Source organism: Lysinibacillus sp. KU-BSD001, assembly GCF_042920265.1.
In the GTDB taxonomy this organism is placed as follows: Bacteria; Bacillota; Bacilli; order Bacillales_A; family Planococcaceae; genus Lysinibacillus_B.
This window is the reverse complement of sequence record NZ_JBDQZI010000003.1, coordinates 115,344-230,686: the sequence shown is the minus strand read 5'-3', so window position 1 is coordinate 230,686 and position 115,343 is coordinate 115,344. Positions and strand designations below refer to the sequence as shown.

115 protein-coding genes, 2 pseudogenes, 1 riboswitch and 1 other annotated feature (2 of these 119 cut by a window edge) are annotated in these 115,343 nt (G+C 38.5%); of the genes and pseudogenes, 22 read left to right on the top strand and 95 right to left on the bottom strand.

Translation table 11 applies throughout. From position 1 onward, the window contains the following. Window positions 1-778, bottom strand: the 5' portion of a protein-coding gene (locus AAGS61_RS06460) for a DEAD/DEAH box helicase (protein ID WP_391368976.1). The gene continues 659 nt to the left of window position 1, outside the view; only the first 778 of its 1,437 coding nucleotides appear in the window; the start codon lies at window positions 776-778; the stop codon falls past the left edge of the window. Window positions 779-952: 174 nt separating this feature from the next. Here AAGS61_RS06460 and psiE point away from each other — a divergent pair, with 174 nt between their 5' ends. Together psiE and AAGS61_RS06450 are read left to right on the top strand one after the other, a co-directional pair. Then, window positions 953-1,369 carry a phosphate-starvation-inducible protein PsiE gene (gene psiE, locus AAGS61_RS06455; protein ID WP_391369345.1) on the top strand — a complete coding sequence of 139 codons (417 nt, stop codon included), beginning with the start codon at window positions 953-955 and terminating at the stop codon, window positions 1,367-1,369. Between the two features lie 108 nt (window positions 1,370-1,477). After that, window positions 1,478-3,076, top strand: a complete 1,599-nt coding sequence (locus AAGS61_RS06450; RefSeq protein WP_391368973.1) for a multicopper oxidase family protein — start codon at window positions 1,478-1,480, stop codon at window positions 3,074-3,076. A 156-nt stretch (window positions 3,077-3,232) separates the two neighbouring features. On the opposite strand, the gene AAGS61_RS06445 is transcribed toward AAGS61_RS06450, so the two are convergent. The 3 genes from AAGS61_RS06445 to AAGS61_RS06435 form a co-directional block, all read right to left on the bottom strand. Further along, on the bottom strand, window positions 3,233-3,769 hold the full coding sequence (locus tag AAGS61_RS06445) for a hydrolase (RefSeq protein ID WP_391368970.1): 537 nt from the start codon (window positions 3,767-3,769) through the stop codon (window positions 3,233-3,235). A gap of 104 nt (window positions 3,770-3,873) precedes the next feature. Continuing rightward, window positions 3,874-4,878, bottom strand: a complete 1,005-nt coding sequence (locus AAGS61_RS06440) for a VanW family protein (protein WP_391368967.1) — start codon at window positions 4,876-4,878, stop codon at window positions 3,874-3,876. A 609-nt stretch (window positions 4,879-5,487) separates the two neighbouring features. Continuing rightward, on the bottom strand, window positions 5,488-7,482 hold the full coding sequence (locus tag AAGS61_RS06435; protein WP_391368964.1) for a methyl-accepting chemotaxis protein: 1,995 nt from the start codon (window positions 7,480-7,482) through the stop codon (window positions 5,488-5,490). Between the two features lie 336 nt (window positions 7,483-7,818). On the opposite strand from AAGS61_RS06435, the gene AAGS61_RS06430 reads away from it, so the two are divergent. Further along, window positions 7,819-8,307: a nucleoside-diphosphate sugar epimerase gene (locus AAGS61_RS06430; RefSeq protein WP_391368962.1), complete on the top strand. Its 489-nt coding sequence runs from the start codon at window positions 7,819-7,821 to the stop codon at window positions 8,305-8,307. A gap of 43 nt (window positions 8,308-8,350) precedes the next feature. On the opposite strand, the gene AAGS61_RS06425 is transcribed toward AAGS61_RS06430, so the two are convergent. The 7 genes from AAGS61_RS06425 to AAGS61_RS06395 form a co-directional block, all read right to left on the bottom strand. Continuing rightward, on the bottom strand, window positions 8,351-9,811 hold the full coding sequence (locus AAGS61_RS06425; protein WP_391368959.1) for an MFS transporter: 1,461 nt from the start codon (window positions 9,809-9,811) through the stop codon (window positions 8,351-8,353). 114 nt (window positions 9,812-9,925) lie between these two features. Next, a complete protein-coding gene (thiE, locus tag AAGS61_RS06420; protein ID WP_391368957.1) occupies window positions 9,926-10,555 on the bottom strand; it encodes a thiamine phosphate synthase in 630 nt (209 codons plus the stop codon). After that, the gene (gene thiD, locus AAGS61_RS06415) at window positions 10,545-11,366 is read right to left on the bottom strand and encodes a bifunctional hydroxymethylpyrimidine kinase/phosphomethylpyrimidine kinase (protein WP_391368954.1); all 822 of its coding nucleotides are present in this window, start codon (window positions 11,364-11,366) and stop codon (window positions 10,545-10,547) included. The genes thiE and thiD overlap by 11 nt, the downstream gene beginning before the upstream one ends. Beyond that, on the bottom strand, window positions 11,363-12,112 hold the full coding sequence (gene thiM, locus AAGS61_RS06410; protein ID WP_391368951.1) for a hydroxyethylthiazole kinase: 750 nt from the start codon (window positions 12,110-12,112) through the stop codon (window positions 11,363-11,365). The genes thiD and thiM overlap by 4 nt, the downstream gene beginning before the upstream one ends. A gap of 124 nt (window positions 12,113-12,236) precedes the next feature. Then, window positions 12,237-12,345, bottom strand: a riboswitch (TPP riboswitch). 136 nt (window positions 12,346-12,481) lie between these two features. Then, window positions 12,482-14,887 carry a phenylalanine--tRNA ligase subunit beta gene (pheT, locus tag AAGS61_RS06405; RefSeq protein WP_391368949.1) on the bottom strand — a complete coding sequence of 802 codons (2,406 nt, stop codon included), beginning with the start codon at window positions 14,885-14,887 and terminating at the stop codon, window positions 12,482-12,484. A gap of 12 nt (window positions 14,888-14,899) precedes the next feature. After that, window positions 14,900-15,937: a phenylalanine--tRNA ligase subunit alpha gene (gene pheS, locus AAGS61_RS06400; RefSeq protein WP_391368946.1), complete on the bottom strand. Its 1,038-nt coding sequence runs from the start codon at window positions 15,935-15,937 to the stop codon at window positions 14,900-14,902. A gap of 95 nt (window positions 15,938-16,032) precedes the next feature. Further along, window positions 16,033-16,246, bottom strand: a binding site (T-box leader). A gap of 45 nt (window positions 16,247-16,291) precedes the next feature. Continuing rightward, on the bottom strand, window positions 16,292-17,053 hold the full coding sequence (locus AAGS61_RS06395; protein ID WP_391368943.1) for a TrmH family RNA methyltransferase: 762 nt from the start codon (window positions 17,051-17,053) through the stop codon (window positions 16,292-16,294). Window positions 17,054-17,206: 153 nt separating this feature from the next. Between AAGS61_RS06395 and sspI the strand changes: the two genes are divergently transcribed. Further along, window positions 17,207-17,416, top strand: coding sequence for a small acid-soluble spore protein SspI (gene sspI, locus AAGS61_RS06390; protein ID WP_391368940.1), 210 nt, complete (start codon window positions 17,207-17,209; stop codon window positions 17,414-17,416). Between the two features lie 2 nt (window positions 17,417-17,418). Here the strand turns inward: sspI and AAGS61_RS06385 are convergent, their stop codons facing one another. Next, on the bottom strand, window positions 17,419-18,516 hold the full coding sequence (locus AAGS61_RS06385) for a cysteine desulfurase family protein (RefSeq protein WP_391368937.1): 1,098 nt from the start codon (window positions 18,514-18,516) through the stop codon (window positions 17,419-17,421). A 97-nt stretch (window positions 18,517-18,613) separates the two neighbouring features. On the opposite strand from AAGS61_RS06385, the gene nadB reads away from it, so the two are divergent. From nadB to AAGS61_RS06365, 4 genes are all read left to right on the top strand, one after another. Continuing rightward, window positions 18,614-20,191 carry an L-aspartate oxidase gene (nadB, locus tag AAGS61_RS06380; protein WP_391368934.1) on the top strand — a complete coding sequence of 526 codons (1,578 nt, stop codon included), beginning with the start codon at window positions 18,614-18,616 and terminating at the stop codon, window positions 20,189-20,191. Then, complete coding sequence (gene nadC / locus AAGS61_RS06375) at window positions 20,148-21,008, top strand: carboxylating nicotinate-nucleotide diphosphorylase (protein WP_391368931.1); 861 nt, start codon at window positions 20,148-20,150, stop codon at window positions 21,006-21,008. The genes nadB and nadC overlap by 44 nt, the downstream gene beginning before the upstream one ends. After that, a complete protein-coding gene (nadA, locus tag AAGS61_RS06370) occupies window positions 20,995-22,095 on the top strand; it encodes a quinolinate synthase NadA (RefSeq protein WP_391368928.1) in 1,101 nt (366 codons plus the stop codon). Before nadC ends, nadA begins: the two co-directional genes overlap by 14 nt. Before the next feature lie 192 nt (window positions 22,096-22,287). Next, window positions 22,288-24,042 carry a protoglobin domain-containing protein gene (locus AAGS61_RS06365; protein WP_391368926.1) on the top strand — a complete coding sequence of 585 codons (1,755 nt, stop codon included), beginning with the start codon at window positions 22,288-22,290 and terminating at the stop codon, window positions 24,040-24,042. A gap of 405 nt (window positions 24,043-24,447) precedes the next feature. Here AAGS61_RS06365 and argF read toward each other — a convergent pair whose 3' ends face one another. The 3 genes from argF to AAGS61_RS06350 form a co-directional block, all read right to left on the bottom strand. Continuing rightward, window positions 24,448-25,413 carry an ornithine carbamoyltransferase gene (gene argF, locus AAGS61_RS06360; RefSeq protein WP_391368923.1) on the bottom strand — a complete coding sequence of 322 codons (966 nt, stop codon included), beginning with the start codon at window positions 25,411-25,413 and terminating at the stop codon, window positions 24,448-24,450. A 704-nt stretch (window positions 25,414-26,117) separates the two neighbouring features. Further along, window positions 26,118-27,206: a M42 family metallopeptidase gene (locus AAGS61_RS06355; protein WP_391368920.1), complete on the bottom strand. Its 1,089-nt coding sequence runs from the start codon at window positions 27,204-27,206 to the stop codon at window positions 26,118-26,120. 64 nt (window positions 27,207-27,270) lie between these two features. Then, window positions 27,271-27,753 carry a dUTP diphosphatase gene (locus AAGS61_RS06350; RefSeq protein WP_391368917.1) on the bottom strand — a complete coding sequence of 161 codons (483 nt, stop codon included), beginning with the start codon at window positions 27,751-27,753 and terminating at the stop codon, window positions 27,271-27,273. Between the two features lie 88 nt (window positions 27,754-27,841). On the opposite strand from AAGS61_RS06350, the gene AAGS61_RS06345 reads away from it, so the two are divergent. Then, complete coding sequence (locus tag AAGS61_RS06345) at window positions 27,842-28,222, top strand: sigma-w pathway protein ysdB (RefSeq protein WP_391368914.1); 381 nt, start codon at window positions 27,842-27,844, stop codon at window positions 28,220-28,222. Window positions 28,223-28,254: 32 nt separating this feature from the next. On the opposite strand, the gene AAGS61_RS06340 is transcribed toward AAGS61_RS06345, so the two are convergent. The 25 genes from AAGS61_RS06340 to citZ form a co-directional block, all read right to left on the bottom strand. Continuing rightward, a complete protein-coding gene (locus AAGS61_RS06340; protein ID WP_391368911.1) occupies window positions 28,255-29,145 on the bottom strand; it encodes a TIGR03943 family putative permease subunit in 891 nt (296 codons plus the stop codon). Between the two features lie 15 nt (window positions 29,146-29,160). Then, window positions 29,161-30,156: a permease gene (locus AAGS61_RS06335; RefSeq protein WP_391368908.1), complete on the bottom strand. Its 996-nt coding sequence runs from the start codon at window positions 30,154-30,156 to the stop codon at window positions 29,161-29,163. A 362-nt stretch (window positions 30,157-30,518) separates the two neighbouring features. Continuing rightward, complete coding sequence (locus AAGS61_RS06330; protein WP_391368905.1) at window positions 30,519-30,779, bottom strand: DUF1294 domain-containing protein; 261 nt, start codon at window positions 30,777-30,779, stop codon at window positions 30,519-30,521. A gap of 176 nt (window positions 30,780-30,955) precedes the next feature. Next, window positions 30,956-31,315, bottom strand: a complete 360-nt coding sequence (gene rplT, locus AAGS61_RS06325; RefSeq protein WP_391368902.1) for a 50S ribosomal protein L20 — start codon at window positions 31,313-31,315, stop codon at window positions 30,956-30,958. A 69-nt stretch (window positions 31,316-31,384) separates the two neighbouring features. Continuing rightward, window positions 31,385-31,585 carry a 50S ribosomal protein L35 gene (gene rpmI, locus AAGS61_RS06320; protein ID WP_332649953.1) on the bottom strand — a complete coding sequence of 67 codons (201 nt, stop codon included), beginning with the start codon at window positions 31,583-31,585 and terminating at the stop codon, window positions 31,385-31,387. A gap of 32 nt (window positions 31,586-31,617) precedes the next feature. Next, complete coding sequence (gene infC, locus AAGS61_RS06315) at window positions 31,618-32,121, bottom strand: translation initiation factor IF-3 (protein WP_391369342.1); 504 nt, start codon at window positions 32,119-32,121, stop codon at window positions 31,618-31,620. A 415-nt stretch (window positions 32,122-32,536) separates the two neighbouring features. Next, a complete protein-coding gene (gene thrS / locus AAGS61_RS06310; RefSeq protein WP_391368898.1) occupies window positions 32,537-34,468 on the bottom strand; it encodes a threonine--tRNA ligase in 1,932 nt (643 codons plus the stop codon). Window positions 34,469-34,904: 436 nt separating this feature from the next. Next, window positions 34,905-35,837, bottom strand: a complete 933-nt coding sequence (gene dnaI, locus AAGS61_RS06305) for a primosomal protein DnaI (protein ID WP_391369339.1) — start codon at window positions 35,835-35,837, stop codon at window positions 34,905-34,907. Between the two features lies 1 nt (window position 35,838). Then, window positions 35,839-37,194, bottom strand: a complete 1,356-nt coding sequence (locus tag AAGS61_RS06300; protein ID WP_391369336.1) for a replication initiation and membrane attachment family protein — start codon at window positions 37,192-37,194, stop codon at window positions 35,839-35,841. Between the two features lie 29 nt (window positions 37,195-37,223). Continuing rightward, window positions 37,224-37,691 carry a transcriptional regulator NrdR gene (gene nrdR / locus AAGS61_RS06295; RefSeq protein ID WP_391368895.1) on the bottom strand — a complete coding sequence of 156 codons (468 nt, stop codon included), beginning with the start codon at window positions 37,689-37,691 and terminating at the stop codon, window positions 37,224-37,226. Window positions 37,692-37,946: 255 nt separating this feature from the next. Beyond that, window positions 37,947-38,966 carry a glyceraldehyde-3-phosphate dehydrogenase gene (locus tag AAGS61_RS06290; RefSeq protein ID WP_391368892.1) on the bottom strand — a complete coding sequence of 340 codons (1,020 nt, stop codon included), beginning with the start codon at window positions 38,964-38,966 and terminating at the stop codon, window positions 37,947-37,949. 236 nt (window positions 38,967-39,202) lie between these two features. Next, on the bottom strand, window positions 39,203-39,796 hold the full coding sequence (coaE, locus tag AAGS61_RS06285; RefSeq protein ID WP_391368889.1) for a dephospho-CoA kinase: 594 nt from the start codon (window positions 39,794-39,796) through the stop codon (window positions 39,203-39,205). A 12-nt stretch (window positions 39,797-39,808) separates the two neighbouring features. Continuing rightward, entirely contained in the window at window positions 39,809-40,681 is an 873-nt protein-coding gene (mutM, locus tag AAGS61_RS06280; protein ID WP_391368886.1) for a bifunctional DNA-formamidopyrimidine glycosylase/DNA-(apurinic or apyrimidinic site) lyase, read from the bottom strand. Window positions 40,682-40,690: 9 nt separating this feature from the next. Next, window positions 40,691-43,318, bottom strand: a complete 2,628-nt coding sequence (gene polA, locus AAGS61_RS06275; RefSeq protein ID WP_391368883.1) for a DNA polymerase I — start codon at window positions 43,316-43,318, stop codon at window positions 40,691-40,693. A 94-nt stretch (window positions 43,319-43,412) separates the two neighbouring features. Continuing rightward, window positions 43,413-43,847: a DNA polymerase I gene (locus AAGS61_RS06270; protein WP_391368881.1), complete on the bottom strand. Its 435-nt coding sequence runs from the start codon at window positions 43,845-43,847 to the stop codon at window positions 43,413-43,415. 672 nt (window positions 43,848-44,519) lie between these two features. Next, window positions 44,520-46,199 (bottom strand): methyl-accepting chemotaxis protein, encoded by a 1,680-nt coding sequence (locus AAGS61_RS06265; protein WP_391368878.1) that lies wholly within the window; start codon window positions 46,197-46,199, stop codon window positions 44,520-44,522. 19 nt (window positions 46,200-46,218) lie between these two features. Continuing rightward, the gene (locus AAGS61_RS06260; protein ID WP_391368875.1) at window positions 46,219-47,334 is read right to left on the bottom strand and encodes an ATP-grasp domain-containing protein; all 1,116 of its coding nucleotides are present in this window, start codon (window positions 47,332-47,334) and stop codon (window positions 46,219-46,221) included. 170 nt (window positions 47,335-47,504) lie between these two features. Further along, on the bottom strand, window positions 47,505-48,560 hold the full coding sequence (gene hflC, locus AAGS61_RS06255) for a protease modulator HflC (RefSeq protein WP_391368873.1): 1,056 nt from the start codon (window positions 48,558-48,560) through the stop codon (window positions 47,505-47,507). Then, a complete protein-coding gene (hflK, locus tag AAGS61_RS06250; RefSeq protein ID WP_391368870.1) occupies window positions 48,560-49,516 on the bottom strand; it encodes an FtsH protease activity modulator HflK in 957 nt (318 codons plus the stop codon). The genes hflC and hflK overlap by 1 nt, the downstream gene beginning before the upstream one ends. A gap of 377 nt (window positions 49,517-49,893) precedes the next feature. Next, complete coding sequence (pnpS, locus tag AAGS61_RS06245; RefSeq protein ID WP_391368867.1) at window positions 49,894-51,438, bottom strand: two-component system histidine kinase PnpS; 1,545 nt, start codon at window positions 51,436-51,438, stop codon at window positions 49,894-49,896. Beyond that, window positions 51,435-52,145, bottom strand: coding sequence for a response regulator transcription factor (locus AAGS61_RS06240; protein WP_391368864.1), 711 nt, complete (start codon window positions 52,143-52,145; stop codon window positions 51,435-51,437). The genes pnpS and AAGS61_RS06240 overlap by 4 nt, the downstream gene beginning before the upstream one ends. A 45-nt stretch (window positions 52,146-52,190) precedes the next feature. Then, complete coding sequence (locus AAGS61_RS06235) at window positions 52,191-52,625, bottom strand: MaoC/PaaZ C-terminal domain-containing protein (protein ID WP_391368861.1); 435 nt, start codon at window positions 52,623-52,625, stop codon at window positions 52,191-52,193. Window positions 52,626-53,172: 547 nt separating this feature from the next. Then, window positions 53,173-54,111, bottom strand: coding sequence for a malate dehydrogenase (mdh, locus tag AAGS61_RS06230; protein ID WP_391368858.1), 939 nt, complete (start codon window positions 54,109-54,111; stop codon window positions 53,173-53,175). Between the two features lie 209 nt (window positions 54,112-54,320). After that, on the bottom strand, window positions 54,321-55,583 hold the full coding sequence (gene icd, locus AAGS61_RS06225; RefSeq protein WP_391368855.1) for an NADP-dependent isocitrate dehydrogenase: 1,263 nt from the start codon (window positions 55,581-55,583) through the stop codon (window positions 54,321-54,323). A gap of 80 nt (window positions 55,584-55,663) precedes the next feature. Next, window positions 55,664-56,779, bottom strand: a complete 1,116-nt coding sequence (gene citZ / locus AAGS61_RS06220; RefSeq protein WP_391368853.1) for a citrate synthase — start codon at window positions 56,777-56,779, stop codon at window positions 55,664-55,666. 255 nt (window positions 56,780-57,034) lie between these two features. Here citZ and AAGS61_RS06215 point away from each other — a divergent pair, with 255 nt between their 5' ends. Continuing rightward, window positions 57,035-57,988: an AI-2E family transporter gene (locus AAGS61_RS06215; protein ID WP_391369333.1), complete on the top strand. Its 954-nt coding sequence runs from the start codon at window positions 57,035-57,037 to the stop codon at window positions 57,986-57,988. Here the strand turns inward: AAGS61_RS06215 and AAGS61_RS06210 are convergent. The 6 genes from AAGS61_RS06210 to AAGS61_RS06185 all read right to left on the bottom strand — a co-directional run bounded on the left by AAGS61_RS06210 (window position 57,972) and on the right by AAGS61_RS06185 (window position 63,936). Further along, window positions 57,972-58,361 carry an FxsA family protein gene (locus AAGS61_RS06210; protein WP_391368850.1) on the bottom strand — a complete coding sequence of 130 codons (390 nt, stop codon included), beginning with the start codon at window positions 58,359-58,361 and terminating at the stop codon, window positions 57,972-57,974. The genes AAGS61_RS06215 and AAGS61_RS06210 overlap by 17 nt on opposite strands. A 169-nt stretch (window positions 58,362-58,530) precedes the next feature. Beyond that, complete coding sequence (gene pyk / locus AAGS61_RS06205) at window positions 58,531-60,291, bottom strand: pyruvate kinase (RefSeq protein ID WP_391368847.1); 1,761 nt, start codon at window positions 60,289-60,291, stop codon at window positions 58,531-58,533. A gap of 21 nt (window positions 60,292-60,312) precedes the next feature. Then, complete coding sequence (pfkA, locus tag AAGS61_RS06200; RefSeq protein ID WP_391368844.1) at window positions 60,313-61,272, bottom strand: 6-phosphofructokinase; 960 nt, start codon at window positions 61,270-61,272, stop codon at window positions 60,313-60,315. A gap of 208 nt (window positions 61,273-61,480) precedes the next feature. Beyond that, a complete protein-coding gene (locus AAGS61_RS06195) occupies window positions 61,481-62,434 on the bottom strand; it encodes an acetyl-CoA carboxylase carboxyltransferase subunit alpha (RefSeq protein WP_391368841.1) in 954 nt (317 codons plus the stop codon). After that, complete coding sequence (gene accD / locus AAGS61_RS06190) at window positions 62,427-63,293, bottom strand: acetyl-CoA carboxylase, carboxyltransferase subunit beta (protein ID WP_391368838.1); 867 nt, start codon at window positions 63,291-63,293, stop codon at window positions 62,427-62,429. Before accD ends, AAGS61_RS06195 begins: the two co-directional genes overlap by 8 nt. A 13-nt stretch (window positions 63,294-63,306) precedes the next feature. Next, window positions 63,307-63,936 (bottom strand): FadR/GntR family transcriptional regulator, encoded by a 630-nt coding sequence (locus AAGS61_RS06185; RefSeq protein ID WP_391368835.1) that lies wholly within the window; start codon window positions 63,934-63,936, stop codon window positions 63,307-63,309. A gap of 342 nt (window positions 63,937-64,278) precedes the next feature. On the opposite strand from AAGS61_RS06185, the gene AAGS61_RS06180 reads away from it, so the two are divergent. After that, window positions 64,279-65,262: a hypothetical protein gene (locus AAGS61_RS06180; protein ID WP_391368832.1), complete on the top strand. Its 984-nt coding sequence runs from the start codon at window positions 64,279-64,281 to the stop codon at window positions 65,260-65,262. A 56-nt stretch (window positions 65,263-65,318) separates the two neighbouring features. Here AAGS61_RS06180 and dnaE read toward each other — a convergent pair whose 3' ends face one another. Both dnaE and AAGS61_RS06170 read right to left on the bottom strand, forming a co-directional pair. After that, window positions 65,319-68,405, bottom strand: a complete 3,087-nt coding sequence (gene dnaE / locus AAGS61_RS06175) for a DNA polymerase III subunit alpha (RefSeq protein WP_391368829.1) — start codon at window positions 68,403-68,405, stop codon at window positions 65,319-65,321. 21 nt (window positions 68,406-68,426) lie between these two features. Continuing rightward, on the bottom strand, window positions 68,427-69,371 hold the full coding sequence (locus AAGS61_RS06170) for a DHH family phosphoesterase (protein WP_391368826.1): 945 nt from the start codon (window positions 69,369-69,371) through the stop codon (window positions 68,427-68,429). A 96-nt stretch (window positions 69,372-69,467) separates the two neighbouring features. On the opposite strand from AAGS61_RS06170, the gene AAGS61_RS06165 reads away from it, so the two are divergent. Beyond that, window positions 69,468-69,779, top strand: coding sequence for a YtpI family protein (locus AAGS61_RS06165; protein ID WP_391368823.1), 312 nt, complete (start codon window positions 69,468-69,470; stop codon window positions 69,777-69,779). 38 nt (window positions 69,780-69,817) lie between these two features. Here the strand turns inward: AAGS61_RS06165 and AAGS61_RS06160 are convergent, their stop codons facing one another. Together AAGS61_RS06160 and AAGS61_RS06155 are read right to left on the bottom strand one after the other, a co-directional pair. Further along, complete coding sequence (locus tag AAGS61_RS06160; protein WP_391368820.1) at window positions 69,818-71,125, bottom strand: DRTGG domain-containing protein; 1,308 nt, start codon at window positions 71,123-71,125, stop codon at window positions 69,818-69,820. 199 nt (window positions 71,126-71,324) lie between these two features. Beyond that, on the bottom strand, window positions 71,325-72,008 hold the full coding sequence (locus AAGS61_RS06155; RefSeq protein ID WP_391368817.1) for a metal-dependent hydrolase: 684 nt from the start codon (window positions 72,006-72,008) through the stop codon (window positions 71,325-71,327). Between the two features lie 117 nt (window positions 72,009-72,125). Between AAGS61_RS06155 and AAGS61_RS06150 the strand changes: the two genes are divergently transcribed. The 4 genes and pseudogenes from AAGS61_RS06150 to AAGS61_RS20910 all read left to right on the top strand — a co-directional run bounded on the left by AAGS61_RS06150 (window position 72,126) and on the right by AAGS61_RS20910 (window position 75,281). After that, complete coding sequence (locus AAGS61_RS06150; RefSeq protein ID WP_391368814.1) at window positions 72,126-73,220, top strand: M24 family metallopeptidase; 1,095 nt, start codon at window positions 72,126-72,128, stop codon at window positions 73,218-73,220. A gap of 73 nt (window positions 73,221-73,293) precedes the next feature. After that, a protein-coding gene (locus AAGS61_RS06145; RefSeq protein ID WP_391368811.1) for an IS3 family transposase occupies window positions 73,294-74,648 on the top strand; the annotation gives its coding sequence in 2 pieces (ribosomal slippage) (window positions 73,294-73,747 and window positions 73,747-74,648; 1,356 coding nt in all). A gap of 127 nt (window positions 74,649-74,775) precedes the next feature. After that, window positions 74,776-74,991 (top strand): annotated as a pseudogene (locus tag AAGS61_RS06140) (IS1595 family transposase); the annotation flags it as partial. A gap of 35 nt (window positions 74,992-75,026) precedes the next feature. After that, window positions 75,027-75,281 (top strand): annotated as a pseudogene (locus AAGS61_RS20910) (DUF7660 family protein). A gap of 207 nt (window positions 75,282-75,488) precedes the next feature. Here AAGS61_RS20910 and ald read toward each other — a convergent pair. Beyond that, window positions 75,489-76,616, bottom strand: a complete 1,128-nt coding sequence (gene ald / locus AAGS61_RS06130) for an alanine dehydrogenase (RefSeq protein WP_391368805.1) — start codon at window positions 76,614-76,616, stop codon at window positions 75,489-75,491. Between the two features lie 262 nt (window positions 76,617-76,878). On the opposite strand from ald, the gene AAGS61_RS06125 reads away from it, so the two are divergent. Further along, on the top strand, window positions 76,879-77,325 hold the full coding sequence (locus AAGS61_RS06125) for a universal stress protein (RefSeq protein ID WP_391368802.1): 447 nt from the start codon (window positions 76,879-76,881) through the stop codon (window positions 77,323-77,325). A gap of 301 nt (window positions 77,326-77,626) precedes the next feature. Here the strand turns inward: AAGS61_RS06125 and AAGS61_RS06120 are convergent, their stop codons facing one another. The 10 genes from AAGS61_RS06120 to ezrA form a co-directional block, all read right to left on the bottom strand. Continuing rightward, window positions 77,627-78,553 (bottom strand): class I SAM-dependent methyltransferase, encoded by a 927-nt coding sequence (locus AAGS61_RS06120; protein WP_391368799.1) that lies wholly within the window; start codon window positions 78,551-78,553, stop codon window positions 77,627-77,629. A gap of 95 nt (window positions 78,554-78,648) precedes the next feature. Next, entirely contained in the window at window positions 78,649-79,155 is a 507-nt protein-coding gene (tpx, locus tag AAGS61_RS06115) for a thiol peroxidase (protein WP_391368796.1), read from the bottom strand. Window positions 79,156-79,270: 115 nt separating this feature from the next. Then, window positions 79,271-79,822, bottom strand: coding sequence for an RDD family protein (locus AAGS61_RS06110; protein WP_391368793.1), 552 nt, complete (start codon window positions 79,820-79,822; stop codon window positions 79,271-79,273). A gap of 17 nt (window positions 79,823-79,839) precedes the next feature. Next, window positions 79,840-80,853 (bottom strand): signal peptide peptidase SppA, encoded by a 1,014-nt coding sequence (gene sppA / locus AAGS61_RS06105; protein WP_391368790.1) that lies wholly within the window; start codon window positions 80,851-80,853, stop codon window positions 79,840-79,842. Between the two features lie 191 nt (window positions 80,854-81,044). Then, window positions 81,045-82,625 carry an acyl-CoA synthetase MbcS gene (mbcS, locus tag AAGS61_RS06100; RefSeq protein ID WP_391368787.1) on the bottom strand — a complete coding sequence of 527 codons (1,581 nt, stop codon included), beginning with the start codon at window positions 82,623-82,625 and terminating at the stop codon, window positions 81,045-81,047. Between the two features lie 176 nt (window positions 82,626-82,801). Continuing rightward, entirely contained in the window at window positions 82,802-83,002 is a 201-nt protein-coding gene (locus tag AAGS61_RS06095) for a small, acid-soluble spore protein, alpha/beta type (RefSeq protein WP_391368783.1), read from the bottom strand. An 89-nt stretch (window positions 83,003-83,091) separates the two neighbouring features. Continuing rightward, the gene (thiI, locus tag AAGS61_RS06090; protein ID WP_391368781.1) at window positions 83,092-84,300 is read right to left on the bottom strand and encodes a tRNA uracil 4-sulfurtransferase ThiI; all 1,209 of its coding nucleotides are present in this window, start codon (window positions 84,298-84,300) and stop codon (window positions 83,092-83,094) included. Further along, complete coding sequence (locus AAGS61_RS06085) at window positions 84,297-85,457, bottom strand: cysteine desulfurase family protein (RefSeq protein WP_391368778.1); 1,161 nt, start codon at window positions 85,455-85,457, stop codon at window positions 84,297-84,299. The genes thiI and AAGS61_RS06085 overlap by 4 nt, the downstream gene beginning before the upstream one ends. Before the next feature lie 197 nt (window positions 85,458-85,654). Beyond that, entirely contained in the window at window positions 85,655-86,044 is a 390-nt protein-coding gene (locus AAGS61_RS06080) for a YidH family protein (protein ID WP_391368775.1), read from the bottom strand. Window positions 86,045-86,353: 309 nt separating this feature from the next. Continuing rightward, a complete protein-coding gene (ezrA, locus tag AAGS61_RS06075) occupies window positions 86,354-88,060 on the bottom strand; it encodes a septation ring formation regulator EzrA (RefSeq protein WP_391368772.1) in 1,707 nt (568 codons plus the stop codon). A gap of 125 nt (window positions 88,061-88,185) precedes the next feature. Between ezrA and hisJ the strand changes: the two genes are divergently transcribed. Beyond that, entirely contained in the window at window positions 88,186-88,980 is a 795-nt protein-coding gene (gene hisJ, locus AAGS61_RS06070; RefSeq protein ID WP_391368769.1) for a histidinol-phosphatase HisJ, read from the top strand. Between the two features lie 16 nt (window positions 88,981-88,996). Then, the gene (locus tag AAGS61_RS06065; RefSeq protein WP_391368768.1) at window positions 88,997-89,476 is read left to right on the top strand and encodes a GAF domain-containing protein; all 480 of its coding nucleotides are present in this window, start codon (window positions 88,997-88,999) and stop codon (window positions 89,474-89,476) included. A gap of 99 nt (window positions 89,477-89,575) precedes the next feature. On the opposite strand, the gene AAGS61_RS06060 is transcribed toward AAGS61_RS06065, so the two are convergent. Next, a complete protein-coding gene (locus AAGS61_RS06060; protein WP_391368765.1) occupies window positions 89,576-91,261 on the bottom strand; it encodes a sensor domain-containing diguanylate cyclase in 1,686 nt (561 codons plus the stop codon). Between the two features lie 602 nt (window positions 91,262-91,863). Between AAGS61_RS06060 and rpsD the strand changes: the two genes are divergently transcribed. Together rpsD and AAGS61_RS06050 are read left to right on the top strand one after the other, a co-directional pair. After that, window positions 91,864-92,466: a 30S ribosomal protein S4 gene (rpsD, locus tag AAGS61_RS06055; protein WP_391368763.1), complete on the top strand. Its 603-nt coding sequence runs from the start codon at window positions 91,864-91,866 to the stop codon at window positions 92,464-92,466. A gap of 345 nt (window positions 92,467-92,811) precedes the next feature. Continuing rightward, window positions 92,812-93,384: a hypothetical protein gene (locus AAGS61_RS06050; RefSeq protein WP_391368760.1), complete on the top strand. Its 573-nt coding sequence runs from the start codon at window positions 92,812-92,814 to the stop codon at window positions 93,382-93,384. 63 nt (window positions 93,385-93,447) lie between these two features. On the opposite strand, the gene AAGS61_RS06045 is transcribed toward AAGS61_RS06050, so the two are convergent. Further along, the gene (locus AAGS61_RS06045) at window positions 93,448-93,714 is read right to left on the bottom strand and encodes a YolD-like family protein (protein WP_391368757.1); all 267 of its coding nucleotides are present in this window, start codon (window positions 93,712-93,714) and stop codon (window positions 93,448-93,450) included. A gap of 112 nt (window positions 93,715-93,826) precedes the next feature. Next, a complete protein-coding gene (locus AAGS61_RS06040; RefSeq protein ID WP_391368754.1) occupies window positions 93,827-94,021 on the bottom strand; it encodes a hypothetical protein in 195 nt (64 codons plus the stop codon). A gap of 290 nt (window positions 94,022-94,311) precedes the next feature. Between AAGS61_RS06040 and AAGS61_RS06035 the strand changes: the two genes are divergently transcribed. Next, complete coding sequence (locus tag AAGS61_RS06035) at window positions 94,312-95,331, top strand: Ig-like domain-containing protein (protein WP_391368751.1); 1,020 nt, start codon at window positions 94,312-94,314, stop codon at window positions 95,329-95,331. A gap of 60 nt (window positions 95,332-95,391) precedes the next feature. Here AAGS61_RS06035 and AAGS61_RS06030 read toward each other — a convergent pair whose 3' ends face one another. The 31 genes from AAGS61_RS06030 to AAGS61_RS05880 all read right to left on the bottom strand — a co-directional run. After that, window positions 95,392-96,099, bottom strand: coding sequence for a peptidoglycan recognition protein family protein (locus tag AAGS61_RS06030; RefSeq protein ID WP_391368748.1), 708 nt, complete (start codon window positions 96,097-96,099; stop codon window positions 95,392-95,394). Continuing rightward, window positions 96,096-96,530 carry a phage holin family protein gene (locus AAGS61_RS06025; protein WP_391368746.1) on the bottom strand — a complete coding sequence of 145 codons (435 nt, stop codon included), beginning with the start codon at window positions 96,528-96,530 and terminating at the stop codon, window positions 96,096-96,098. The genes AAGS61_RS06030 and AAGS61_RS06025 overlap by 4 nt, the downstream gene beginning before the upstream one ends. A gap of 79 nt (window positions 96,531-96,609) precedes the next feature. Further along, window positions 96,610-97,125 carry a hypothetical protein gene (locus tag AAGS61_RS06020; RefSeq protein ID WP_391368743.1) on the bottom strand — a complete coding sequence of 172 codons (516 nt, stop codon included), beginning with the start codon at window positions 97,123-97,125 and terminating at the stop codon, window positions 96,610-96,612. 459 nt (window positions 97,126-97,584) lie between these two features. Further along, complete coding sequence (locus tag AAGS61_RS06015) at window positions 97,585-97,734, bottom strand: XkdX family protein (RefSeq protein WP_391368741.1); 150 nt, start codon at window positions 97,732-97,734, stop codon at window positions 97,585-97,587. Beyond that, window positions 97,734-97,949 carry a hypothetical protein gene (locus tag AAGS61_RS06010; RefSeq protein WP_391368739.1) on the bottom strand — a complete coding sequence of 72 codons (216 nt, stop codon included), beginning with the start codon at window positions 97,947-97,949 and terminating at the stop codon, window positions 97,734-97,736. The genes AAGS61_RS06015 and AAGS61_RS06010 overlap by 1 nt, the downstream gene beginning before the upstream one ends. After that, a complete protein-coding gene (locus tag AAGS61_RS06005) occupies window positions 97,949-99,808 on the bottom strand; it encodes a hypothetical protein (protein ID WP_391368736.1) in 1,860 nt (619 codons plus the stop codon). The genes AAGS61_RS06010 and AAGS61_RS06005 overlap by 1 nt, the downstream gene beginning before the upstream one ends. Window position 99,809: 1 nt before the next feature. After that, on the bottom strand, window positions 99,810-100,409 hold the full coding sequence (locus AAGS61_RS06000; RefSeq protein ID WP_391368734.1) for a hypothetical protein: 600 nt from the start codon (window positions 100,407-100,409) through the stop codon (window positions 99,810-99,812). Then, window positions 100,402-100,710, bottom strand: coding sequence for a hypothetical protein (locus AAGS61_RS05995; RefSeq protein ID WP_391368731.1), 309 nt, complete (start codon window positions 100,708-100,710; stop codon window positions 100,402-100,404). The genes AAGS61_RS06000 and AAGS61_RS05995 overlap by 8 nt, the downstream gene beginning before the upstream one ends. Next, window positions 100,707-101,375 (bottom strand): hypothetical protein, encoded by a 669-nt coding sequence (locus tag AAGS61_RS05990; protein ID WP_391368729.1) that lies wholly within the window; start codon window positions 101,373-101,375, stop codon window positions 100,707-100,709. The genes AAGS61_RS05995 and AAGS61_RS05990 overlap by 4 nt, the downstream gene beginning before the upstream one ends. Continuing rightward, on the bottom strand, window positions 101,368-102,546 hold the full coding sequence (locus AAGS61_RS05985; RefSeq protein ID WP_391368727.1) for a baseplate J/gp47 family protein: 1,179 nt from the start codon (window positions 102,544-102,546) through the stop codon (window positions 101,368-101,370). Before AAGS61_RS05985 ends, AAGS61_RS05990 begins: the two co-directional genes overlap by 8 nt. Then, a complete protein-coding gene (locus AAGS61_RS05980) occupies window positions 102,524-102,880 on the bottom strand; it encodes a hypothetical protein (RefSeq protein WP_391368724.1) in 357 nt (118 codons plus the stop codon). Before AAGS61_RS05980 ends, AAGS61_RS05985 begins: the two co-directional genes overlap by 23 nt. 17 nt (window positions 102,881-102,897) lie before the next feature. After that, window positions 102,898-103,212 (bottom strand): PAAR domain-containing protein, encoded by a 315-nt coding sequence (locus AAGS61_RS05975; protein ID WP_391368721.1) that lies wholly within the window; start codon window positions 103,210-103,212, stop codon window positions 102,898-102,900. A 12-nt stretch (window positions 103,213-103,224) separates the two neighbouring features. Next, window positions 103,225-103,722 (bottom strand): Gp138 family membrane-puncturing spike protein, encoded by a 498-nt coding sequence (locus tag AAGS61_RS05970; RefSeq protein ID WP_391368718.1) that lies wholly within the window; start codon window positions 103,720-103,722, stop codon window positions 103,225-103,227. Next, window positions 103,719-104,540, bottom strand: coding sequence for a phage protein (locus AAGS61_RS05965; RefSeq protein WP_391368715.1), 822 nt, complete (start codon window positions 104,538-104,540; stop codon window positions 103,719-103,721). The genes AAGS61_RS05970 and AAGS61_RS05965 overlap by 4 nt, the downstream gene beginning before the upstream one ends. 7 nt (window positions 104,541-104,547) lie before the next feature. Continuing rightward, window positions 104,548-104,865, bottom strand: a complete 318-nt coding sequence (locus tag AAGS61_RS05960; RefSeq protein ID WP_391368712.1) for a phage baseplate plug family protein — start codon at window positions 104,863-104,865, stop codon at window positions 104,548-104,550. After that, entirely contained in the window at window positions 104,862-105,386 is a 525-nt protein-coding gene (locus AAGS61_RS05955; RefSeq protein WP_391368709.1) for a phage baseplate protein, read from the bottom strand. The genes AAGS61_RS05960 and AAGS61_RS05955 overlap by 4 nt, the downstream gene beginning before the upstream one ends. Before the next feature lie 11 nt (window positions 105,387-105,397). Further along, window positions 105,398-107,521, bottom strand: coding sequence for a phage tail tape measure protein (locus AAGS61_RS05950; RefSeq protein WP_391368706.1), 2,124 nt, complete (start codon window positions 107,519-107,521; stop codon window positions 105,398-105,400). Window positions 107,522-107,701: 180 nt separating this feature from the next. Further along, window positions 107,702-107,968: a hypothetical protein gene (locus tag AAGS61_RS05945; protein WP_391368704.1), complete on the bottom strand. Its 267-nt coding sequence runs from the start codon at window positions 107,966-107,968 to the stop codon at window positions 107,702-107,704. Between the two features lie 5 nt (window positions 107,969-107,973). Continuing rightward, complete coding sequence (locus tag AAGS61_RS05940) at window positions 107,974-108,363, bottom strand: phage structural protein (protein ID WP_391368701.1); 390 nt, start codon at window positions 108,361-108,363, stop codon at window positions 107,974-107,976. A gap of 12 nt (window positions 108,364-108,375) precedes the next feature. Next, a complete protein-coding gene (locus AAGS61_RS05935; protein ID WP_391368698.1) occupies window positions 108,376-109,401 on the bottom strand; it encodes a DUF3383 family protein in 1,026 nt (341 codons plus the stop codon). Between the two features lie 4 nt (window positions 109,402-109,405). Continuing rightward, complete coding sequence (locus AAGS61_RS05930) at window positions 109,406-109,891, bottom strand: phage neck terminator protein (RefSeq protein WP_391368695.1); 486 nt, start codon at window positions 109,889-109,891, stop codon at window positions 109,406-109,408. After that, window positions 109,888-110,229: a hypothetical protein gene (locus AAGS61_RS05925; protein WP_391368692.1), complete on the bottom strand. Its 342-nt coding sequence runs from the start codon at window positions 110,227-110,229 to the stop codon at window positions 109,888-109,890. The genes AAGS61_RS05930 and AAGS61_RS05925 overlap by 4 nt, the downstream gene beginning before the upstream one ends. Then, window positions 110,229-110,690, bottom strand: a complete 462-nt coding sequence (locus AAGS61_RS05920) for a hypothetical protein (RefSeq protein WP_391368689.1) — start codon at window positions 110,688-110,690, stop codon at window positions 110,229-110,231. Before AAGS61_RS05920 ends, AAGS61_RS05925 begins: the two co-directional genes overlap by 1 nt. Continuing rightward, a complete protein-coding gene (locus tag AAGS61_RS05915) occupies window positions 110,691-111,062 on the bottom strand; it encodes a DUF4054 domain-containing protein (protein ID WP_391368686.1) in 372 nt (123 codons plus the stop codon). 21 nt (window positions 111,063-111,083) lie between these two features. Beyond that, window positions 111,084-111,422 (bottom strand): hypothetical protein, encoded by a 339-nt coding sequence (locus AAGS61_RS05910; RefSeq protein ID WP_391368683.1) that lies wholly within the window; start codon window positions 111,420-111,422, stop codon window positions 111,084-111,086. Then, the gene (locus AAGS61_RS05905; protein WP_391368680.1) at window positions 111,422-112,321 is read right to left on the bottom strand and encodes a DUF2184 domain-containing protein; all 900 of its coding nucleotides are present in this window, start codon (window positions 112,319-112,321) and stop codon (window positions 111,422-111,424) included. Before AAGS61_RS05905 ends, AAGS61_RS05910 begins: the two co-directional genes overlap by 1 nt. A gap of 14 nt (window positions 112,322-112,335) precedes the next feature. After that, window positions 112,336-112,788 carry a structural cement protein Gp24 gene (locus tag AAGS61_RS05900; protein ID WP_391368677.1) on the bottom strand — a complete coding sequence of 151 codons (453 nt, stop codon included), beginning with the start codon at window positions 112,786-112,788 and terminating at the stop codon, window positions 112,336-112,338. A 23-nt stretch (window positions 112,789-112,811) separates the two neighbouring features. Beyond that, a complete protein-coding gene (locus tag AAGS61_RS05895; RefSeq protein ID WP_391368674.1) occupies window positions 112,812-113,891 on the bottom strand; it encodes a DUF2213 domain-containing protein in 1,080 nt (359 codons plus the stop codon). Window positions 113,892-113,923: 32 nt separating this feature from the next. Then, window positions 113,924-114,298, bottom strand: a complete 375-nt coding sequence (locus AAGS61_RS05890; protein ID WP_391368672.1) for a hypothetical protein — start codon at window positions 114,296-114,298, stop codon at window positions 113,924-113,926. Between the two features lie 88 nt (window positions 114,299-114,386). After that, the gene (locus tag AAGS61_RS05885) at window positions 114,387-114,662 is read right to left on the bottom strand and encodes a hypothetical protein (RefSeq protein ID WP_391368670.1); all 276 of its coding nucleotides are present in this window, start codon (window positions 114,660-114,662) and stop codon (window positions 114,387-114,389) included. A 53-nt stretch (window positions 114,663-114,715) separates the two neighbouring features. Beyond that, window positions 114,716-115,343, bottom strand: the 3' portion of a protein-coding gene (locus AAGS61_RS05880) for a minor capsid protein (RefSeq protein ID WP_391368667.1). 158 nt of this gene lie beyond the right edge of the window; only the last 628 of its 786 coding nucleotides appear in the window; its start codon lies beyond the right edge, outside the window; the stop codon is at window positions 114,716-114,718.

Below are 115,343 nucleotides of genomic sequence, written 5' to 3'. Positions count from 1 at the left end.
ATAGCTCATCATGTACTTCGTCGACTCGATCCTTTGTACGACAAAAAATGATACAACTATCCGGATTTTCTACAATCGTGACATCTTGTAGTAGCTGCCATTTCTCTTCCTCTGCTACTTCTATGACACAATGCTCAATCGTCTGCGTCACAATTTCTTTTTGTACCTCAATATCAACAGGGGCAATTAAATGTCTAGCTGCTAACGCTTTAACCGCTTCTGGTAACGTAGCTGAAAATAACATTGTCACACGATTGGTCGGGAGATGCGCTAAAATGGCCTCCACTTGTTCGATAAAGCCCATATTAAGCATCTCATCTGCTTCATCAATAACGACGTAGCGAATTTTTTCTAACTTGAGCGTTCCTTTTTCAATATGATCTAACACACGGCCCGGTGTCCCAACTGCTACATGTGTTTTTTGTTGCAATTCTGTTTTTTGAAAATGAAACGGTTGCTTGCCGTAAAGTGGTACCGCTTTAATACGTTTAAAGCGGCCAATGCTTGTGAACTCCTCGGCTACCTGTACCGCAAGCTCGCGTGTCGGTGTTAAGACGAGTGCTTGTGGTTTATTTTCAAGCCAATCGATTTGTTCACAAATCGGAATGGCAAAGGCAGCTGTTTTCCCACTACCTGTTTGTGATTTTACGAGTAAATCAAGATTCGCCAATGCTACGGGTAATACTTTTTGCTGTACTTCTGTTGGCATTGTGTAATGAAGTTTATCTAGTGCACGCTCAATCGGCTCACTTAAATGAAACTGTTTAAAGTTTTGCATACTGTTCCTCCTACCGCTAGCTAGAACTCATTATACATGAAACATAAGAGGCAAGCGGTTTCATTATGACGTTTTTGTTAAATATTTAAATTTCTATATTTCGAAAACGATAAACAACATATCTAAAAGAAAGGGGGTTATGATTTGGAACAAAAGTTGAGAAAAGTAAATAGTATGAAAAACGTGATTCCACACATGTTGCAAATCATTTTAAATGTAAGTTTAACAGTATTAGCCATTATTTTGAGTATTATGCTAATCATGGAGCTTATAGATTTTTTACAAATGGTTTTTTCTTCTGATAAACGCGACTATAAATATTTCCTGGCAAATATCCTCGTATTTTTCTTATACTTCGAGTTCATCACAATGATTGTGAAATATTTCAAAGAAGATTACCATTTCCCATTAAGGTATTTCATGTACATCGGCATTACAGCGATGGTTCGATTAATTATCGTTGAGCACGAGCATCCAATTGATACACTCATTTTCTCGCTCGTTATTTTAGTGTTAATTATCGGTTATTACATTATTAATATCACACCAAGAGAACGACCTGGGGTACGAAAGACAAAAGACGCAACTTAATAGTAGGCAAACCTCCGTTATCTAGGAAGATTAGAATGGAATTACACCCTTTTAGCATAAGTTGAATAGGATAGATAACGTAAAATAAAAATTAAGGATGTATGTTAAATGAGTAAACATATTGACTTCGTTAATCCTGCAGACCCCAGCACTATCCCTAAATTTGTTGATTCGGTTCCCATTCTTCCAGTAGCAATAGCCAAAGCGCATAAAGATTATCCACGAAAATCTTATTACGAAATGACTATGCTTAAAGCCCGCCATCGATTCCATAAAGAATTTCCGTTCTCTACTGTTTGGGGCTATAATGGGCTCGTTCCTGGTCCAACTATCGAAGCGAAAAAAGACCAATCTACATTTGTAAAATATATGAATAAACTACCTACAAAACATTTCTTACCTGTGGATACTACACTTCATAGCGTCTCAGATTCACCAGAAGTAAGGTCCGTTGTCCACCTTCATGGAGCACATGTTGATTGGGAAAGTGATGGTCATCCTGAAGCGTGGTATACACAAAATTATGAAGTGACTGGACCGAAATTTAACAGAGAAGTTCATGAATATACGAATCACCAACCTGCTACTACTTTATGGTATCACGATCACACAATGGGTATGACTAGACTGAATGTTTATGCAGGACTCGCTGGCTTTTACCTCCTTCGAGACTCACTTGAGGAAAGATTAAATCTACCAAGCGGCCAATATGAAATCCCGTTAATGATTCAAGATAAATCCTTTAATGAAGATGGCTCCTTATTCTATCCCGATGCGCCGCCATTCCCTGTTACTGTCCACCCTTCTGTTACACCTGGATTTGACGGAAATACAATTATTGTGAACGGAAAAGTATGGCCGTATTTGCGCGTCGAGCCTAGAAAATATCGATTCCGCCTACTCAATAGCTCTAATGGGAGAGCGTATATTATAAGACTGGCTAATAATCAACCAATGATTCAAATTGGGACAGATGGTGGTTTTTTAACAGCTCCAAACGAAATTATTTCCGCTGAACTACACCCTTCCGAAAGAATTGATATTATTATTGATTTCTCCAATCTTGCAGGAGAACACATTACACTTATGAACGATGACCTGGATACAGATGAACATACAAGCATGATCATGCAATTCCGTGTGGATCTTCCTTTAAAAAAGGAAGATCCGAGTGAAGTTCCTGTAAAGTTAGCGGAAGATATGGGCATGCATGAATCTCACGCACATACCGTTAGAAATTTACCGCTCTCTGCTTCAACCGACCAATACGGCAGACCTATGCTACTTTTAAATAATCGAATGTATCATGATCCGGCTACCGAAAAGCCATCGTTAGATAGTATCGAAATTTGGAATATTATTAATACAACACCATTTCCACATCCAATCCATGTACACTTAGTGCAATTTAAAATTCTTGAACGAAGACCTTTTGATGTAGAACTGTACCGAAATGAAGGGATACTAAAATTTACTGGTGAGCCTGAGGAGCCAAGAAACTATGAACGAGGCTGGAAAGATACAGTGAAAGTAGATGCAGGTACTGTAACAAAAATTATTATGCATTGGAAAGAATATACGGGGAACTATATTTGGCATTGCCATATACTTGAACATGAGGATCACGATATGATGCGGCCGATTCGAGTCATTCCCGATACCCACCCAGTTCAACCACCACATGTAGATGAGCATGAACAGCATTAAAGTAGCGCCCTAAATATTCAGGACGCTTAGAGTGTAGACAAAGTCGAACTTTGACTTTGTCTACATTTATTTTTAGGGTCAACTTAAAAACAGCAAAATGTGCAGACTGTCTTGAAAACGCTTGATAGGCAAGGCTGCCAGGATGAAAGCGTTTGTTTACTTTACAATCGCACTAATCGCTTTAAATGCATCGCCCTTTGCTACGACTTGCATCTCAAATAAAGCCATTTCAACACTCGTAATATTGGCACCAAGCTGTATCATTTTTTGGATACCGACTTCACGATTGCCAGCTGTTCGTGATGATACACAATCAGCTAATACTTCGACTTCATAACCATTTGCTAATAAACGGGCAGCTGTTTGATAAACACAAATATGTGTCTCAATTCCTGCTAACAGCACTTTCTTACGCCCTGTTGCTTCAAGCTTTTGTACAAACTCTTCATTGTCATAAGCACTAAATGTGATTTTTTCAATCGGTGTGCCATCTATTTCATTCGCAATTGCTTCCACGGTTGGACCAAGCCCTTTCGGATATTGTTCAAGCCATAAAATTGGCAAGTCAAGTACCTTTGCGCCTTTTACAACGCGCACAATATTATCAATAACGGCATCACTTTCATCTACAATTTGCGCAAGCTTCCCCTGAATATCAATCAGTACAAGTACCGTTTCATCTTTCGTTAACATCCCTACTCCCCCTTTACACGATTACTTTTCATTATAATGGGAGAGCATTGTATTTCCAACTTTTTCTTTCTCTAAATGAAGTCATGGCTTATTAGAGATTTTCATTAAACTGCCTTTAAAATGACTTCATATTCTTCTGCAGTTCTGACCTCTACTCTCAGAAATCCATTGCCGTACATGGTTTTTATTAAAAAAGGGACACCACTTGTATTTTGAAACGTAAAATCTAATACACCGTATGCAACTGTCGCATCTCTGCCTTTAGGTACATAGCCAATATCTAATGAATGGTGATGCCTTTCTACAATCGTCACTGGTATTTGGTCTACTGCATTAAATAATGTGGAAGATGTTTGACAAATACCACCACCAATCCCCATCACAATTTCCCCTTTAATTATTTCAGGGGCAGGTTGATAGCCTCTTTCCTTTGTTCTTGGTCCAACCATCGTATTAAAGGAAAAATAGTCCCCACCGCCAACAATGACATTGTGAATCGCTTCAGCTGATAGTTCAATATTTTTATTTCTTCCACTTTGACCTGGTTTAAAGTAGGTTGTATAGGAAGCAACGAGTGTATCATTTAATTGATACGCATCTTCAACCAAGTAACTACTCTCCGTCACTAAAAGGGGCAAATAAATATCTCCACCAATTGACGAGACTTCCATTATTCTCTCGATTAACTCACTTTCCTTTAACACAATCTTTGGCTGTCCTTTAATAATTTGCCCATTGTCATCAAATTTATCTAACACCATTTTTTGATCATACCCCACGGTCGTCTCTGTTCCCCTTGCCAACTCCATCACAAGCTGTTCCACTTTTTTTATATATTGTGCGATGTCCATTTCATAACCTAATTTAAGTGGTGTTAATGTTTGTATCACTTTTGATGTGTTAGGATCAATAAGATTAATCGTCGGCAGCTCTAGCGGCTTTGTTTCTTCTTCTTGCTCATTCGTATAGGTCACTTGTTGTTGTAAGTCTTCCACCTGATTTTCAAGTGCCATCACTTGCTGTTCAAAATTATCTTCTTCCGTTGAATTTTCATGGCACCCCATTAGCCCCATCACCAAAACAAACAAAAAAATAACCCTTTTTTTCATATCATTTACCTCTAGCCTTATAAATTTTCTATGATGAACAATTAATACATCGTATTCGATAGTTGATAGTTGTGTGTGTTAACTATTATTTTGTGAATCCAAAAAATTATCATGCGAAAATGAATAAAAAAACATCAGCTTGCTTCAAAATAAAGCAAGCTGATGTCCCATATTTACAAATATCCATGCTTTTTATGCAGCCTGTATAGTGCATTGACTACTAATACACACAAAATAACAACACGCGTGTTGATTTACCTCTTATTGCTAAAGAGAACATTAGAATATGTTGATTTCCGCTACGGCTGACTCGCTTTCCGCAGGCACGGCTTCAACTAATTTATTTCGGCTAATGCCGAAATAAATGGATTTTCAGCTCGGGGCAACATGATGTTGCTCACAAAGGCGTTGCCACAGGACGTGGTGACTTTAGCCTTTGATCTTTCTCCTGCAGGAGTCGAGTCGCCTCCGCTACAATCAACGAGCAAGCGCATTTTTATTAATCATTTCACTAAAAAACACGCTCATAATACACCATTATTTGTATAATCAACACACCTGAAATAACAAGACTCCCTCCAAGAGCACATTCACACTTTGAACAAAAGATTAATTTACTTTAAATAAACGTACTTCTTCTAGTAAATCTTCAACGATGGATTCAAGTGCTTCTGCTGTTGCTGAAATTTCCTCCATCGAGCATAATTGTTCCTCTGCTGCTACCGATACGGTTTCAAGCTGTGATTTCGATTCAGTTGAAATACGTTCAACTACTTGCATATCTGAAACAACTTGCTCACTATTGGCAGCAATTTTTTGTGCACGTATTTGGACTGCTTCAAGCTGATCGGTAATTTCCTCGATAAATGATTTCACTTCTAAAAAGTTTGTCTCTGTTTGTGCAAACATTTCTAAACCTTTTTTAACCTCATTTAAGCTTGTATTCATCGATTCAACCGATTTGGAAGATTCACGTTGAATGGATGTAATAATTTCTTTTACTTGAATGGAGGAATTGTTTGTTTGCTCAGCTAATTTACGCACTTCATCCGCTACAACTGCAAAGCCTTTCCCTGCTTCACCAGCACGAGCAGCTTCAATCGCCGCATTTAATGCTAATAAATTTGTTTGATCTGAAATCGATGTAATTACATTGACAATCTCGTTAATTTCATTTGCATAGTTATTAACTGTCTCAATATCACTAGATAACGCATTAAACGTTCCTTCAATAGTAGCCATTTGATTTTGAGTGGAAATGACAATATCATGACCAATATCCGCTGTTTTTTCAGCTTGCTGTGCCTTTAATGTCACCTGTGTTGTATTTTCAGAAATCTCATGAATATCATCCGATACATTTTTTAGCGACTCAAAGCTTTGGCTTAGTTTCATTGTTTGATTTGCTAAACCTTCCTGTACATCGTTCATCGCTGCTGAAATTTGTTCTGTTGCACGACTACTTTCCATTAAAGTTGCTGTTAACTCTTCAGAAGATGATGAAATAACAGCTGATTTATTATGAATATGTGAAATAATCGAAGATAGCATGTCCCCCATTTTTTGGAATGATTTACTCAGTACACCGATTTCATCACGCTTATTGATCGATAACTTTGTTCGCAAATCACCCGAGCTCATTACAGCTGCTGCATCTGTAATTTCTTTTAATGGCTTTGTAATGGAACGAATAATGACTATGATGAAAACACCTAAAATCGCAAGCGCTACTATAACAACAAATGCTGTTGTTTTTAAAATTGGACTTGTCGCTTCTGTAATTTCGCTCTTAAACATCGTTCCGCCAATTTTCCAACCTGTTAATGCATTCGTATGTACAAACATTTGTTTATCCGTGCCTTCAAACTCATAATCAAATGTATCGTCATTCGTTGTCACCGTTTTTTCCGCCCAAGGTTCTTCAGCAACATCTGTACCGCCCTCAATCGTTGGGTGGGCAATCATGACCTTCCCCTCTGTCATTAAAAACGGATAACCAGTCTCACCAACTTTAATCGTACTAATAAGTGTATATAATTCATCCATTCCTAGATTCGCTGCAAATACACCACTTCCATCTGCTAACTGCTTGGAAATCGTTACAACCCAATCTCCTGTAGAAGCAGATTGGTGTGGGTCTGACACAATCACTTGACCAGGATTCGCTTCTGCATTTTGATACCAGGGACGTGTACGCGGATCAAAATCTGGATTATTCATTAAGCCTAAGTCTGGATGTTGAATCATATCCCCATCCACTGTTCCAATAAAAGATGAAACAATCCCTTCACTTGTTTCAAAATATTGTGCTAAATCGGTTAAAATCGGGGTCCAATCCTCTGCTTGCCAAGCCGCCTGATTCATGCGTCCAGCAAAATAATCGACATCATTAACAATCGGTTCCACATGCTTATAAATGAAAGCATCTACTGTGGATACACTTTGAAATGCACTCGCTTGAATTTGGCTTTCAATTTCTGATTTCGCTGAATTATACGATGTCAATGCAATTAACAAAGTAGGAATTAATAAAGCAATTAACAATGCAAAACCGAGCTTCATATTAATTGATGTTTTTCTACGCTTTTTCTTCGATTGATCCATTAGCTACGTTTAACCAGGTGTTTAGTATCCTAATTAAACATTTCACCTCGCTCTACTTTGAAATGAATAAATTACTAGTATCCCTCTCTATTTCTTTAACCATAATTGCTTATAGCGAGAACACGAGACTTCTACAGGAAAAGCGAGTGCCAAAGCGAAAAGCAACGATTATTGAAATAGTAATATCCGTTTGTGAATCCACTCACTATAAGTGAAATATTTCAATATTATTATAATTCTTTTTCCTTATATTTACAATGAGTATTCCATATTAAACTAGTACATTGTGCATTCATTCGGAGCCATGTATAGTGGTACAAGTAAGGAGGAGTTTGTATGTTGCGTTTAAGCTGGCTGATTAGTATAGGCATTTCATTGCTCGGTGTAATGGTTATTGAGCATTTTTTCACGTTAAAGGCAGATGATATTAGTACAACTAGTGGTAATTTAGGAGCTGTCGGTATTACACTCGTTATCCCATTTATTGTACTTAGTTTATTGACAACATTTCGATATTTCACAGAACTTTCCCGTCACGCACATGATCGGATTTTACGAAACTGCTTTATTATTGGCGGGATTGCACTGTTGATTGCGTTTACTTATTTCGCTATCGATTATAAAAATGATATTTATACCTCACTTGGGGGGACAGAAAAAGAAAGTCATTCTTCCATTTACGGCTTCCCAAAGCTGAATGAATATACGAATAAAATCTATCTTAATTTTTATACATTTGCTGCGATTCATACATTAACAGCTATCATAGGTGGGCTATATGGCATATTCAAACGAGTAAAACAAGTTGAAGATAGCGAGCATTAATATTCGTTTTACATACTAAAAAGGCGAGCATATAGCCCGCCTTTTACACATGTACTGTTTTTGAACTGTTTCTCGCGAAAATCATCGTCATCAACACAATTGCTGAAAATGAAATAAGCAATACACCTGTGACGATAAAATTCCCCGTAATTGTAAATGGTAATACACCTAAACCCGATGAGCCTACTACGACTCCGAGTGAAAAGAAGGCATAGAAATAACCGTATGCTTTCCCGCGCATCTCAGGTGCTGTTGCATGTACGAGTAATGTATTAATCGCTGGGAATAAAAATGCAAAGCCACAGCCGTATAAAGCAAGTCCACCGTAAAGTGTGCCTTGCGTTGATAATTGACCAATTAAAATTTGGCTTCCGCCCATACATAAAAGCCCAAATACTAAACTATACACAGGGGAGATTTTATCAAATAAACGATTCGTTGGTAACACAAAAATAAGTACCGCCACGATCCCAAACATGCTCATCAGTGTCCCACTTAAGCGAGAACTATAGCCTAAACTCTCCACATGTAATGGCAATAAATACGCAAGTGCCCCTTGTGAGAACATCAGGAGAAATGCACCTGCATATGCCTGTACAACGCCTTTATTAAAATGGAAGGACTCTTTTGTTTTTTGCACCTTCTTTGTAGAGGTGGACATTTTTAAGAACATAAACGTCAACACCGCTAAAACAACACCGGCAATCGCTACTGTTGTAAACACAAATGGTACCGAAGTTCGGCTTGCCATAATCCCGCTATATGCCGGTCCGATAATGGCTGCAATGCCGACAAACGAACCTGTAATGGCGCTTTGACTGCCTTGCTTTTCTTCCTTCGTCATATTCGCTAGTAATGTAAAAGCTGCTGGTACAATTAATCCCCCTAAAAATCCATGAATTACACGTACTAAAATAAGTGTTGTCGAATTATCGACTAGATTATATAAGGCTAATGAAAAACTTGTTGTCAGTAAACCAACCACTAGCAGACGAAACGCACCGTACCGATCCGTAAATATCCCCGATAAAATATTCCCAAATGTATTTGTAAGTGAATACATACCGACGACAAAGCCCGCTACCATCGCACTTGCGCCAACTGATGTCGCAAAGGTACTCATGACTGGTAGCTGTGTGAATAAATCAATAAACGTAAAGAACACAATGAGATACACAAGCCATGACTTACGAAACGGCTTGAGTGTATATAGGTTTTGTCTTTTTTTTACATAAAAATCAAATAGAAAATTTCCTGTTGGAATAAATGCTACAACGAGCGCTAGGAGCGACCATCCTATATTCCATTGAACGCGTAATTGCGCATAAGCAATTGCTATAACATATGCTATAAAAATGCCACCATGTAATGCGCCTGTAATCGTCACAGCGAGCGGAAAATCCGCGAAATATTTTAATGGCATCGCAATACATAATAGAACTAAAAGCGAAATTCCATCTAAAATGCCTGTTATACGTAATAGTTTAATTGGATGAAATGTCAAAACGATGCCTCCCTTCATATAAATAAGACTCACAGTTTAATTGTATAGGAGGGAAAACGCCCTCGTCTATAAATAGAACAAGAAAAAGCGACAATTGTGTCGCTTTTTCGTCATTTATTTCATATTTTTTAGATGTTGCACTGTTTGATCAATCGATTCACTTTCACAAATGGTAGAAATAACGGCTACACCATCTGCGCCTGCCTGAAGGGGCTCCCAAGCATTTTGTTCCGTAATACCACCAATCGCAACTGTCCATAAATGTGGATACGTTTCTGTCACTTGTCGTAAAAAATGGGTTCCTGCAGGTGTTTTGGCATCATCTTTTGATTTTGTTGCAAAGATCGGCCCAATACCGACATATGTTGCACCATTTGCTAGTGCTACTTCTAGCTCTTCCATCGTATGCACCGATACACCAAAAATCATATCGCCTATCCGTTCTTTCACTGTCATTACTGCTTCATCTTCCTGACCTACGTGTACACCATCTGCTTGTAGTTTCAATGCTAGTTCCACGTCGTCATTCACGATAAATGGGACATTGTATTGTTGACACAGCGCTTGACAATCCTTCGCAAATTGTTCGTATGCCTCACCTGTCAATGCCCCGTCACCCTTTTCACGAAACTGAAACATCGTCACACCTGCTTGTAATGCTTCTTCTAATACACGTAAAGGTTGTTTATGCTTTGCATTTTGTGTCCCCATAATAAAGTACACACTTAGTTGTTCACGCTTCAATGACTCTCACCTCGACTTGCCCCTGTTGCTGTTTATACGCAAAATGATTCGTCGGTCCATGTCCGTGACCAATATTCAGTGGATTTTGAATTGCTAGTTGGACAAATTTCTTTGCTTCGATAATGGCTGTTTTCATGTCATATCCCTGCCCTAAAAAGGCGGTTAGTGCCGCTGAAAATGTACAACCTGTTCCATGTGTCTGATTCGTTTGAATACGTTCACTTTGTATAGCAAATGATGACCCATCTGCAAAATAAATCGTATCAACCGCAGTGTCACCCGCTAAATGGCCACCTTTCATGACAACACATTGCACACCGTAGCCAAATATGACTTGTGCCGCTTTTTCGATATCCTCCGACGTTGTAATCGTCACACCACTTAACACTTCGGCTTCTGGAATATTCGGTGTCACGACAGTTGCGAGTGGCAATAACGTTGTTTTCATCGCTTCAATGGCCGCTTGTTGTAAAAGTGTTGCACCACCTTTAGCAATCATGACTGGATCAATGACAAGTTGTACATCCTTTTCACGTAATACTTCGGCAACGGACGTTATAATTTCAGCTGAAAATAACATACCCGTTTTAATCGCTTTCACTGGCATATCACGAAAAACCGCCAGTATTTGTTGTACTACAAAATCTGAATCTACAGGTGAAATGCCTTCTACACCTAGCGTATTTTGCGCGGTAAGTGCGGTAATAGCCGTCGTACCAAAAACGCCTAATTCCTGAAACGTTTTTAAATCTGCCTGAATGCCTGCCCCGCCACCTGAATCTGAGCCGGCAATGGTCATAACAATATTCATGATTTAGCCTCCATTGATAATTGTTCGAGTGCGTTCAATATTTCAACTTGCACTGTACCAATCCCGTATTGGCAAGCTTGTGCAGCTACTTGTTGGTAATCAGCTGCTAACGCTTGTAACTGCTGTAGACGATTCCCTTCCAATGAACAAGCTGCTGCTGTTAATGCACTGAGTAAACATCCTGTTGCTGTAACGTTTGTAATTTTTTCGTGTCCACCTGTCACTTCGACTACATGCACCCCATCTGTTAAAACGTCTGTATAGCCTGTCACAAAAATAATCGTATTGTACGCTTTGGCCATTAAACGAGCAACTTCGATAACATCCATTTCTCCTTCGCCGCTATCAACACCTCTTGTTTCCCAGTGCACGCCAGCAAGTGCCGCTAGTTCACCTACATTACAACGAATACAAGCCACTTTTACATCTTCTAAAATCTTTTCTACAACACGGCGGCGGTAATCTGATGCGCCCACACCAACTGGATCTAATACAACAGGAATTCCCTTGTCGTTTGCTGCCTTCCCCGCTGCTAACATCGCTTGAAACGAAGCATCATGTACTGTCCCAATATTAAGGAGTACCGCATTAGCGATGCCAACTAATTGCTCTGCATCTTGCAACGCCTCAGACATAAGCGGCGAAGCTCCTACTGCTAATAAACCATTCGCTGTAAAATTAGCTGCTACTGTATTTGTCATACATAATACAAGTGGCTGTTTAACACGAATCTGTTGTAAACTCATATTGTTTAATCTCACTTTCATATTAGGTTTTTTATCACATTAACATTCACCGATACTTTCCACTAAATTAACGCGAGTGAAAAAGAAAAAACGATATCAGGACAGAGCCTGACATCGCTTGAAAGTCGGTTTCTATCCACATTCCTACGCAAGTACTAACTTACAGGTTCAAAGAGTCAGTGCAGTTGTGTGCACAATCTCAGCCGACTACCTCGGCCCCTCCTGTGGGTACTATTCATCTGTCTTCATGATAATATATTCATTTAAGAATAACAACCTCATTTGAGTGATGTTTCCCCATCTACACGAAACAGTCAATTGAAAAGGCATGCCCTGTAAAAGAGCATGCCTGAAATACACGTACTGGTCTTAGCGTACTTCTGCACCTGCTGTAGCTAATGCTTTTAGTACTTTGTTATGTGCTGCTACTACTTCTTCATCTGTTAACGTACGTTCTGGGTCGAAATAAGTTAAAGAGAAAGCAACTGATTTTTTGCCTGCTGCCATTTTCTCCCCTTCGTAAACGTCGAACACTTTCACATCTTTTAACAGTTTTGTGCCCGCACCTTTAATAATAGCTACGATTTCACCAGCTGGCATTGTACGGTCAAGCTCTAATGCAATATCACGTGTCATCGCTGGGAAACGTGGAACAGGTGTGTACACTAATTCTTCTGTTGCGGCACTTAAAATAGCGAGTAAGTTTAGTTCCGCTACATATGTTTCTTTGACACCTGCTTTTTTCTGTTCTGCTGGGTGTAACTGACCGATTAAACCGATTACTTCTCCATCAAGTAGCACATGTGCTGTACGTCCTGGATGTAAGCCATCAATAGTAGTTTTTACGTAAGAAATGCGATCTGTTAAGCCAAGCTTTGTCACTACTGCTTCAACGATTCCTTTCGCCACAAAGAAATCAACATTTTTCTTTTCACCTTGCCATGCATGATCCGTCCATTTACCTGTTAAAACAAGCGCTAAATGTTCTTCTTCAAGTGGTAATTCATCCGCTGTTTGACCAAGGAATACAGAACCGATTTCATATAATGCAACCGAATCAATTTGACGTGCCACATTGTATGCAGCTGCTTCCACTAAGTGTGGGATTAAGCTTTGGCGTAATGTAGAACGCTCTTCTGAAATTGGCATTAATAACTTTGTTGTTTCTTCTGCTTTTAACGCAAATTTTTGTGACGCTTCCGCAGAAGTAAGGGAATATGTCACCGCTTGGTATAAACCAGCACCTTCCATTACACTACGCACAATACGACGTTTTCCTTGATATGCTGTTAAACCGCCTACCACATCAGATGCTGGTAATGTAATTGGAATTTCATCGTACCCATACATACGTGCGATTTCTTCTACGATATCTTCTTCAATTTTAATATCTCCGCGACGTGTTGGTACGTCAATAATAAGCATGCCATTTGCCGCTTCTACATCGAATTTTAGACGATGTAAAATCGATAGCATATCTTCCAGCGAAATCTTCATCCCAAGACGCGCATTCACGAAGTCAGGTGATACAACAACGCGAGCTGGTGTTTTATCTAATTCATCTACAAGTACTGTTCCTTCTAACACTTCACCGCCTGCAAGTTCTGCAAGTAACTGTGCTGCGCGTTCAGCAGCAGGAAGTACACGGTTTGTATCTACGCCTTTTTCAAAACGAGCAGATGAATCAGAACGTAAACCTAGATCTTTTGATGTACGACGAACAGAAGAACCTGCGAAGTAAGCTGACTCAATGACAACCGTTGTTGTTGATTCTGATACTTCTGAGTTTGCTCCACCCATTACACCAGCTACCGCAACTGGCTCTTTGCCATTTGTAATGACATAGTTATGTGCTGCTAATGTGCGCTCTTGGTCATCTAACGTTGTCACTTTTTCGCCTTCTGTTGCATGACGTGTCACGATTTCTCCTGTTGCTAGCTTGTCGTAATCGAATGCATGCAGTGGTTGACCATACTCCATTAAAATATAGTTCGTAATGTCTACTACGTTATTGTGTGGACGCACGCCAGATGCCATTAAATAATGTTGTAACCAAAGTGGTGACTCTGCTACTTTTACATTGTTCACTACTTTTGCTGCGTATAGTGGGTTCACTGCTGTGTCTTCTACACGTAGTTTTAATTTATCTGTCGCTTTTTCAGTTGATGTTGTGTAGCTAATTTCAGGAAGCTTTACCTCTTGTGAAAGAATGGCTGCTACTTCATACGCCACACCAAGCATCGATAACGCATCTGAACGGTTTGGTGTTAAACCAAGCTCTAAAACTGTATCGCGTAACCCTAAAAGTTCTAACGCATCTGATCCTGGCACTGCATCTGCTGGTAACACATAAATTCCTTCCGCATACGCTTTTGGGACAAGGCGACCTTCAACACCTAGCTCTTGTAATGAACAAATCATCCCGTTCGATTCTTGACCGCGAAGTTTTGCTTTTTTAATTTTGATGCCACCTGGTAAATGCGCACCTGGGCGCGCAACAATTACTTTTTGACCTGCCTCTACATTTGGTGCACCACATACGATTTGTTGATATTCTGCTTCCCCAACATCGACTTGACACACATTTAATTTATCTGCCTCAGGATGCTTTTCTTTTGATACGACATGACCTACTACGACATTTGTCATGCCAGCAGAGCAATCGATGACAGCATCTACCTCAATACCTGAACGCGTAATTTTTTCTGCTAATTCTTGTGGCGCAATGCCTGCTATATCTACATATTGTGCTAACCATTTTAATGATACTAACATAAATAATCCTCCTTACCCTTCACTGCGGTGGAATTGTGATAAGAAGCGTACGTCATTCGTATAGAAGTGACGGATATCATCCACCCCGTATTTTAACATCGCGATACGTTCAGCACCGATACCGAACGCAAAGCCTGATACTTTTTTCGAGTCATAACCAGCCATTTCAAGCACGTTAGGATGTACCATACCCGCACCTAAAATTTCAATCCAGCCTGTTTGCTTACATACGTTACAGCCTGCACCGCCGCACTTATGACAAGATACATCTACTTCCACTGATGGCTCAGTGAACGGGAAGAATGATGGACGTAGGCGAATTTCACGCTCCGCACCGAACATTTTCTTTGCTAGTGCATCAAGCGTTCCTTTTAGATCACTCATGCGAATGTTTTCGCCAATAACAAGCCCTTCGATTTGCATGAATTGATGAGAGTGTGTTGCGTCATCTGTATCACGACGGAATACTTTACCTGGACAAATAACGCGAATTGGCTCCCCTTTTTTCGCTTCCATCGTACGTGCCTGTACTGGTGATGTATGTGTACGTAGTAAGATTTCTTCTGAAATGTAGAATGAATCCTGCATATCACGCGCTGGGTGACCTTTAGGTAAATTCATCGCTTCAAAGTTGTAATAGTCCTTTTCTACTTCTGGACCTTCTACGATTTCATAGCCCATTCCAACGAATAAGTCTTCAATTTCTTCAATTACACGTGTTAATGGGTGACGATTTCCAGATTTAATCGTAGCACCTGGTAATGTGACATCGATTGATTCCTTTTCCAATTGCTCTTGAATCGCTTGCTCTTCTAGTAAGGTTGCCTTCGCCTCTAATTGGGCTGTTACATGTTCACGTACTGTATTCACAAGTGCACCCATTTTTGGGCGCTCTTCCGCAGATAATTTCCCCATCCCTTTTAGTAGGTCTGTGATTGGTCCTTTTTTCCCTAAATATGCAACACGAACATCATTTAATTCTTTTACATTCGATGACGCTTCAATTTTCGCCAGAGCTTCTTGCTCAAGCTGTTTTAATTGTTGTTCCATGTATAAAAACCTCCTTGTAGTTTGTTTCATTTTGGTGGTGTTATTTGATCAGCCAAACGCGATTTTATAGCAAAATAAAAAATCCCCGCCCCTAAAAAAGGGACGAGGAATCAGTCGCGGTACCACCCTAGTTATTGCATTAAAAGCAATCACTCAATTCAAATAACGGCTTGTCACCGGCACAGCTTTTCTGCTGTGCTGCTCGCGAGGTGAACTTCATCGTGTCATCATGCTGGTAGCTTCCAGTCTACGGCTACCATTCCCTAGTCCATGTGTTTCACAACTACTCTTCTCGGTCGTTGCATTTCCATTTATACGTATACAATAGTACAAGATTATGCAAGTTACTTCAAGTTATTTCACAAAAGCGTACAATAAAATCCCCGTTGCCACCGCAACATTCAGTGATTCTGCCCCACCTAAAATGGGGATAATAACATTTTGATCTGTTTTCGCCAGTAATTGAGGGCTAATGCCACTCCCTTCATTACCAACGATTAATGCAAAGCTATTTGTTACTTCAATATCACGATAGGAAATTGCTTCTTCTAAAGACGTGCCGAATACGTTCACACCATCATCTTGTAGTCGGTCCACCCATTCATCTAAATCCCCGCGTACAACAGGAATATGGAAGTGCGACCCTTGTGCTGAGCGCATCACTTTTGGATTGTATGCATCCGCACAGCCCTTCCCTAAGATGACCGCATCAATTCCAGCGGCATCCGCCGTACGAATCATTGTCCCGATATTTCCTGGATCTTGCACTGCATCGACAAGTAGCACTTTACGCCAAGCCGCCATTTCGATTTCACTTGGTTCCTTTACTTTACAATGCGCAAATACACCTTGTGATTTTTCCGTTTCCGCAATTTCCTTTGCAACAGCTTCATTTACGTGTACGATTTGTACATCGTCAGTTGCCCAAAGTAATGGTAAATCTACTCCATCTCGCACAATCAATTGCATAATTTGTTCTTTATTTTTCAATGCTTCCTCTACTAAATGGAAGCCTTCAATGAGAAATTCCCCTGATTTTTCACGTTCCTTACGTAATGTAACAAGCTTTTTCCAGTGCTTCACAAGTGCATTTTGTGTCGATTCAATTCGTTTCATCGTATCCGTCCTTTAATCTAGTTTCAACCACGCATTATAACATAAAAAGCAGAAATTCCCTACCATAAGAACACTCACTATTTTCCATCCAGTTTTGTCCACGTATATTTTATTTTGTCTGTGAAATACTAGCAGGGAGAAAGGAGTGTTAATATGAGTTTTCAAATTCGAGAAGCTATCACAACCAATGTGACAGGAGATTCAGCTGCGGTGTTTAATGACACGATTAATGATGCAATTGCCCGCGGTGAAGAGCACTTACTACCTGGATTAGGTGTATTTTTAGAAGCTTGGTGGAAAGATGCATCTGAAAACGAACGAAATGCTTTCACATCCAAACTCGAAAAGCATTTCGTCTCGTAAAACTATAACTTTGATAACACGCGCGCACATGTAGCAATATCATTTATCGTTGTCTGTGCACCAAATGAAATACGGAAAAATTGGCGCGCTTCTTGGTATGATTTGCCCATTGCTAAAATGGCTTTCGTTCCAGAGGCGCTATTTATATCACAAGCACTGCCTGTTGAAATATATATATGTTGTTCATTCAATTTCAACATAACGAACTGCCCTTCTACCCCTTTCATACAAATACCACAAATATTCGGTAATTGTTGTGTCCAAATCCCTTCTATCACTTGAAATCTTTCATGATGTATTGATTTTAACAGCTTTTCGCGAAGTTGCCATTGATACTGTAAATCATATTGATAATCTTCTATAGCAACGGCCATTGCGACAATACTCGGTGTATCGAGTGTTCCGCCCCGAAGGCCACGTTCATGTGTTACCCCTGGAAAAACAGGCACTACCCGTACAAAAGGATTTACATAAATAGCGCCGCAACCTTTAGGTCCACCAATTTTATGTGCTGAAATCGTGATCGCATCTACTTCCTTTGCAAAGCTAGCCACATCTAGCTTACAAAATGACTGTACACAATCAACGTGATATGAAATACCAAATGATTTTGCGAGTTTAGCAATCTCTTCTACAGGTTGAATCGTCCCAATCTCCGAATTAACATGTTGAATGGAAATGAGCGTTGTATCGGGACGAATCGCCGCTTCAAGGAATGCCAAATCTACTACACCATGTTCAGTAAACGGTACGCGTGTAATTTCAAATCCTTCACGTTCTAATGTGTTCATCGCTGCATGGACAGATGTATGCTCAGCCATTGACGTAATAATATGACGTCCCCGCTTTTCCGAGCGAGCAAGTGACAAGATCGCTAAAATATTCCCTTCCGTACCACTTCCTGTAAAAATAATCCCATCAGAATGAACACCTAATTTTTGCGCAATGACCTTTCTTGCCCATGCTACCGCACTTGCTGCTTGTCCACCTGCATCGTGTAAACTAGATGGATTTCCGTACATATGACTAGCCACTTCACTATAGGCAACAGCGGCTCGTTTATTCATCGGTGAAGATGCTGCATAATCCAAATATGTCATAGGTTTCCCCTCACTTTAATCATAATAATAAATACTTGTTTATTTCATTATTTTATGTAAAGATATGTGTCAAGACAACTGTAAAGAAGGTATGAATATGAATATTCAAACGGACATCATTATACTTGGTGGTGGCATTGCAGCATTACAAGCTGCTCGCAAATTAAGCACTCGTTTTGAAGTCCATATTATTACGAAATCGGATATAACGATGAGTAGTTCATATAAAGCACAAGGCGGCATTGCAGCCGTCGTTGCTGACCATGATAGCACGATGCTACATGTGCAAGACACGCTTGTAGCTGGCGAATTTCATCACCATGAAGACAATGTGAAAGTGCTTGTTGAAAAAGGAGCCACAGTTGTTAAAACACTTCTGCAAAGTGAATTTCCTGCTGACCGTACGTCAGATGGCAACATTTCACTCGGTCTCGAAGGTGCACATAGTAGATCTCGTATTATTCATGCTGGCGGTGATGCTACTGGAAAAAATATGATATACTACTATTTAAATAGTTTACCTAAAAAAATACATTTACACACTCATGAATTCGCCTATGAACTCATTTTAAATAGCGCACAGGAATGTTGCGGTGTCCGTGTGAAAACAGCTCAGGGTGAAAAAACATATTTCGCCTCTTATATTATTTTGGCAACAGGCGGCGCTGGTGCACTATACGAATGTACATCCAATTGTGCTAATAGCTACGGTGACGGCATCGCACTAGCCTATTTAGCTGGCGCAGCTATCACCGACATGGAATTTGTCCAGTTCCATCCGAGTTTACTTTATGTAAACGGTGCACGGGGTCTCGTCTCAGAAGCGGTCAGAGGAGCTGGTGGACGATTTGTAGATGAACACGGACAGGCCATCATGGACGGGAAACACCCACTTGGTGATTTAGCTCCTCGTCATATCACAGCATACGAAATGTACAAAATGCGCGCTCAAGAAAAGCCTGTCTATATTGACATCACAAATATCGAGCATTTTGAACAAAACTTCCCTACCATTACAAAGCTTTGTCATGATAATGGCGTCAATTTAGCACACGGGAAAATCCCAGTTGCTCCAGGTAGTCACTTTTTAATGGGCGGTGTGATTGCCAATACCGTTGGTGAAACAACCATTCCGCGCTTACTTGCAGTTGGTGAAGTAGCTTGTACAGGGGTGCATGGTGCAAACCGACTGGCAAGCAACTCCTTACTAGAAGGAATGGCCTTTGGGGAACTAATGGCAGAAAATCTATTAAAATATGGCACGGCACAGTCAAACTTCGTGCTAGCACAACCCCAGCCAAAAAATTCTCTTCCATCGCTTATGAGAAAGGAAGATTTACAGCGGGAGATGCTTGCTAATGTAGGGATTGTCCGTTCACAAAAAGGGCTAGAAACATTACTAAAGAAACTGCCAGCCCTGCACGTACAACCTAATGTAATGAATAAGTCACGTGAAGAAATAGAGTTACTCTTTATGCATATAACGGCAGCCTTGATTACAAACGCAGCCTTAACGCGAACAGAATCAAGAGGTGCACATATTCGCGTGGAAATGGAACGTAAAGATCAACGCTGGGAAAAACAGTGGATTGTTTTCCAGCAAGGAACAATGAATGTGAGGAATCGTTTATATGAACACAATCAAGCTAAAACATATGCTCCAGCAATTTTTTAATGAAGATATCGGAGACGGTGACTTATCCAGTGAAACGATTTTCACCCCTTCCGAACAAGGTTCATTTACCTTTTACGCAAAACAATCAGGGATTTTTTGCGGCAAACAGGTGATTAAAATCGGGTTTCCATTACTAGATAATAGCTTACAAGTTCACGTATTCAAAGAAGACGGGGAATGGATTGAAGAAGGAGAACAAATTGCTGTTATTGAAGGTTCACTTCGTAGCTTGCTGACAGGTGAACGTGTCATCTTAAATTTAATTCAACGTATGAGTGGCATTGCGACACAGGCATATGAGGCAGTCCAACTAACGAAAGATACAAATGCACACGTCTGTGATACACGTAAAACAATTCCAGGACTTCGCATGTTAGATAAATATGCTGTGCGGGCAGGCGGGGCCTTTAATCACCGTAGCGGGCTGTATGATGCCATCATGTTAAAAGATAATCATATTGCATTTGCTGGTAGCATTACACAAGCGGTTGCATCTGCACGCTCAAAAATCGGGCATACCGTAAAAATTGAAGTCGAAATCGAAACAAAAGAGCAATTAATCGAAGCAGTAAATGCGGGTGCGGACATTATTATGTTCGACAATCGTACACCAGAGGAAATTCGCGAATGGTTAGCACTTGTCCCGGCTCATATCGCAACAGAAGCTTCAGGGGGAATTACACTTGAAAACCTACGTAGCTATGCCGAATCTGGCATTCAATGGATTTCACTCGGTGCATTAACTCATTCTGTCCAAGCGTTTGACATCAGTGCATTAGTTCAACCGAAAGGAGTCGTAACAAATGGTACTCACTAAATTTATGGATCGCTCGATGCTACCAGAAAAATACAAATCAATGACCCATGAAGAAATGGAAGCACGCATTCGGGAAATTAAGCAGAAGCTGGGAGACGAATTATTTATTCCAGGGCACCACTATCAACGTGATGAAGTGATTCAATTCGCCGATACAACAGGTGACTCGTTACAACTTGCACAAGTTGCAGCAGCGAATAAAAAAGCAAAGCATATCGTCTTCTGTGGTGTACACTTTATGGCAGAAACAGCGGATATGTTAACAGACGAACATCAGGTTGTCTATTTGCCAGATATGCGCGCAGGTTGCTCAATGGCCGATATGGCGAACATTTATCAAACCGAAGAGGCTTGGGTCGAACTACAAAAACTATTTGGCGATACAATCATCCCGTTAACATATGTCAACTCAACAGCAGCGATTAAAGCTTTTACAGGGCGTAATGGTGGCGCTTGCGTAACAAGCTCCAACGCAAAGTCAATGGTGAAGTGGGCCTTTACACAAAAACAACGCCTATTATTCTTACCTGACCAACATCTAGGTCGTAATACAGCATTCGACTTAGGCGTACCGCTTGAACAGATGGCTGTTTGGGATCCGATTAAAGGACAGCTTGAATACGACGGGCATTTAGAGGATGTAAAGGTTATTTTATGGAAAGGTCATTGCTCAGTACATGAAGGCTTTACTATCTACAATATCCGTGAAGTACGAAAAAAATATCCGAATATGACAATCATCGTGCATCCAGAATGCTCACGTGAAGTCGTGGCCCTATCTGATGATAATGGCTCTACAAAATATATTTGTGATGTAATCGACAATGCACCTGCTCATTCAAGCTGGGCAATTGGCACAGAAATGAACTTAGTAAAACGTCTCATTGCAAAATACCCAGACAAACATATTATTTCGCTCAATGAAAATATGTGTCCATGTTTGACGATGAATCGTATCGATTTACCACACCTTTTATGGGCGCTTGAAACGATCGAAAATGGTGAACAAGGTAACATCATTCAAGTCGATTCTGAAACGACAAAAGAAGCACTCCTATCGCTAGAACGTATGCTAGCACGTGCATAAAACCGTACTAACATTAGTAGGGGGCTGTCCTAAAAGTAACAGCCCCCTACTATTTTTATACTTGATTATTTCTAGTAAATAACATATCTTCATATAAAGTTCATATTTCCTGCTAGTATTTTTATCAAGCTATGTTATATTATAGGGGAATAAGCTAAATTAGTCCTTTGAGACTACAATAGGAGGATACATATGGGTATAATTAGGTATGATTTAGGGAATTATGAGTATTTTTCAAAAACTTCCACATCAGACATCGTGACAAACGAGCGATTCAAAGAAAAACTTGATTTTTTATCGCTTTCTAAAATTCGTCGTGAGTCTGTTAGTAGCCTCTTAGATATTTATCAACAAAATCGCGATTACATCTTAAATAGTTTTTATGACCGACTATTGCAGATTGAAACATTTAAAGAAATTATCGAAAAACACTCCGCAGTTGAGCGTCTAAAAAAAACATTTGACCGCCATTTTATTAGCTTATTTACAGATGACCTTGACCTTAATTATGTATTTAAACGCCGAAAAATCGCCTATACACACGCACAAATTGGCGTTTTACCGAACTGGATGATTTCAGCCTATACGTTAATTAACCAACTAATTATCCCACTAATTGTAAAGAAGTATAATCGTAAACCACAACAATTGCTCGATTTGCTCCTAGCATACGATAGTCTCGTAACGATCGACCAACAAATCATTGTCGAAACATATATTGAAATCCAGGCAGGCTCAATCGTCAATGGCCTTGGTGAAATTATTAAATATAACGCCGAGCTTGATCAACTTAAAGGATTAATTGACTTCCAGGACATACAACAACAAGATATTATTACAACAAATAATGCAATGCACAATTTAGAAGCAAGTATCGAAGAAGTGGCTTCATCCGTTAAATCCATTTCTAATAATACACAAGCTTCTTTAAAAGATTTAAACGAAGATTTAAATGTATTGCAACAAGTAACGAGCATATTAGAGTCTATCGATTTCAGTCAATCTTCTGTAGAAGAAGATGTATTACAATTAGTAGAGCGTGTAAATAGTGTAGCAAATGTTATGACACTCATTAAAGGCATTGCAGATCAAACGAATTTACTTGCCCTCAATGCGTCCATCGAAGCAGCACGTGCTGGTGAAGCAGGAAAAGGCTTTTCAGTCGTAGCCGAAGAAGTCCGTAAGCTAGCAGACAGTACAAAAGAATCGGTTCAAAACGTGCACGAAGATGTGAAAGAGCTACTCACGATTACGAAGCGCATCCATTCGCGCACAGCCGAAACAACGCAGCAATTACATGACGGTGTCCATAGTGCCCAACAAATTAACAGTTCACTGAAAGAGTTAAATCAACAGCTCCAAATGCAAGGCAATCAATTTAACGATATTGCGGATACAACAATTTCTCAGGCAGAAGTTGCTTCAGAGGTTGCCCGTTTAAATACAGCGCTCGCTGAAAGCACGAAATTCAGTAAAGACATTACATTCAATACGGGTGCTGCGATTTATGAATTAAGTAATCGAATCGACCAATACCGTGTAAATACCATCTCCAAAAACTTTATTATCGCACAAGAAGACATAATTGAATTAACGATTACCGATCATCTATTATGGCGTTGGAAAATCTACAATATGCTACTTGGCTTTGAGCAAATGACAGAGCAAGATATCGGTTCACCGAAAGATTCTCGCCTTAGTGAGTGGTATAATGGAATGGGACGAGAATTACTTGGAGACCAACAAGCATTTACTGAAATTGAACCATTGCACAATCAAATTTATACACTAGCAAAAGAAGCGGTTCGAGCTTTTAATACAGGGAATAAAAAACATGCAGAACTCCTTTTAGAAGATATTACACATACTTCACAACAAGTGATTCAACGACTACAGCAGTTAAAACAAGAATTCATTGCTAAAAAATCTAAATATGTAAAAGCATAAATAAACAGCGATTTCGTTCACTTCTGTATGACGGAATCGCTGCTTTATTTTCCAAACAAAAAAAACAACCTAGCGTCTCCCAAGTTGTTTTATGTAGTGATGCGGCCTTCCTTCTAGAAAACGAGCATCACATCGAATGTAGCGTATTAAACGGGTAGCAGCGTCCCCCGCTAATCCATTTAATGTACTACCCTTTTACGCGGCCCTTCCTGCTTTGTAAAAGGTTTCGATTGTATTCAATTTATAGACTTAAGCCTGTTACCTACAAGCATTAAATCTTCATTCATTCAATTAAGCCATTAACGATACTAATACCGCTTTTTGTGCGTGTAATCGATTTTCGGCTTGACTCCTGCGCCGCTGCGCTTGCTCGTCGCAGAGCTAAAAGTGTTGCATCCTTTATTTTTAAGCCATTAACGAAACCAATACAGCTTTTTGTGCGTGTAATCGATTTTCGGCTTGCTCATAAATATAGGAATTTGGTCCGTCAATAACAGAAGAAGTCACTTCTTCTTCACGGTGGGCTGGTAAACAGTGTAAGAACATATAATCTGGTTTAGCATGTGCTACTAGCTCATCATTTATTTGATAACCTTTAAAATCGATTAAACGTTGTTGTGTCTCTTCTTCTTGCCCCATAGATGTCCACACATCTGCATAGACAGCATCTGCATCTTTTACTGCGGCAACAGGATCAGTAGTCACAAACACTTCACTACCGTTGACTAAAGCAATTTCACGTGCCTTAGCAATGATATCTAAATCACATTCATAACCAACAGGCGTTGCAACCGCTACATCCATTCCTACATGTGCACAAGCAATTACTAATGAATGCGCTACATTGTTGCCATCACCAACATATGCAACTTTTAAGCCTTTTAATTCCCCTTTGTTTTCAGCGATTGTTTCTAAGTCCGCTAATGCTTGGCATGGGTGGAAAATATCTGTTAATCCATTGATTACCGGAATAGATGCATATTCTGCCAGCTCTTTCACCATCTCATGTGAGTTCGCACGAATCATAATACCATCTAAATAACCAGATAACACTTTCCCTGTATCCGAAATCGGCTCACCACGACCAATTTGCATATCGCGTGCATTCATATACATGCCGTAACCACCTAGTTGCTGCATGCCTACCTCAAACGATACACGTGTACGCGTTGAGCTTTTTTCAAAAATCATCCCTAATGTTTTGCCTTCTAGCAATTTTGGACATTTACCTTCTTTTGTTACTTTTTTTAGCTGTGTAGCCAGTGTAATTAAATCTTGCACTTCTTGTGAAGTATAGTCAAGCAGTGTCAGTAGGTCCTTCCCCTGAAGGCTTGCTACTGGTTTTAACTGCACCTCTTCTAACAATTTCATCTTAAACGCCCCTCGCATACCTTTATGTTACTTTCATTATACATTTGCATAAATATAAAATCAAGTGAATTATTATAATTTTTCTTTCTTTTTTAAATAAACTTAATTATCCAATAAATAATTATACAAGCACCTTAAAAATTATACAGATTAAAAAATAGGCACGCGAGATGATTTATATTTTTACATTAGTTTCCATTTTAGAATCCCCCATCATTTAAGTAATGACCGTAATATCTATCAGGTGTGTTGATTATCAAAATATTTCCTGTATAGAAGCCTGTTTCTTTAGCAAAAACGTAATCAAAAATGACTTGCCAGTTGATTGTAGCGAAATCGGCGAGACTCCTACGGGAATAGCAATAAAGGAACGAAGGCTAAAATCGTCACGTCCTGTGACAACGCCTTCGTGACCAACGTCGTGTTGGCCTGAAGACCCCGCAGGAAATTTATTTGCGACGAAAGCGCAGCGACAGGAGCACCGAGGTACGAGCGACGAGGAGGCTGAGGCCATGCCCGTGGAAAGCGAGCCGAATGGAGCGGAAATCAACATTTCACACGATTCAATTAACAATAAAAGGTAAATCAACACATTTGCCGTAATATCAGTTTAAAAATTGTTCCTTTGAATATCAGTCTAACTACGGTAAAGGCCCCCTAACATATTTGTTAGAAGGCCCGTCTACCGATATTTTTCTACAGTATTAATCAAAAATGATTTTATTTACCATTTTTTGATCTAACTTTTTAATAATTTCTACAAGCAATTTCACTGTATTTTCGTAGTCATCACGGTGAAGAATTCCTGCATGAGAGTGAATATAGCGGGTTGCTATACCAATCGCTAGTGAAGGGACACCGTTTGCTGTTAGGTGGATTGAGCCGGCATCTGTTCCGCCGCCTGCAAGCGATTCGAATTGATACGGAATGTTATGTTCCTCTGCAATGTCTACAACGAAATCACGTAACCCTCTATGTGCTACCATGGATGCATCGTAAATCACGATTTGTGGACCCGCACCTATTTTAGACGTAGACTCTTTTGTTGTAATACCTGGTGTATCGCCTGCCACACCGACATCCACTGCAAAACCAATATCCGGTCTTATTTTAAATGTTGTTGTTTTTGCACCACGCAAGCCGACTTCTTCTTGTACATTGCCTACACCATAGACGATGTTTGGATGATTTTCATCTTTTAATGCACGCATAACATCAATCGCAATGGCACAGCCGATACGATTATCCCACGCTTTAGCAAGTAAGTGCTTTTCGTTTTTCATGACGTTAAATTCAAAGTAAGGTGTTACCATATCGCCTGGTGAAATACCCCATTTAACAGCTTCTTCTTTTGATGCTGCCCCAATGTCAATAAACATTTCTTTTACATCTACTGGCTTTTTACGTGCTTCTGGTGAAAGAATATGCGGTGGCTTAGAACCGATTACACCGATGATTTCTTCTCCTTTACGCGTTGTAATAGTGACGCGCTGAGCAAGCATTACTTGCCCCCACCAACCACCAACCGTTTGGAATTTCAAGAATCCTTTGTCATCAATTTGTGTCACCATAAAACCGATTTCATCTAAATGCCCCGCAATCATAATTTTAGGACCCTTTTCGTCCCCTACTTTTTTGGCAATTAAACTACCGAGGTTATCTGTTTCGATTTCATCTACAAATGGTGCGATATACCTTTTCATTACTTCACGTGGTGCTCGTTCGTTCCCTGGAATCCCGTTTGCATCCGTTAACTCTTTTAACATTTGTAATGTTGGATCTAATTGCGCCATTCTTTCGCCCTCCTAAATATATGTCATTCCCATTATACCGAGAACATTTTGGATTTCAAAATAATTAATAGCCAGAACGTTGGCGCTCATAGTTTTTCTCATTTTTCGCAACATATGCATTTAAAATATCAGTAACTGTAAACCCTAAATTATATGCCAGCTTCCCGTATTTCTTCCATACATCATCATATGTTTCCTCCGTTGGCGAGCTAATAAATGCGGTCACCGCTACAGTTGTCTCAATAAATAATGGTGTTAAATCGGCTTGCTCCTGTACTTCCGGCCATGTCTCCAATGCAAAACCGCGCATATTCCCTAATGAAAGCATAAAGTGAATAGAATCCACAAATTCCTCTAAAATCACTTCGCGTTCAGACGGACCTTTTGTACTCCAAAATTTAAAGCATCTCGTTTCATTCGCAAGTTCTGCTAATTCCACTAAAAGGGCAAGTCCTTTTTCTTCAAACACATCATGTGTAACATGTTGTGTTTCTTCAATAAATGTATCAAGTGCTTTTTGCATCTCGAATAATTGTTTAAAATTCATCTTTTCTCCTCTTTTTCTAAAAAAATTGAAACCTTTTCCCTATACAATCGTATAGAAGGGAAACGTATGTGGCAAGGGGGAATTTTTTATGGCTTTACTTCTTCGAATTTTAATTATCACGCTTATTATATACATATTGTACAAAGGTGTTCGCTATTTGACAGATCCAAAGCGGAAACTAGATGAGGCCTACGAAAAAGGGGATTATTATTTTTATGATGATGTGAAAAATGTACGCAAAAACTTTTTTATTTCTTATAAAGGCGCACTTTTTGAAGGCGAAAAATATTTAGGTACAACAGAAAATGCATTTGAAGTTGTCTCGATTTTTATATTTGTTCATGACCCGATGAAGTTGCAAGGCTTTACAAAAGAAGATTTCTTATTTTTAGAGAAGGAAATTTTAATGAACTACCCTAACGCTAAAATCAACTGGAAAAATCCAATTGAGCAGTTGATGAAAGAATAAAGGAAGGCGGCTTTTTTATAAAGGCCGCCCCCTTATTGAATGAATGTTAATACAGGATACACATATGGTTCTACTGGTTCATCTATCACTTGCCAATTGGTTGCTTTGATGACAGGGAAATTGTAGCCTTTGTAATTGGTTACATCTAGCACGCCCTCGATTGCAAGCCAAGTATCTTCTTCGTAAAGGTTAGCTTCTTCAGATTCGACTAAAAACCCAAGTATACTTGCATCCGCAATGCAATGTACAATCATAAATCGAGATAAAACAAACTGATTTGTATGAAACCCTTCCTCTTTATAAACAAATCCTGTGACTTTTATTTTTCTCCCTATATATTTTTGAGGGTTGTCATTCAATTGTTCATTGTAAGGGCCATACATACTATCCGTTACTTCAATGATATCAGCACCTTGTAATAATTGTAGTTGCTTTCCATATTCATCTTCCGTTAAATAATTATTGTTTGGTAAAGCAATATCCTCTGCCGTATAAATATCAATGTCCTCTTTTTCCGTCAAGGAGTCCGCATGTTCAAACAAAGAGAATTCTTCACTATGATGTTGTGGTAAAAAAGAACCTTTATTTGCGGCAATGGTCGCGTTTAATGTCGCTGGGTTTAGTGTAAATCCTGTAATAATCGGAAAAATGATAATACTATAGCCCATCACCCTTTTCAAAGTGAATTGATTATTCCCATGGTCATGATTACAGTTTGAGGAACAAACATGATGCCGCTGTTTTATCCGAAACAGTTGAATCAAAAACAACATAATGAAAATACACGCTGTGATTTTGCTCATCACATCATATTTCGGGTTAATATACTTCGTAATTTCCCCTGTATAATGTAGCTTCATAAAAAACAACGCAAAAAAACCGAGTAATATCGCTTTAATAACATGTTGTAAATGAAATGACACGACTCTCGCCCTCTCCTAAATAAAACTCGTAAGACTGACAAAGAGAAAAACAATAGAAGTAATAAGAAGAAATAACATGAAGACAAACCTTGCTTTAAATATACTTAATAACATAATCGTGTTTTTTAAATCGATCATCGGACCATATACTAAAAACGCTAAAATAGACGTGGTCGGAAATATATTTTTAAACGAAGCACCTATAAAAGCATCTGCCTCTGAACATAAAGATAAAAAGTACGCTAAAGCCATCATAACAATCGTCGAATGATAAATACTATCTCCAAAAAACAACAGAGACTGGGCAGATACATATGTTTGTAAAGTAGCTGCCGCAAATGCACCAATAATTAAATATTTACTCATATCGAAAAACTCATCGATTGAATGCTTTAACATACTGTTCATGCTAACGAATAATGGCTGTCGTTTTTCTTTCGATGCAGGAAGATGCGTTTCTGATTTTAGCTGATTCGATGTAAATAAATAACTAATAATAAAGGCAATAACCAAGGCTGCTATAAAACCGACGCCCATTCGTAATAAAGCCATTTTCAGATCGTTTCCAAATGCCATATAAGTAGATACAATCACAATCGGGTTAATAAGCGGTCCTGTTAACAAAAAGCCAACCCCTGCATATAGAGGGACACCCTTCTCGACTAATCTCCGCACAATCGGTACAATACCACATTCACAAGCTGGAAATAATGCTCCTACTACACAACTCATAAAAACGGCGAATAATTTATTTTTCGGAATCCAAGCGCGAATCTGCTCTTCTGTAATAAAGATTTGAATAAATCCAGCTATCAGTACACCAATTAGTACAAACGGTATCGCTTCGATTAATATGCTAAGAAAAATAGTATTCAACTGCTGAAAAGAATTGGGAATCGAAATGAATTCTTTTGTTGATAAAATGGGGAGGATAAAAGTGATACCAATAAACAAACCTATTATCGTAACCGTTGACATATGACTAGATTTAGCTTGCTGTCTATACTGCATTGAAACTCTCCCTCTTTCCTAAAACAATACGCGTTTAGTAATTTTCATTAGCAATTTAATTACGATAGGCGAGCTAGATATCATATTTCTAATAAGATAAATACATTATTTCATAATATACTATTATAAAATGCTAGTATTTATTCTCACATTTATATCAGTTGAATTTATCAGTTATAGCAGTTAATAATGATTGCATCTGCAATACCGCATGAGCGTGCAGAATGAGAACAAGTAAGAAGTGTAAAGCGGAGGAACGAGCCTTGCTAAGGAGGCTCGTGCGGAACATACGTGCAACTACTTTTGTGAAAATTTAATTTACTTTCATAAAACAAACATATTCTATTTGTCCATTTATTTCTCTATACTACATTCACAATAATAAAAATCTGAATCGCCGCGAGTAAAGGAAATCCAAAAGCAAAAGTGTTATGTTTTGTTTTATGTCGGAATAAGTACATCCCGAGCACACCTCCTATTGCTCCGCCCAATATAGCAATAGTCAATAATGTTTTTTCCGCAATGCGCCATTCCTTTTTAATCGCTTTTTGTTTGTCGTTATACATTAAAACAAATAAGATGAGTGATAAAACACCAACATATGCATAGACTGCTAATTCCATAGAGTATCCCCTTTCTTATGTATATCTATTAAAAAAGACTGATAGGAGCCCCTATCAGTCTTTACTTATTAAAATTATTTAGCTTGTGCAGTTTTTGTACCTGTCGCTTCGCTTTCGGTACAGAAAGTGCAAAGCTTCATCTGAAAGCTTTTAAGTACTAGAAAAGTATCTACTTCTTATTTAGCTTGTGCAGTTTTTGCAGCTTCTGCTAATTGTGTGAATGCTGCAGCATCAGTTACAGCTAAGTCAGCTAACATTTTACGGTTAACTTCGATACCAGCTAATTTTAAACCGTGCATTAAACGGCTGTAAGAAAGACCATTCATGCGAGCAGCTGCATTGATACGAGTGATCCATAATTTACGGAAATCACGTTTCTTTTGACGACGGTCACGGTATGCATATACACCTGACTTCATTACTGCTTGGTTAGCTACTTTGTATAACGTGTGTTTTGAACCAAAGTAACCTTTAGCTAATTTTAATACTTTTTTGCGACGAGCGCGTGTTACTGTTCCGCCTTTTACGCGTGGCATAGTAATTACCTCCTGCTAATTCTCTCGAATGTGTATTTTATATGTCGAACCTGAATGTTCAATGTTAGATTACTTCATGTAAGTTAATAATGTACGAATGCGTTTGAAATCGCCAGAAGTAGCGATTTTTGCTTTACGCAGTTGACGCTTTTGCTTTGTTGATTTGTTAGCAAATAAGTGGCTACCATAAGCACGGTCAAATTTTAATTTACCAGTACCTGTTTTTTTGAAACGCTTAGCAGCGCCACGGTGAGTTTTCATTTTTGGCATGTCGATTTCCTCCTAAACTGATCAATTCATTATTACTTCTCGTTCTTTGGGTTAAGAACTAAGAACATGCTTCGGCCATCCATCTTCGGCTTTTGTTCAACCGTTGATACTTCAGCACAAGCTTCAGCAAAGCGATCTAACACACGTTGACCAATTTCTTTGTGTGTGATTGCACGACCTTTAAAACGAATAGACGCTTTCACTTTGTCTCCCTTTTCAAGGAACTTCTGTGCAGCACGTAATTTCGTTTGGAAATCATGTTCATCAATTGTTGGGCTCAGACGAACCTCTTTTATATTGATGATCTTTTGATTTTTACGAACTTCACGGTCTTTCTTTTGCTGTTCAAACTTAAATTTACCATAGTCCATGATACGTGCGACCGGGGGCTTGGCTTGAGGGGCCACAAGGACAAGATCCAAGTTAACACGAGCGGCAATTTCAAGCGCTTCGTTTCGTGATTTAACACCTAGTTGTTCACCGTTATGGTCAATTAGACGAAGTTCACGTGCGCGGATGCCTTCGTTTACATACATGTCTTTGCTAATAATAATCCACCTCCATAATGTGCGCGAATACATGGTTTGGGCTTGAGAATGACCCGAGTTGAACGGTACACTTTCGATATGTCCATAAAAAAAGAGCGGACTTTTAGAAAGGTGTCCGCCCACTGTATGTGCATACGTACTAATAACGTAAAACAATTCAACGTATTCAACCTGTAAACAGCAAGATGCGTTCATTCAGGTGAGAAGCGGGCAGCCTCTTCTTCAAACTTGTATTCATAACCTAAACAATCATACCATGGACGTAATATAGTGTCAATAATTTATTTCCAAAAAAATATATCATTGCATGAGCTAGTAGAACTGTCTCATATCTCATGATGCGAATATGTAAGAAACGGCTGTAAAAAAGGGAATTATCCCTTTTGACAGCCCGTTCTATTTATTATTTTGTTACTTCTGCTCTAATGTTGCTTAGGAACTCTTCAAAGCTGATTGTCTCAGAATCTTTCGAGCCGTAACGACGAACGTTTACGCCACCCGCTTCTACTTCTTTGTCCCCGATCACAAGCATGTACGGGATTTTCTTCATTTGTGATTCACGGATTTTGTAACCAAGTTTCTCTTCGCGGTCATCCATCTCAACACGAATACCTGCTGCTTGTAATTTCTCTTGAATTTTACGCGCATAATCATAGTGCACTGCGTTTGAAACTGGGATAATTGTAGTTTGCACTGGTGCTAACCAAGTTGGGAATGCGCCTTTATATTCTTCGATTAAGAAGGCTACGAAACGCTCCATTGTTGATACAACACCGCGGTGAATAACAACTGGTCGTTGCGGCTGGCCATCTTCACCAATATAAGTTAAGTCAAAGCGTTCTGGTAATAAGAAGTCAAGTTGGGCAGTTGATAGTGTTTCTTCTTTCCCAATCGCTGTTTTTACTTGCACGTCTAGCTTTGGACCGTAGAATGCTGCTTCGCCCTCAGCTTCGTAGTAATCAAGTCCAAGCTCATCCATCGCTTCTTTTAACATGCTTTGTGCTTTTTCCCACATCGCATCATCGTCGAAGTATTTCTCTTTATCTGCTGGATCACGGTAAGATAAACGGAATGAGTAATCGTTAAGATCGAAATCTTTGTATACCGCTAAGATTAGCTCTACAACTTTTTTGAATTCTGTTTTAATTTGATCTGGACGAACAAAAATGTGAGCATCGTTTAACGTCATCCCACGAACACGTTGTAAACCTGAAACAGCACCACTCATTTCATAACGGTGCATTGTACCAAGCTCTGCAATACGAATTGGTAAATGGCGGTATGAGTGTAAACCATTTTTGAATATCATCATATGATGTGGGCAGTTCATTGGACGCATAATTAATGTTTCATTATCCATTTCCATTGGTGGGAAAATGGAGTCTTGGTAGTGATCCCAGTGACCAGATGTTTCATATAATTTTTTCGAGCCTAGTACTGGTGTGTACACATGTTTATAGCCCAGCGCTAGCTCTTTATCCACGATATAACGCTCAATTGTACGGCGGATTGTCGCACCATTTGGTAACCAAAGTGGTAAACCTTGACCTACAGTTTGAGAAGTCATGAATAAATCAAGCTCTTTACCAATTTTACGGTGGTCACGTTCTTTGGCTTCTTCAAGCATTTGTAAGTGATGCTTTAACTCCTCTTTTGTGAAGAAAGCCGTACCGTAAATACGTTGTAACATTTTATTGTCTGAGTTACCACGCCAGTAAGCGCCTGCTAAAGATAATAGTTTGAACTCTTTTAATTTACCCGTTGATGGTACGTGTACACCACGACAAAGGTCAAAGAAATCCCCTTGGTAGTAGATCGATACTTGTTCACCTGCTGGAATAGCATCAAGTAATTCTAATTTATACTCATCGCCAACTTCTTCATAAATTTTTTGCGCTTCGTCACGTGATACGTTTTTACGCTCAATTTCAATGTTTTCAGCAATGATTTTTTTCATTTCTTTTTCAATTGTCGGTAAGTCTTCCGCTGTAATCGGTGTTGGCGAATCAATATCATAGTAGAAACCAGATTCAATCACTGGACCAATCCCTAATTTTGCATCTGGGAATACGCGTTTTACTGCTTGTGCTGTTAAGTGAGCCGTTGAGTGACGCAGGATTTCTAACGCTTCTGGTGATTTATTTGTAATAATTTCGATTACTGCATCTGCTTCGATTGGTGTTTTGGCGTCTACTAATGCACCGTTCACTTTACCAGCAAGAGCTGATTTTTTTAGGCCTGGGCTAATAGAGCCAGCAATGTCTAACGTAGAAATACCTTTTTCAAATTCTTTTACGTTTCCGTCTGGAAAAGTAATTTTAATCATTTCTGACATATAGATGTCCTCCTTGAATTATTGTTTGTGTCATCCATTCGAGATTGATCGGCGGGTTCAGATGAAATATCGGCGATTTTTAAATGTTATCAGCGAGTCCGAACAATATATGAGCGGATTTCATGCAATCTGACCAAATAAAAAAACGCCATCCCAAAAAGGGACGACGCGTATGCTCGTGGTTCCACCCTTCTTCCTTCCGAGAAAAATTCTCGAACGAAGCTCTAGGTCAGTTAACGTACTGAATAACGCCAGCGAATTGTCCTCGCTGAAGCTCCAAGGTAGTAAAATTTGCGTCGTACTAGGAAGCTCCCAGCCAAGGCTCCCCTCTCTACAAGTCGGTGCACAAATTCCGTGTCCTTTTCAAAGCATTTTGAGTTGTTTAATTACTAGGACAGTATACGCCTCGTTGTCAAAAAAATCAACTGCTAAAATGTTACGAATTTCGACGATTAATGCCTTCCATACAAATCGGTATTGTAATCGCCTTAATGCGCTCCATAATACGAGCAGCCTTTACAACTTCAATGTCTCCGCGCTGCGATTGCGCTAAATGATGCTCCAGTCCTGCATAATCAAAATTCGATGTAATAAACGTCGGTAATTGTTCACTCATACGGTAATGCATGATTGTCCCTAAAATTTCATCACGCGTCCATGCCGACATCGTCTCTGCTCCAATATCGTCTAACATTAATACAGGTGCTTTTTTTACATAATCAATCTTTTCGTTTAAGGTTTGATCTTGGATAGAATTTTTCATTTCACGTAAAAACTCTGGTACAAATACGACGACAGATTTTACTTTTAATGCAGCTAGCTCGTTCGCAACGGCGCCTAAAACAAAGGATTTGCCTACACCAAATTTACCGTATAAATAAAAGCCCTTTGATGGTAACTCACCTGTTGTTTTATATTGTGCAATAAAGTCTGCTGCTTTATGTGCAATCTCTAAACGCGATTGATCATCAATCATTAAATCTTTTAATGTGGCTTTTAAAACATCTTTCGGCATATACATACTCGAAATCATCGTCGCTGTTTCACGGTGCTCATCTTCACGTATTTTTTGCTCACAACGCACATACTTAATTTCAATATTTCCACGTAGCATATAAAGTTCAGGTACAAAGCCTGCTAGCATATTGCTACAACAGGCAGTCGATTGTGCACCACAACATGTAGCAGTTTGAGAAATAAATTCATCTAATTTCGATAAGCTTCTATCGATGACACTTGATGTTACATCATTTTCTATCACAAACTTTTGTACTTGTTTATTGTTTACAATTTCTTTTCGCATCGCCTCATATCGCTCTTGAAAGGATGGAATTTTTATACTTTTTAATGCTCGATTAATCGGTTCGATGTTAATTCACCTGCCCATCTTGTCCTAGCTTTTGGAGTATTTTTTGTCGTTCTGCTTCAAAGTCTACAGTTGCAGCTGTCGTTGGCGCTTGAGACGGCCCTTCATCACGCTTATAAAACCAATCTGGTACTTTTTCTTCACGTCCGCTCGCCTTTTTATAAACCTGCTTTTGTGGCGTATTCGCTTTTGATTCGTTTTCCGCCTTCCATTTGGCATATTTATCGCGTTCCTGACGGGCTAAATCCATCGCTTCTTTAGCGGTCTTTAAATTTTTTCGAATCCAGTGGTCTGCAATTTTTTCAACATATTTTGTTGGTAAACGCATGTCCGTAGTTAGCATAACGTATTCAAGTAATACATTCACTACACCTATTGGCATATTATGCTTCATGATTAAGTCTTCCGCTAACTGTACAGAAGCTGGAATTGGCTCTTTCCCATTATTAATATCACGTAACACTTGAATCGGTGGTGTATTTTCTAAATAATGCAACAGTTCCTGTTCTTTCGAGCGCTTTACTTCAGTAGATGCTTTTGATTGCTGCTCAAATGTTTTAGCTAATTTTGGTGCATCTTTTGAAATCGTAATTTTATAATAATCTGCTGCTGCCTTTTTCAAACGTTCTACCGGCAATCTCATTGTATCGTCTAACGCTAATACGACGACCTTCTGCATTTCAAGGGGTGATAATTTATATAAAAAAGCGAGCTTCGCAATGAGCAGACAAGTTTCAGCCGTCAGCGCACTTGAAGGCACGAGTTGCTCCGACAGTCCCGCACGTAACAACGCAAAATCAAATTGCTCATAATAAAACGGATAACCTTGCTCGATATCACGTTCGTCCAGAATATCTTGTGGCACATTCGTATGCACAGGTTTATATACATCTATAAAGGTACGGGTCACTTCGCTATATCCCCGTTTATCAACTTGCTTACAAAAACGATTTCGTAGCTTGCGATAAGCCTGCTCACCAATTTTACTAAATAAAAACATGGAGAGTAATGGATCGGCAAAAAAATCACGTGCTTCTAATGGCCGCACTAATTCGTAAATAAATGTACGACTATCCTGCTCATCCTTTCTCCATGTACGTAGTAAACCGATTGCTTCAAGTGCAATACGTGCCTCAAAAATGGTACGAACAGGCATACCAAGCACATTCATTAAATAATAATGTGTCATCGTACCTGTTGCATGATCTTCTCCTTCAGCCCAAAGCGTTAAATATAAACTAATGGGATCGGGTCCTGTTAACGGTTGATAAAACAACGTTAGTAACTGTCGTTCATTTGTTGATAAAGCTTGAGGGAGCGTAATTTCAAAATGATCCGTCGCGAGCAATTCCTTATACATATGAACCACTTGCTTCACTCCTCACTTCATTATTTTTCATTCGTTTGCTTTTGTAATATATCTTTTAGTTCATCAATAAAAACATTAATGTCCTTAAATTGGCGATAGACGGAAGCAAAGCGAACATAGGCTACCTCATCGATTTGGGATAAGCGGTCCATGACCATTTCACCAACGTCTTCTGAACGCACTTCTGGATTGCCGATACGGCGTAAATCCTTTTCAATTGATAACACTAAGTCTTCCAACACTTCAAGTGCAACTGGTCGCTTTTCACATGCACGAATCAGTCCACGCAATACTTTTTCACGACTAAATTCCTCGCGTGAGCCTTCCTTTTTAACAACTATTAATGGTGTCTCTTCAAGTTTTTCAAACGTCGTAAAACGAAAGCTACATGACTCGCATTCACGTCGACGTCGAATCTCCTTATTATCATCTACCGGTCTTGAATCAACAACGCGCGTACCATTGTATTGACAAGATGGACATCTCATATAAACATTTCTCCTGATTCATTTCGATTTAGTACAACTATTATAACAAATATTCTCGGATGAAAAACAGCTATCCATTTTGTTATTTCAAAAGCTTTCTTCTCAACGAAAGCTTATACTTCCCTACGAAAAAGAGGCTATCGCATAAAGCGGATAGCCTCTATTTTAGCCGATGAAAAAGTAACAATTCAATATACATATCAAAAAAACATCAGCTCGACCAAATTTCAGTCGAGCTGTGCCTTTTTAAATCAATTATGCTTTTACCTTAGCTAATTCATTTACTACTTTTCTCGCTAAGTCTACTACGCGAGCTGAATAACCCCACTCGTTGTCGTACCAAGCTAATACTTTTACTTTACGAGTGCCCATCACCATTGTTGTTAAACCATCAATTGTGGATGAGTAAGTTGTTGTATTGTAGTCAGATGATACTAATGGCTCCATTGAGAAGTTTAAAATCCCTTTCATTGGACCTTCAGCAGCTGCCACGAATGCAGCATTCACTTCTTCTACTGTTACATCTTTCTGTAAGTCTACTACTAAGTCAACTAAAGAAACGTTTGGTGTTGGTACACGAAGTGCCATACCGTGTAATTTTCCTTTTAACTCAGGTAATACTAAAGCTAATGCTTTTGCAGCACCTGTTGAAGTTGGAATGATAGAAGAAGCACAGTTACGTGCACGACGTAAGTCTTTGTGCGGATTGTCAATATTGTTTTGGTCGTTTGTATAAGCGTGAACAGTTGTCATTAAACCGTTCTCAATACCAAATGTATCATTTAATACCTTTGCTACAGGAGCTAAACAGTTTGTTGTACAAGATGCATTTGAAATTACATCATGCTTTGTAATGTCTAGTAAATTGTCATTTACGCCAAGTACAACTGTAATGTCTTCATTTTTACCTGGAGCAGTTAAAATGACTTTTTTCGCACCAGCTTCTAAGTGCATTGCCGCCTTTTCACGGTCGTTGAATTTACCAGTTGCCTCGATTACTAACTCTACGCCCATTTCTTTCCATGGTAATAATTTAGGATCACGTTCAGAAACAATTACTACACGTTTACCATTCACGATTAACGCATTCTCTTCTGTTTCCACAGTACCATTAAATGAACCATGGTTTGTGTCATACTTAATTAAGTGCGCTAATGTTTCAGCTGGGTAGCTAGCATTGATTGCCACTACATTTAAATCATCTTGAACAATAGCTTGGCGGAATACCATACGACCAATTCGGCCAAATCCATTAATTGCAATAGAAACTGTCATATTATAAAAAGCCTCCTGTAAATTAGGTTATCATTTTATTTATTATATACGGTGATTAGTATAACACATTCTTCAAAAAGATGAACATTATTCGTTAAATATTTTAAAGTTCTTATTTTCTGAAAATAAACAGGTGGACTCATCACGCAAAATGTAAGCACTTTAGTCCATATCGATGATACGTAAAAGAGGATGTTTAGGAATTTTCCTCTTCCTAAACATCCCCTAATCCATTATTAAATGATACCCCATTCTTTTAAAGCAGCTTCTAATTGTTGTGCGGTTGATTCAATACTTCGATTATTATAAATGACTACATCTGCCCCTTGTTCTTTGACTAACATTGGCAGTTGTGAGGCCATGCGTGCACGCGCCTCTTCTTCTGATAAATTATTTCGTTCCATTAAACGTTGCAGTTGAATATCTTCCTTGACAGAAACGACTAAAATTTTATCGACAAAATGTTGTAATTTACTCTCAAACAAAAGAGGGATATCCATTACAATATGTTTTTCGCCCTTCGCTACATATTCATCACGTTGACGAATCATTTCCGTTCGAATGGCTGGATGAATAATATCATTTAATATTTTTCGTTTCGCTGGCTCATGAAAAATAATTGCCCCAACCTTTTCGCGATCCATCGTCCCATCTTCTTGAATTACGTCTGCACCAAATGCTTGTGCAATTTGAGCAAGTGTTTCTGTGCCTGGCTCAACAACTTGTCGTGCAACTAAATCTGCATCAACAATCGGTAATCGGTAACCTGCTAGCATGTTAGCGACTGTACTTTTTCCACTTGCAATACTTCCTGTTAACCCAATAATCATCTACTGACACCCCTACTTTTGACAGCTTGGACAATACGTTGATGTGCGCCCTGCAATCACAACGGCCTCTGTCTCATTGTGACATACTAAGCATACTTTTTTACTGTACATTTTTAAACGATCTTGCATGTTTCCTGCCCCACCATTGACACTGCGATAATCGGAAATCGTTGACCCACCATTGTCAATACTTTCGCGAAGTACCGCACAAATAGCTTCAAACAATTCCACTTTGTGTTCCTTACTAATTTGACTCGTTTTACGTGTTGGCAGAATTTTCACGGCAAATAAGCTTTCCGTCGCATAAATATTACCACAACCTGAAATTACTTGTCCGTCCATAATGACCTCTTTTATTGGCTTATTGGCATATTTCGGCTTTTCACATTTGGCTAAAAAATAATCACACGCATCCTGGTCAAATGGCTCTGGTGCCATTAACGTCAGTGGCGGATGATCTGCAATTTCCTTCACAAAACGCAACTCACCAAAACGACGAATGTCTGCATATACAAGCAGTTCCCCTGTATTTAATGTAAACACCGCATGTACATGTTTCCGAAACTTCGGTTCAGCGATTTCATCTAAATGATTGACGACAAACCAAGCCCCCGACATCCCTAAATGACTAATGAGCAAAAATGAATCTCCGCCCTTTGATACATGAAGGAAAATATACTTTGAACGACGCATGACCTGTTCGATCTTCAACCCCGAAACGACAAGTTCAAAATCGGTAGGATGGGCATTTTTCACAATACATTGTTTCCCTTGCGCGGCTGCGTTATATACAACTTCAGAAAACATAACGCGCTCAATCGTTTTCCCTTCAATTAGGGGCTTCAAATCACGGACAACGCCTTCTACTTCTGGTAATTCTGGCATAATTCCTCCTTACTTCGCGTCATACCACGTTGGACCGTAAGAAAAATCAACCTTTAACGGCACCTTTAGCTCAATGGCATTTTCCATTACTTCTGGTACGATACGCTCTAAAATTTCAATTTCCTCTTGTAGTACTTCGAAAATTAATTCGTCATGCACTTGGAGTAATAGCTTTGCTTGCAAACCTTCCACTTGAAGACGAGCATCCATATCAATCATCGCCTTTTTAATAATATCTGCCGCACTTCCTTGAATCGGTGTATTCATCGCTGTACGCTCTGCAAAACTACGTAAATTAAAGTTAGAACTATTGATTTCTGGTAAGTAACGTCGACGATTTAATATCGTTGTAACGTACCCATTTTTCTTCGCTTCTGACACGATCGAGTCCATATAGCCTTTTACACCTGGGAAACTCGCTAAATAGTTTTCAATAAATGTCGCGGCTTCCTTCCGTGTAATATCTAAATTTTGCGATAAACCGTAATCACTAATACCGTAAATAATTCCGAAGTTTACAGCTTTTGCTGCACGACGCATATTCGATGTCACTTCTTCAGGCTTTTCTACACCAAATACATCCATCGCTGTACGCGTATGAATATCCATCCCTTCACGGAACGCTTCTACTAAGGTCGGATCTTCACACATATGCGCTAATACACGCAACTCGATTTGTGAATAGTCTGCTGCAAAAAGCACCCATCCTGGCTTAGATGGCACAAATGCTTGACGAATTTTACGTCCCTCTTCCAGTCGAATCGGGATGTTTTGTAAATTCGGATCTGTTGAACTCAAACGACCGGTCGCTGTTAACGCTTGTTGGAAGCGTGTGTGTACTTTCTCATCATCACCGACAACTTTCATAAGCCCTTCAATATATGTGGATTGTAATTTCGCTAGCTGACGATAATCTAAAATGTATTTTACGACATCGTGCTCAGCTTTTAATTTTTCCAATACATCTGCGGCTGTAGAGTACCCTGTCTTCGTTTTCTTAATGACTGGTAAACCTAGCTTATCAAATAAAATGACCCCTAATTGTTTCGGTGAATTAATATTAAAGGTTTCACCTGCTAGCTCGTAAATTTTTGCTTCAATTTCATCTAGCTTTTCCGCTAAGTCTTCTCCCATTTGCTGAAGCGTATCCACACGTACAGTAATCCCTCGTGATTCCATTTTGCCAAGAATAGAGGCAAGTGGTAATTCTAAGTTTTTATAGAGCGCAAACTGCTCATTTTCTTTTAACTTTTCCTCCAGTGTCGGTTGCAAATGCCATATCGCTAACGCTTTTCGTGCTACATGCTCTGCAAGAACTTGTTCTTCTGGACGTGTCCATTTAGCGCCCTTTCCATATACCGCTTCATTTGACTGGACATTTGTATAGCCAAACTCTTTTGCCAATGCTTGTACATCGTCACCTGAAATCGCTGGATTGACAATATAACTCGCTAATAGTAAGTCAAACGTTACACCGCGCAATTCAATACCCATTCGCTGTAAAATGGCCTGTGTCGCTTTACTATCAGCCATATATTTTTCTTTCGTTTCATCTTTTAGCCAAGCTATTAATGCTTCATTTGTAATCGTGTCGTAAATTGGCACATATAATGTATGCTGCCCATCTGTTAAGCTTATGCCAAACACTTTACAACCATGATAATGCTCATTTTCAAGCTCCACATGTATCGCCATTCGATTCGCTAACATAGTTGCTGTTACATCGTTCACAATTTCAACTGTAATTTCTGCTTGTTCCGCTTGTTCCCCTTGGAAATCACTTTTTTCAATTAATGATTTAAAACCAAGCTCTTTCCAAACCGTTAATAACTCTTCCTCATTTGGTCCAGGATAATTTAATTCACCTAAACTTATCTCAACAGGTGCTTCTGTATAAATCGTCGCCAACTTTTTAGACAGATGTGCTTGCTCTTCATTCGCGACAAGCTTTTCTTTCATTTTTGACGCTTTCATCGTATCAATTGCCACGTAAAGCGATTCAACGGAGCCATACTCTTTTAATAATTTAATCGCTGTTTTTTCACCAACGCCAGGAACACCTGGAATATTATCTGAAGCATCGCCCATTAGTCCTTTCATATCGATAATTTGATGTGGCGCTAAACCGTACTTTTCTTCGATATGAGCAGGTGTATATTTTTCAATATCCGTAATCCCTTTACGTGTTACATAAACGGTTACATGGTCATTTGCTAATTGCGTTAAATCTTTATCTCCGGATACGATTACGACTTCCATCTCTTCGCCTGTCGCTTGTTTAGCAAGTGTTCCGATAATGTCATCTGCTTCGTACATCGGCAATTCATAGCGCTTAATATTGTATGCATCGATTAATTTTCGAATATACGGAAATTGCTCTGACAGTTCAGGTGGTGTTTTTTGACGACCACCTTTATACTCGCCATAAGATTCATGTCGGAATGTCGTTTTCCCCGCATCAAATGCCACAAGCATTTTTGTCGGCTGTTCCTCCTCTACAATCTTTTGTAGCATCATCGTAAAGCCATATGTTGCATTCGTATGGATACCTTGGTCGTTCGTTAAAAGGGGCAACGCGAAAAATGCCCTGTATGCTAAACTATTTCCATCTAAAAGTAGCACTTTCTCCTTTGTCATCGTATCATCCTCCGTCAATTCAAGTCTTCTCTATTGTAAAACATATGTACGTATTTTAAAAACAAAAAAAGATGCTAAGCTATACGCTCGCATCTTACTTTAACTTTTTGAACTTATATTGTTTAGCAACCTTTTCTTCTACATAAAAAATTTCTTCATAAATAACAGTCAATAAAAAGGCGTTCATAAATGAGAAAATGATATATAATGGCATACCAGCTAAATTAAATTGCATAAGACTACGTGCAAATGTTTCAACAAAGCCAATTTGCGCAAAGAAGAAAATGATTCCAACCCCCACTTGCCAAATGGGGCGCTTATCTTCTCGCTTATCAAACCATAACACTTTTTTAAACGCATTGCGCACATCTTCTGCGATCACTAAACTTAATCCATAAACCATTAGGAAAAACACCGGCACAGTTAACAATTTTATATTCATGATGCTAAAGTCTGCCTGATTATACCAAGCACTAACTGAAGCAGCCATAGCAAAGGACAACAATACATTTTGAATAATTCTGTTCAACGTCCATTCCCCCAATTCTAACTTCCTACTCATAATGAGCAACACCCAAAACATATATTACCATTTGAGTAACCGTTGCTTTCCGCTGCGGCACTCGCTTTCCACGGGCGAGATCAAGCCTCCTCGTCGCTCATCCTTCGCTCCTGCGGGGTCTTGATTACCTCGCTTTTCCCGTAGGAGTCTCGTGCCTCCGCTACAAGCAACTACTGTTCCATACAAAATCGGTTACTTAAAAATAATGAAAGATTCTCATTCATTACAGTAGAAGCTAGGCAATTATATTTGCAAAGAGAAAGAAAATGATTTCTTTTAGATAATAGAAATATTTTTCTAGAATATCGAGAAGTATTCACTTTTGCCGTAGCGCGCCATAGCCACAGGAGCCGGAACAGGAGATCCAAACAGGCCACGCCTGTTTTAGCTCCTGTGTAGGCTGTGGCAAAGCGCGGAGGCTATGATACTACTTTCTTTTAATATCTCTTACTATTTAATTAGCATTTTCAGGATGTATTTTTGCTCATTGCGAGTTCCTATCTAGTATAACAAGATTCTTGTTATCTTTTAATAGATTTTTGATTTCTATAAGAGGAAATAGTTAAGAGTATAGGAAAATTTCCTATACTCTGTTAGATAGTTGGGGGACTATGAAAGAATATACGTAAACAAGCTGTTCTATAATTTAAATTTCGTCATTTGTTCGTTTAGTGCATTGACCATGTCATTTAATTGAGTTGCGATACTATACATTTCTTCTGTTGAAGCTGTTTGCTCTTCTACTGATGCCACAATGCCTTGTGCATGTTCAGAAGAATTTTGGAGTAACGATACCGTCGTATTTGTCGTATTCATTACTTCACTTGAGCTTGCCGCAATCTCTTCAACCGTTGCAGTAATGGATTGAATTTCGTCACTCATATTGTTAATCACTGTCACAATTTGCGTAAACGTTTCACCCGCTGAATAAATGGATTTACTTTCGCCCTCAATTTTTTGTACTACATCTGAAATCGCCCTAACCGATTCCGTGGAGTCGTTTCGCATATCCGTAATCAGTGTCGCAATATTACTTGTTGATTTAGAAGATTGTTCTGCAAGTGAACGAATTTCATCGGCAACAACAGCAAAGCCTTTTCCGTATTCGCCCGCACGAGCTGCTTCAATGGCCGCATTTAATGCCAGCAAGTTAATTTGATCGGCAATATTAGAAATAATTTTTGTAATTTCGCTTACTTCAATCGATTTATTATTCATTTTCTCAGTAATATCAAGTGAAGCACGAGCTGACTCATCAATCGTTTGAATGCCTTTTACGGATTGTTGAATGACGTCATTCCCAATAGAAGCTGCATTTGTTGCTTCATGTGCACTTTCCGCCACATGATTAGACGCAGTTGAAATCGCATGAATTTGTTCAGAAATATTGACGATTGCTACATGATTTTGGTCCGCACCAGCAGAAATAAGCTCAGTAGATGTGGCAATTTCAGTAATTATATCTGATACTTGACCAGATGTAACCGTCAGTTGTTCAAGACTTTCTGATAAGTTGGTTGCACCTTGTTGAACATGCTCAGACGTCGTTGCAACATGCGTCAATGTTTCCTTTAACTGCAGTTGCATATTTCGGAAACTATTACTTAATCGCCCAAGTTCATCATCACTAGTTAATGTAAGTTCTTCTGTTAAATCGCCTTGTGCTATTTTTTCTGTATACGTTAATAATTTGCCAAGCGGTACATTGATACTACGTGAAACATAAAGGGCAATCCCAATTCCTATTGCCATCGCAATTGCTAATATACCTAGAATAAAAGTCGTAATTTTCTTTTCTAAATCAATAATAAAATCCGCATCAGAATCTAGTCCTAGCACAGAATCTGTATTCGACACTTGAAAAAATGTAGAAATGTGATGACCGTAATCATCTTCATAAATGTCGCTCACAATTACATCGGTTGTCTGTAAAGCATCCGCTTGGTCTTTCGTAAACGCTAATGGTGTTAAGTATTCATCTGCATTCGATAATACTAAAATCACTTCCTCACCATCTACTTTACTCATAATATAAACATTTTCTAAACCAAATTCATTTTGAAAATCATCCGAAATCTTTTTTAGTTCTTCATACGCAGTTGGATCTTGTTTTGCCCTTTGAACTAATTCTTCATCTATTAAAGAATTATATTTTTCAAGTTTTAATTTTAAGCTATCTTCATACTTAGGTACTACATGTTCGTCTATCAGTGAATGTGTAATGTAGTTTAAAAACACCCCAAAAATACTACTCACTAGTACAACAGGAATGATGATACCTAACAATATTTTCATTCGAATCGTTTTAAACTTCTTCACTTTTCCATTTCCTTTCATCCTACTGTAATTGATACTGCTTATACGTTATAAATTGCATAAAGTCTAAATTTAAAATGTATGTATGCTCTTCTTCAGTTGGACTTTTAAAAAAGACGACCGCAAAAGTTGTTCGACCTTCTAACGGTAAAACGCGATAATCCAATACCTCATTAAACTGTTTTTTTAATTCTGTATGATCAATGTGCTCTATATGTGATGGGTCAACATGTTGATCGATTTCTGCACATGTAAAGCTATAAATAGCACCATCCATTTGAGAAATAATTTCTTCCCAATCTGGCTTGCGCTTTGAGAAATAATACTCATATGGATTGATTCCGTAAGCATAATAACCTAACTCGGTCGTTCCCTCTCCAGCAAACCGTAACGGATTGATTTCAATTGGGATAATTTCATGTGAAGGAGTTAAGCGAAGCTCAATATGTAAAGGTACGCTTTTTAATTGAAAGTTCTCGCCGAAATTTTTCAGATAGCGCTCAAACATATGGACTGTCGATTTTATGACCGCCTTACTTGTATAGTAAATTCGATCCCCTACATCATTACTGTCTTTAAATTTCCGAGCAAAAATGTTTAAAATGACAGGCGCTCCGTCTTCATCATAATAAAAATCAATGGCAAATTCTCTTCCATCAATATATTGCTCAATGATAAACTGTTCCTTTTCTCGTTCATTCACTTGTTCATACGTATCCATAAATACTGTCATTGCTTGACCATCGTTAAATTTGTAAACACCTTCACTGCCATATCCAAATATCGGTTTTAATACGATAGGAAATGGTAGCTCATCCACATTCATTGTTTTTAATTGCTCGAAAGAACAGGATTGGTAGAAGAATCCTGGATACTTTGATGCTAGTAACTTTCGAAAAGCTATTTTATTTTTAAATAAATTAGCTAGTGTAGTTAATCGATGCTCTGGTAAAAGTTCGTTCAGTAAATTGAGCCCTACTTCAGCATTCATAATAATGGACTCATTTTGTTTGATTGATTGAAAAATGCTAGGTGCCTTTAAAAATCGTTGATATTTCACATCATAAATCGTTTCTTCATGCGCTGATAGCACCTCAATCAGTAATGGAGATACATACGTTGTATCTAATAATATCAACTAAATCATCCTCCCGAATAGATAAAAATACCTATAAATAACTCCAACAGCACAAAGTCTTTTAGTCCAATAACATTATACATAATTACAGGTAAAAAGATACTTTTTAGAATATTACAAAAAACGAAAAAACCGTAAAAGATTGGTATCTTTTACGGCTTTTTTCTATTTCAATCGATGTAACCTGATAAAATTTTAGCATATGGTGAATCAGATGGAAGAATAATAACGGTATCTTCATTAATTGTTTTCTTATAAGATTCTAACGTCCTATATAATGAATAAAATTCTGGATCTTTCGAAAATGATTCATTATAAATTTTCGCAGCCTGTGATTCCCCTTCAGCTGCAATGAGTGCGGCTTCTTTTTTGGCTGTTGCAAGCATTTCTTGTACCTGTTTATCAGTTTGCGCCATAATACGGTTTTTCTCGGCATCCCCTTCAGATAAATACTGCTGTGCAATGGATTCACGCTCCGAAATCATTTGTGTATAAACAGATTGCTCGTTTTCAGTCGGTAAATCCGTACGGCGAATGCGTACATCTACCACTTCAATTCCGTAATTATCTGCCTTTAATAGTTTATTCACTTGCTCTGTCACCTTATCGTTAATAGAGCCTCGCGAAGAGTTTTCATCGTTAATAATTTCTTCATATTTTAATTTGCCTAACTCTGTACGCAACACAGAGTAAATAAACTCTTCCATACGCGCCTCAGCATTCGTTAAACTACGTGCGTTTGAAATCAGTGCTTTCGGATCTGTCACACGCCAAACAGCATAATTATCAATAATAATGCGTTTTTTATCAAACGTATTGATTTCTTCTTCTGTCATGTCATACGTTTGTAAGTTTTTCGGTAACGTTTCAACACTTTGGATAAACGGGATTTTCATATAAATGCCCGGATCACTTTCAAACTTCACCACTTCACCAAATTGACGAACAATTCGATATTCATTTTCCTTTACAATGTATACATTGGCTATTGCAATGACTAGTGCTGCTAAAACTACACCGATTACAACAACGCCTTTTGTCCACTGTCTCATATCAATCGGCTTTTTATTTTTAGGGAGCACCGTTTGCTTTTTTGGCTTATTCGCAACTTCCTCATCAAGAGGAGCATCTGAAGAACTCTCATTCGGCGTAATATCCTTTCGTTTCTTTTTATCTCCACCGAAAAGGTTACGTACGAACTCGTCTAAGTCTTTGTTGTTAGTCATCAGTTACCGCTCCCTTCTTCTGTTTTCGGTTGTTGCGTTTGGGCAGGTTGAATCGGTAAATATTTGAGTGTCTCCCCGTCATCATTCATAATATAAATTTGCGCATTCGGTAACACTTCTTCTAACGTTTCAATCATTAAACGCTCTCGTGTAATGGCTTTATTCCCTGCATACTGCTCATATAGCTTATTAAATACAGCTACATCTCCATTTGCCTGTTCAATACGAGCAATCTTCTCCCCTTCTGCACGAGAAATAATAGCATCTTTTTCCCCTTCTGCTTCACTAATCTTTTGATTTGCATATTTTTTTGCTTCATTTATTTTTGTATTTTTTGTTTCACGTGCATCCGTTACAGCTGTAAATGCTGCACGCACTTCTTTATTCGGCAATTCAACATCCTGTAGCTTAACACCTAGTACACTAATGCCAATATCATATTTTTCAAGTAATGCTACCAGCAAATCACGTGTATTGGCTTCAATTTCTGCTTTTCCATCTGTTAATGCTTCATCAATTTTTGAACTGCCGATCACAGAACGAATGGCACTTGACGTCGCACTATGTAAAATTTCTTCTGGATCAGTTGAATTGAATAAATATTTTTTCGGATCGACAATACGCCATTGTACAACTAAATCTGTTAACACAATCTTTTCATCGCCTGTAATCATCTTGGCATCATTGGATACGGTATCAGAAGAACCATCTTCCTTTTGCTGATAACCAAATGTTAAGCTATATGTTTCACGCGATACTGTTTCTACTTTTTGGATAGGCCAAGGCATTTTAAAATGAAGACCAGGTGTTGTAATAATATCCTTTGCCTCACCAAATGTAATCACGACAGCTTGTTCTGATTCATCCACTGTATACCACGATGTCGTGACAGCTAGTACGGCTACAATACCGAACAAACCAAGCCCAATCCACATCAATGCTCTTTTTACACTCATGTTGAAACCTCCTCTTTTATGTATAGTACATATACGGTTTGTACCTAGAGAAAGTTTCGAAAAAATTGGAAAAGACATCCGCTTGCGCTAATAACACGAGGTAATTTCTTTTCTTATATGTACTTCCTTTGAAATTTATCTGTTTTATCCATAAAAAAAAGTCTACCGCTTTAGATATTCATCCTAAAACGATAGACTTTTCAAAAAAAATCAGGGCGCTAAAATGGTGGTGAACCTACTTTATTAGCCTATTGAAAAAGGAAAATCTAACAATTTTCAGGACTTCCCTTTTTCTAGTAATTTGAAACTTGGGGGTTTCTACTATTTACTTTACCCCATTAAGTTTAATTTACTATGTCAGAATTGTAAATTTCATGTTAAGACGTATGAAGCGGAAGTAATATACGCATTGTTGTCCCTTTTCCTACTTCACTTTCCACTTGAATTTTCCCCTGGTGTGCCTCCACTAAATGCTTAACGATCGCTAGTCCTAGACCCGTACCACCTGAATTTCTACTACGTGCTCTATCCACTCGATAAAAGCGCTCAAATACACGTGGAATTTCGCTCTTCTGAATCCCCATGCCCTCGTCTTCAATTTCAACGACACCCCATGCATCTTTTTTAAAGATACGTATAGAGATTGTCGTCTCTTCAGGCGAATACATGATGGCATTGTAAATGAGGTTGGTGAAAATTTGAATAAGACGATTCGCGTCACCTTGAACGATTAACTCTTCTTTAAAATCAACGTTAAATTGCATATTTTTTTCATCTAAACGTTGACTTGTTAAATCCGCTGCACGTACGAGTACTTCTTGTAAACTTGTCGGCACGATATCGACTGAAAAGCCATGTTGTTCGATTTTCGAAAGCTCCAATAAATCCTGAATAAGCATTTGTAATCGATTACTTTCTTGATGGATAATTTCTAAAAAGGATAATGCCATCCGTTCGTCTTTATACGCTCCGTCAAGTAGCGTTTCCGAAAAGCCTTTAATAGATGTAATCGGTGTACGCAATTCATGTGATACATTCGCGACAAAGTCTTTACGAATTTGCTCGAGACGTACCAGTTCAGATACATCATGCATAACAACTACAACCCCTAGCCAACGTCCATGTTCTCCCACAACGGGGGCACCGTATGCTAGTTTATACGTAATTTCTTGTTGCACTTCCATCTCAAGCTGCTTTCGATAAGGTTTCTCTGTTAAAAACACATGATCTATAAACAACTCTAGTTCCTTTGGCAACTGCAGAGATAAAAAGCTCTTTTCTTGTACTTCTTCATATTTATAGTCAAATCGCTGTAAAAACACTTTGTTGACGATTGATACGTGCCCACCCCGATCGATCATTAACAATTCACTGCCCATATTTTCAATTAATGTTTTTAAGCGTTCTTCTTCGATTTCCCGTGTTTTCGTCATATCTTGTAAATTACGCGCTAAAATATTGATGGAATTTCGCAGTTCAATGACTGTTGGTGGGCCATTGGCAAATGCACGTGCACGGTAATTACCGACAGCCAGTTCTTGTGCTGTTCTCGTAACATTTTCAATTGGCTCTACAAATTTTTGAATCATTTTTTTTGTCACGATACTAATTAACAAAAAGGAAATAACTAACAAAAATAATAAAACAAGTGCCAGTCTTGTTTTCATTTCATTGATGAAATCTTCTTCTAATTGCAGCTCATGCGTTGCTAGTAAAGCTTGTTCTGCTGAATCATTTAATACAATATCAGACTCTTCAATCACTTGAAGCATTTGCTGTTGGGATTGTATCGTATTTTCTTGGATATACGAATTTGCGTAAAAAGGAAAAAGCTGACCTATTACAAAGCCTAGGACAGCTAAAATAATTCCTACTAAACAAACAAATGAAAAAAACAAGCTATTGCTCATCGATTTTTTCATTTTTTTGGCTCCTCAAATTTATATCCTAGACCACGAATCGTTTTAATAAACACAGGTTTACGGCTATTTTCTTCAATTTTTTCACGAAGATGACTAATGTGTACATCGACAATTCGGGTATCACCTACAAAGTCATAATTCCACACAGCACTTAGTAACTGATCACGTGTTAATACACGATTTTTATTTTCTAGCAAGTAAACAAGTAGCTCAAATTCCTTTGGTGTAAATTCAAGCGATTGCTCTCCTAAAAACGCCTCAAAACGGTCCGGGAAAACTTTTAAATCACCGTATTCATAAGATACTTCCGATCTTTCTATCTCCTCGACAACAGGTGTAGGTGTAAAACGACGAAGGACAGCTTTTACACGCGCTATTACCTCACGTGGACTAAATGGCTTTGTCATATAATCATCTGCGCCAAGCTCTAGCCCTAATACTTTATCGAATTCATCATCACGCGCCGTTAGCATAATAATCGGAATATTTTTTTTCTGGCTTCGAAGTTCTTTACATACTTCCATCCCATCTAAAGTCGGTAGCATTAAATCAAGAATCATAATATCCGGTGACTCTTTCAGTGCTATTTGCAAACCATCTTTTCCATCGTGCGAAAGGAGGACATTAAACCCCGCTTGTTCTAAGTTGTACTTTAATAACGTTGCAATCGATACTTCATCTTCTACGACTAAGATTGTTTTTGACATAACTGTTCCTCCAAAAGTGATCTGAAACCCCCAATTCCAAACCTTTTAATATGGAGGATTCACCTTGACAACTCCTTCAATAATAGGCGCTTTCTTTTCATTAAACGCTCTTATACTGACATCGACTAAGTGCCTATCATAGTCGATATGATCCACTTGTAGTGTAAAATCAATTGTTTCGTAATGATAAACTGGGTTTAAAAATGTAATCATTTGTTCACGAATATGCGAACCTGGTCCAGGCATATACTTTGAAATTGCTGATGTAATGATGCCATTTAACATAATTGTCGGTACGATTGGTGCTTTAAACGGCGTACTGGATGCATAATCGTGTTGAATATATAATGGATTACTATCGTTTGTTAAACCTAAATACAAAAGTAAATCTTTGTCTTCAATTGTTTCTGTTAAATGTAATTTTTCACCGACATGGATTTCACTAATTCTTTTCCCAGGTTTACTCTTTTTTTGTAACAAATATTACACAACCCCTTTACACTTTCAATAATTTTATAGTATCAATTTTTAGGAAAAAGCACAATCATTCTCCTAAATCAGAAGAAGAATGATACAACCTTATACATTGAACTCATAATGAGCAAATCCCCAAATCTATTCCCATTTGAGTAACCGTTGCTTTCCGCTCCGGCACTCGCTTTCCACGGGCGAGATCAAGCCTCCTCGTCGCTCATCCTTCGCTGCTCCTGTCGCTGCGCTTTCGTGGCAAATAAATTTCCTGCGGGGTCTCGGGCCAACATGATGTTGGTCACAAAGGCGTTGTCACAGGACGTGACGGTTTTAGCCTTTGTTCTTCTACAGCTTTTCCCGCTGGAAGCTTTGCTCTGTAGCGAAAGGCGTATGCCGTCAGCTACACTCGCCGCCCTTCACTCCATGTGCTTTTAGATTCTTACCTTTTCTAATCAAGAACATATTTTTGTATTGAACCTTATGCATTGAATTAAATTTCCACAAAAAAAGACTGCCCACATAAGCCATAAGCTTACAGGACAGCCTCCATATAAAATTAACCTAAAATTCTCATTACATTACGAACTGCTTCTGCAGATACGTCTAATGCTGCTTTTTCTTTCTCTGTTAACTCAAGCTCAAAGATTTTTTCAATACCATTAGCACCAAGTAATGTTGGTACACCTAAGTATAAGTCGTTATAGCCATATTCGCCTTCTAAGTACGCGATAGATGGTAAAACGCGTTTTTGATCTTTTAAAATCGCTTCAGCCATTTCGATTAAGCCTGCAGCTGGAGCGTAGTAGGCAGAACCATTCCCCAAAAGGTTGACAATTTCAGCACCACCGTTGCGCGTACGGTCTACAATTTCTTCTAAACGGTCAGCTGGAATTAACGTTTCTAGTGGGATTCCACCAGCAAATGAGTAGCGAGTAAGTGGTACCATTGTATCCCCGTGACCACCTAATACGAAACCAGTGATGTCTTTTACAGAAATATTTAACTCTTCCGCGATGAATGCGCGGAAGCGGGCTGTGTCTAGGACACCCGATTGACCAATGACACGATTTTTCGGGAATCCCGTAGTTTTGTAAACCGTGTAAGTCATCGCATCAACCGGGTTCGTTAATACTAAAATAACCGCATTTGGGGAATGTTTAGCGATTTGTTCAGATACAGAAATCATTACTTTTTGGTTGATTTGCACTAAATCATCACGACTCATGCCTGGTTTACGAGCAACACCAGCAGTAATAATCACTAAGTCCGAATCTGCCGTGTCTGCATAATCAGAAGTACCTTTTACATAAGAATCAAAACCTTGAATTGGAGCAGCTTCCCACATATCTAAAGCTTTACCTTTAGTTGGATTTTCCGCTGCTGGAATGTCAACTAATACTACATCACCAAGTTCTTTTTGTGCTGCTAAGAAAGCCGCTGTAGCACCTGTGAAGCCGCCGCCGATTACAGAGATTTTTTTACGTTTCAAAGACATTTGAATACGCCCCTTTGAATTTAGGTATTTTTTATACAAGAATAGGGAGGAGACAAGTCTCTTCCCTACTTTTAACAACTTCATTGTCATACTTTCTATAAGTATCGTCAATTAATTGTATGAAAAATCATTTATTTTATATGGAAAATTATTGTATACAAAACAATTTGTGTACTTTTTCACATATACTGACACGTGAAAGCTACAAATTAAAGATTTTTAATTAATTCGTTAGCAAACTCTGAACATTTTACTTCTGTAGCGCCTTCCATTAAACGAGCGAAGTCGTAAGTTACAACTTTAGAAGAGATTGTTTTCTCTACAGATTTAGTAACTAGGTCAGCAGCTTCTTGCCATCCAAGGTGTTCAAGCATTAATACGCCTGAAAGTAAAACTGAAGATGGGTTTACTTTATCTAAACCAGCATATTTTGGTGCTGTACCGTGAGTAGCTTCGAAGATTGCGTGTCCAGTTACGTAGTTAATGTTCGCACCTGGAGCGATCCCGATACCACCAACTTGTGCAGCTAATGCATCAGAAATATAGTCACCGTTTAAGTTCATTGTAGCTACTACATCGAACTCAGTTGGACGAGTTAAAATTTGTTGTAAGAAGATATCAGCAATAGAATCTTTTACGATGATTTTGCCTTCAGCAGTCGCTTTAGCTTGTGCTTCGTTAGCAGCAGCTTCGCCTTGCTCAGCTTTGATTGCATCGTATTGGTTCCAAGTGAATACTTTATCAGCGAATTCTTTCTCAGCTAAATCGTAACCCCATTGTTTGAAGCCACCTTCAGTGAACTTCATGATGTTACCTTTGTGTACTAAAGTAACGCTTGGTTTGTTGTGCTTGATTGCATACTCGATTGCAGCGCGAACTAAACGCTCCGTACCTTCTTGAGAAACAGGTTTGATACCTAAACCAGAAGTTTCAGGGAAGCGGATTTTGTTAACGCCTAGTTCAGTTTGTAAGAAGTTTAATAATTTCTTTTGCTCGTCTGAACCAGCTTTGTACTCGATACCTGCATAGATATCTTCTGTGTTTTCACGGAAAATTACCATGTCAACGTCTTCTGGACGTTTAACTGGAGAAGGAACACCATCAAAGTGACGTACTGGACGTAAACATACGTATAAGTCTAATTCTTGACGTAATGCTACGTTTAGGGAACGGATACCGCCACCGATTGGAGTTGTTAAAGGACCTTTAATAGCAATTAAATATTCGTCGATTTTATCTAAAGTTTCTTGTGGTAACCATTCGCCCGTTTGGTTGAATGCTTTCTCACCAGCAAGTACTTCTAACCACTCAATTTTCTTTTCGCCATTGTAAGCTTTTTCTACAGCTGCGTCGATTACGCGAGAAGCTGCTGCCCAAATATCTGGACCAATACCGTCACCCTCGATGAAAGGAATAACTGGGTTGTTTGGCACGTTTAACACGCCATTTTCTACTACAATTTTGTTCGTCATGAATATTTTGCCTCCTATATTCGTAAATCTAGGACTGTGTAAATCACACAGTCCTAGATAAGTTTAGCATATTTTCTAAATTAGCGCTCGTTGATTGGAACGTATTTTTGCATTCCTGGTCCAACATATTCTGCACGTGGACGAATTAAGCGGTTATTAGCATATTGCTCAAGGATGTGTGCTACCCAACCTGATGTACGAGATACAGCAAAGATTGGTGTGAATAAGTCATGTTCAATACCTAAAGAATCATAAACTGATGCTGAGAAGAAGTCTACGTTTGCTGGAAGACCTTTTTGTTCTACGATCATGTCGTGGATTTTCACTGACATTTCGTAAAGTTCTGGTTTACCAGTTAAAGCAGTTAACTTCTGAGACATTTCACGTAAGTGTGGTGCACGTGGGTCGCCTTTGCGGTATACGCGGTGACCGAAGCCCATGATTTTCTCTTTATTGTCAAGTTTACCTTGAACGTAAGACTCAACATTATCGATTGAACCGATTTCTGATAACATCTTCATAACTTGCTCGTTCGCACCGCCATGTAATGGACCTTTTAATGCGCCGATTGCAGCAGTTACACCTGAGTATACATCAGATAATGTCGCTACACATACGCGAGCTGTGAATGTTGAAGCGTTTAACTCGTGGTCAGCGTGTAAAATTAACGCTTTATCGAACGCTTCGATTGCAATTCCTTCTGGTTCTTCACCAGAAAGCATATATAAGAAGTTAGCTGCATAGCCAAGTTCTGGTTTTGGAGCAATTGGCTCTAATCCTTTACGGATACGAGAGAATGCAGTTACTACTGCAGCAATTTTTGCTTGTAAGCGAACTGCTTTGCGGTAGTTTGCTTCTGGGTCCATAACATCAGCTTCTGCGTCGAATGTACCAAGCATAGAAACTGCTGTACGTAATGCAGCCATTGGATGAACTGTGTCAAGTGGCATAGATTTGAATAAGTCATAAATAGCAGCTGGAATGTCCATGTTATCTGCTAATTGTTGTTTTAACTCAGCAAGCTCGTCTGCTTTTGGTAAACGAGTATGCCATAATAAGTAGATAATTTCTTCAAACGATGCATTGTTCGTTAAATCATCGATGTTATAACCTACATATGTAAGTGTGTCATCGATAATTGAACTGATTTTTGACTCTGCAGCAACAATGCCTTCTAAGCCTTTAGTTGTTGACATAATAATTCGCTCCTTCATGATTATAATTTTTTTGTAAGTGCTTTCTTTTTAGTTGAAAAGACACTTAAGTTCTGCTCAATTAACCTATAAGTAAATCGCTTACATGGAACATTATAATAAATTTTGACGGCTTTGTGAATGAAAACAGAATAATTCAAGAATTTCTTGCATTACGGATAAAAAAACCTCCCCAAAGAGAAAAAAATGTTTATAACGAGATATACATCACATAAAACAGAGGTGAGCTATTTTTTGATGAATAATTTTTTTGCTTTTTCATACGAAAGCACTAAGAAATTTTTATTATTATTACTATACTTAGCACTATTAATTTTCCTATCTCCTATTACACTTGGCATATTTTGCGCTACACTTTTTTACCCATTCCTTTTATTTTTTTATAAAAAGCTTAAAATTCCTTACGTTATTGTCGTATTAATCACAACGATTTCATTTTTTTACGGGCTTTATTGGCTGATTCGATTCATGATTGATAGTTTTATGCTAATATTCCCTCAACTGCAAGATATGGTTTCGAGTGATATTTTTTCCCACCCAATTTTAAAAGCTCTTTTAGAATCGGGATTATCTGCAATTGATCAAATTGCTACGATCAGCATTAATGCCACGAGGGAAATTTTCAGTTATTTATTTGAAATGATTATTTTTATTATGGCCTTTTACTTTGCTTTATTTGAAAGTAAGCGTGATCGCTACTGGTTTTTTGTGTACACGCCTACCTCTGTGCGCGAAACTTGGAAAAGCTATTTTAAAAGTGCGATGAGCATTTTCACAACGTTTTTATATGTTGAAGTTCGGTTAATTGCCTTAACTTTTTTACTACTAGCACTCGGTTTTTGGCTACTCGGCTTTTCATATCCGTTGCCGAAAGCATTTTTCATCGCATTAGCGGACTGCTTACCATTTTTCGGTATCGGCTTTGTACTCGTACCATTAGCAATTTATTTTTATATAGTGGAAGAAGTAATTTTATGTATCGCCGTTGTTATTTTGTATATCTTTATACAAACAACAAGGCAGCTAACTGAATCATTTTTATGGGCATCCACATTTCATGTGCGGACCGTCCATTCGTTTTTCATCAGCGCTGCCTCTGTATTGCTATTCGGTTTTTACGGTATTTTATTAAGCCCTTTCTTCTTACTTATCGCCGTCAAACTGAGAGAAAAATCTATCTTTGGACGATAATCGTTCGGCTATTTCTCATGCTTCTACGCAACCACAAGAAAATAATAGGTTTAAAGAGACCGCGTGTGAAGGACGTGAACATCATTAGCCCCATAATATCGGATAAAAAACCTGGTAGTACTAATAATACTGCACCAACAAACATCATAAATGCTTCTACTAACGCAACACCTGGTGCTTGTCCTTGTGCAATCGCAGTTTGAATACTTTGCAATGATTTTGTTCCTTGTTTTTTTAACATATACACACCAAGGGCACCTGTTAACACAATTAACATTAATGTTGGAAATACCCCAAGCCATTTCCCTACTACGATAAATGTTGCAATTTCTGCAAACATGAAAGCGATCAATACGAATAAAAAGTTTCTCATAAAATTCACCCTCTACTATATACGAATAGCACACGAAAAAGTTTCAAAAAGACATTTTGAGATGGGTCTTGGGACGAGGCTATTTCTTAGTAAATATTTACAAAGAAATACAGGGGATGTCCAGCAAGTTTTCACTTTTGGACATCCCCCGTTAACATCAGTGCAAATTTTAAAGAACGCTTGCATGTCCTTTATAAATTACGCCTGTTTCTGCATCCATCGTAATTTCTTGCCCGTGGCGAATTAATGTTGTCGCTTCTTTTACACCAACGATTACGGGAATACCTAAGCTTAATCCAACAACCGCCGCGTGGGAAGTTAAGCCACCCTCTTCTGCGATAATGCCTGCGCAGTTTTCGATCGCTGGCATCATTTCACGATCAGATCCTACCGTAACAATAATACATCCTTCTGTATCATAAGCTAATGCTTCCCCTGCATTTTTGGCAACGACTGCCTTTCCTACAACAGAAGCTTTCCCAACACCTTGTCCACGTGCTAATAAATCACCGATAATATGCACTTTCATTAAGTTTGTTGTGCCCGCTTCGCCAACTGGTACACCTGCTGTAATGACAACTACATCACCATGGTCAACAAAGCTATGCTTTAACGCTTCATCTACTGCAAGCTCTAAAATTTCATCTGTCGTTTGTACACGTTGACAAACAATTGGCTGAACGCCCCAAACAAGTGTCAACATTTGAGCTGTATTAACAGAGCCAGTAACCGCCACAATCGGAACACCTGCACGATACTTCGCAATCATTTTTGCAGTATTGCCACTTTCCGTTGGAGCTAATATCGCTTTTACATTTAAGTTAATCGATGTATGTGCTACCGCTTGCGAAATTGATTCTGTCATATTCGCGCCTTTTTCACGACTGCGTTGCGAAACAATTCCACGGTAATCTAAAGATTGCTCTGTACGCTCTGCAATTTTATTCATCGTTTGAACAGATTCTAATGGGTAAAGACCCGCTGCTGTTTCACCTGACAGCATAATCGCATCCGTACCATCAATAATGGCATTCGCTACGTCAGAAGCTTCGGCACGTGTCGGACGTGGGTTACGCTGCATGGAATCGAGCATTTGTGTCGCTGTAATAACAGGTTTCCCTACTTGATTGCATTTTTGTATTAATGATTTTTGTACAAGTGGTACTTCTTCGGCAGGAATTTCAACGCCTAGGTCACCACGCGCAACCATTAAACCGTCTGAAATCTCAATGATCGCATCGATATGATCGACGCCCTCTTGGTTTTCAATTTTAGGGATGATTTGAATATGAGAACCTTCATTTTGCTCAAGTAATTCACGGATTTCAAGTACATCCTTTGCTGTACGAACAAATGATGCCGCAATAAAATCAACACCTTGTTCAATACCAAATAAAATATCTTGTGCATCTTTTTCTGTAATACCTGGCAATTTAATCGAGACGCCTGGTACATTTACGCCTTTTTTATTTTTTAAGATACCCGCATTTTCAACAATCGTATGAATTAAGCCACGCTCTTTATCTTTTGCTAATACACGCAGTTCGATTAAACCATCATCTAAAAGAATGATGTCATTTTGATCCACATCATCGATTAATTGATCATACGTTACGGAAAAGACGTTTTCATTCCCAACCACTTCTGTCATGGAAATATCAATTACTTGTCCAGTCGCTAAATGTAATTCGCCATTTTCCATCGTATGTGTACGAATTTCAGGACCTTTTGTATCTAATAAAATCCCGACTGGTTTCCCTACTTTTTCTGCCGCATCACGAATCGCTGCAATACGAATTGCGTGTTCTTCATGTGTTCCATGTGAAAAGTTTAAACGCGCAACATTCATACCTGCTTTAATGAGTTGCTGTAGCATTTCTGGTGATTCACTTGCTGGTCCTATCGTACAAACTATCTTTGTTTTTCTCATATTTTTCTCTCCATTTTCGTCTTAAATAGACAATTCTTTTGAAAGTGTATATAAACTTACGTCTGCCTTATGATGATTTTCATACGCTTCTCTTAAATCATAATCGACGATTAAATGATTTTTAATACCAACCGCTCGTCCTCCACGGCCCTCTAATAATACTTCTACCGCTTTTGCACCCATCCGACCTGCAAGTACGCGATCTCTAGCTGTCGGTGAGCCGCCGCGTTGCATATGCCCAAGTACAGAAGCACGAATTTTTACACCTGTTTTTTCTTCTAAAATGCTGGCTAATTCATGCCCTGGCATTACGCCTTCTGCTACGATAATAATACTATGGCGCTTCCCACGTGCAGCACCTCGCTCTAAGCGCGAGATAATTTCATCTAAATCATATTCCTCTTCCGGAATCAAAATAGACTCTGCACCTGCTGCAAGTCCAGCCCATAATGCGAGATCTCCTGCATCACGTCCCATTACTTCTATGACAAACGTATTTTCATGGCTTGTTGCTGTATCACGAATTTTATCGATTGATTCCACCACTGTATTTAATGCCGTATCAAATCCAATCGTATATTCTGTTCCTGGTACATCATTATCGATTGTTCCAGGTATGCCCACACAAGGGAATCCTTTTTCCGTTAATTGCATCGCACCACGGTACGAACCATCCCCACCAATTACTACTAATCCTTCAATACCTTGCGCACGCATATTCTCAATGGCTTTTTGTTGATATTCATCTTCTTTAAATTGTGGGAACCGTGCTGAGAATAATTTTGTTCCCCCACGCTGAATAATGCCACCAACTGATCCTAAGTCTAGTAACTCAAAATCCCCCTTATACAAACCTTCATAACCATAGTATACGCCTACTACGTCTACCCCGTGATATCGCGCCTTACGCACAACAGCACGAATAGCAGCATTCATTCCCGGTGCATCGCCGCCACTTGTCAAAACAGCAATTTTTTTCATGTACTGTATTCCTCCATTTAGAATGATTGGCTAATAAAACATTAACACGAATACACAATCTATGTAAGTACTACTACTAACAAAGTACAATACTTTTACAAAAATGAGAAAGACGTAGAGCTCGCTCCAAAATAGAGCGAGCTACCTGTTCCTACTTGTAAGCTTCAAATGCGAAATATATATACATTCTTCAACTATTTTCGGTTATTTATTCATCAAACTGCCCAATACATTTAAACTTTTCGTAACGTGCATCAACAAGTTGTTCAGCTGATAATGAATTTAGCTCTGCCAACACGCTTGTTAAACTTTCTTGCATCGTCAGCACTTGCTTCTCGATATTTTTATGGGCACCACCTGCTATTTCTGGAATAATGGCATCGATAATCCCCATGTCTTTCAAATCAAGCGCTGTTATTTTCATCGCTTCTGCCGCTTGTTTTGCTAATGTGGCATCCTTCCATAAAATCGAAGCGGCACCTTCTGGAGAAATAACGGAATACGTTGAATTCTCTAACATAAGAATTTTATTTGCAACACCTAGTGCTAGCGCACCACCACTACCGCCTTCACCAATGACAATACTAATAATTGGTACGCGTAAACCTGCCATCTCAAACAAGTTCCGTGCAATCGCTTCGCTCTGTCCTCGCTCTTCTGCTGCCTTTCCAGGATAAGCACCTTTTGTATCAATAAAACAAATAATTGGACGCCCAAATTTTTCTGCCTGATACATAAGGCGTAGCGCTTTTCGATAACCTTCAGGATGTGGCATACCAAAATTACGGCGAATATTTTCTTTTGTTGACTTCCCTCGTTGATGCCCTATGACCGTTACTGGCTGGCCGTTAAACAAAGCCACTCCACCAACAATCGCTGCATCATCTCCGTAAACGCGATCCCCGTGTAATTCGATAAAATCGGTAAACATCTTTTCAATATAATCAAGTGTCGTTGGACGTTCAGGATGTCTCGCTACTTGCACACGATCCCACGGTTCCATATTACTATATAAACTTTGTTCTAGTTGCATTAAACGTGCTTCTAGCTTTTCAATTTCTCCGTTCATATCAACATCTGCAATTTCAGCAATTTGCTTGAGCTCTTCAATCTTCTCTCGCAACTTTATAACAGGTTCTTCAAACGTCATTGTTTTAGACATGTGTAGCCCCTCCTTTTACATGTAACTTGACAAGTGTGGCGATTTTATCACGCATGTCACTTCGTTTAAAAATGGCATCTAGTTGGCCGTGTTCAAGTAAAAACTCTGCTGTTTGAAAATCCTCTGGTAATTTTTCTCGTACAGTTTGTTCAATGACACGACGACCCGCAAAACCGATTAACGCTTGTGGCTCTGCAATATTATAGTCACCAATTGATGCAAAACTTGCTGATACACCACCTGTTGTTGGGTGTGTCAAAATCGAAATATACAGGAGTCCTGCTTCACTATGTCGCTTTAGTGCCACACTTGTTTTAGCCATTTGCATTAATGACAAGACACCTTCCTGCATGCGGGCGCCTCCACTCGCTGTGAAAATAATAAACGGTACACGGAGCTCTGTTGCACGCTCAATGGCACGCGTAATTTTCTCACCTACTACAGAACCCATCGATCCCATACGGAAATGTGAGTCCATAACAGCGACAATTACACTCTCTCCTTTTAGCTTTCCTTCGCCTGTTAATACGGCTTCGTTCAAACCCGTTTTTTTCATATCGACTTGTACTTTCTCAACATACGCCGGGAAGTTCAACGGATTTGTTGTTTGTAGATGATCATCAAAACTTTCAAAAGTCCCTTCATCTAGAAAGCTAGCAATTCGTTCTTGTGCTGTCATTTTTAAATGATGCTGACAGCTTGGACATACTTTTAAGTTTTGCTCGATCTCTTTTGATAGATGAATTTTTCGACATGCTGGACATTTCATCATTAGTCCTTCTGGAAAAGTCTTTTCATTTCCAGTTTGTATAGTTACACTACGCTTTTTTGATTTTGAAAATAAATCACGAATTGACATATATATTCCTCCCTTAAAGCTGTTTCATCCAGTCGTTATACGCTTCAATTGCTTCTTCTACATAACCCATTTGCATAGACTTGATGAGCATTTGTAACACTCGCTTCTCTTGTTCTGTTACTAGCTCTTTCAATGATGTCATACTATATGCTGTGAGTTGCATCCATATTTTTAAGCTAAGACGATTTCCTGCAGCAACTATACACTCTCTTAAAATAGCATCTCGTTTTAGCTCCTGCTGAAGTTCTAATTGTATAAATAAACTATCCCAAATCGGTAAATTTCTCAGTTGTATATCTTGACATATGACACGGATCGCTTCGCGTTCGTGCATTTCACGTGTAGCATGAACATCTAGCTGTGACTTTTCTCCTTGTAAAATAAAGGATGATAAAATCTCAATAAGTTGATGACCACCAACATCAGCTAAAAACGTTCCGCCACCATGTTTTGTTTCAATCAGTCCGAGCAGTTCTAAGCTACGGAGTGCCTCACGAACTGACGATCTGGATACATTTAGTTTTTCACATAACACACGTTCAGACGGTAATTTATCACCCGGTTGAATTCGCTGATCCACGATAAGCTCTCGTAGCTGTTTAACGATTTGTAAAAACATTTTCTTCGCTGGCTTTTGTTCCATTACTACTCACCTCGCAATTCCACCAAAAGTGGTCTGACCATTTATGTTACTACTATACAAAACAGCTATACAAAAGTAAAGAAAAAACAGTCAAAAACGCTTAGTTCTTGTAATAAGTTAAATAATTCAGAAAACTAAGTTAGCGAAACACATCACATAGTCTAAATAACCTATATTATCCATTGCACCCTAATGCATATAAAATAATCATTTTCATATTGTTAAATAAGGAAAAGAACATAATGTCTCCTGCATTTTAATATGTCATTTTTCATTTATAATTGACATTTATTTGTTATAACTTCACAATAACTATAACAACATTTAAAGGATTGATTTTAGATGGCTGGCTTCTTCAAAAGATTATTTGCAAGCAAAGAAATTCCTGTCGAAAGTCGCTATGATGAAAAAGGATTCAATGTTTACGGCATACATAAAAACGGCACAAAGTATGATGAACAAGGATTTGATATTCGCGGCTTTAATAAAAACGGCAAAACGAGAAATAGACGTTACTATGACGAGAATGGATTTGACGCGAAAGGCATTCATCAAACAGGGAAAAAGTATATCGGAGGCTATGATTGCTTTGGCTATGATGCACTCGGGTTTAATAAAGACGGATGGAACCGAGAAGGCTTTTATAAAGACGGCTTTAATAAGCAAGGGTTCGACCAAGATGGGTTTGACCGTGACGGGTGGAATAAGTACGGGTTTAATCGGGATGGCTTCCATAAAAACGGCACTCTTTTTGACAAAAAAGGCTTTGCACTGGATGGTTTTAATCGGGATGGACTGGACCGTGACGGCTTTAACCGCGGCGGGTTTGATAAAGATGGCTTCAACCGAGATGGATTCGATATAGAAGGGTTCAATAAACAAGGATTCGACCGTGACGGCTTTAATCGAAAAGGATTTAATAAAAAAGGGTTCGATCGCGATGGCTATAACGCATTTGGCTTTAATGCAGAAGGATTCGATCGCGATGGCTATAACAAAAACGGATTGGACGCACAAGGGTATGATCGCAACGGCTTTAATCAGCACGGCTTTAATCGGGAGGGACTCAATAAAGACGGATTCAATAGAGATGGGTTTAATATACACGGGTATGATCGAAACGGCTTTGATCAATCAGGCTTTAACAAAGACGGATTGAATCCACAAGGATATGATCGCCATGGCTTTAACAAAGACGGGTTGAATCCACAAGGGTATGACCGAAATGGATTTAATCAACATGGATTCGATGTATTTGGGTTCGACCGCGATGGTTATGATAAACAAGGCTTTAATCGCTTAGGACAAAAGCGAAGCGAGCAGTAACTAGTTTTAAAATAAAGAAGGCAAACGACCACCTGTAATGGTCGTTTGCCTTCTTTCTATTGAATCATAATTTGCTTCACTTTAATTTGTGGTTTGTTAAAACGATATTCGAGGAGCCCTTCTATATAAACAAAAGCTTCTTCTTGTAACCTTTCTCGTACTTGTTGATATTCTTTCGGGAACAAGGTTAAAGAGATGCTACCAAATTCATCTTCCAGCTGAACAAATGCCATTAACTCCCCTTTTTTTGTACGTAATTGGCGGACATCGATAATAACCCCAATACATTTTACATAACTATTTGGTGGCATCGTTCTCATTGTTTGCATCGTGACATTTACTTGCGGGCTCTGTTGACGAAGCTTTGCCACTGGATGTTCCGACAAATAAAAGCCGAGTACTTCTTTTTCAAATTGTAGCTTTAGCTTCTCTGACATTGGCTCCACTTGTACGTATTTTGGTTTCCCAAACGTAAGGAACAAATCAGAAAATAAACTTTCCTCTTCATTCGGACGTACAAGCTCTGCCTGCTTGACGGCAGCTTCAATCGTTTCTAACAGGACCGCGCGATCACGTCCTAATTCATCAAGTGCCCCTGCTTTAATAAGCGGCTCGATTGCTTTTCGATTAAATATAGCTGCACTTAGCGATACGGCCAAATCAAATAAATCTTCAAATGGCTGCTGTCGCTCGTCTCGGACAGCCATTAGCTTTTGTAAAAATGGCTGTGGAACTCCTTTAATGGCCGATAAACTAAACCGAATACGGCCATTCTCTACTTTAAAATGGCGGACTGATTTATGAATGGACGGTGGCAAAATTTCAATCCCACGTTGCTTTGCTTCCGTTAAAATTTGTAGTAGCTTTTCTTGATTCCCCGTGGCATTTGTTAGTAATGCGGCATAAAAATTGACCGGATAATTCGCCTTTAAATAAGCAAGTTGATATGAAATCATACTATAAGCTACAGCGTGACTTTTCGGGAATCCATAATCAGCAAAGCGCACAATTAATGCATAAATATCTTCTGCCGTTTGGGCATCATAGCCTTGGTGAAGCGCTCCCTCTACAAAGTGGGCTTGTTCTTTTTCAAGTACTTCACGATTTTTCTTACTTACAGCACGACGGAGTAAATCGGCTTCCCCTATTGTAAATCCAGCAAACACATTGGCAATTCTCATAATTTGCTCTTGATATACGATAACGCCATACGTTTCACGCAAAATAGGCTCTAGTACTGGGTGTGGCATTTCCACTCGTTCCATACCGTGCTTACGGCGCGCGTAAACGGAAATAAACTCCATTGGTCCTGGACGATACAAAGCATTTACGGCGACAATATCTAAAAAATGCGTTGGCTGTATTTCACGTAAAGCATTACGCATACCTTCTGATTCTAATTGGAAAATACCTGCTGTATCCCCTGTAGCAAGGAGCTGAAACGTTTTGGCATCATTCATTGGTAGTCGATTTAAGTCGAGTGTGATCTGATGGGTAAACTGAATAGAACGATAAATTTGCTCTAAAATCGTTAAATTTCGCAAGCCTAAAAAATCCATTTTTAAGAGTCCACTTTTTTCAACCTCTTGCATTGGCCACTGCGTTAAATACACACCATCATGCCCTTCTTCAATCGGGATGACTTCCACAAGCGGCACAGGACTTAACACAACACCCGCTGCATGAGTAGAAGCATTACGTGGTAACCCTTCTAAACTTTGCGCAGCAGCAAACCATTTGGCGCGAACGGGTTGCTGTCCAATCCACTCCCGCAACGCTTGCGATTCTTCATACGCTTGTGATAGTGTAATCCCTTGACGATTCGGAATCGATTTTGAAATCATTTCCAGTGCTTCATTGTCAAAATGGAACATACGAGCCACATCTCGTGCAACAGCTTTAGCAGATAACGTACCAAATGTAATAATTTGCGCGACATACTGCTTCCCATATTTTTGTGCGACATACTGTATAACTTCTTGGCGACGTGTATCCACAAAATCAATATCAATATCAGGTAAAGACACACGTTCAGGATTTAAAAAACGCTCAAATAATAAGTCGTATACAAGTGGATCGACTTGTGTAATGTGCAATGCATAGGCGACTAAAGAACTTGCGGAAGAACCGCGTCCTGGTCCTGTTAAAATAGTAGCTTCCCTTGCAAAACGCATAAAGTCTTCAACAATTAAAAAATAATCCGCATATCCCATGGAGCTAATAATCGTTAGTTCATACTGCAAACGCTCTCTATACGCACTCGGAATATCGTTCGTTTGCAATCGATACTTTAAACCTGCCATCGCATGCTGATATAATACTTGTTCCGCTGTTTCCCCCACATCAACCGAGAATTTTGGCATATATGTTTGATGAACGCTCACATCAACTCGGCAGCTAAGTAACAGTGTACGGGTATTTTCCAACCACTCTTCCCGATCACTAAATAACGCATAAAATTCATCGGCAGTTAGCAAAAATTGATGCTTTGATTTATTGCCTTGTAATGAATCACCAAGTTTTACTCCCGTATCAATAGCCCTTGCTACTTCATAAGCAAAATGGTCCTCTGGATATAAAAATGTACTTTCGTGAAGTGCGATAATATGACAGCCGATGTTCTGAGCAAGTTGCTCTATTACCTGTTCTTCTGGCGCACGCTCATTTCTTCGTGCAACACCGATATATAGCTCATCATTAAATAATGCTTTTAAGTCTTGAATAAACGAGCGGCTATCTTCTCGAAGCCAGCTACACTGCTCATCCATTGCTGGAATAACGGCAGTACATCCATTTGCATATCCAGCTAACCAACGCCACGGAAGCAGTTCATCTTCCCGAATCGCTACCGCACTACTCATTTTCAATAAACTTTTGTAACCTGTGTTATTTTTCGCATATAGCACGAGTGAACGTGACACGTCTTCTGTAAATTGTACGCGCACCGATAACCCAATGACTGCATGAATGCCTGCCTTTTGGATTGCAGACATAAAAGGCAAAAGCCCGTACAATTTAGAATTAACCATTGCACAAGCTTCCGCCTTTTGCTGTTGTAAAAAAGGGATGAGCGTTTCTAAACGAATCGTACTTTTTAATAAATCGGCACTTGTCCGTACTTGTGGATAAACGATTGGTCGCACTATTTCATCCCCTCCTCCTATTTATCGATAGTTACGACAAAGCTCTTTTAAATCTTCAATGACACGGTCTGCCTCTTCCCAAGAATAAACAGTCGCACCCGAAGCTAACGGGTGACCCCCACCTTTATATTTCTTCGCTAATTGATTAATAATTGGTCCTTTTGAGCGTAATCGTACTCGAATCGAATCTTGTTCTTCAATGAAGATGATCCATGCGCAAATCCCTTTCACATTCCCTAAAGAGCCAACAAGCAATGATGTTTCAGCAGGCGTGACATCAAATTCTTTTAAGACATCTTGTGTTACTTTAATATAGGCTGCACCATTTTCATCAATGATAAAGTTTTGATATAAGTAGCCTTGTAAATGTAATAGCTTGCGATCCATTTCATACATACCGTCATAAACCGCATTACGATCGAAATTATACTGAATTAAGTGACCAGCTGTTTCAAATGTTTTTAATGTAGCACTCGGGAATAAGAAACGCCCTGTATCACCAACGATGCCTGCAAATAATAGACGCGCTGCTTCATCCGAAAGCGTCCAATTTTTGTACACTTTCCCTTCCTCATAAAGTTCATAAATCATTTCTGAACAAGAGCTAGCTGACGTATCTACCCATAGAAAATCACCATATTGGTCATCATTTGGATGATGGTCGATTTTTATAAGAAAATCCCCATTTCTGTAACGCTCGTCATCAATACGCTCTGTATTGGCTGTATCCGTTACAATGACTAATGCCCCTGTATATACTTCATCTGCTACTTTTTCAGGTATACGCATAAATGTTAAGGAATCATCATGTTCTCCGACTGTATATACTTTTTTAGTCGGATAATTGTGTTTGATGATTTCTGCTAGTCCAAATTGCGAGCCGTATGCATCCGGATCTGGACGTACGTGACGATGTACAATAATGCAATCATAATTTTCAATTGTGTCAATGATTTGTCTTTTCAAAACTATTCCTCCTGTTATTTAGTGAATTCCGTTCGCATTTTTCTACCAAAATCGTTACAATAATATCAGCTTTGCTTTAAAAACGGGAGGTTCACCATGAATATATTAAATTCTTTATTCGTTGTGGGTATTATCGTATCTTTCGTTGCGTACTTCTATTATAAAACGAAACAATACCGTTCAACACTACCTATTCGAAAAAAATGGTATACAGCTAAAGCTGGTGTCGCATTAGGTGTATTTATGATCTTTTTGGGGCTAAATGTACCTATTATCTACACTACGTTGATTGGTTATGCTGTTGCTAGCATGTTTATCCTCATGGGCGCAGGACTAGCATTCAGTAACTATAAACGCGCACGTCACGAAGGAATGTACGTGGAAGAAGAATACGAATTAAATAAATAAAGCAAGGGGCGTGTATAGCACGCCCCTCTTTTGTTGTATCAACGTTCCAGTAATTGGAACATCATCATCGCTTTTCCGACAAGCACGGAGCCATTGAATACTTCGAAATCCATTTTTACGAATTTACGACTCATATCTAAAATACGAGGCTTCACCATTAATACGCTCTCCATTTGCACGGGCTTAATAAAGTAAACCGTCATATTTTCAGCAACAGCGTCACCACGCTTACGACGTTTTAAAGCAAATGCTCCTACTTCTGACAGCAACGTTGTAAAAGCACCATATGAAAGAGAACCGAACTGATTTGTCATTTGCGGGGTTACCGTAAACTCTACGACTACGTCTTCCTCTCCCATCACTTTCATTTCATTCTTTACTAAATCATCAATCGTTTCGCCATGTTGCGGCTGGCGTTGTGCTGTTTGGATCGCCTTTAATACATCTTGACGACTAATAACCCCTTGCAACACGCCGTCTTCTCCCACTACAGGAATTAAATCAATCCCTTCCCAAATCATGCGGTGACCTGCTGATGCAACACTTGTTTTCATAGAAGCTGCAATCGGATTCTTCGTCATGACCTTTTCAAGTAGCTCATCATCTTCCTTACCAAGTACGTCCTTTGTTGTGATCATCCCGACTAATTTATTTTGCGTGTTCACAACGGGGAAAGCACCGTGACCTGTTTGTGCATTTTTCTTACGGAAATGCATAATCGTTTGGTCATTTCGTAAAACAGCCGTATTTTCAATCGGAATGTAAATATCTTCGATTAATAAAATATCTTTTTTAATTAACTGGTCATAAATGGCGCGGTTAATCATTGTAGCTACTGTAAACGTATCGTAACTTGTTGAAATAATCGGCAATTCCAACTCATCCGCGAGGCGTTTATTTTCATCCGTCGTATCAAAACCGCCTGTAATGAGTACAGCGGCCCCTGCTGTTAATGCTTGCTCATGCGCTTGGGTACGATTACCGACAATCAGTAAGCTTCCTGAATCTGTGTACCGCATCATATCTTCTAACTTCATGGCCCCGATTACAAACTTTGTTAACGTTTTATGTAAGCCATCTTTTCCACCTAACACTTGTCCATCGACAATGTTTACAATTTCCGCAAAAGTTAAACGTTCGATATTTTCTTTCTTTTTCTTTTCGATCCGAATTGTTCCAACACGCTCAATTGAACTTACGAGGCGACGATTTTCGGCCTCTTTAATCGCACGGTAAGCCGTTCCCTCACTCACTTGCATTTCCTTTGCAATTTGTCGTACTGAAATTTTATCTCCAACAGGTAATGATTCTATATATTGCAAGATTTTTTCATGTTTTGTTGACACATTATCACCTATTCCTCATCATTCATTCCTGCACATAGTGTAACATATTTCTACAATTTATTACGAAAAATAAAAGAAAGCGCTTTAATTCACTGAAAATTGTTACATAGCAACAACCTTATACCTATTAAGATGTTTGAATGAAACAAAAAGTGTAAACAGAGCCTAAATTTCAGCTTTGTTTACACTTAGTGAAATACTACCTAAACTTTACATATTCACCTGGTTTTAAAATTTGGACTTCCGCATCCTCTACTAAAGACGCAAAATAGTGAGGATCTACTTTAATATAATCGAACGTGTTGTAATGAATCGGCACGACAATTTTCGGTTTAATTAATGATACGGCATAAGCTGCATCATCAGGTCCCATTGTAAAGTTATCGCCAATCGGAATTAATAACACATCAACTGGATGACGTTCAGCTAATAATTTTAAATCCGAAAATAACGCTGTATCTCCCGTATGCCAAATATTGAGCCCTTCTGCCATAAACATAATTCCACCTGGCATACCTGTATAAATAATGTCGTTGTTTTCTGTTACATATGATGAACCGTGGAAAGCTTGTGTAAACTTCACTTTCCCAAAATCAAATTGACGGGAACCACCGATATGCATCGGATGTGCGTTAACTCCTTGCCAACTGATGTAATTCGCCAATTCATTCGGTGCAACGACTAGCGCGCCACTTTGTTTAGCAATCGGAATCGTGTCACCGAAATGATCATTATGACCATGCGTGAGAAGAATCGCATCAGGCATTTGTTCCTCCACTTTTAAATCGCATAATGGGTTTCCGTTAATAAACGGGTCGATTAAAATGGTTTTACCTTCCGTTTCGATTTTGACAACCGAGTGACCATGGTATGAAACTTTCATATTCGTATCCTCTCCTTGAAACTTTCTCATCGTATTTATTTCGCTAATCGTGCAAGAAACCCTTTTTTTTGATATGCTTTTATAGCAATTAACACACAATTGCAAGGAGGCACTATGATGACAAAACTTGAATTATTACAAACTTACTTAAAAGAACAACAATTGGATGCTGCTTTTATTACAACACCAGATAATGTGTTTTATTTTTCTGGCTTTCATAGCAACCCACATGAGCGCTTACTAGGGGTAATGGTCTTCCAAGAGGCAGAACCCTTTTTAATTTGTCCACAAATGGAAGTACCTGATGCAGTAGCTGCTGGCTGGTCATTCGAAGTAGTCGGACATGTTGATACAGAAAACGCATGGGATGTTGTTGCAAAAACACTGGCTAAACGTCACGTAAAAATTGCAACGATGGCCATTGAAAAAGCACATTTAACAGTGGAGCGTTTAGAAGAATTAGTGGCACGCTACCCAGATGCTAAATTTGCACGATTAGATGATCAAATCAATGCGATGCGCGTCATTAAATCCGAAGAAGAGCTCGTAAAAATGCGCAAAGCTGCAGAACTAGCAGACTACGCCATTCAAGTAGGCTGTGATGCAATCGCTGAAGGTAAAACAGAGATGGATGTATTAAATGAAATCGAATCAGCGATTAAAGCAAAAGGCTATGCTATGAGCTTTGATACAATGGTTCTTGCTGGGGAGAAATCCGCATCACCACACGGAGTACCAGGAAACCGTAAAATCCAACGTGGCGATATGATTTTATTTGATTTAGGTGTTATATACGAAGGCTATTGCTCAGACATTACACGTACGGTCGCTTTTGGCGAAGTGAGTGAGGCACAACGCGCTATTTATAATACGGTCCGAAAAGCAAATGAAGACGCAATTGTTGCCGTCAAACCTGGTGTAACAGCCGCTACTTTAGATCAAATTGCACGTGACGTAATTACGGAAGCAGGTTACGGAGACTATTTTACGCATCGTTTAGGTCACGGTCTTGGTATTTCCGTACATGAATTCCCTTCTATTAATGGTGCAAACGATCTTGTGCTGACAGAGGGCATGGTCTTCACAATCGAACCTGGCGTATATAAATCAGATGTCACAGGCGTTCGCATTGAAGATGATGTCGTTGTGACAAAAGATGGCGTTGAAGTATTAACAACATTCACAAAAGAATTAGTCATTATTGAAGGATAAAAAAAATCCCGCAGTTGTGTGAACTGCACCCCAATTGTTAGACACATCTAACAATTGGAGGTGCAGTTTTTCTATGGGGAAATTTACTGCTGAAGAAAAATTAGACGCTACTTTGCGGTATTTAAATGGCAAAGAAAGCTATAGAGAAATTGGGAAATCCATTGGCGTAGACCATAAATCAATCATTCAATGGGTGAAACAGTATGAATATCACGGCGTAAAAGCTTTTTTAAAGCCATATACAAATTACACAGAGCAGTTTAAACTAGACGTACTTAACTATATGGCTGAACACGGTACGTCCTTACATGAAACGGCAGCTATCTTTAATATAGCTACACATTCAACGATAAGCGTTTGGAAAAAACTATTCGAAACACAAGGATTTGATGCCCTTCAGTCAAAGAAAAAGGGGCGTCCATCCATGAAGAAAGACTCAAATAAACAACCAAAACAAGCACCAGTAGAAGGCTCTACAGAAGCACTTCAAGCACGTATTAAGCAACTTGAAATGGAAAATGAGCATTTAAAAAAGTTGAATGCCTTAGTTCAAGCCAAGGAAAAATCACCACGAAAGACAAAGTAAGAGTCATCTATGAATTAAGGCATAAATATTCGGTGAAGGCGCTTGTAGCATGCGCATACATTCCACGTAGCACGTACTACGATTTAGTGAAGAAGCTGGATCAACCAGATCGTGATGCCGATTTAAAGGCTGAAATTCAAGCAATTTATAAGGAACATGAAGGCCGTTACGGATACCGTCGCATTCGTGATGAGCTGGCGAATCATGGACAAAAAGTGAATCATAAGAAAGTGCAACGCATTATGAAAGAACTAGGTTTAAAGTGTATTGTGCGTATGAAAAAATACAAGTCATATAAAGGCTCGGTCGGTAAAATTGCGCCAAATATTTTAGATCGCAACTTTACAGCGAAAGTGCCAAACGAGAAATGGGTAACGGATATTACTGAATTTAAATTATTCGGTGAGAAGCTGTATTTATCGCCTGTATTAGATTTATTTAATGGGGAAATTATTACGTATACAATTGGCTCTAGAGCAACGTATTCATTGGTTTCAGAGATGTTAGAAAAGGCATTAGAACGTTTACCTGAAGAGCATCAGCTATTAATGCATTCCGATCAGGGCTGGCACTATCAAATGGAGAAGTATCGTCGTGTATTACAAGCGAGAGGGATTACCCAAAGTATGTCTCGTAAAGGAAACTGTTACGACAACTCGGTGATGGAGAATTTCTTTGGCATACTGAAATCCGAATTCCTTTATTTAAAGGAATTTGAAAGTGTAGAACATTTTAAACTTGAACTAGAAAAATATATACATTATTACAACACGAAACGTCTAAAGGCAAAATTAAAAATGAGTCCGGTAGAATACCGAACTCATTTTATCCAAGCTGCCTAATGAAATAACCGTGTCTAACTTTTAGGGGTCACTTCAGTGAACTGCGGGATTTTAGCTTATGGACTCGTAATGAGCAAAAACACATCCTAAAAATACAAGTTAAATAGTAAAAGTTATTAAATGAAAGCTTAATGGGCTGCATTCACGTATGAAATAATGTATAGACCGCTTTAAAGGCGTAGCTACAAAGTATCTCGCTAATTACCTTACGTGATTCTTATTTGTTGATAGCCATAGTAACGAAAGCACAAAACACCATATTAAAGAGTTTCTATTATCCTCATTTGTATTTGAAATGACCGGTACTTATGATAGTTTGCGTTTGTCTAAATTTAAGGTTTAATCCTTCTTTACGGATAGAAGAAAGGTGAGATAGAAATGGAGTTAGATGAAAGAGTAGAAAATATAAATAGTCGGGAAGATTTAATTACATTCATTAGTCACTTGAGAAAGGATTTACAAACTAATGGTGCTAAGTGGGAAAATATAACACTCGAAGATTACTTAGAAGCTATGGAGGCTTGAGTTAATGATATGGAAGGATTTTATTTGAATACAAATCACCCCTTACCTAAACAACCATCTTGGAAGACTATTGCTGACATACTATATGCTTCAAGTATATATGAATGATATTTAACTACGTTTAATGAAAATAAGGAAACCCATCGTAATTGGATTCCCTTAAATTTTATCTAAATTTCAACATTAAACATTAACAGAGCCATTGTTTTTTAGCGACCCATTTTTTATTGAGCAATAGTTGCTTGTAGCGGAGGCACGAGCGTATAGCTAATGGCAGGATCGATATAATAACAATTCTTGAATATTAATTTGTCATTACCCCATTAATCGATTTACTACATCACTAGCTGGTGTATATGGAAGACCTTGCGCATCAGCTATTGCTTTGTATACGAGTTCCCCATCGATTGTATTGAGTCCAAGCATTAAAGATGGATGATCTACACAAGCTTGTAAGTAGCCTTTATTCGCAATCTCAAGTGCATATGGCACTGTATTATTTGTGAGTGCCATTGTCGATGTACGTGGTACAGCTCCCGGCATATTCGCTACTGCATAATGGACAACACCATGTTTTACATACACGGGATCATCATGCGTCGTGACACGGTCGCTCGTTTCAAAGATTCCCCCTTGATCGATCGCAATATCAATCACGACCGAACCCGGTTGCATCGACTTCACCATATCTTCTGTCACTAACTTCGGTGCTTTTGCTCCAGGAATTAATACAGCACCGATCACTAAATCCGATGTACGTACACTTTCGGCAATGTTAAATGGATTGGACATTAATGTTTGTACATCACGACCAAATAAATCTTCTAACTGACGTAGACGCTCCGCACTTAAATCAATAATCGTAACATCCGCACCCATACCAACCGCGATTTTAGCAGCATTGGCTCCGGCTATGCCACCACCAATCACCGTTACTTTTGCACGTGGTACACCAGAAACGCCACCAAGTAAAATCCCTTTTCCACCACCCAATTTTTCTAAATATTGTGCACCGATTTGTGTTGCCATCTTCCCAGCCACTTCGCTCATCGGTGTTAATAATGGTAGTGAACGATTCGGTAGTTGCACTGTTTCATATGCAATCCCGATTACTTTATTTTTCAGTAATGCCTTCGTTAGCGCTGGCTCTGGTGCTAAGTGTAAATATGTGAATAAAATAAGCCCTTCTCGTAAGTACTTATACTCGCTTTCAATAGGCTCTTTTACTTTCATAACCATATCGACATCCCAAGCTTCGGCTACTGTATTCACAATAACAGCCCCTGCACGTACATAATCTTCATCTGTAAACGAAGAACCTAGACCTGCCCCTGTTTCAATTAACACGGTATGCCCTACAGATGTGAGTGTCATTACCCCTGCTGGCGTCATTGCGACACGATATTCATTATTTTTTATTTCTTTTGGTATGCCAATTTTCATATAAAATCCTCCCCCGTTGAACAACAATCCTTTATCCCACTTTCAGTTCCATTGTATCATTTTTTACAATAAATACATGAAAATTACAACAGAATCTTTAAATATATTTTTCTCGTTATATCACGTGGAACATACTTAAAAAACAAGATTATTACGTAAGCAAGAAAAAAATGAGAATATTTTTTATTTTTTGTTGCGAGGTATTTTTTTCTATAAAACATTTGATATAATAGGGATATACACATAAAGGAGGAAATGGAAAATGGCAAATCATTATAAAAATATCGTAGTAGCAGTAGACGGCTCTAAAGAAGCTGAATACGCATTCCGTAAATCAATCGATGTAGCAAAACGTAACGTAGGCTGTACTTTAAACTTAGTAAACGTAATCGATACACGCTCATTCGCAGCAATCGAAGCATACGACCGTTCAATTGCAGAGCGTGCTCAACAGCATTCTGAAGAATTACTAAGCGGTTATAAAAAGCAAGCTGAAGAAGCAGGCGTTGATAATGTAAAAGTAGTGATTGAATATGGTTCACCAAAAAATATCATTACGAAAGAGCTTTCTAAACTTGTAGATGCAGACTTAATCATCTGTGGTGCTACTGGTCTTAACGCTGTGGAACGTTTCTTAATCGGTTCTGTATCGGAAGCAATCGTTCGTTCAGCAAAATGTGACGTACTAGTTATCCGTACACCAGAGTGATTTTCATTCATTCCAATTGAAAACGCTTAAAAAAGGTTGCCGACTTTGGCAACCTTTTTTTTACTTAACGCATAAGGGTGGTTTTTGTGTGTTGCGGGGTTTTTTACGCGACTTTCCTGCACTTTTACGCGGGTTCGGCACTGTTTTACGCGACTTCCCTATTTTATTTTATATTTACCTCCTCTTTTTGAACCGACTTTCTCTAAATTGAGTTTCTTTAACAATCTCGCTGCAGCATCTTGCGAACTAAAATGTCATGATAAAAAAACCGCCCTCCCTAAGAGAACGGTCACTTCATCTATTATTTATTTTCCTTCCATAGTCGTACTTTTTCAAAGAACATCGCTAGTGCTTGTTTATTCGCCATATTTGGTACTTTCGCTAATAACACTTCCCGAGGTGCCTTTACGTCTGCACGTTGCTTTTGTAAAATTAAAATACTCTTCTCGTGTGCTTTACTCGAGAACATCGTTTCCGGTAATTGAATAACCGCTTGAATCCATGCATGTTTTTTAATGTATTTGTGTAAGTGTTTAGCTTGTTCCGATTCAAATAATGCTGCTGGAATGAAGAAAAACAAATAGCCGCCTTCTTTCGTATGCTTAAGCGATTGCTCAATAAATAAATGATGTGAGTAGCTCATTCCTTCTTCCGCACACAGTTCATAATCAAGGGCCACTTCCTCATTTGGATAATAGCCTACCGGTAAATCACACACAACCGCGTCAACAGGGTCAACAAGTAGTGATTCCAGTGCATCCTGTCGATATAATGAAATCGGTTGCTCCGTTAAATCGGCTGTCGCCGCTGCTAAGCGAATAAGCAGTTCATCTACTTCTACCCCTGTTGCTTCCACTTTACCGTCCAGTACATTCATTAAAGTGAACATTAAATTTCCTGTCCCTAGCGCTAAATCAGCAACCGAAATCGATCCTTCTGCTAGCTCTTTTTCATAAAATTGCTCAACAAAATAGCTTACTAGTAAGCCTAATGTATCAGGGGTCATCTGATGATTGGGCTGCGTATTTTTGCGCATCCCTTTTAAAATAGCAATCTGAATCGCTTTACGCATATCTTCTTTCGTTGCACCTGCTACTTCCCATTTAAATGCACCATCTAACGTCCCTTCAAGCATCGCAAGCACACCGTCTAAATACGTCATGTCTTGCTGCTCAAATTTCTCCGCTTGCTCGTTTATAATATTAAAAATTTGTTCGAACTTTTCCACGTAAAAACTTCCTTTCGAAATGAAAGAACCCACCCGAATGAGTGAGTTCGTCATTGTGCTTTTTTCACTTTACTACAAAAATGAAAAAAAGAATATTATTTCGTTAGTTCTTTTACCGCTGCAATTGCTGCTTCGTAGTTTGGATGATTTGTTGCTTCTGATACGTACTCTACATATGTTACTTGATCATTCGCATCTACTACGAATACAGCACGAGTTAATAAACGTAGTGATTCGATTAAAACGCCATATGCTTCACCAAATGAGCCTGCACGGTGATCAGAAACTGTTACGACATTTTCGATACCCGCTGCACCACACCAGCGTTTTTGTGCGAATGGCAAGTCCATCGATACTGTATAAATGACTACATTGTCACCAAGCTCTGCAGCTGCTTCATTAAATTTACGTGTTTGCGCATCACATACGCCCGTATCAAGTGAAGGCACTACGCTAAATAGACGGATTTTCCCTGCTGAATCCTTTAATGTTACTTCTGATAAATCGTTCGCTAACACTTTGAAATCTGGCGCCGTATCGCCTACTTTTACTTCATGACCGATTAATGTTACGGGGTTATTTTTGAATGTTGTTTGTACCAATTTAAAACGCCTCCTTAGTTATGTATTTAATCTTACTAGAATCGCCTTCCTTAGTGCAACTGCCAAAGCTTCTAAAAAAATGAAAAACCACCTACGGATAGGCAGTTTTCCAAAGTTACATAGAAGTTGTGGATACCGTATCTAAATCCATTACCTCTTGTTTAAACACTTTTTTCTGAGAAAATACGTCTTCATGTACAACGACTGTATCTGCTGCAAAATCATGAATCGCTTTATGCTGCGGTGTAAAAATCACGAGTAAATACGGTACTTTTAAAAACGTATTACTAATAAACCGCCCGATACATTCTCGAAAAATAACCGTCATCCAATCGAGCTTCTCACCATTGTCCTTTTTCACACGCAAACCAAAAATCATTTTACCGATTGTTTGGCTCCACCACTTTGTTAAAAGTACAAAGTATGCATAATATACAATCGCTGAAATAATAGAGATTGGGGCATACCAGATAGAGTCATCAAAGCTCCAATCCATTAAATAAAAAATTGGGTTAATGACAATCCCGATTACTGCCGAAATGACAAGCAAATCGATGATAAACGCCCAAAAGCGCATCCAAAACCCTGCTGCTTTTTGCTCATAACTCTCTATTTCTCGAACGATAGGCTCGTTAGGAATGACCGTTGTTTCTTGCTTTTCCAGCATCCAAAATCACTCCTTTCTTAATAATCACCGTATAAATACATCATGCGTGGTGAATTGCTCGTCGATAAAATCTTTTTCAATAATTGCTCTTCTTGAGATGGTCCAAAGAACGAGCTTACCTTCACACCTAATAAGCTTCCAAGGCTATCATTTGTTGTCGTATACTCAAATAACTCCGCCTCTTCTAAACCATAATCTGTTCGAAGCATCGCAATCGTATCATCTAACTTCCCAATTTCATCTACTAAACCTGCTCGCTTCGCTTGTGTACCACCTAAAATACGTCCGTCCGCCACTTTCTTTACTTCCGCTTCTGTCATGCCACGACCTTGTTCAACAACATCCACAAAATCTTCATACGATTCATCAATAATCTCTTGAAGCATCGCTAACTCTTCTTCTGTTGAAGCACGCGAGCCGCCAAACATATCTTTATGTGCGCCCGATTTAATCGTTTCAAATTCGATTCCTACTTTTTCTGCAAGTTTTTCATAATTAAACGCTTGCATAATGACACCGATTGAACCTGTAATTGTTTCTTTTTGGGCAAAAATTTTATCTGCTGGTGCGGCAATGTAATAGCCTCCTGAAGCGGCATATGTACCCATTGATACGTAAATTGGAATTTGTCGTTCTTCTTTAATTTGCACTAACTTTTCATGAATTTCAGCTGATTCAATGACGCCTCCACCTGGTGAGTTAACAGATAATACAATCCCTTTCACTGTCTCATCATTTAAAATGGACTCTAATTGACTCATGAACCCTTGATGGTCATACTCCACTTCTTCCCACCATGAACCCGAACCAACATCTAAAATCGTTCCTTCTACTTCTAATAATGCAATACGGTTTTCTGCATCACCAACTTCAATTGGCATTTCATACGCTACCGTATCCACCGTTTCAAACGTACTTTCAAAGCTAGAGAAAAAGTCTGCCGTAAATAAAGCCATAATGGAATTTAACCCTAGTGAAAAGAATAGTAAAACTGCTGCTGCAATAAGCGCAATCCACCTTTTTGTATTCATTTAATCGCCTCCTAGTAAAGTGTATACGAATTAATTCAATAAATGTTTCGTAATTTTAAAATGTTATTTTTAGAAATAAGAAAAGAGCAAAAATTTGCCACAATAATGTTAACTTTTTTTAAAGATTGTCGGAAATGAAAAAGTTGCTTTGAGAAAATTTTCTTCTCAAAGCAACTTTCCACAGAAACAGCCTAACTATGTTGTTTCGCAAACTCTGCATTGCGCAGTTCTACACGGCGAATTTTCCCTGAAACTGTTTTTGGCAGTGCATCCACAAATTCGATTTTACGTGGATACTTATATGGTGCTGTTAAGTCTTTTACATGCTCTTGTAGTTCTCGAATAATCGTTGGACTATTTTTCAGCTCTGGATCACGTAACACGACAAATGCTTTTACAATCGCACCACGGATTTCATCTGGGCTTGCGACGACTGCACATTCCTGCACATCTGGGTGCTTGACAAGTGCATCCTCTACTTCAAATGGCCCTATCGTGTAACCAGATGAAATGATGATATCATCACCACGGCCTTCAAACCAGAAGTAGCCATCTTCATCTTTTTGTGCACGGTCGCCTGTAATATACCAATCTCCGCGGAATTGCATGCTTGTACGCTCAGGATCTCTTAAATACCCACGGAATAATGCAGGTGTTGATTTATGAACAGCAATGTTTCCAACCTCACCTGGTGGTAATACATTCCCTTCGTCATCAATAATATCTACCATATTTCCTGGCGTTGGTTTCCCCATCGAACCCGGGCGTGGTTCCATCCCTTTCAATGTACCAACAAGTAATGTATTTTCGGTTTGCCCATATCCATCACGCACTTGCAAGTTAAACTCACGTAAAAACGTATTGATCACTTCACGATTTAACGGTTCACCAGCTGATACAGCACTATGCAATGCCGCTAAATTATATTGTGCTAAATTTCCTACTTTTGCCATCAAACGATACTCTGTTGGTGTACAGCAAAGTACGTTCACTTTATGTTGTTGTAATAACTCTAAATATGTGGCAGCATCAAATTTTCCTTTATAGACAAATGCGGTTGCGCCACTACCTAACGACGCTAAAAACGGACTCCAAATCCATTTTTGCCATCCTGGTGCAGCAGTTGCCCACACAATATCACCATTCTCCACGCCTAACCAACTTTTTGCTGTTGTACGAAGATGTGCATATCCCCATGCATGTGTATGGACCGCGCTTTTTGGATTTCCTGTTGTTCCACTTGTATAGGCTAAAAACGCTACATCCTCTGCCTTCGTTTGTACTCCTTCAAACGTAGTTGCTTGTCCTTTTGCCTCATCAAATAGTCGTGTCCAAGGTTCTTTTGCATCCCCAACAACATATAATTGTAAATTATGTAAATGCTCTACCTCATCAAATTCATCTACATACGTCTCATACGCAACAACCGCTTTTGCCTGTGCATGTATAATACGATAATCAATATCTTTTGCACGAAGCAATTCTGAACTTGGAATAATCGTAAGACCGGCTTTTAATGCACCAATATATGTGACGTAAGCTTCAAGCGAACGTGGCAACATCACGAGTAACACATCACCTTTTTGTAATCCGTTGTTTTTAAAAACGTTCGCGACTTGATTGGCCTTTTGAATGAGCTCTACATAGGTAACTTCCTCAATGGCATCATTATCATGATGAATGAGCAACGCTGTTTTCTGTTCTGTGACGTGCTTTTCAATTTCATCTACAATATTATACAATTCCGGTGCTAATAGATCTTCTCGCTTCATATTCGATCTCCCCCTTGTTCTGCATGTTACATTTATATTATATCGCTATATACTTCATTCTTCAAAAAAATCCAACATTTTGAAAGGTAAATTTTTTTATAATATTTTTTTCTGTGGTACATACTAAAAGGAAAAAGACATCTCGTTAGCACGAGATGCCTTTCCCTTTTGTTATTTTATTGACCTTTTAATTGTTGCTCAGCCATTTGGACAAGACGTTTTGTAATCTCGCCACCAACTGAACCGTTTGCACGTGCAGAAGCGTCTGCTCCTAATTGTACGCCAAACTCTTGTGCAATTTCATATTTCATTTGGTCTAATGCTTGTTGCGCACCTGGTACGCTAAGTTTGTTTGAACTACGATTGTTGTTTGTCATCGTGTTTCACCTCCTTGTGCAATTAGAATGCTCAGGAGGATATTTTTCATACACATTTTTTTAGAGGTAAATTATTCTTCAAAAAGGAATTATAGAAAGTCAGCAAATTGGTCTTCTTGACGCTTCTGTTCAGGTAACATGTGTACTTCACGATTACGTACTGCACGCTCAATATACTCATCAAATTCCGTAAAGCTTTCGTAGTGCATTATCTTGTCTAATTTCGGCTTTGTTTTCGGACTTGCTGGTGTAAAAATTGTACAGCAATCTTCATATGGTTGAATGGATGTCTCATACGTACCGATTCGTTCTGCAATATCAATAATATCTAATTTATCGTTAGCGATTAACGGACGTAAAATAGGCGTTGATGTCACATCATTAATAGCTGTTAAGCTTTCTAATGTTTGCGATGCTACTTGTCCTAAAGATTCGCCTGTCACAATCGCTAATGCCCCAATCTCTTCTCGCACTTTATCAGCAATCCGTAACATCATACGACGTGTTGTTGTCATCGTTACATTTTCAGGTACACGTTCTTTAATTAATACTTGCAACTCTGTAAACGGAATAATGTGTAAACGAATTTTCGCGCCAAATTTCGTTAATTCATTTGCTAAATCTTTTACTTTTTGCAATGAATGTTGACTTGTATAAGGTGGGCTATAAAAATGAATCGCTTCTAACCGAACGCCGCGCTTCATCATTAAATAACCAGCTACAGGACTATCGATGCCACCAGATAACATCAGCAGAGACTTTCCATTGGAACCAACAGGCATACCACCTGCACCTGGAATCACTTGTGCCATCATATACACTGCATCCAGACGTACTTCAATACGTAGCTCTACATCTGGCTTTTTCACGTTGACTGATAAGTTTTGATAATTCCGAAGAACCGTACCGCCAATTTCACGTTGAATCCCATGTGAATCAAGTGGGAAATTTTTATCTGTACGACGCACTTCTACTTTAAATGTAATGTCTTCCTCTTTGTAAAGTTCCATAATTTGAATGGCTAGATCTTTCATTTGCTCCATATCTTTTTCACACGAAGCAACTGGACTAAACGATTGAATACCGAATACTTCTGGCAGACGTTGCATTAATACATTCATTTTTCCTTCGTTTTCAATTTCAATGAACATACGATCACGCTCAGCACGAATTTTTAATGGCATGATATCATGAAATGAATAACGAATATTTTCGCGTAGGCGATTAATAAAGTCGTTTTTGTTACGCCCTTTCGTTGAAAGCTCACCATAACGAATTAAAATTTCTTTCCAAATCATTTGACTAAATCTCCTTTTAATTGCTTCATCACTTTAGCAAATGCTTGTTTAAATGCGGTGATATCAGCCTCTGTTGTTTGCATACCAAAACTCATCCGTAATACACCTTTTTTGAATGCTGGATCGATATTAAGTGCTTCTACAACATGACTTGTTTTCGTTTGCTTAGATGAACAAGCACTTGATGTAGAGACAATCACACCTTGTTTTTGCAATGCATTAATTAAAATTTCCCCTTTTAATCCACGTACGCTAAATGATGTAATATAAGGGGCACTTTGCTTTGTTGACAATAAATAAATGTCATGATCAAAGCCTTTTAGGAATGTGTAAATGTCTTGCTGCCATGCGGCATATTTTTGATATGTGTTGTCCATACTTTCAACTGCTAAGCGCGCTGCTTTCGCAAAAGCAACTGCTTGTGGAACAGCTACTGTACCACTACGAAGTCCAAATTCTTGACCACCACCTACAATATAAGGAGCCATTTTAAACGATTTACGTAAAGCAATAACACCTGACCCTTTCAGCGCATGAATTTTATGACCTGAAATGGATACAATATCTGGACCAGCTTCTCCGTTAAATGCTACTGGCAATTTTCCAAAACTTTGTACTGCATCAACATGAAACATAGCACGACTGTTTTCATGAATAATGGTTGCTGCTTGTTCAATTGGTTGAATCGCACCCATCTCGTTATTTACGTGCATAATACTTACTAAAATGGTATCTTTCCGTATTTTCTCACGTAGTTCGTCTAAGGAAATTACACCATTTCCATCTACACGTAGATAGTCTACTTCAAATCCTTCTTCTTCTAAGCGTTTTACCGCTTCTAATACAGAAGGATGTTCTATTTGAGTTGTGATAATATGTTTTCCTTTATGCATGCTTACACGAGCAATGCCGAAAATCGCCATATTATTCGCTTCCGTACCCCCTGCTGTAAAGATGATTTCTTTAGCTTCGGTATTTAAAAGCTGTGCCACTTGTTCTCGGGCACGCATTAACAACGTATTTGCTGTGACACCGGCTTCATGAATAGAAGCAGGATTGGCATAATACTGCTCATTCACTTGCACAAATGTCTTTAATATATCTGGATGCGGCTTTGTTGTTGCGCTGTTATCTAAATAGACTATGTTGTCTTTCATTCATTTCCACACACTTTCAAAACATTGATTTAACGGTATTTATCATAACGCAATATGTCACGAATGACCATAAACTTTTATAGGAAATTAAGTTCAGTTGTTAGTGGGTCCCTTTTCAGCAACCTAAAAATCGCTATAAATTACTAAAAGACCACCCATTACGGAGTGGTCTTTAATCATGTCCCCAATTTTTGATGCTACGATAAACTAATCAACAAAAAGTAGATCATTACCATCAAAATCAATACAATTAAAAAATAAGATACCCACACGATATGCCGATTGGACGGCATAAATACTTCATTTAATATTTGTTTTCTTTTTGCCGAATAATTAAAGGTAGCTGTGAAAATAATTAATAATCCAAATAGACATGCCAACAAACCAATAAGCGCTGATAAAAAATCAACCCAAAAATTCCGAACAGTTCCTATAGCAAAATGTAAACTTGTTGCTAAGAAAGCAACACCTAATATGGAAATGGCTGTTCTAATCCATGCTAAATATGTTCTTTCATTAGCTAAATGTTGCTGGGCATACTTTAATTGTTTACTTGCTGTTTCTTGATCTAACTGGTTGTTTAACATTATTTACCACCCACTACTTCTAGAAAGTCATATTTATACTCATAATGAGCAAATTCATCAAAATATAGTACTACTAAAGTAACTGTCGCTTTCCGCTCTGACACGCGTTTGTCATGGACGAGCCTCAAACTTATCCCTTTGTCACTTTTCCCATCAAAAGTGGAACGAAAGATGCATACTATCGGCTACAAGCAACTATTATTGAATAGGATCATTATATGCTAAACAAAACCACCTACACAAAATGATGTGTGGTGGTTTTGTTACAATGTATTTTATGAGAACACTAATTATTCAAGGATGGAATGTTTATGATTTTAAAGCCATTTCTTCCTGCATTAGCTCTTGAACCCTTTTAAGGGCACCTGGTTCTGCGGATTCAACAGCGGCAGCTGCATCTTCAAGCGCCTTTATATAACGGCATTGATGAAATGCGTCTTCAGCCTCTCGTAATTGTACATGCATTTGCGGGTTGGACGCACGATAACGATTGCCATACTGAATAATCCGTTCGATGTACATGACATTTTCAATCATTTCTTCCGCTTTGGCCCTTACTTCCTCAATACATTTTTTCGCATTATTTAAATTGCTGTTAATTTGCTCCATATTAAGCGGTGTTTCTTGTAAGCTTTGCATCACAATAAACAACTGTTCTTCCGCTTCTTCTAGGCGCACATCCATTTCTTCTGGAATACCAGGTATATTTGCCTTCCCTAGCATGCGTTCTGTTTCTTGCAGTAATTTACTTAATGCTTCAAGCTGTGTACGTGCCGTATTTTCATCCACACGTAAGTTTTTCAAACGGAGAGAGAAGTTTTCTTGCTCCTCATTCACACGTGCAAGCTCTTCGCTAATCTCTTCTAACTCTTCTTTTAAGCTAGAATAAGCAGATTTTTCTTCTGTTACACGCATAGCTAAAAGTTCATAACGTCTATGTAACACTTCTAATTGCTTTAAGCAATTACGCGGAGTTTCTGCATCTTTTTCAGGCAAACGATAGCTATGTTGTACATATGTTGCCTCATCACTCACTTCACGTGTTATAACCATTAAATTTTGCAATGTATCGCGAAGTGGCGAGCAATGATGATCGACATATTTCTTCGCGATGACTTCTTTTTCAAGTAAGTCATAAAAATGATCAATTTCTCCATTTATTTCATCAATACGTGGCTTCACTTTTCCAATATCTAAATCCGCAATCATTTTCTTTAACTCTTCTAATTCCTTTTCAACACGATCTAAATATTCGGTCAGTTCTAAATGACGTAAATAATAATTTTGTTCTTCCATCTCTTGTTGACCCATCCGTAATTCGTGAATGGCCGTTGGAATTTTCGTTTGAACTTCGGATAATAGCGACGGGATATCACTGAGCAATTCAAAAATTTCTTGCGCCTCTGTATTAAGTAAAAGGACAATTTCACGTGCTTGCAAGTAATTCCCTTCCGCTGTTAAAATGTCGAACTCGTCAAATTTAGGACTAAATTGTTCTAAACGCTTTTCCAACTTTTCAAGTGCGGAACCAAATGAATGTTGGTGGGCTAAAACTGTTTTACGAGCGGAGCGATGATATTCTTTCAACTGCTCCATTTCAATTCGATTTTTTTCTTCACTACCGATTAACTCTTCCAATTCAGCTAAAATTTTAAGACGTGTTTTTTCGCATTCTTCAATTTTCTCTTCAATTGCTTTTTCAATTTCCGTTGCTTTTTTAAATTTGAATCGATCTATGTATTCCTCTGCATCAAACAATAAAGCGTCAATTTTTATGACATGGACGTCTGTTACTTCTACCCATGCATTGCGCCAGTTTTCAAAGAGTTCCTCTGTTTGACCGTTCATATTTAATGCTTTTACTTTTGTCAACTCTTCGTAAATTGGATAATGCTGAACTTCCAGCTTTTCCTTCTCTAGCCGTGCTATAATCACATTATGTTTTCGTCTATAAAATAGACCTACTGCTAATAATGCTAATAGTACGACTGCAACAATGATGATATACTTTATCATTGTAAGCCCCCTATTCCAAAAATATCTGAATTGGCTAATGTATCTATAATAATACCATGTTTTTAGTTTTTTTGTTTTAAATAATTACAAAGTTAAGTAGGCTAATTCAACAGGAGGTACTACATATGAAAAAAGATGGACATATTCATACACCTTTTTGTCCACATGGCTCACCTGATTTATTTGAACACTATATTGAAAAAGCGATTCAGCATCAGTTTACCGACATTACCTTTACAGAGCACGCGCCTCTTCCACCAGCTTTTCATGACCCAACACCAGATCAAGACAGTGGGATGGACGCGAATCACCTTCAGCGCTATTTATCGCAACTAAATGACTTAAAATCATATTACAAAAACAAGATACATATTAATATCGGGTTAGAAGTTGATTATATTAGAGGATATGAAAAAGAAACAACGGCCTTTCTGGATGAAATCGGTCCACAATTAGACGATGCTATTCTGTCTGTCCATTTTCTACAATATGAAAATGAATATTGCTGTATCGACTTCTCGGAGGAAGTATATTTACAATTTGCTGAAAAAGTCGGTGGCATCCAGCAACTGTATGATTTATACTACGAAACTGTTCGGGCATCCATTACGGCGGATTTAGGTCCTTATAAACCAAAACGGATTGGTCATCCGACACTAATTCATAAATTTCAGCATGCACACCAGCAACAAATCGATGATGATGCACAAGTAAAAGCAATTTTTCATCTTATGAAAGAATCCAATTACGAACTCGATTTAAATAGTGCGGGGCTAAGTAAACCGTTATGTCGTGAACCTTACCCACCTTATCATTTAATCGAATACGCGAAGGAAATTAACCTTCGTTACGTTTTTGGTTCAGATGCACATACCGTCAAAGATTTGCATCAGCACTATGATATAATTTTTAAAGATTAATACAATGGAGGATTTTATGTTTACAACAATTAATTACGAAGACTCAATTCAAGCACAATACAATACATTAGCAAAGCAACTCGATGCACTCCTAACAGGTGAATGTGACCAAATTGCTAATTTAAGCAATGCATCCGCTTTGTTAAACGTGTTCTTATCAGATATTAACTGGGTTGGCTTTTATCTCATGAAAGAGGATCAACTAGTCCTCGGACCATTCCAAGGGCTACCTGCATGTGTACGTATCCCTGTAGGTCGCGGGGTATGTGGTACAGCTGTTGCGCACAAAGAAACGGTTGTTGTTGCAGATGTGCATGCATTTCCTGGTCATATCGCCTGTGATGCAGCCTCTAATTCCGAAATCGTTATTCCATTAATAAAAGAAAATGAAGTCATCGGTGTACTAGATATCGATAGCCCACTTAAAAACCGCTTTTCAAAAGAAGACCAAGTAGGGCTAGAGCAATTTGTCGATGTTTTAATGAAGCATATTTAACCCTTTTCGCAAAAAAACACCAGGATGTTATTTATAACATCCTGGTGTTTTGCTTTGTATAAAAGTTTAGCTGAAATTACTGATTTTGAGTAGCCCCATTTAAGGTTGCAACTGCATGGAATCATGAAACATACGGACTTGATTTTTGCCATTATGTTTCGCATTATATAACGCCGTATCTGCATGTAAAAATACGGATTGAAACTCTGGGCGTGCTGTTTGATTCCATGTCACTAAACCAGCTGAAACGGTTACAACAGGTGTTGTGACTTGCGGGATGACAGCTACAATTTGTTCGGCAATTTTTAGCGCTTCATCATCTAAAATATTCGGGATATAAACAGACAGCTCTTCACCGCCCCAGCGAGCACAAATGCCCCGTTTACCAATTGTTTTGCGCAATTGTGTGCCAATTTGAATGAGTACTTCATCGCCAATTTGATGCCCATACGTATCATTTACACGCTTAAAATTATCAATATCAATTAACATAAACATACCCGACTCATCGGTTACTAATGATTTTTCTACATAATCATCTAAGTAACTACGTGCAAATAGCTTTGTTAAGTGATCGCGGTCGACCATATTTTGCAGCTCGTCTCGTAAAAGCGAATTCGCAATCGCTAAAGATGAATGATGGATCAGCGATTGCATCAGTTTGAAACTATCGAAAGAGAAGAAATACGGATCCCGATGTAACACAATACTAAAACCATTAATACGCTCTTCCACAATCATCGGAATCGCCATAATCGATTTATACTTCACATCTTCAGCAATTAATCGACTAAAATCAGCAATAAACAGCGGGTCATGTGTATTATCAAAATGTTTTTCTACATAGTCAATATAGACATGCCCATGTGATGATTTAAATAATCCGGTACTCGCTTCCGTTAATTCATAACGATCTCCATTCTTGAATACGAAGCAAATTTCCATCGGCTGAAATGACTTTATCAATTGCTTTTGTAAAAACAACAGCATTTCATTAATATCTAACTTCATATTTAAACGGTGAGATGTTTCATTAATCAGTTGCAAATCACTAATCAATCGATGTGATTGATGGTAAAGCTTCGCATTTTCTAAGGCGTTCCCAGAAGCTTGTGCCAGCATGCCAATAAACTCTTTTTGTACCTTTGAAAACTCATACGTTGTCGGTGCACTTACTTGTAGAATCCCATAAATAGCTTGTCTACCTTTAATGGGTGCATTGAGTAATCGGCAATTTAAGTCCTCGGCTAGTTCCGTTGTAATATCTCCGGAAACAAAAGCTTCAATTGTTGAAGGACGTTCTGATAAATAATCGAATGGCTTAATATGGATTGTTGTTTGACGATCTTGATCATTAGATAAAATCAACTCAACGACTAAATCCGGAAAGTTTTCTCTAATTGTAGCTAGCACATTTTGTAAGATTAAATCAATATCCATTGTGGAATGAAATAAATCCGTCATATTGTATAGCTTACGGTATTGATTTTCATTTAAACGGATATTTTGTGTTTCTTTCACAACGGTCGTTACTCTCGAAAGTGTGTCGACTAAGTCTTCAGCTATTTTCTTTTCGGAAAATAGTTGCCACTGTTCTGAAACTTTAAACAATAAAATTCCACTAGGCGGCTTTTGTTCTACTTGCAATAGCATCATGTGTGTCATTTCGTTATACGGTTCTTGCTCACTTAACAAATCAGGGATATTTACAACTTTTTCTGAGGCAAAGTAGGTATCAAAAAGTGCCCATGGAATATCCATTACTTTCAATGATTCAGTTTTCAACGGTTTTAGCACATCTGTTTCGTAGACTAAAACGCAACTATGATGAAAACCTATATGTTTCTTTAGTACTATTAATAACGATTCAAAAAACCTATCTAATGTATCATTTTCATTTATTGAATTAACATAAAGACTCAATATATCCGATTTAATATTCGTTATAATCTGTTGATGTTCATTCATGAAATCACCTTTTCTTTCAACTTAACGAATCAATAGTATTATCTTATAACTTAGTATACACGGATTATGTCTATTTGACTATTGAAATTTATGGTTTTTTTTTCTATTTAAGCCTACATCTATGGAAATATAAAGTGTAATCCATCGTTAATGGTTGCATTTTTCATTTTTTTCCATTCTAAACTCTATACTTCTTTCTTGACTCTTCATAAAAAAAAAGATACAATTTCCTTTGTGTAAAATGAACGCAGCAGTTATACAAACTTATTCTGTATTTTATTCCTCTTTTAATAGAGGTGTAAAAGTAACTTGATCGGCTGCTCAAGCGAAATTACGTGAAAATAAAATCCAACTAAGTACGGGGTATAACTGGTTTTTGTTTTACAACAAAAAAACCAAATTTAAAGGAGGAGACTAATATGTCTCGTTATACAGGTCCATCTTGGAAAATCTCTCGCCGTCTTGGTATTTCTTTAAGCGGCACAGGTAAAGAATTAGAAAAACGCCCATACGCACCAGGTCAACACGGTCCAAACGCTCGTGGTAAAAAATCTGAGTATGGTCTACAATTAACTGAAAAGCAAAAATTACGTCATATGTATGGTATGACTGAGCGTCAATTCAAAAACCTTTACAACAAAGCTGGTAAATTACAAGGTCTACACGGTGAAAACTTCATGATCCTTCTTGAAACTCGCCTTGACAACTTAGTTTACCGTTTAGGTTTAGCTCGCACTCGTCGTGCAGCTCGTCAATTAGTTAACCACGGCCACATCTTAGTAGATGGCAAACGCGTTGACATCCCTTCATTCTCAGTAAAACCAGGTCAAACGATTTCTCTACGCGAAAAATCTCAAAACCTAGTTGCTGTTAACGAAGCAATCGAAGTAAACAACTTCGTACCAGAATACTTAACATTCGACGCTGACAAAAAAGAAGGTACTTTCGTACGTCTTCCAGAGCGCTCTGAATTATCAGCTGAAATCAGCGAACAATTAATCGTTGAGTACTACTCTCGTTAATATTTTCGAGAATCAAAAGCACTCAATCAAAACTCCCAAACCTTGTACATCAAGTGTTTGGGAGTTTTTTGTTTTATCGAAGTAGTCAAAAACACTCAATTTTACTCATTCTTTTGGGGGATGAGTTGGGGAACATTCAACAATAACACTCGATTCCCTTTAGAATTTCGTTTTATTTTTGTGGGGGATGTACAAAAAGTCAGTCGTATCAAGCTGGGGGACATTTGGGGAAGGCAATAAATTAAAAGAATGCACTGGCGAGTGCACTATACATATCATATTTTTATTACATACAACACAATAATGTTAATGTAAAATTTTAACTATGAAAGGAGATATTTAAACATGAAAAAATTAATTTACATCGGTGCATTATCTACTCTATTATTAGCAGCATGCGGAGAGGAAGAGGCTACACCTAAAGAGGAAATACTTATTGATGACACTACAGATTCAAATACACCAACTCTAGACGAAAATGAACTAAAAGACTACGCTAGCAATATTACTGGAAGTACATTCATAAAAAGTATCTCATTAGCCGATAACTACAGCGTTATTGAATTCTATAATAACTTTGAGGAATATAAAAATGATAATCCTGATAGCCTTTTAAAAGAAGATGACTATAAGGGATATTTTGAAACTGGAGATGCAATAGAAAAAATCCTTGTTATCGAAAACGTTCGTTTATTACGTCAATTCCCTGCGTTAACTGGCGCTAAAATGACTTTACCATTTGAAGGGAAAACATATTCAATTGATATGGATAGAGCCTCAGTTAATGACTATTTAGGTTTCAAAGTTGAAGATTTAAAAACCGAAGACGATTCTTGGAATAGCAAATTCGTAGATCCTATCGGTTATGATAACAAAAAAAGAAAAGCATTCATTGAGAAATTTGGCACATCAAATTAAAATATAAAGACAAGCCTCCCACTTACATGTAGGAGGCTTTTATTTTTTTATACCATTTGGTATTTAATATTCAATTTTGCCAACACTTAAAATATCCAAGAAGTGAACTTTATACATATCACCCCACTTGTTTTGTATATGTATCAACTTGGTGTTAGCATCCATTTTTGTGACTATGCCTTTTAAGGGTTCATCCTTTTTATAGATAGTGAAAACTTTATACTGCTTTTCTTCCATTGCTTCACTTAGTACATTTGCGATTTCTTCAAGTTCAAATTCGTCACGGTCTAAGTGTTTAGGTTCTTTCTTTTTTGTCTCATTTTTAACCATGTTTACCTCTCCCTCTCAAAAAGAACATTTGTTTGTAACTATATTAGAACATTAGTTCTTTTTTGTAAATGAAAAAATGCCATCCACTGGTTATTGTGGATAGCATCAATCTTCACGCTTTCTCTCTTTGTCTGTGTAAAATCCGGATGGCGTTGTATCCATACTGCGCTTTTATCTCCTTTAGTATATCTTCGTCTGTCATTGGGATTACATCATTTTTACCGAAAAATAACGCAGCATTTCCTTCAACTTCGTACTGATCTACGCAAAACATGAACTCAACTAATACGATACATTTATCAAGCAAATTACCACTCCTTTTCCAGTTATACACACATAGTTCTATGTAATCACACAAAACCCTTTCAAAATGCCTAAATTTAAATTTCAGCACAAATCATTGACAAAATAAAAAAAGAGAGCGATTGCTCGCCCTCTTCATCAAATGTTCAAATGAATAGCTTTATCTTTTTTTATTATCAAAAATAGAGGATTATTGTTATGGAAAACAAAATTATAAATGGTTAAAGTTACTAATATAGGTTAATAAATGAAATTAATCTCAACTAATTTATTTGAAAAGAGGAGGATACATAAGTGATTAATTTATTCAAAAAAAGTTTTATCTATTTAACATTAATGTTATTGGTAATAGTCTCTGTTAATGTAGAAAGTGCTGTTGCTGCAGAGGTTGATTATGAGGAAGGAGTAGCTAATTTTAATAATACTCCTGAAAACAGCGCAATAATAGGGAGTCAAATATTAAAGCCTGAAATTGGTTGGAAAAGATATGATACAATTTTTTCAAAAGAGAAATTTATAGTTAATCCTACACGTAAAGAAAGTACAAAATTTTATTATGATTCCACGGTAACTTTCAATTTTTATGGATCTAAGTTTAGAATTATAGCAGCTATTTATTTTACAAGAAGTAATAGTATTGAAGTAAGTATAGATGGTAAGGTAGTTGATATTTTTTCTGAGGATATCAGCGGCCTAGGTAAAAATACGGGACAGAGATTAGTTTACGAAAAAAATAATTTACCCCTTGGAACACATGTTATACAGTTAAGAAACCTAGACGCAAGCGGATTATTTGAAATTGATGCAATTGACGTTGATGGTAAATTATTAGCTCCAGATGATGTTCCAAATGCTGAATCCATTACACTAGATAGAAGCGCATTAGAATTACTAGAAGGTAGTCAAGATAAGTTAACTGCTACAGTTTCTCCAGATACCGCAAATGTAAAATGGTCATCTAGCGATGAATCAATTGCAACTGTAGATCAAAATGGTAATGTAACAGCTATTCGTGAAGGCGAAGTAATTATTACTGCTAAGGTCGAAAACACAGAACTAATTGCAACTGCTACAGTTATTGTAAAGAAACCGGTTAGTGAATCATCGAGTGCTATTCTTAGTATTACCTTAGTAAACGGCATAACAAAAGAATATGATGTTACTAATACAGTTTTAAATAATTACTTAAATTGGTTTGAAACTGCTCAAGGCACTTCAACATTCAAGTTTACAAAAACTATTTCACCATATAAAAAAGTAACAGAATATATCGTACATGACAAAATAGCATCGTTTGAAGTTAGAGAGTATTAATTAAATATCCTAATAAATACAAAAAGCCCGCTACCAATTAGGTAACGGGCTTGTACTTATTTATTTTGTGTTACGGATGGTGTAAATTAATGCATAGCTTGCTAATTCATCGTCAGTGTAAGAATCGACCTTACTTGTGTGATCAGAAGTGAAAACACCTTCCTTATAAGCACCAGCAATTAGTTTCTTCAGTTTATCGCGATTTGAATGCAACTCTTTTTGAGCAGTTGCATTAAGAGTTAATTCTCCTGAAATTGCTACCTTTTTAGGATTCTTCAATTTATCTAATTCAACTTGAATTCGATTTTTAAAGGAATCCCAACGATCTTCCGCTAAAATTCGGTGTGGACAATATTTACCGGACCAATCTTGATGCTTCTTGATACGGTCAATTCTCCATCCGTACTGGTAAAGTAACTTCGCGATATATTGCACGGCATTTTCTTCAGCTTGTTTATAGCATTCGCCACCTGATTTACTATAACAAATTTCAATACCAATTGACTTTCGGTTTCCTGTACCATTAGCACCATCACCGCAATGCCAAGCATTACGATTAAATGGGATGCACTGAATCACTTCTTTGTCATCGATGGCGACATGATAACTCACTTGGTTGTCATTTCGATTATGGTATGCAACCTCATTTGCTGCTGGAGCATCATTAGCTGTGTTATGCACAGTAATAAATTGAGGCTTCATTGAGTATGGACTTTTCAACTTGTGCTTGCTTGATGATAAAAATACTTGTTTAAATGCGTAACTCACTTCACTTCTACCTCCTCATTCAGACCCGTTTTCTCTCTAACAACCTTCAATAAATTCTTTATGAATGGAGGCATTGGCGCCCCCATCTTAACTCCGTTTTCAGTGATACTAATAAACTCAATAGCAATATAAGCAAAGGCTGCACCATCACCGATATAGCCTCCAAAAATATCGAAATCTACATAATGACCAGCTGTAAATTCAAGTGCATACACCATACCAATTAACACTAAAATGTACATCTTTCGCGCAAACCCTGTTAACCCTACTCGGCTGTTTAATTCCTTGTTAATCCCTGCAGCTACTAGCCCTGTAATGTAATCTGCAAGCATAAATAAAATGAGGATGGACACTGCCACCCCCACTAGATTAAACATATAAGAAACAATTGCTCCTGCGATTCCTGTAATGAATGCAATTTTATTTTCCATACCCTTGCTCCTTTTCACCATAAAAAATAGCACTGCTCGGTACAGTGCGTTGCTCATACATATCTGCGATTTAATAAAATTAAAATTTACTCAATAAAAAAGCATACAGAAGGCCTAATATTATAAATATGAAAGCGTAAATTAAATTGTATTCTATAGCTAGTTTTCTTTTTAATTTACTATATTCTTCTGCTTCTTTAAATAATTCAACCTTTTTAAGATACATTTCAGCGTATGTGAATGCTTCAATTTCCGTTGGATAGTAATAATATCTAAAAAAATAGAATATTTTCAAATATAGCCCACGATTAAACCATTTTGTGTCATCTTGATATTGTTTTGCATGACATAATTCGTGAGCTAAAGTAGCAACGGAATCTTTTATTATGCAAACTACCCCTGTGTTTTTATATTCATCAGGGATACCTTGATATAGAAATGCACCATTTGGATTTTTACCTAAAATTCTTGTACCGTATTCTTCGATAAAGTCTTTTGCATCTGTTCCATAGAAAATTTTGGGTTTTATTTTAATTTTTAAGTCTTCAATTATTAATTGTTCGTATTTTTTACAGGAACTATACTTTTTAACCATGTGTTATCCACCTCTTCACTTTATTTTCGTTTTAAAAAAAAGAAGGTATATAACAATTTTTTGACCATAAAAAATAACGCATGCTACCAGCTGTGTCTTACTAAATTTCTGCTATTTGATTATTTTTGAAGTTACTAAGCATTTTGAAATAAGAACCCCTTTAGATACCCTTGCCGTATTTCACTTGGAAGTAACCTTACGATTTTGTTTTGATCATCATAAATACTAATCAATAACTTTTGCTTACAATCGGAACATCTCCAAGTTCTTCTATCAATCTCGAGCTTCTGATACCACTATCGACAATTATTACAACAATATTTTTTGTCAAAATGACCTACTGCAAACTCAATACTTATGACCAACAAAAACCACTCCTTTATATTACCAATGATATATAATGAAATGTTTTCTTTCAACCATTTTTTACCACAAAAAAAAAAAAAAAAACAACACTAACTACTGCTGCGTTTCAAAATCTTGCTTTGTTATTTCCTTATACTGCTCTGGAGTGATCTCTCCAAATGGATTAGCTTCTGTTTTTACTGCAATACGTAATTGTTCTGCAGTTACCCATTTTGAGATAAAAGCGATTTGCCAAAATTCCATCATTCTCCACCTACTTTCATCGAAATCATATCAAGTTTTAACTGTGTAAGCTGCGAACCAAGATTGTTAATAAGAATGTCCTTTTGAATGCTTTTTACTTTCTCCTTTGCTAATTGTTCACCTAATGACTCAATCTGTTCTTTCGCTGTGGGTATGGTACCTACTTTTTCAAGTTCACCTAAATCACCATTGGGTAATCTTCTGCGTCTCAGCATTATTCAAGCACCCCCGAAATCAAATGAATTTTATGATTGATATTAATATCAGTACGAGTTGTAGATAGCTTCAAAATGATATTATTTTTTGGTTCCAAAGCTTCATAGTAAAATTCATCTTCCACAATACCATTGCTCACTGGTGCTGGTTCTGATTCCGTAGGCGTTAAAGAGACATATTGCTCTTGTTCACCTTGTAATGTCATGGACAATTCCACAGACAAATTATCTAAGTCTACATCACGCTGAATCCATAATAAAACGCCTTTTGCAGATCCTTTCGGTGGCTCGATTTTATACCGAGCTACAGATTGCAAAATAGGCGTTTTTACTTCGTTTTTATTTAATTTTATTGTCTTGCTGACTTTAAAGTTATAACTATCTGTAAGCTCAACTACGATTGTATTTTGACCAACTACTAACTGCGTAAGTGTGATGTCAAAAGCCCATCGCCCATCCACAACCTCGAGTGCAATGCTATTACCGCCATTTACTCTGTATGCAGCTGTAACGGGATTACCTTCTGGATCGCTCGCCGTGCCACTGATAGTGAATTTATCCCTATCGATAATACCGTTTGGTTGTACAGTATCGACAGTTAGGATTGGAGGACGATTTGGTACTACATAAAATGTACGCTCTGTAATAATTGATTGACCACCATCGCCATCGACTGCCCAAACCTTTAATTTGTGAGGAATACCGTCAAGTAAAACTCCTGAAATCTCTGTTTCACCATCGTATAATTTTCCTCGACTAAATTTTAATAGCTTATTAAATGGAATTGGTGCGCTACTCAATCCAATACCTAATACAATACGTGAATCATTGTTAATTTGAGCATAAACCGTAACCGATTGATTCGCATTTACATCCGAAGCTGCACCAGTAATATTGAACGTATCATTTTCGTAAAGCGTCATATTAGATGTTGGCGATGATACCGAGACAGTAGGTGCTGTATTTGTAACAGTTAAGGTAAATGCTTGTGTTGCTGTGTACTGTCCGTCCGTTGCATCTACAGTAATCCAGGTACTACCTATTTCTTTACCTGTTAAAGTTAAAATGGAACCCGAAATACTAGCAGTAGCAACACCTGGTTGACTCGATGATACGGCATATGATAAAGCATCCAAATCAACATCACTAAAATAGTTTGCAAGGTTTAACGTAATGATCGCATCTTTTTTTGTACTTTGAGCTGGAATAGTGGAACCTATTGGTCCTGTATTAGTCACACTTACTGTAAAAATAGTTGGACTGCTCACAATGCCATCACTTGCATACACTGTAATCGTTGCTGTACCTTTCGATATACCTGTTACCGTTAGATTATTTCCACTTACCACTACATTCGCAATTCCCGTATTCGATGAAGATGCTGAAAACGTCAATGCATTTCCATCTGCATCATATACGTGATTTGGTAAATAAACAGAAGCTGACGTATTTTTACGAACTGACTGATTAGGAATTGTACTCCATTGTGGAGCGCTGTTTAATAATTCTCGTTCGATAACAATAGTGACCGATTGAACATTCGCATCGATTACTGTTTCCGGTCCTGTTGTATTAGCTCCCACGCCGGCCGATAATTGTGTACTACTAATAACATGATGCCCTATTGCCCATTCATACCCTTGAATTGTAAAGCGGTAACGGTAACGGCTAAAATCTAAATCATATGTTGCATTTGATAAATGTTGAATGTATACATGGTGCGTTTGCCCCGCTACGGAACTAAAGCCGACACTTAGTATGACTCGGTTGTTATTCGCGTCGTATAACACGGTAAATACCTTTCGTAACCCTGGGTACCCGAAACCTATTGGTAGTGTTTTATGTTGCGTCCATGCCATACTAAACCACCTCCACTAGCTGTACGTTATAAGTTTGCCAATCACCGATACCCATTACTGCATTTAATGTATCAATAGCAACGTTACTACGAGCTACTTTAGCCCCTTTTTTATAACCATTTGTAAGAGCTTGTACCGTAATCGTGTCTGCACCAATCGCTGTAATCAGTACATCCTCGCTCGATACATCGTCAAAAACAGTCACTTGCGTAAACGCTACAAAGCCGGACACGCTCGCTACTGGCAATACCGTTGTACCTGCTGTTACAGCTGATGTTATGTCTGTAAACGTTGTGTCTAAAGTAATTTTATTTGTGTTGCCGTCCAGCATATCAGCAAAAGTACCGCTGTTGCCCGGCACACGGCCATCCAACTCCATTTGTACACGCATACGTTCTAGCTGGCGATACATTTCAATTAAAAATTGATAAGCATTCCAAATACCCCATTCAAAGTTATTAGCATATTCCGACATATATGGTGTACCTTCCTCAATAACCTCACCTGTTACAGGATCCTCTACATCATCATGCCATTGTGTGCGTTCATATGGATTCTGCCTAAAATTGAATGAGATTTCACCGTTCATTAATTTACGCATTTACTTTCACTTCCTTCGCTTCGAGCTGTAGAGGGAATGCGATAACATAACCCTGTGCTCCTTTCTGATAATTCATCATTTTTACATACAACTCTCGTCCGTAAGTATCGACTAACGCTGCCCGAGTGACTAAACCCTGTTCTGTCGATAATTTCACATATTTTCGTAAACCATGCTTTGTACTTGTATGATAGATTTCTTTATCATGTACCACACCGTCTATCGTTACTTTTGCACCGGCAACCATGGTACTTAAAAACTGTTGGACTAAATCCATCATCAATGGTTGTATCTCATTCATTTTCTCCCACCTCTCGCTCGGAATCGACCACAAATACGCGTGTTGGTGCTAAAGCCATGTATGCCATCTGTGACACTGATAATTTCTTTTCCTAACGCCCCATGCGTTGTTGTTGTTTTAAAACGACCGCAAATTTTATAGTTTAACTGCCATGCATATGTGCCGGCATGTAATAATAAAAATTCATTCAGTTCATTTAAGAAGATATAAATACCTACACCTGCTGTCTTAATTCGCTTGATTAAAGTATCCGGAATCGTTTCAGCAGATGCACGGATATTGAGTAATAATGTAGCTGGCTCGAACTCTCTCCAACCTTCCTCAAACCCGATAAAGTCAGCACCCATATAGGTATCCATAATCTGATTCATGATGTCAATATCACCCTCGGAAAGATTGAGAATGCATTGAATTTTAATCATTTTGCGATATTCCTCATCATTCCAGCTACCGCGAGAAATGCCTTCATCCTTACCTAATCGATCTAGCCCGTATCCTTCTGCTTGATCCACATCCCAATACTTTAAAATCGTCTGCTGTATAGCAAGGTTCTCCGCACCATTTTCAGCAATAATTTTCAGGAGCTTATAGTTATTACTATCTTCTGCACGTGTAAATTGGCGTGGCATACGCTCTAATAATGTTTGTAATCGTTGACTAGACAAGGCTCAACACCTCAATTTTGGATTCGTCTGTTTCGGCAACTTCAGGAAATGCGATGGCTACATTATGAGGTTCAAACGTTATTCCATCTGTAGAAAACTCTACTCTAACGTCCTCTATACCATCTATGGATAAAACACGAGCCTCAGCTTTGGCACAGACAACATCTTCACTCATCCCCACACCATGATAAAGCGTGCCACTATAAGTACCTCCGATGTATTTTACTACTTGACCAATTACCAAACTGTCACCGTTTAACGGATATTGACTACTCTTTTTAACATGTACTTTTACATAAACAACAACGGTTGTGGCTCTTGTAAAGCCAATTTCATGCGTAATGCCACGAGTATCTGTAAAAGTGTATACAGTAGAGCCATACGCGCGAATACCGCCACCTTTTTTACGGAAAATAGCCATTGCCACATCCTCATCTAACCCGCCTAAAACAACCGTTTCAACACTATGAGGTGGTCGCCCTTCAGCATCTTCAACATTGGTATCATTTTCAATTGCAATAGCAGCACGAACCCCCGCTACCTCATCAAGTACATTCGCTTCTATGGATTCCACACGACGCGCACCGACTTTCCCAAGCGAATCATAATAACGATCTTGCAGTTCTGCATCTGTTTCTTCATCTTGACCATTAAAAAAAGCATCTAGATTCGTTACCGAATTGATGCCACTTTGTGGGTTTACAATTATACTTATATCTCCTGGTTCTACATTGCCTATTGCGCCATATTCAAGGGCTTCAACATCTACACGATAGTTGCCATCTTCCACCGCATCTATAGCCTCTAAAGCTTTAAAATACACGTTGTATTTCGTCCGAAACAAATCACCTAGATTGATCTTTGCGCCTTTGTCTAAATTGACAATAACCTCACCAGTAGCTTTGATCCATCGTTTTTTTGTAATAAGTGCCCGTTTTACATTTGCTTCGAGCGTTGCGCCTTCCGACGTATCAACAAAACGAGCATTATATACCATTTCAAGTTGTTCGTTATCTTCCGCCCGTTGTTGGGCCTGCAAATGAATAAATTTTCCTAGTGGTGTGCGATCTGATAAATCGGCATCATCACCGAATAATTCTCTTGCTTGTTCTTCAATAACAGGTAGATAATCTGCTGTACGCAAACGTTTAAATCCCTGCTTGGTTAACAATAACCTCCCCTCCTATCTCATGCCCTTCTGTGGTACGTGCTCTAAAATTAATTGTAAGGTGGCGCTTAATGCGATTAAATTCATACTCAACATTTAAAACCTCCGCAACACGTGGTTCCTGATATAAACAATCATGCATAGCTTGCACCACTTGCTTTTTATTGGGTATCTTCTGTTCAATAACGGCTCTGCGAAAACCATGATTGTCATTAAATATCCATTCCCCCACCGCTGTACGTAACAAGTGCTTCAAATTCTGTATAAGCTGCTCATCACCATGTACTAACTCATTTAGTACCCAGTCGCCATCGTCATTATATTTAAAAGTATGCATAGTAATCTCCTAACTGGCTAACCAGAAAAAACATCAGGACTAGCTTCAACAATTTTCCCGCTACCTCCTGGATAAATCACGGTATCATCAAGACGAGCAATTTTTTTACCGTTTACAAAAACAGTCTCACTACTAGCAACAATCCAACCCACACCGCAATGAGGACAATTGTGCGTTACCATATCACCATCACGTGCTTGTTTTAAGCTATTTGTGAAAGTATTTGGACTTCCTTGCACTATCGGTCCACTAACACCATGAGGACAACAAGGTTCGTTATGACTACAAACTCCTACATGCCTATCCGTTACTCTAGCTACTGCTTTTTCCATAGGTACCTCCCTTTATGGATTGAAATGTATTGTTGGTGCAATCGCTGTAATCTGATTATCAGATTCAATAAAAATATGGCCATCTGGCTGTATTCGAATTTTATTGTTAAATTTTTTATCAGCGATCAAAATGTCTTCTGGATATAAATTGTCAAGTGGCTTCGTAAAGTAATTCACTCCACCAATAATAAGTGCATCATTAGCACTAAAAGAACGACTAGCAGCCTTGCCGCCACCGAACATCAATGGGTCAATATCAGCCTGTGAACAAACTACTAACACAATGTCACCTTTTTTATAAGGGACTTGAATAACAAATTGCGCTGTTTGATGGAATGCCATTGGAACATCTAAAATCGGTGTGGCTTCTGGATCATTTAATGGCAATACATCCGCTTTATACAGGTTCATATCTACTTCAAGCACTTCACAAATCAAGCATGTATTCACGTTCATTAAACTTTCTTCAATTGTTTCTCCAACAAATTGCGTCATGGATGTTTTTTTCACACTGGCACAACCTCACATTCTGTGTAATATTCCTGGCCGGATGTATCACCCTTATGCTCACCTTTGGAGACACGGAAAACACCACTCACTTTTTTAGATGTCAATTTAATAATGACATCTGTGGTCACACGATGATTCAACAATAGTTTTAATTTATAGCCCTTGATTTTTTTCTTGTCATTCTTCAACTTAGAACCCTTTTCATCTTTTATTTCTTCTTCTATTTCCTCTGGCTCATCGATGAGTCCTGTTTCTTTTGAAATATTCAGTCCTAAGTTGTCACCTTTTACACGATCACGTACATACATACGCCCTTTATTGATATGTAGCTTTGCCTCACAGTCTTTTGCGAGTTCGGCTACTAGCGTTTTAATTTTGCCATTCAACACCTTGCCTGAACGATAGATAAAATCAACAGGTAAATCAATATCACCTATGGCAAGACCAGCATCACGGGCTAGTTCTCGGAAAATCAATGATGCTGGTGTATTCCGTCCATACGTCCTCTTAATGACCGTCTTTGTATAGTCCAAGCTACAATCAATACACTTAAAGGTGGTAATCTTATCGAGTCCTTCCCACTTTGTTTCCCTTTTCTTTAAAGTACCACTAAAAATAACGCCATTGTCATCGACATAACCAGCGCTTAAAATAGCTACTTGGTTAGTGATAATGGCGTTAATCGTATCATCTTTCAGATTGTACACTTGGATATCAATTGTATCGACTTTCTCATCTTCACCGAAAGGAACGCTAAATTTAATTGTTAATGGATCTGTTATTTCTCGACCACTAACTAAAAAAGCTGTTTTTCGCATGTACAGATTACTCATTCGCATCACCTACATATAAAAAGACCGTTTCATTCAAGTTGTCGAAAGTAATTCTTTCTGCAACGCCTGCACGGTCTTTAGGAATTATTTTTACTTTAGGTAATTCAATATTTACTCGATTCCGGAATAACGGATGGTTTAGGATTAGCTTTTCCCCGATTATAAGTGCTCCACCATTTTTAAATAAATCAACGGTAAAAAAATCATACGATTGATTGTAGTTAACTTCAAATTCAAATATTTCACCCGCTAATTCAATTTCAAAAGCGTAAGGGATTTCATTTTTATCAATATCGATATAATGATTCATTTACGTCCCTCCAATCCTGCCCATCCATTATTCTTTTGCACTGATTTTGGTGGTGTTGTATATCTTGTTTTATTCGTTTTTGATGTCGCCGTAGGAGTCTTTTTCGTCTGTTGACGCCCTTTGTTAGTAACAGCTTTAGTCTGCTGTTTAATTGGTACTGAAACACTTACGAATTTAGCAACATTAGCTACTTTTATTTGCTTTAATGTGATTGTAAATGCGTAACCATTTTTTATGGATGACGAATAATCACGAGCAAAATTTGTAATAACAACATTTTTTAATGCAGTCATGTAGTCATACTCAATGATCTCCCCCTTTTCACGATATTCACGTAATTTCAAAACCTTTTCCTCTGTATCATCTAAAATGACACCTTTCAAGGTAATGGTGATAGGATCCGCTTTCACATGGTCCGTAATTTGCTCCCCATCTTCTAAGGCATGATCAGTTGTTGTAGACGATTCAGGCATGGATACATCTGTAATCACATCAATGAGGACATCTTTAATGTATGGCACCCTACCACCTCCTAAATTACTTGTAAATTATCATCCAAAATATCACTTAGAGCTTCATTTACTGCACGTTTAATATCCTGCGCTTTATCCGATGCTGCATGAATAGTGATATAGACAGTATTATGGTTTGCCTTTGCAGGTATTGCATTATTCTGTGATTGAACTGTTACTTGTGGTTGAGATGAGCTAAGATTTACCTCGGGTTTTCCGCCACTTCCTTGACGTAAAATACCTGCACTCCGTAACAAGTTGGATTGACCCGCTGTTAAGACTGCTTCGTTTTTATGCAATTCTGCCGTATAGCCATCAAAAGGCACACGTTCAAGTCCTGTTGCATGTGAACCATCTACTTTACTAGCAACCCAGCTAGTGGCACTACCAATCATACCTCCAATAGACGACATCCATTTAGGTACTTTAAAATTCGAAATTGAACTTTTGAAGTTATCCCACTTCTGTCCAATCGATTCAAACCAACCGATAGCTGGTTGTACGAAATCAGAAACAGATTGCTTAATTCCTGCAAATTTTTCTGTAGTAGCTGACCATAATTCACTAGCTTTAGCTTTCACGGTATCCCAATTTTGGTAAAGTAGTATCCCTGCTGCTATGACAGCTCCAATACCAACCGCTATCCAAGTCAATGGACTCGCTAGCATGGCCGTATTTAATCCTAGTTGTGCTGCGGCTGCTGCTAGACCTGCTGTACGATATACAGTTAGTGCTGTACTAACAGCGGAAATACCTGCTGACGCCGTAGTCAATATACTAAATGCTGCAAATCCTCCCACGATACCAGCTGTAATTGCAATGATGGTATCACCATTGTCTACAACCCAAGTTAGCCCGACAATCGCTCCATCTAACACTGTACTAATACCTGTTAATGCCATGTTTAATGCATTAGAACCCTCTCCTGATGCAAAGATTCCTGCTACTTCTGTTTTAAATTCACGAAAAGCAGACGTCATATTAGTACCGAAATTATCTAGTGCCGTTGAAGTTGCTTGCTCTGCAGCTCCCTCGAATTCACGAGTAGCATTTTTTGCTTCAGTCATACCAAGTACAACTTCGTCTGATAAATCCTCCCACTGAGTTTTAAATAAAGCAACACCGATTTCGTTTCGTTTCACTTCATCATCAATGGCCGCAAGTCCTGCTAATGTGGCATAAAAAGCTTGATTGGCTGAATCCCCACCGGAAGCAATTGCACTCGCCATATGATCTGCATCTAACCCTATATCTTTGAACGCTTCAGACGTCGATTTTGAACCATCTATCGCTGAAATACCAAATTCCTTTACTGCATCCCCCACTTTATCAAGGTTCCAAGCGCCTTCTGAACCTATCAAGATATTCGCAAATTCTTGAGCCGATAAGCCCATATCAGCAAAATAGGGAGAATATTCTTTAAAGGTATCTAATAAATCACCCGCATAGTCACCTGTTTCCTTGAAAGATACAGTTAAAATATCTAATGCCGCACTTTCAGATAGTCCATCAAAATTAGACGTCATATTTTTAACTGTCCAGACAACATTATCTGTACTTTCTCCCCATAAATCACTCATGGTAATAGCATTTTTACTGAAAGATTCCAGTTCGCTACCCTCTAAGCCTTGAAGGGCATTTTGTATCCTAACAATATCATCTGAAACAGTCGTTAAATCTGTCCCGACACCTGCATTAAAAACATTTTCAATAGTCGATTGAACACTTTCTAATTCTGCCCCCGTTAGTGCTGTTTTTGCTTCCATTCGTGACATAGCCGTATCATATTCCGTAACAAGAGCACCAATCCCTGCCGCAACACTGGTTACAGATGCACCAATTGCAGTCCATGCTCCAACACCTATCGTTTGAACAGAACTAAAGCTTTGGGCTGTTGTAGAGGTTGCCGTATTAACTTGGTTAGTCCCTTGCGTTACATTCCCAAGACCCACCCCAATATTATTTAAAGAATTGGTACCTACACGACTTACCGAACGAAAATTATTACTTGTACCATCTAATTGTCGCCCTAAGCCAGCTATCCGGTTCTCGACACTATCCATTGCTCGATCAAGATTATTAATTGCTCTGGATGCATTATCTTCAAAATAAATGCCCACATACATGTCACGCATACGGCTCATTTAATCGCCCCCATTACCTTTAAAGCGGCTAGCGCCTCAATAATGGAATCATTATCCCAAGACATCACTTCCTGTGGATCTAGACTGTATTCTTTCGCTACTACATATGGCCATAAATTCTTTTTAACCTTATTGATATATTTTGTAGGGATGGATTGCACCTCTACAAATTTAATTTTTTTATTGTCCTGCTCGAAGAAATCGGAATGCCTCGTTCGATACCTCTTCAAGCTCAGTCCATGTATCAAACTCATCCATTGTCAAACCTGCCGGAGTTACTACCACATGTTCTAGCATAAGTGGTATCATTTTATGATTTAAAACTTTCCCTTGTGGTCCAGTACCTTCATCAATGATTTCAGCAGTTTTGCTGTTCATCACCGTTTGAAATGTGTATTTGTTACCCGCTTTCGATGTAAATTCTTTTGTTTTTGGTGTATATGCCATAATAATTAATCCTCCTTATAATATGCCGCTAAAATAACCCACTCCATGCCTTCTGTTTCTTCCGCTCGGCTGAAAGGGGGCATCTTTTGTATACGGCAATCTTCGCCTGTGATTCGTTGATTTGTGGACGTATCATGAATTAAAAAATCGAATGATTCCCCACTTTTGTATAAAGATTTTAAAACTGAATTAGAGCTAGATGATGGTTTTAATAAGAGTGTTAAAGTACCTGTTTCATTATTGGACTCGTTATACGTGACACCTCCATCAGCCCCCACCGTTTGTGTCCATTTATCCTCATTTGGCTCCGCGGAAATAGCATCTCCATCTGCATAACCAGTAATAATATTGCTAGCAACAACAACTTGTGTATTTTTAAAATTGTGTACTGCCATTTACTGTCCTCCTTACAGTGTTAACACACCATTGATTTGTACCTTTTCCACGCCTCCTGCAATAACAAGACGGAAATTAATATCTGGTAGGATACGTTGAGCGATTGTATTTTTGGGTATATCTTTACGACGTGGAAACGTAATTTGATAATCTGGTTCACCGTTATCATCTTCTGCAATAATCCCTTGTCGATAGGCTGATTTAAAGCGTGTATCCATTACAGCTACGATTAGGGCTATACCAGCGTCTGTGTAAGGAATTTTCTTTACCGTCGCTAGCTTTTGGAATACATCTTCACGCAAGCGAGCACGTAAGAAATAATCCGCTTGAATCACGTCTAAATATTCCCCACCTATTGCTTTTCCGGATGCATTAATTAACCATCCCATTTCGTTAATACAGGTCGTTGCATTGTTTGCAATAACGGTGTTTATTTCCGCATTGGATAACTTAGCAGCACCAACACCGTTGATTTGCTTATGACTAAATACATAAGAACCAATAACCTGTGGAGCACCATAAGCAATTAATCCCTCAGCGTGATATGAATGCTCATCGTCATGTACTGACACTAGTACATTTTCGTATTTACCTTTTAGTTCTTCTGTTAATGCAATATTTTTTGTCGTGACACCGTAAATTTTTTCTTGTGTCGAAATCCACTCACACAACGCTTTAATTTCTGCATCGCCGCTTTCTACAGATACAAGATAAAACCAATCATTATTTGTTTTCACAAGATCATTTAATGCGGCAGGCAAAGCTGTCACATCATCAGTACCAGATATATAAGAAGTTCCGTAACAAGCTAGTTCTCGTATTTTTGGTGACTGGCCAAACATACGTGTAGCTAATTTGTACTCACGAGTTGTTTCTGCAAAATCCTCTGCTACTTCTGAAATGTCTGTATAAATCTTGTAATCTAAATCCTTATGTGTTGCGAGCATCAGGGGCAAACCAAAGCCCTTTTCTGCAACTGGCTTTGTCTCACGTGTAATATTGACCTCTACATAACGTGATTTATCGGATGCAACCATGACATCACTCCCTTTCTATTGTTAATTCGTATTCCACTTTGTCGAAATAGTCGATTTCATGCTCGTCAGTATCCATATAGCGAATGATGACATCAAAACCCCATTTTTCATCATAGGAATCGACCAAAAAGGTAGTGCGATTCCCCACGTCTGATACACTGACGATAGCAACATCTATTTCGTCCAAATAAAAAGAACCTCGAAATTCAAACCACTTACGAAGTTTTTTAGCTACTTCATAAGCGTTATCATGCGAAGTTCCGTAGATATTAAATGAGATTGTGGCATTTCGTTCTTGTGTTCGTGTTTCCACTAAAGTATCGGATAGGTCTTCATGGGTAATATTCTCTCGGCCTCTACCTTTACGATCACTGATAACCTTGTATGTTACATAAGGTAACGCAGGTATATCACCTGTTTGATCTGCACGGATAATTGTTAAATTACAATCTGTAGCAAGCTGTCTTCGAATGGCTTTGATTAAATTCATTTTTTCCGCCACCTCATTACATAAATAAACACATCTGTGTAGTCACTAAAGTCCTTAAATGCCTCAACGGTATAAAATTCACTTTTGTACTCACACCTTGTACCCTCAGCGAGTGATGTAGTCGTCAAAAGCTTCTTTTCTTTATTTGTATACGTGCCATTTTCCACAAAGTTTAGAATATCCTCAGTAAGCGGAAGAATAATGCCTACAGTTTCAGTCGCTACTTCTGCATCTGATACCCACTCACCATCGACATATCCGCCTTTGCCCTTTATGTGAGCAATAAACGGTACACCTTGGCTTTCGATAACCTCAGCAAACCGCATTTTCTCAGGCATTAAACTCTCACCACCCTATACGTAACACGCCTACGCAAACCACCTGTATCAATAAGTGGATTACTAGATTTTTTTTGCTTAATCGTGGATGGCGCATTTGGCGGTGTATCGAGGTCCGTAATTTTCTCTTGGATGTCCGCTACCATCCGCGCACCTAATCGCTCACAAAGTGTCTGTGCATCGATTCGCCCTTCTAGCAAATTGGGCAGTTGCCTTTTCGCAAATGTGGCCCATTCTCGATTCTTCTCGTCAAAAGTCGAACGTAAAAAAGAGCGCTCAGGTATGACTATAGAGCCGCTCTCTTTACGAATCGTAACACCAAACTCATGCACACCTGCAATCATGGCATAAAAAGCATCATCACTCCCGAAAACTCCTACCTCGATGCCGTAATTCTTTAATTCACGAATCGATTGTAGGACACGCGGAATATTGTTACTTCCTCGAATACGTACACCCAATTAGATCACCACCAAATTTAAGTGTGTTTTCTTATTCTGCTGGACTTCCATTTCTTCTAATTCATCGAGAATACGCTGGTACTCTTGCCCGTATTTTGAGCTAAATAGCCCTAAATTCTTGTTTGGGTCGCTGTATTCACGCTCGATAACGTCCACCTTTTCTTTTATAACTACTTGCGCCTTTGTGGTAGAAATAGTTGCTAAATGCGCGGCTAAATAACGTGTAAGTCGCTCATGATGTGCCTCATGAATACCTAAAGAGGACACTTCTAACGAAGCATCCTCAATACACATCTCTAGCCGCGCATCCATTACGGTTTCAAACTCACTACCTAACAGCCGCACGCGTTCAATTGTTGTTAAAGCAGGCATACTGCCCACCTCACTTTCAAATTAATTGCCTTGAAGCTCTACCATTTGAGCATCGATAGCAGCTAGTACCGTTTTGCGGTCCTCTCCGATTTTTAATTCTGTTAAATATTCGATGGAATACGTATCTTTTACAAGTTTGATCGCATCATCAGCATTCAATTCTTTCAGAGAAGATACTCCTTCTGCAGAAGCAATAGCCTGACCTTCTGGGATAACAATCTCTCCTGTGTTGATTAATCCCTCGATGATCGGGTGATTAACGAAAGCCTTATACTCTGCTTCCGTTAACGTGTTGGTACCTGGAATGACTTTGACACCATTTGCAATACGTGTGTAATTACCTTGGTTGTGTACTAACATTAGATTCCCTCCCCGCGCACAATGGCCATTGGATAACGAACAATTGCTCCACCACAACGTTCTTCTAGTGGAATTTTATAATTCGGGAACTTGTACTCTTGTGGGTGACGTGTGATGTCCATTGGTACCAACATTTCCACTACGTCTGGCGATGAATCAAATACTAAGAAGCAATCCACGCCTGCTGTACCTTGCCCCGTAATATCCGATGTATAATCAATACGCTTAAACCATTTTTGTGACTCAATGTATTGTAAAACTGTCTGCATTGTAGTCCGGTTATAGACTTTTTCCAGATGTTCAAATTGCTCCGAGGAAACAAGCAATGTGTCCGCTTCATGCCCTTCCAATTTATTGACCAAATTCTTAGCTTTCTTGATATCCTCCAAAATCTCCTCACCTGTCTTGTCTTTCCATTTCGTAGAGGCTCCACCGGCATTATTATCTACTGCAAGAACCTGAATACCAGTAGCATTGACCACACCTAAAATGTTATGGTCTTCGTCACCAATCCAAACCAATTTATTTTCCTTTTCTGCAATCGCCTTACGCGCGGTATCGGCTTTTGTTACCTCAATCGGACGACGAGCCATCTGTGCATTACGAATTTCTTGTACAGATAAATTAAATGCCGTTGCAATGGAATAAATATGAACGGTATGGCGTTTTAAATCCGCGTCTACTAACGGGATATCTGTTGCTCCTGGCGCTAAAATTTTAGCTGAACCGCTACGTGTCATTACATCATAGCTATACGTCTCTGCACCTGCAGGTACGTCGGTTTTTACATTTAAAATAGTACGAGCCTTTAATTCCTCTTTCTTTGGCTCGTATAACTTCTTGTCAACCGCTTCAAGATCTTGCGGTCGTAACATAGCATCCTCACGAAATTGTGGCATGGATTATTTCCCCCTTATGGTAAGTTAATTTCAATTTGTACTAATGCATCAGCAGTAGCATTTGCGCGGAAAACAGCCGAGCCAAACGCCACTGCAGTTTCACCGGTTGCAACAAATTTACTTGTTGCTGGATCTACTTTTACGGCAGCACCATTTGTAACGTCTCCACCAGCAACAACAAAAATATTGCCGCGCTTCACCACCGGCACCGGTTGGCCAACTACATATTTTTGGTCATCGGCATTCGTTGTGTAATCGTGGATACCACGTGATAAAGCAATACCAATTGGTGTCCCTCCTGTTTTAACTGGTGTAACACCTTTACCATCCATGCTCAGCTGTACAGCCGCGCCAAATGGAATGACTTCTTTTGCTGCATATGTGTCGGCAGCATACTCCTGATAGTTTGCTAATTTACCTGGACCACCAGCTGGTGACATATATTGCCCATACTCTGTAATTGGCATTGTATAGCCTCCTTGTATATAAATTAAGAGCGCATGCTCAAACGCTGCGCTCTCATTGCTTCTACATCTTTAGTTGTTCCCGCGGCATCTCCTGTAAATAGTGAGTTAGCACCTGTAGAAGAATATCCTTGCGTGTTTACTTGCTCCACTGTTGCATCAAAGAATGCGTTAATGTACTCGTCTGATTTGCCGTCACCTTTAAATTCAGCTTTTGACTTTGCAATAACGGCCTCTTTGATTTCACGTTCTGTTTTACCAGTAAAATCAAACGAATCACCTAAGAAAGTCTTTGCCGTTGTAATTAATCCAACACGCTCTTCTACTTTCTTATCGAGTTCATCCCCAGATAGCTGTTTTTCCTTTGCCTCTTTCAGCTCTTTTTCTGTGTTCTGCAGTTTCACTTCGAGCGCATCATGACGCCCCTGTACTACGTCTACTTGCGCGGCTTTCGTTTCTGCATTGTCTAATTTTGCTTGAAGTGCCTCCATGTGCGCTTTTACCACTGGATCCACTTCATACTCTTTTCCATCAATTTTATACGTAGCCATCTTGCTAGTTCCTCCTTCATTTTCAATTTGCCATGCCGCGCTGTCCGATCGAATAGATACCTCTGGACCTGCACGACCTTCATCTACAATGGCAATGTGATTAATTTCAATGTTACGCTGCACGTACTCATAGGATTGACCATTGTATGTGCCGGATTCTGCTACGATATCGCTCATAAATCCAATACTGATCTCTCGCTTACCTTCATAAATTTTCTCGATAAGCGCCTTGTCGGTAATGGTGAGCGATACATATAACTTCAAGTCCTCCACTTTTGCATCGGTGTGGCTCATTCCTTTTGCGTACGTGGAGTAGTTATCCAACGTTACGGGCTCGTTAGGGTGGTTATCTGTAACCGGCTTAGAACGAGCAGAGCGAATGGTTAAATCGCTGAATATTTCATCTGGCAATTTTGCTTCCATCTGCACTGTGCCATCGTGCCGCACATACGGAAAAACACCAGGACGAGTAATCGGCACACGTACCGTTAAATACCCTTCTGGTGTTTCCCTGTAGTCGTTTATTAAACTGCGGTCAAAGCGCTGTAACTTCAATCATTTTCACCTCCTTCTGTCGGCATGCTCAGCTACTCTACTGATTGGTAGACTTTAATAACGTCCTCCGCGCTACCCTCAATCACAATATCCTTGGAAGTATCGCCTACATAGGTTGTTTGACTATAGCGAACTTGCCCCTGTAACAACTCTGTAGGAAAAACCATAACACCTTGAGGAATATCCTGCTCATACGCCACACCGCTAATGCGGATTCCTTTGGCATGTTTATGTTCACAATTCTCATCGTAAGTATCTTTGATATAAAGCAGTTTCTTCTCAATATTTTCAGGTGGATTGACCTGAAGTTCTGGAACATCAAACCCAGGCATCTCGATAAAAAGCTGCATAGGCTGCTTATTTGCTAAACATCGCGCGGCATAATTCTCTAATTCTTGCATTTTCATTAAAACAATTCCCCTTTCCTAATAAAAAACTTTTCACTATATAGGTAATCGCATGACAAACTTTTAAAAAAATAAAAAAGCCACGCATTCACGTGACTAATTCGTATTCACTTTCAAAATATTTCGCTTGCTTCACTACAATCTCGCCAGATATCTTTCGTACAATGTAAAGACCATTATGAATCTCAACAAATCCATTATCTGCATTGATATGGTATCTTCCATCTGCCGCGCATTTAGTGCTATATATATCAATAAATGTCGCTTTATCCACGATAAGCTCACTCAAAAATTCAGAATGTAAATACGTATTTTCATTAAATTGTTCCGCTTCTACAATTTTCGGTTTCGACCTGTACTGCATGTAAACACCTCACCTAAACCGTAAGGGATAAACGTCTTTATTTCAAGGTATTATTACTCATCATCGTCATCAAAAACAGGTAGTGCAATGCAACGACAGTGAAAATCCTCACCCGGTAGCCCTACTTTTGGCGGGTCATCGTATGAAAATATTTTGTTCTCGAGTATTTTGTGCGAATCTCGTACACGTTCATCCTTAGATGTACGCCATTTGAAGCGATTTACCCCCATATTTTGATGCCTTTTTGCGGTCATCTGTCCGAATAAGGTACCAGACTGGTCCACTGCAATAAATTGTGCGCGGCGGTGAGACATACCAACTTGCTCTACAAGCTGCTTACGAATCTGTTTGTAGCCATCGCCATTTTTTACACCATTCAAGATAATATCTTCGATTTTTTCAGTAAAAGTATCGTGAATATTGGTGATATACCCCACATTTTTCTCTACAGCTTCCTGCATAAATGTATCTAGCCAGTTTTCCCCCTGAGTCGGATCAATGCCGCGCACTCTGCCTTGTTGCTGCATGTTCTTTTTATTGACTTGATTCAAATTTTTCACGAAAGAACTGACAAGTGTGTTTACTCTTCGTTTTGAAAAAGCGTTAGCAGCTGCACTCTTTATTCTGCCTAACGCATTTTTGATAACGTCAAATGGCCCATCCATAACAAAACCGCGGCTA

What these genes read in the sequence shown, in the direction of transcription:
- AAGS61_RS06350 (WP_391368917.1), bottom strand. Translation starts at nt 27,753, where the DNA reads ATGAATTTTAAACAATTATTCGAGATGCAAAAAGCACTTGATACATTT.
- AAGS61_RS06155 (WP_391368817.1), bottom strand. Translation starts at nt 72,008, where the DNA reads ATGAAAGTTTCATACCATGGTCACTCGGTTGTCAAAATCGAAACGGAA.
- thiD (WP_391368954.1), bottom strand. Translation starts at nt 11,366, where the DNA reads ATGAATATTGTTATGACCATTGCCGGCTCAGATTCAGGTGGCGGGGCA.
- AAGS61_RS06020 (WP_391368743.1), bottom strand. Translation starts at nt 97,125, where the DNA reads ATGGTTAAAAAGTATAGTTCCTGTAAAAAATACGAACAATTAATAATT.
- AAGS61_RS05900 (WP_391368677.1), bottom strand. Translation starts at nt 112,788, where the DNA reads ATGCCAATTACAGAGTATGGGCAATATATGTCACCAGCTGGTGGTCCA.
- AAGS61_RS06110 (WP_391368793.1), bottom strand. Translation starts at nt 79,822, where the DNA reads ATGCTGGAAAAGCAAGAAACAACGGTCATTCCTAACGAGCCTATCGTT.
- infC (WP_391369342.1), bottom strand. Translation starts at nt 32,121, where the DNA reads ATGTATGTAAACGAAGGCATCCGCGCACGTGAACTTCGTCTAATTGAC.
- hflC (WP_391368873.1), bottom strand. Translation starts at nt 48,560, where the DNA reads ATGACTAACAACAAAGACTTAGACGAGTTCGTACGTAACCTTTTCGGT.
- AAGS61_RS06025 (WP_391368746.1), bottom strand. Translation starts at nt 96,530, where the DNA reads ATGGAAAATAAAATTGCATTCATTACAGGAATCGCAGGAGCAATTGTT.
- AAGS61_RS06435 (WP_391368964.1), bottom strand. Translation starts at nt 7,482, where the DNA reads ATGGATCAATCGAAGAAAAAGCGTAGAAAAACATCAATTAATATGAAG.
- AAGS61_RS05915 (WP_391368686.1), bottom strand. Translation starts at nt 111,062, where the DNA reads ATGCCTGCTTTAACAACAATTGAACGCGTGCGGCTGTTAGGTAGTGAG.
- thrS (WP_391368898.1), bottom strand. Translation starts at nt 34,468, where the DNA reads ATGTCAGAAATGATTAAAATTACTTTTCCAGACGGAAACGTAAAAGAA.
- AAGS61_RS05945 (WP_391368704.1), bottom strand. Translation starts at nt 107,968, where the DNA reads ATGGCATATACACCAAAAACAAAAGAATTTACATCGAAAGCGGGTAAC.
- nadA (WP_391368928.1), top strand. Translation starts at nt 20,995, where the DNA reads ATGGTACTCACTAAATTTATGGATCGCTCGATGCTACCAGAAAAATAC.
- AAGS61_RS06050 (WP_391368760.1), top strand. Translation starts at nt 92,812, where the DNA reads ATGAAAAAATTAATTTACATCGGTGCATTATCTACTCTATTATTAGCA.
- AAGS61_RS06000 (WP_391368734.1), bottom strand. Translation starts at nt 100,409, where the DNA reads ATGCGTAAATTAATGAACGGTGAAATCTCATTCAATTTTAGGCAGAAT.
- mbcS (WP_391368787.1), bottom strand. Translation starts at nt 82,625, where the DNA reads ATGAAGCGAGAAGATCTATTAGCACCGGAATTGTATAATATTGTAGAT.
- AAGS61_RS06010 (WP_391368739.1), bottom strand. Translation starts at nt 97,949, where the DNA reads ATGCTGAGACGCAGAAGATTACCCAATGGTGATTTAGGTGAACTTGAA.
- AAGS61_RS06430 (WP_391368962.1), top strand. Translation starts at nt 7,819, where the DNA reads ATGTTGCGTTTAAGCTGGCTGATTAGTATAGGCATTTCATTGCTCGGT.
- AAGS61_RS06005 (WP_391368736.1), bottom strand. Translation starts at nt 99,808, where the DNA reads ATGGCATGGACGCAACATAAAACACTACCAATAGGTTTCGGGTACCCA.
- AAGS61_RS05885 (WP_391368670.1), bottom strand. Translation starts at nt 114,662, where the DNA reads ATGCAGTACAGGTCGAAACCGAAAATTGTAGAAGCGGAACAATTTAAT.
- AAGS61_RS05940 (WP_391368701.1), bottom strand. Translation starts at nt 108,363, where the DNA reads ATGGCAGTACACAATTTTAAAAATACACAAGTTGTTGTTGCTAGCAAT.
- pfkA (WP_391368844.1), bottom strand. Translation starts at nt 61,272, where the DNA reads ATGAAAAAAATTGCTGTTTTGACAAGTGGCGGCGATGCACCGGGAATG.
- AAGS61_RS05965 (WP_391368715.1), bottom strand. Translation starts at nt 104,540, where the DNA reads ATGCGAAAAACAGCTTTTTTAGTTAGTGGTCGAGAAATAACAGATCCA.
- icd (WP_391368855.1), bottom strand. Translation starts at nt 55,583, where the DNA reads ATGACGAACAAAATTGTAGTAGAAAATGGCGTGTTAAACGTGCCAAAC.
- AAGS61_RS05995 (WP_391368731.1), bottom strand. Translation starts at nt 100,710, where the DNA reads ATGAATGAGATACAACCATTGATGATGGATTTAGTCCAACAGTTTTTA.
- AAGS61_RS06345 (WP_391368914.1), top strand. Translation starts at nt 27,842, where the DNA reads ATGGCTTTACTTCTTCGAATTTTAATTATCACGCTTATTATATACATA.
- argF (WP_391368923.1), bottom strand. Translation starts at nt 25,413, where the DNA reads ATGAAATTGTTAGAAGAGGTGCAGTTAAAACCAGTAGCAAGCCTTCAG.
- AAGS61_RS05925 (WP_391368692.1), bottom strand. Translation starts at nt 110,229, where the DNA reads ATGCCTGAGAAAATGCGGTTTGCTGAGGTTATCGAAAGCCAAGGTGTA.
- AAGS61_RS06045 (WP_391368757.1), bottom strand. Translation starts at nt 93,714, where the DNA reads ATGGTTAAAAATGAGACAAAAAAGAAAGAACCTAAACACTTAGACCGT.
- AAGS61_RS05935 (WP_391368698.1), bottom strand. Translation starts at nt 109,401, where the DNA reads ATGGTTGCATCCGATAAATCACGTTATGTAGAGGTCAATATTACACGT.
- AAGS61_RS06080 (WP_391368775.1), bottom strand. Translation starts at nt 86,044, where the DNA reads ATGTTAAACAACCAGTTAGATCAAGAAACAGCAAGTAAACAATTAAAG.
- hisJ (WP_391368769.1), top strand. Translation starts at nt 88,186, where the DNA reads ATGAAAAAAGATGGACATATTCATACACCTTTTTGTCCACATGGCTCA.
- AAGS61_RS06150 (WP_391368814.1), top strand. Translation starts at nt 72,126, where the DNA reads ATGACAAAACTTGAATTATTACAAACTTACTTAAAAGAACAACAATTG.
- AAGS61_RS06185 (WP_391368835.1), bottom strand. Translation starts at nt 63,936, where the DNA reads ATGGAACAAAAGCCAGCGAAGAAAATGTTTTTACAAATCGTTAAACAG.
- AAGS61_RS05960 (WP_391368712.1), bottom strand. Translation starts at nt 104,865, where the DNA reads ATGAATCATTATATCGATATTGATAAAAATGAAATCCCTTACGCTTTT.
- AAGS61_RS06330 (WP_391368905.1), bottom strand. Translation starts at nt 30,779, where the DNA reads ATGGAATTAGCAGTCTATGCATATGTTGGTGTTTTATCACTCATCTTA.
- AAGS61_RS06165 (WP_391368823.1), top strand. Translation starts at nt 69,468, where the DNA reads ATGAATATATTAAATTCTTTATTCGTTGTGGGTATTATCGTATCTTTC.
- AAGS61_RS05890 (WP_391368672.1), bottom strand. Translation starts at nt 114,298, where the DNA reads ATGAAAATGCAAGAATTAGAGAATTATGCCGCGCGATGTTTAGCAAAT.
- AAGS61_RS06125 (WP_391368802.1), top strand. Translation starts at nt 76,879, where the DNA reads ATGGCAAATCATTATAAAAATATCGTAGTAGCAGTAGACGGCTCTAAA.
- mdh (WP_391368858.1), bottom strand. Translation starts at nt 54,111, where the DNA reads ATGTCTTTGAAACGTAAAAAAATCTCTGTAATCGGCGGCGGCTTCACA.
- pheT (WP_391368949.1), bottom strand. Translation starts at nt 14,887, where the DNA reads ATGTTAGTATCATTAAAATGGTTAGCACAATATGTAGATATAGCAGGC.
- ezrA (WP_391368772.1), bottom strand. Translation starts at nt 88,060, where the DNA reads ATGATAAAGTATATCATCATTGTTGCAGTCGTACTATTAGCATTATTA.
- AAGS61_RS06395 (WP_391368943.1), bottom strand. Translation starts at nt 17,053, where the DNA reads ATGAAACGAATTGAATCGACACAAAATGCACTTGTGAAGCACTGGAAA.
- AAGS61_RS06355 (WP_391368920.1), bottom strand. Translation starts at nt 27,206, where the DNA reads ATGGCGCAATTAGATCCAACATTACAAATGTTAAAAGAGTTAACGGAT.
- AAGS61_RS06085 (WP_391368778.1), bottom strand. Translation starts at nt 85,457, where the DNA reads ATGAAAGACAACATAGTCTATTTAGATAACAGCGCAACAACAAAGCCG.
- AAGS61_RS06215 (WP_391369333.1), top strand. Translation starts at nt 57,035, where the DNA reads ATGAATAATTTTTTTGCTTTTTCATACGAAAGCACTAAGAAATTTTTA.
- AAGS61_RS06335 (WP_391368908.1), bottom strand. Translation starts at nt 30,156, where the DNA reads ATGCAGTATAGACAGCAAGCTAAATCTAGTCATATGTCAACGGTTACG.
- thiM (WP_391368951.1), bottom strand. Translation starts at nt 12,112, where the DNA reads ATGAGTTTACAACAGATTCGTGTTAAACAGCCACTTGTATTATGTATG.
- pyk (WP_391368847.1), bottom strand. Translation starts at nt 60,291, where the DNA reads ATGAGAAAAACAAAGATAGTTTGTACGATAGGACCAGCAAGTGAATCA.
- rplT (WP_391368902.1), bottom strand. Translation starts at nt 31,315, where the DNA reads ATGCCACGCGTAAAAGGCGGAACAGTAACACGCGCTCGTCGCAAAAAA.
- polA (WP_391368883.1), bottom strand. Translation starts at nt 43,318, where the DNA reads ATGACAAAGGAGAAAGTGCTACTTTTAGATGGAAATAGTTTAGCATAC.
- AAGS61_RS06440 (WP_391368967.1), bottom strand. Translation starts at nt 4,878, where the DNA reads ATGAAAAAAAGGGTTATTTTTTTGTTTGTTTTGGTGATGGGGCTAATG.
- nadC (WP_391368931.1), top strand. Translation starts at nt 20,148, where the DNA reads ATGAACACAATCAAGCTAAAACATATGCTCCAGCAATTTTTTAATGAA.
- AAGS61_RS06240 (WP_391368864.1), bottom strand. Translation starts at nt 52,145, where the DNA reads ATGTCAAAAACAATCTTAGTCGTAGAAGATGAAGTATCGATTGCAACG.
- AAGS61_RS06195 (WP_391368841.1), bottom strand. Translation starts at nt 62,434, where the DNA reads ATGTCTAAAACAATGACGTTTGAAGAACCTGTTATAAAGTTGCGAGAG.
- sppA (WP_391368790.1), bottom strand. Translation starts at nt 80,853, where the DNA reads ATGAATACAAAAAGGTGGATTGCGCTTATTGCAGCAGCAGTTTTACTA.
- AAGS61_RS06450 (WP_391368973.1), top strand. Translation starts at nt 1,478, where the DNA reads ATGAGTAAACATATTGACTTCGTTAATCCTGCAGACCCCAGCACTATC.
- accD (WP_391368838.1), bottom strand. Translation starts at nt 63,293, where the DNA reads ATGTCAATTCGTGATTTATTTTCAAAATCAAAAAAGCGTAGTGTAACT.
- AAGS61_RS06445 (WP_391368970.1), bottom strand. Translation starts at nt 3,769, where the DNA reads ATGTTAACGAAAGATGAAACGGTACTTGTACTGATTGATATTCAGGGG.
- AAGS61_RS05910 (WP_391368683.1), bottom strand. Translation starts at nt 111,422, where the DNA reads ATGTTAGTACACAACCAAGGTAATTACACACGTATTGCAAATGGTGTC.
- AAGS61_RS05975 (WP_391368721.1), bottom strand. Translation starts at nt 103,212, where the DNA reads ATGGAAAAAGCAGTAGCTAGAGTAACGGATAGGCATGTAGGAGTTTGT.
- AAGS61_RS06300 (WP_391369336.1), bottom strand. Translation starts at nt 37,194, where the DNA reads ATGTATAAGGAATTGCTCGCGACGGATCATTTTGAAATTACGCTCCCT.
- rpmI (WP_332649953.1), bottom strand. Translation starts at nt 31,585, where the DNA reads ATGCCAAAAATGAAAACTCACCGTGGCGCTGCTAAGCGTTTCAAAAAA.
- AAGS61_RS06385 (WP_391368937.1), bottom strand. Translation starts at nt 18,516, where the DNA reads ATGACATATTTGGATTATGCAGCATCTTCACCGATGAATAAACGAGCC.
- ald (WP_391368805.1), bottom strand. Translation starts at nt 76,616, where the DNA reads ATGAAAATTGGCATACCAAAAGAAATAAAAAATAATGAATATCGTGTC.
- nrdR (WP_391368895.1), bottom strand. Translation starts at nt 37,691, where the DNA reads ATGAGATGTCCATCTTGTCAATACAATGGTACGCGCGTTGTTGATTCA.
- pheS (WP_391368946.1), bottom strand. Translation starts at nt 15,937, where the DNA reads ATGGAACAACAATTAAAACAGCTTGAGCAAGAAGCTCTGGCGAAAATT.
- AAGS61_RS06095 (WP_391368783.1), bottom strand. Translation starts at nt 83,002, where the DNA reads ATGACAAACAACAATCGTAGTTCAAACAAACTTAGCGTACCAGGTGCG.
- citZ (WP_391368853.1), bottom strand. Translation starts at nt 56,779, where the DNA reads ATGTCAACAACTAAAGGCTTAGAAGGCATTGTTGCTGCAGAGTCAAAA.
- AAGS61_RS05980 (WP_391368724.1), bottom strand. Translation starts at nt 102,880, where the DNA reads ATGCATACTTTTAAATATAATGACGATGGCGACTGGGTACTAAATGAG.
- hflK (WP_391368870.1), bottom strand. Translation starts at nt 49,516, where the DNA reads ATGAGTGTAAAAAGAGCATTGATGTGGATTGGGCTTGGTTTGTTCGGT.
- psiE (WP_391369345.1), top strand. Translation starts at nt 953, where the DNA reads ATGAAAAACGTGATTCCACACATGTTGCAAATCATTTTAAATGTAAGT.
- mutM (WP_391368886.1), bottom strand. Translation starts at nt 40,681, where the DNA reads ATGCCAGAATTACCAGAAGTAGAAGGCGTTGTCCGTGATTTGAAGCCC.
- AAGS61_RS06290 (WP_391368892.1), bottom strand. Translation starts at nt 38,966, where the DNA reads ATGACAGTTTCTATTGCAATTAATGGATTTGGCCGAATTGGTCGTATG.
- AAGS61_RS06015 (WP_391368741.1), bottom strand. Translation starts at nt 97,734, where the DNA reads ATGGAATTTTGGCAAATCGCTTTTATCTCAAAATGGGTAACTGCAGAA.
- AAGS61_RS06065 (WP_391368768.1), top strand. Translation starts at nt 88,997, where the DNA reads ATGTTTACAACAATTAATTACGAAGACTCAATTCAAGCACAATACAAT.
- AAGS61_RS05950 (WP_391368706.1), bottom strand. Translation starts at nt 107,521, where the DNA reads ATGAGCCGTATGCGTGACATGTATGTGGGCATTTATTTTGAAGATAAT.
- rpsD (WP_391368763.1), top strand. Translation starts at nt 91,864, where the DNA reads ATGTCTCGTTATACAGGTCCATCTTGGAAAATCTCTCGCCGTCTTGGT.
- AAGS61_RS06210 (WP_391368850.1), bottom strand. Translation starts at nt 58,361, where the DNA reads ATGAGAAACTTTTTATTCGTATTGATCGCTTTCATGTTTGCAGAAATT.
- AAGS61_RS06365 (WP_391368926.1), top strand. Translation starts at nt 22,288, where the DNA reads ATGGGTATAATTAGGTATGATTTAGGGAATTATGAGTATTTTTCAAAA.
- coaE (WP_391368889.1), bottom strand. Translation starts at nt 39,796, where the DNA reads ATGATTATTGGGTTAACAGGAAGTATTGCAAGTGGAAAAAGTACAGTC.
- AAGS61_RS06180 (WP_391368832.1), top strand. Translation starts at nt 64,279, where the DNA reads ATGGCTGGCTTCTTCAAAAGATTATTTGCAAGCAAAGAAATTCCTGTC.
- pnpS (WP_391368867.1), bottom strand. Translation starts at nt 51,438, where the DNA reads ATGAAAAAATCGATGAGCAATAGCTTGTTTTTTTCATTTGTTTGTTTA.
- AAGS61_RS05905 (WP_391368680.1), bottom strand. Translation starts at nt 112,321, where the DNA reads ATGCCACAATTTCGTGAGGATGCTATGTTACGACCGCAAGATCTTGAA.
- nadB (WP_391368934.1), top strand. Translation starts at nt 18,614, where the DNA reads ATGAATATTCAAACGGACATCATTATACTTGGTGGTGGCATTGCAGCA.
- AAGS61_RS05930 (WP_391368695.1), bottom strand. Translation starts at nt 109,891, where the DNA reads ATGAATTTAATCAAAGCCATTCGAAGACAGCTTGCTACAGATTGTAAT.
- sspI (WP_391368940.1), top strand. Translation starts at nt 17,207, where the DNA reads ATGAGTTTTCAAATTCGAGAAGCTATCACAACCAATGTGACAGGAGAT.
- thiI (WP_391368781.1), bottom strand. Translation starts at nt 84,300, where the DNA reads ATGATTTGGAAAGAAATTTTAATTCGTTATGGTGAGCTTTCAACGAAA.